Origin of the sequence: Streptomyces sp. SudanB5_2050 (genome assembly GCF_964272335.1) — a bacterium.
Classification (GTDB): Bacteria; Actinomycetota; Actinomycetes; order Streptomycetales; family Streptomycetaceae; genus Streptomyces; species Streptomyces rochei.
The window spans coordinates 3,575,240-3,685,622 of sequence record NZ_OZ186760.1 but is presented as its reverse complement, the minus strand read 5'-3'; the positions used below and the strand labels follow the sequence as shown (position 1 = coordinate 3,685,622).

The 110,383-nt window shown below is 73.5% G+C and carries 103 protein-coding genes, 2 tRNA genes and 1 riboswitch (2 of these 106 cut by a window edge); of the genes, 49 read left to right on the top strand and 56 right to left on the bottom strand.

Annotated features, from left to right (window positions below; translation table 11 throughout):
- The 3 genes in view from ACFZP7_RS16365 to ACFZP7_RS16355 are tightly spaced (at most 16 nt apart) and all read left to right on the top strand, a layout consistent with a single transcriptional unit that may run on beyond the window.
- Positions 1 to 357: the 3' portion of an FABP family protein gene (locus ACFZP7_RS16365; RefSeq protein ID WP_019326742.1), read on the top strand. Its footprint begins 219 nt before the window's first position; only the last 357 of its 576 coding nucleotides appear in the window; its start codon lies off the left edge, out of view; the stop codon is at positions 355 to 357.
- A 16-nt stretch (positions 358 to 373) separates the two neighbouring features.
- Positions 374 to 811 carry a Fur family transcriptional regulator gene (locus tag ACFZP7_RS16360; protein ID WP_019326741.1) on the top strand — a complete coding sequence of 146 codons (438 nt, stop codon included), beginning with the start codon at positions 374 to 376 and terminating at the stop codon, positions 809 to 811.
- A 10-nt stretch (positions 812 to 821) separates the two neighbouring features.
- Positions 822 to 1,787, top strand: a complete 966-nt coding sequence (locus ACFZP7_RS16355) for a folate-binding protein YgfZ (RefSeq protein ID WP_030971261.1) — start codon at positions 822 to 824, stop codon at positions 1,785 to 1,787.
- A gap of 55 nt (positions 1,788 to 1,842) precedes the next feature.
- On the opposite strand, the gene dtd is transcribed toward ACFZP7_RS16355, so the two are convergent.
- Positions 1,843 to 2,268 carry a D-aminoacyl-tRNA deacylase gene (gene dtd, locus ACFZP7_RS16350; protein WP_029393642.1) on the bottom strand — a complete coding sequence of 142 codons (426 nt, stop codon included), beginning with the start codon at positions 2,266 to 2,268 and terminating at the stop codon, positions 1,843 to 1,845.
- A gap of 179 nt (positions 2,269 to 2,447) precedes the next feature.
- Here dtd and ACFZP7_RS16345 point away from each other — a divergent pair, with 179 nt between their 5' ends.
- From ACFZP7_RS16345 to ACFZP7_RS16335, 3 genes are all read left to right on the top strand, one after another.
- Positions 2,448 to 3,101 (top strand): hypothetical protein, encoded by a 654-nt coding sequence (locus ACFZP7_RS16345; RefSeq protein WP_029393641.1) that lies wholly within the window; start codon positions 2,448 to 2,450, stop codon positions 3,099 to 3,101.
- 93 nt (positions 3,102 to 3,194) lie between these two features.
- Complete coding sequence (locus ACFZP7_RS16340; protein ID WP_385634686.1) at positions 3,195 to 4,193, top strand: asparaginase; 999 nt, start codon at positions 3,195 to 3,197, stop codon at positions 4,191 to 4,193.
- 60 nt (positions 4,194 to 4,253) lie between these two features.
- Positions 4,254 to 5,546: a GNAT family N-acetyltransferase gene (locus tag ACFZP7_RS16335; RefSeq protein WP_385634685.1), complete on the top strand. Its 1,293-nt coding sequence runs from the start codon at positions 4,254 to 4,256 to the stop codon at positions 5,544 to 5,546.
- Between the two features lie 174 nt (positions 5,547 to 5,720).
- On the opposite strand, the gene ACFZP7_RS16330 is transcribed toward ACFZP7_RS16335, so the two are convergent.
- On the bottom strand, positions 5,721 to 5,906 hold the full coding sequence (locus ACFZP7_RS16330; protein WP_031019907.1) for a hypothetical protein: 186 nt from the start codon (positions 5,904 to 5,906) through the stop codon (positions 5,721 to 5,723).
- Positions 5,907 to 6,086: 180 nt separating this feature from the next.
- Positions 6,087 to 6,275 (bottom strand): hypothetical protein, encoded by a 189-nt coding sequence (locus tag ACFZP7_RS16325; protein ID WP_385634684.1) that lies wholly within the window; start codon positions 6,273 to 6,275, stop codon positions 6,087 to 6,089.
- Positions 6,276 to 6,420: 145 nt separating this feature from the next.
- On the opposite strand from ACFZP7_RS16325, the gene ACFZP7_RS16320 reads away from it, so the two are divergent.
- Positions 6,421 to 7,302, top strand: a complete 882-nt coding sequence (locus ACFZP7_RS16320; protein ID WP_078855149.1) for a GntR family transcriptional regulator — start codon at positions 6,421 to 6,423, stop codon at positions 7,300 to 7,302.
- Positions 7,302 to 8,075 (top strand): HAD family hydrolase, encoded by a 774-nt coding sequence (locus ACFZP7_RS16315; RefSeq protein WP_385634683.1) that lies wholly within the window; start codon positions 7,302 to 7,304, stop codon positions 8,073 to 8,075. The genes ACFZP7_RS16320 and ACFZP7_RS16315 overlap by 1 nt, the downstream gene beginning before the upstream one ends.
- A gap of 81 nt (positions 8,076 to 8,156) precedes the next feature.
- Here the strand turns inward: ACFZP7_RS16315 and ACFZP7_RS16310 are convergent, their stop codons facing one another.
- On the bottom strand, positions 8,157 to 8,912 hold the full coding sequence (locus ACFZP7_RS16310) for an HAD family hydrolase (RefSeq protein ID WP_385634682.1): 756 nt from the start codon (positions 8,910 to 8,912) through the stop codon (positions 8,157 to 8,159).
- A gap of 189 nt (positions 8,913 to 9,101) precedes the next feature.
- Here ACFZP7_RS16310 and ACFZP7_RS16305 point away from each other — a divergent pair, with 189 nt between their 5' ends.
- Both ACFZP7_RS16305 and ACFZP7_RS16300 read left to right on the top strand, forming a co-directional pair.
- Positions 9,102 to 9,707, top strand: coding sequence for a TetR/AcrR family transcriptional regulator (locus ACFZP7_RS16305; RefSeq protein WP_046248496.1), 606 nt, complete (start codon positions 9,102 to 9,104; stop codon positions 9,705 to 9,707).
- Between the two features lie 107 nt (positions 9,708 to 9,814).
- Positions 9,815 to 11,872 (top strand): HelD family protein, encoded by a 2,058-nt coding sequence (locus ACFZP7_RS16300; RefSeq protein WP_385634681.1) that lies wholly within the window; start codon positions 9,815 to 9,817, stop codon positions 11,870 to 11,872.
- Between the two features lie 50 nt (positions 11,873 to 11,922).
- Here the strand turns inward: ACFZP7_RS16300 and ACFZP7_RS16295 are convergent, their stop codons facing one another.
- Positions 11,923 to 12,813 (bottom strand): NAD(P)-dependent oxidoreductase, encoded by an 891-nt coding sequence (locus ACFZP7_RS16295; protein WP_193516474.1) that lies wholly within the window; start codon positions 12,811 to 12,813, stop codon positions 11,923 to 11,925.
- 50 nt (positions 12,814 to 12,863) lie between these two features.
- On the opposite strand from ACFZP7_RS16295, the gene ACFZP7_RS16290 reads away from it, so the two are divergent.
- The 5 genes from ACFZP7_RS16290 to ACFZP7_RS16270 all read left to right on the top strand — a co-directional run bounded on the left by ACFZP7_RS16290 (position 12,864) and on the right by ACFZP7_RS16270 (position 16,944).
- Complete coding sequence (locus ACFZP7_RS16290) at positions 12,864 to 13,223, top strand: helix-turn-helix domain-containing protein (protein WP_019326727.1); 360 nt, start codon at positions 12,864 to 12,866, stop codon at positions 13,221 to 13,223.
- Between the two features lie 201 nt (positions 13,224 to 13,424).
- Positions 13,425 to 15,206 (top strand): serine/threonine-protein kinase, encoded by a 1,782-nt coding sequence (locus tag ACFZP7_RS16285; RefSeq protein ID WP_385634680.1) that lies wholly within the window; start codon positions 13,425 to 13,427, stop codon positions 15,204 to 15,206.
- A gap of 81 nt (positions 15,207 to 15,287) precedes the next feature.
- On the top strand, positions 15,288 to 15,782 hold the full coding sequence (locus ACFZP7_RS16280) for a helix-turn-helix domain-containing protein (protein ID WP_385634679.1): 495 nt from the start codon (positions 15,288 to 15,290) through the stop codon (positions 15,780 to 15,782).
- 80 nt (positions 15,783 to 15,862) lie between these two features.
- On the top strand, positions 15,863 to 16,471 hold the full coding sequence (locus ACFZP7_RS16275; protein WP_030971283.1) for a hypothetical protein: 609 nt from the start codon (positions 15,863 to 15,865) through the stop codon (positions 16,469 to 16,471).
- A gap of 137 nt (positions 16,472 to 16,608) precedes the next feature.
- The gene (locus tag ACFZP7_RS16270) at positions 16,609 to 16,944 is read left to right on the top strand and encodes a DUF2516 family protein (RefSeq protein WP_031019922.1); all 336 of its coding nucleotides are present in this window, start codon (positions 16,609 to 16,611) and stop codon (positions 16,942 to 16,944) included.
- Positions 16,945 to 16,984: 40 nt separating this feature from the next.
- Here the strand turns inward: ACFZP7_RS16270 and ACFZP7_RS16265 are convergent, their stop codons facing one another.
- The 3 genes from ACFZP7_RS16265 to ACFZP7_RS16255 all read right to left on the bottom strand — a co-directional run bounded on the left by ACFZP7_RS16265 (position 16,985) and on the right by ACFZP7_RS16255 (position 20,884).
- Positions 16,985 to 18,457, bottom strand: a complete 1,473-nt coding sequence (locus tag ACFZP7_RS16265) for a PP2C family protein-serine/threonine phosphatase (protein WP_031019925.1) — start codon at positions 18,455 to 18,457, stop codon at positions 16,985 to 16,987.
- A gap of 259 nt (positions 18,458 to 18,716) precedes the next feature.
- Positions 18,717 to 19,838, bottom strand: a complete 1,122-nt coding sequence (locus ACFZP7_RS16260) for an NlpC/P60 family protein (RefSeq protein ID WP_385634678.1) — start codon at positions 19,836 to 19,838, stop codon at positions 18,717 to 18,719.
- Between the two features lie 218 nt (positions 19,839 to 20,056).
- Positions 20,057 to 20,884, bottom strand: coding sequence for a class I SAM-dependent methyltransferase (locus ACFZP7_RS16255; RefSeq protein ID WP_385634677.1), 828 nt, complete (start codon positions 20,882 to 20,884; stop codon positions 20,057 to 20,059).
- A gap of 214 nt (positions 20,885 to 21,098) precedes the next feature.
- On the opposite strand from ACFZP7_RS16255, the gene mshA reads away from it, so the two are divergent.
- Together mshA and ACFZP7_RS16245 are read left to right on the top strand one after the other, a co-directional pair.
- Positions 21,099 to 22,472, top strand: a complete 1,374-nt coding sequence (mshA, locus tag ACFZP7_RS16250; protein WP_168723700.1) for a D-inositol-3-phosphate glycosyltransferase — start codon at positions 21,099 to 21,101, stop codon at positions 22,470 to 22,472.
- The gene (locus tag ACFZP7_RS16245; protein ID WP_030971290.1) at positions 22,465 to 22,968 is read left to right on the top strand and encodes a YbjN domain-containing protein; all 504 of its coding nucleotides are present in this window, start codon (positions 22,465 to 22,467) and stop codon (positions 22,966 to 22,968) included. The genes mshA and ACFZP7_RS16245 overlap by 8 nt, the downstream gene beginning before the upstream one ends.
- Before the next feature lie 7 nt (positions 22,969 to 22,975).
- On the opposite strand, the gene ACFZP7_RS16240 is transcribed toward ACFZP7_RS16245, so the two are convergent.
- The gene (locus tag ACFZP7_RS16240; protein ID WP_019326718.1) at positions 22,976 to 23,788 is read right to left on the bottom strand and encodes an AraC family transcriptional regulator; all 813 of its coding nucleotides are present in this window, start codon (positions 23,786 to 23,788) and stop codon (positions 22,976 to 22,978) included.
- A gap of 49 nt (positions 23,789 to 23,837) precedes the next feature.
- On the opposite strand from ACFZP7_RS16240, the gene ACFZP7_RS16235 reads away from it, so the two are divergent.
- Positions 23,838 to 24,293, top strand: a complete 456-nt coding sequence (locus ACFZP7_RS16235) for a DUF2000 domain-containing protein (protein WP_086877000.1) — start codon at positions 23,838 to 23,840, stop codon at positions 24,291 to 24,293.
- Positions 24,294 to 24,321: 28 nt separating this feature from the next.
- Here the strand turns inward: ACFZP7_RS16235 and ACFZP7_RS16230 are convergent, their stop codons facing one another.
- Positions 24,322 to 25,644: an MDR family MFS transporter gene (locus tag ACFZP7_RS16230; protein ID WP_385634676.1), complete on the bottom strand. Its 1,323-nt coding sequence runs from the start codon at positions 25,642 to 25,644 to the stop codon at positions 24,322 to 24,324.
- 189 nt (positions 25,645 to 25,833) lie between these two features.
- On the opposite strand from ACFZP7_RS16230, the gene ACFZP7_RS16225 reads away from it, so the two are divergent.
- The gene (locus ACFZP7_RS16225; protein WP_125772208.1) at positions 25,834 to 26,595 is read left to right on the top strand and encodes a phosphoglyceromutase; all 762 of its coding nucleotides are present in this window, start codon (positions 25,834 to 25,836) and stop codon (positions 26,593 to 26,595) included.
- 93 nt (positions 26,596 to 26,688) lie between these two features.
- Here the strand turns inward: ACFZP7_RS16225 and ACFZP7_RS16220 are convergent, their stop codons facing one another.
- Positions 26,689 to 26,964: a ribosomal protein L7/L12 gene (locus tag ACFZP7_RS16220; protein ID WP_385634675.1), complete on the bottom strand. Its 276-nt coding sequence runs from the start codon at positions 26,962 to 26,964 to the stop codon at positions 26,689 to 26,691.
- 287 nt (positions 26,965 to 27,251) lie between these two features.
- Positions 27,252 to 27,809, bottom strand: a complete 558-nt coding sequence (locus ACFZP7_RS16215; protein WP_385634674.1) for a DinB family protein — start codon at positions 27,807 to 27,809, stop codon at positions 27,252 to 27,254.
- A gap of 144 nt (positions 27,810 to 27,953) precedes the next feature.
- Between ACFZP7_RS16215 and ACFZP7_RS16210 the strand changes: the two genes are divergently transcribed.
- Positions 27,954 to 28,028, top strand: a tRNA-Trp gene (locus tag ACFZP7_RS16210).
- Between the two features lie 43 nt (positions 28,029 to 28,071).
- On the opposite strand, the gene ACFZP7_RS16205 is transcribed toward ACFZP7_RS16210, so the two are convergent.
- From ACFZP7_RS16205 to phoU, 5 genes are all read right to left on the bottom strand, one after another.
- Complete coding sequence (locus tag ACFZP7_RS16205) at positions 28,072 to 29,550, bottom strand: ATP-binding protein (protein WP_127436589.1); 1,479 nt, start codon at positions 29,548 to 29,550, stop codon at positions 28,072 to 28,074.
- A gap of 84 nt (positions 29,551 to 29,634) precedes the next feature.
- Positions 29,635 to 30,024 carry an SCO4225 family membrane protein gene (locus ACFZP7_RS16200; protein WP_306692402.1) on the bottom strand — a complete coding sequence of 130 codons (390 nt, stop codon included), beginning with the start codon at positions 30,022 to 30,024 and terminating at the stop codon, positions 29,635 to 29,637.
- Positions 30,025 to 30,164: 140 nt separating this feature from the next.
- Positions 30,165 to 30,413, bottom strand: a complete 249-nt coding sequence (locus ACFZP7_RS16195) for an SCO4226 family nickel-binding protein (RefSeq protein ID WP_019326708.1) — start codon at positions 30,411 to 30,413, stop codon at positions 30,165 to 30,167.
- Positions 30,414 to 30,525: 112 nt separating this feature from the next.
- Positions 30,526 to 30,702, bottom strand: a complete 177-nt coding sequence (locus ACFZP7_RS16190; protein WP_107081925.1) for a hypothetical protein — start codon at positions 30,700 to 30,702, stop codon at positions 30,526 to 30,528.
- Positions 30,703 to 30,887: 185 nt separating this feature from the next.
- The gene (phoU, locus tag ACFZP7_RS16185) at positions 30,888 to 31,565 is read right to left on the bottom strand and encodes a phosphate signaling complex protein PhoU (RefSeq protein WP_019326706.1); all 678 of its coding nucleotides are present in this window, start codon (positions 31,563 to 31,565) and stop codon (positions 30,888 to 30,890) included.
- 222 nt (positions 31,566 to 31,787) lie between these two features.
- On the opposite strand from phoU, the gene ACFZP7_RS16180 reads away from it, so the two are divergent.
- Positions 31,788 to 33,062, top strand: a complete 1,275-nt coding sequence (locus tag ACFZP7_RS16180; RefSeq protein WP_019326705.1) for a cell wall metabolism sensor histidine kinase WalK — start codon at positions 31,788 to 31,790, stop codon at positions 33,060 to 33,062.
- Positions 33,059 to 33,739, top strand: coding sequence for a response regulator transcription factor (locus ACFZP7_RS16175; RefSeq protein WP_019326704.1), 681 nt, complete (start codon positions 33,059 to 33,061; stop codon positions 33,737 to 33,739). Before ACFZP7_RS16180 ends, ACFZP7_RS16175 begins: the two co-directional genes overlap by 4 nt.
- A gap of 82 nt (positions 33,740 to 33,821) precedes the next feature.
- Here the strand turns inward: ACFZP7_RS16175 and ACFZP7_RS16170 are convergent, their stop codons facing one another.
- Positions 33,822 to 34,562 carry a copper chaperone PCu(A)C gene (locus ACFZP7_RS16170; protein ID WP_127436588.1) on the bottom strand — a complete coding sequence of 247 codons (741 nt, stop codon included), beginning with the start codon at positions 34,560 to 34,562 and terminating at the stop codon, positions 33,822 to 33,824.
- A 687-nt stretch (positions 34,563 to 35,249) separates the two neighbouring features.
- Here ACFZP7_RS16170 and ACFZP7_RS16165 point away from each other — a divergent pair.
- The 6 genes from ACFZP7_RS16165 (at position 35,250) to ACFZP7_RS16140 (ending at position 41,751) form a co-directional block, all read left to right on the top strand.
- The gene (locus ACFZP7_RS16165; protein WP_003953493.1) at positions 35,250 to 35,732 is read left to right on the top strand and encodes a CarD family transcriptional regulator; all 483 of its coding nucleotides are present in this window, start codon (positions 35,250 to 35,252) and stop codon (positions 35,730 to 35,732) included.
- Positions 35,733 to 36,012: 280 nt separating this feature from the next.
- Positions 36,013 to 36,789: a 2-C-methyl-D-erythritol 4-phosphate cytidylyltransferase gene (gene ispD, locus ACFZP7_RS16160; RefSeq protein WP_031019943.1), complete on the top strand. Its 777-nt coding sequence runs from the start codon at positions 36,013 to 36,015 to the stop codon at positions 36,787 to 36,789.
- Positions 36,779 to 37,288 carry a 2-C-methyl-D-erythritol 2,4-cyclodiphosphate synthase gene (gene ispF, locus ACFZP7_RS16155; RefSeq protein ID WP_019326701.1) on the top strand — a complete coding sequence of 170 codons (510 nt, stop codon included), beginning with the start codon at positions 36,779 to 36,781 and terminating at the stop codon, positions 37,286 to 37,288. The genes ispD and ispF overlap by 11 nt, the downstream gene beginning before the upstream one ends.
- Before the next feature lie 122 nt (positions 37,289 to 37,410).
- A complete protein-coding gene (gene cysS / locus ACFZP7_RS16150; protein ID WP_019326700.1) occupies positions 37,411 to 38,811 on the top strand; it encodes a cysteine--tRNA ligase in 1,401 nt (466 codons plus the stop codon).
- A 121-nt stretch (positions 38,812 to 38,932) separates the two neighbouring features.
- Positions 38,933 to 39,874, top strand: a complete 942-nt coding sequence (gene rlmB / locus ACFZP7_RS16145; protein WP_031019944.1) for a 23S rRNA (guanosine(2251)-2'-O)-methyltransferase RlmB — start codon at positions 38,933 to 38,935, stop codon at positions 39,872 to 39,874.
- Positions 39,875 to 39,999: 125 nt separating this feature from the next.
- Positions 40,000 to 41,751 (top strand): DoxX family protein, encoded by a 1,752-nt coding sequence (locus ACFZP7_RS16140; RefSeq protein WP_385634673.1) that lies wholly within the window; start codon positions 40,000 to 40,002, stop codon positions 41,749 to 41,751.
- Between the two features lie 98 nt (positions 41,752 to 41,849).
- On the opposite strand, the gene ACFZP7_RS16135 is transcribed toward ACFZP7_RS16140, so the two are convergent.
- The 3 genes from ACFZP7_RS16135 to msiK form a co-directional block, all read right to left on the bottom strand.
- The gene (locus tag ACFZP7_RS16135) at positions 41,850 to 42,587 is read right to left on the bottom strand and encodes a nucleotidyltransferase family protein (protein ID WP_019326697.1); all 738 of its coding nucleotides are present in this window, start codon (positions 42,585 to 42,587) and stop codon (positions 41,850 to 41,852) included.
- 75 nt (positions 42,588 to 42,662) lie between these two features.
- On the bottom strand, positions 42,663 to 43,121 hold the full coding sequence (locus tag ACFZP7_RS16130) for a hypothetical protein (protein ID WP_029393634.1): 459 nt from the start codon (positions 43,119 to 43,121) through the stop codon (positions 42,663 to 42,665).
- A gap of 272 nt (positions 43,122 to 43,393) precedes the next feature.
- Positions 43,394 to 44,530, bottom strand: a complete 1,137-nt coding sequence (gene msiK / locus ACFZP7_RS16125; RefSeq protein WP_019326695.1) for a diacetylchitobiose ABC transporter ATP-binding protein MsiK — start codon at positions 44,528 to 44,530, stop codon at positions 43,394 to 43,396.
- A gap of 217 nt (positions 44,531 to 44,747) precedes the next feature.
- Between msiK and ACFZP7_RS16120 the strand changes: the two genes are divergently transcribed.
- A tRNA-Thr gene (locus ACFZP7_RS16120) sits at positions 44,748 to 44,821 on the top strand.
- A gap of 73 nt (positions 44,822 to 44,894) precedes the next feature.
- Here the strand turns inward: ACFZP7_RS16120 and ACFZP7_RS16115 are convergent.
- The 13 genes from ACFZP7_RS16115 to ACFZP7_RS16055 all read right to left on the bottom strand — a co-directional run bounded on the left by ACFZP7_RS16115 (position 44,895) and on the right by ACFZP7_RS16055 (position 62,106).
- Positions 44,895 to 46,550, bottom strand: a complete 1,656-nt coding sequence (locus ACFZP7_RS16115) for an alpha/beta hydrolase (RefSeq protein WP_385634672.1) — start codon at positions 46,548 to 46,550, stop codon at positions 44,895 to 44,897.
- Between the two features lie 117 nt (positions 46,551 to 46,667).
- Positions 46,668 to 48,779, bottom strand: a complete 2,112-nt coding sequence (locus ACFZP7_RS16110) for an NADase-type glycan-binding domain-containing protein (protein WP_385634671.1) — start codon at positions 48,777 to 48,779, stop codon at positions 46,668 to 46,670.
- The gene (locus ACFZP7_RS16105) at positions 48,776 to 49,348 is read right to left on the bottom strand and encodes a phage tail protein (protein ID WP_019326692.1); all 573 of its coding nucleotides are present in this window, start codon (positions 49,346 to 49,348) and stop codon (positions 48,776 to 48,778) included. The genes ACFZP7_RS16110 and ACFZP7_RS16105 overlap by 4 nt, the downstream gene beginning before the upstream one ends.
- Positions 49,345 to 51,303: a putative baseplate assembly protein gene (locus ACFZP7_RS16100; protein ID WP_385634670.1), complete on the bottom strand. Its 1,959-nt coding sequence runs from the start codon at positions 51,301 to 51,303 to the stop codon at positions 49,345 to 49,347. The genes ACFZP7_RS16105 and ACFZP7_RS16100 overlap by 4 nt, the downstream gene beginning before the upstream one ends.
- The gene (locus tag ACFZP7_RS16095; RefSeq protein ID WP_031016184.1) at positions 51,303 to 51,800 is read right to left on the bottom strand and encodes a GPW/gp25 family protein; all 498 of its coding nucleotides are present in this window, start codon (positions 51,798 to 51,800) and stop codon (positions 51,303 to 51,305) included. Before ACFZP7_RS16095 ends, ACFZP7_RS16100 begins: the two co-directional genes overlap by 1 nt.
- 73 nt (positions 51,801 to 51,873) lie before the next feature.
- Positions 51,874 to 53,799, bottom strand: a complete 1,926-nt coding sequence (locus ACFZP7_RS16090; RefSeq protein ID WP_385634669.1) for a VgrG-related protein — start codon at positions 53,797 to 53,799, stop codon at positions 51,874 to 51,876.
- Positions 53,799 to 54,521, bottom strand: coding sequence for a LysM peptidoglycan-binding domain-containing protein (locus tag ACFZP7_RS16085; RefSeq protein WP_220672230.1), 723 nt, complete (start codon positions 54,519 to 54,521; stop codon positions 53,799 to 53,801). Before ACFZP7_RS16085 ends, ACFZP7_RS16090 begins: the two co-directional genes overlap by 1 nt.
- Positions 54,522 to 54,560: 39 nt before the next feature.
- Entirely contained in the window at positions 54,561 to 54,983 is a 423-nt protein-coding gene (locus tag ACFZP7_RS16080) for a phage tail protein (RefSeq protein ID WP_385634668.1), read from the bottom strand.
- Between the two features lie 73 nt (positions 54,984 to 55,056).
- Positions 55,057 to 55,809 carry a hypothetical protein gene (locus ACFZP7_RS16075; protein WP_385634667.1) on the bottom strand — a complete coding sequence of 251 codons (753 nt, stop codon included), beginning with the start codon at positions 55,807 to 55,809 and terminating at the stop codon, positions 55,057 to 55,059.
- A gap of 3,531 nt (positions 55,810 to 59,340) precedes the next feature.
- The gene (locus ACFZP7_RS16070) at positions 59,341 to 59,499 is read right to left on the bottom strand and encodes a DUF6760 family protein (RefSeq protein WP_019326686.1); all 159 of its coding nucleotides are present in this window, start codon (positions 59,497 to 59,499) and stop codon (positions 59,341 to 59,343) included.
- Positions 59,496 to 59,993 carry a hypothetical protein gene (locus ACFZP7_RS16065; protein WP_019326685.1) on the bottom strand — a complete coding sequence of 166 codons (498 nt, stop codon included), beginning with the start codon at positions 59,991 to 59,993 and terminating at the stop codon, positions 59,496 to 59,498. The genes ACFZP7_RS16070 and ACFZP7_RS16065 overlap by 4 nt, the downstream gene beginning before the upstream one ends.
- Positions 59,993 to 60,436, bottom strand: a complete 444-nt coding sequence (locus ACFZP7_RS16060) for a phage tail protein (protein ID WP_019326684.1) — start codon at positions 60,434 to 60,436, stop codon at positions 59,993 to 59,995. The genes ACFZP7_RS16065 and ACFZP7_RS16060 overlap by 1 nt, the downstream gene beginning before the upstream one ends.
- A gap of 56 nt (positions 60,437 to 60,492) precedes the next feature.
- Positions 60,493 to 62,106, bottom strand: coding sequence for a phage tail sheath subtilisin-like domain-containing protein (locus ACFZP7_RS16055; protein WP_019326683.1), 1,614 nt, complete (start codon positions 62,104 to 62,106; stop codon positions 60,493 to 60,495).
- 286 nt (positions 62,107 to 62,392) lie between these two features.
- On the opposite strand from ACFZP7_RS16055, the gene ACFZP7_RS16050 reads away from it, so the two are divergent.
- Together ACFZP7_RS16050 and ACFZP7_RS16045 are read left to right on the top strand one after the other, a co-directional pair.
- On the top strand, positions 62,393 to 63,862 hold the full coding sequence (locus ACFZP7_RS16050; RefSeq protein ID WP_385634666.1) for a DUF4157 domain-containing protein: 1,470 nt from the start codon (positions 62,393 to 62,395) through the stop codon (positions 63,860 to 63,862).
- Positions 63,863 to 63,951: 89 nt separating this feature from the next.
- A complete protein-coding gene (locus ACFZP7_RS16045; RefSeq protein ID WP_385634665.1) occupies positions 63,952 to 65,400 on the top strand; it encodes an RICIN domain-containing protein in 1,449 nt (482 codons plus the stop codon).
- Between the two features lie 19 nt (positions 65,401 to 65,419).
- On the opposite strand, the gene ACFZP7_RS16040 is transcribed toward ACFZP7_RS16045, so the two are convergent.
- The 3 genes from ACFZP7_RS16040 to ACFZP7_RS16030 all read right to left on the bottom strand — a co-directional run bounded on the left by ACFZP7_RS16040 (position 65,420) and on the right by ACFZP7_RS16030 (position 69,049).
- Positions 65,420 to 67,426: an ATP-binding protein gene (locus ACFZP7_RS16040; protein WP_385638460.1), complete on the bottom strand. Its 2,007-nt coding sequence runs from the start codon at positions 67,424 to 67,426 to the stop codon at positions 65,420 to 65,422.
- An 86-nt stretch (positions 67,427 to 67,512) separates the two neighbouring features.
- Positions 67,513 to 68,202, bottom strand: coding sequence for a DUF4255 domain-containing protein (locus ACFZP7_RS16035; protein ID WP_019326679.1), 690 nt, complete (start codon positions 68,200 to 68,202; stop codon positions 67,513 to 67,515).
- A 163-nt stretch (positions 68,203 to 68,365) separates the two neighbouring features.
- Positions 68,366 to 69,049, bottom strand: coding sequence for a LuxR C-terminal-related transcriptional regulator (locus ACFZP7_RS16030; protein ID WP_086875593.1), 684 nt, complete (start codon positions 69,047 to 69,049; stop codon positions 68,366 to 68,368).
- Positions 69,050 to 69,406: 357 nt separating this feature from the next.
- Between ACFZP7_RS16030 and ACFZP7_RS16025 the strand changes: the two genes are divergently transcribed.
- Positions 69,407 to 72,589 (top strand): AAA family ATPase, encoded by a 3,183-nt coding sequence (locus ACFZP7_RS16025; protein ID WP_385634664.1) that lies wholly within the window; start codon positions 69,407 to 69,409, stop codon positions 72,587 to 72,589.
- A 94-nt stretch (positions 72,590 to 72,683) separates the two neighbouring features.
- Here ACFZP7_RS16025 and ACFZP7_RS16020 read toward each other — a convergent pair whose 3' ends face one another.
- Positions 72,684 to 73,565, bottom strand: a complete 882-nt coding sequence (locus tag ACFZP7_RS16020; RefSeq protein ID WP_385634663.1) for an aminoglycoside phosphotransferase family protein — start codon at positions 73,563 to 73,565, stop codon at positions 72,684 to 72,686.
- A gap of 130 nt (positions 73,566 to 73,695) precedes the next feature.
- On the opposite strand from ACFZP7_RS16020, the gene ACFZP7_RS16015 reads away from it, so the two are divergent.
- Complete coding sequence (locus ACFZP7_RS16015) at positions 73,696 to 75,105, top strand: FAD-binding oxidoreductase (protein WP_062131665.1); 1,410 nt, start codon at positions 73,696 to 73,698, stop codon at positions 75,103 to 75,105.
- Between the two features lie 73 nt (positions 75,106 to 75,178).
- On the opposite strand, the gene ACFZP7_RS16010 is transcribed toward ACFZP7_RS16015, so the two are convergent.
- From ACFZP7_RS16010 to ACFZP7_RS16000, 3 genes are all read right to left on the bottom strand, one after another.
- Positions 75,179 to 76,681, bottom strand: a complete 1,503-nt coding sequence (locus ACFZP7_RS16010; RefSeq protein WP_029393631.1) for an MFS transporter — start codon at positions 76,679 to 76,681, stop codon at positions 75,179 to 75,181.
- Positions 76,682 to 76,747: 66 nt separating this feature from the next.
- Positions 76,748 to 77,728 carry a zinc-binding dehydrogenase gene (locus ACFZP7_RS16005; RefSeq protein ID WP_385634662.1) on the bottom strand — a complete coding sequence of 327 codons (981 nt, stop codon included), beginning with the start codon at positions 77,726 to 77,728 and terminating at the stop codon, positions 76,748 to 76,750.
- Positions 77,729 to 77,809: 81 nt separating this feature from the next.
- Positions 77,810 to 78,970 carry an NAD(P)-binding protein gene (locus ACFZP7_RS16000; protein ID WP_385634661.1) on the bottom strand — a complete coding sequence of 387 codons (1,161 nt, stop codon included), beginning with the start codon at positions 78,968 to 78,970 and terminating at the stop codon, positions 77,810 to 77,812.
- 149 nt (positions 78,971 to 79,119) lie between these two features.
- Between ACFZP7_RS16000 and ACFZP7_RS15995 the strand changes: the two genes are divergently transcribed.
- Complete coding sequence (locus ACFZP7_RS15995; protein WP_185906824.1) at positions 79,120 to 79,827, top strand: pentapeptide repeat-containing protein; 708 nt, start codon at positions 79,120 to 79,122, stop codon at positions 79,825 to 79,827.
- A gap of 30 nt (positions 79,828 to 79,857) precedes the next feature.
- Here the strand turns inward: ACFZP7_RS15995 and ACFZP7_RS15990 are convergent, their stop codons facing one another.
- From ACFZP7_RS15990 to ACFZP7_RS15980, 3 genes are all read right to left on the bottom strand, one after another.
- Complete coding sequence (locus tag ACFZP7_RS15990; protein ID WP_029393630.1) at positions 79,858 to 80,358, bottom strand: hypothetical protein; 501 nt, start codon at positions 80,356 to 80,358, stop codon at positions 79,858 to 79,860.
- Positions 80,359 to 80,429: 71 nt separating this feature from the next.
- Positions 80,430 to 81,833, bottom strand: coding sequence for a M1 family metallopeptidase (locus tag ACFZP7_RS15985; protein WP_270890830.1), 1,404 nt, complete (start codon positions 81,831 to 81,833; stop codon positions 80,430 to 80,432).
- Positions 81,834 to 81,920: 87 nt separating this feature from the next.
- Positions 81,921 to 82,481 carry a heme-binding protein gene (locus tag ACFZP7_RS15980; RefSeq protein ID WP_019326667.1) on the bottom strand — a complete coding sequence of 187 codons (561 nt, stop codon included), beginning with the start codon at positions 82,479 to 82,481 and terminating at the stop codon, positions 81,921 to 81,923.
- 252 nt (positions 82,482 to 82,733) lie between these two features.
- On the opposite strand from ACFZP7_RS15980, the gene ACFZP7_RS15975 reads away from it, so the two are divergent.
- Together ACFZP7_RS15975 and ACFZP7_RS15970 are read left to right on the top strand one after the other, a co-directional pair.
- Positions 82,734 to 83,975 (top strand): sensor histidine kinase, encoded by a 1,242-nt coding sequence (locus ACFZP7_RS15975; RefSeq protein ID WP_031016170.1) that lies wholly within the window; start codon positions 82,734 to 82,736, stop codon positions 83,973 to 83,975.
- Between the two features lie 100 nt (positions 83,976 to 84,075).
- Positions 84,076 to 84,741 (top strand): response regulator transcription factor, encoded by a 666-nt coding sequence (locus ACFZP7_RS15970; protein WP_030978762.1) that lies wholly within the window; start codon positions 84,076 to 84,078, stop codon positions 84,739 to 84,741.
- 180 nt (positions 84,742 to 84,921) lie between these two features.
- Here the strand turns inward: ACFZP7_RS15970 and ACFZP7_RS15965 are convergent, their stop codons facing one another.
- Positions 84,922 to 85,497 carry a TerD family protein gene (locus tag ACFZP7_RS15965; RefSeq protein ID WP_019326664.1) on the bottom strand — a complete coding sequence of 192 codons (576 nt, stop codon included), beginning with the start codon at positions 85,495 to 85,497 and terminating at the stop codon, positions 84,922 to 84,924.
- A gap of 156 nt (positions 85,498 to 85,653) precedes the next feature.
- On the opposite strand from ACFZP7_RS15965, the gene arfB reads away from it, so the two are divergent.
- A complete protein-coding gene (gene arfB / locus ACFZP7_RS15960; protein ID WP_019326663.1) occupies positions 85,654 to 86,091 on the top strand; it encodes an alternative ribosome rescue aminoacyl-tRNA hydrolase ArfB in 438 nt (145 codons plus the stop codon).
- Here arfB and ACFZP7_RS15955 read toward each other — a convergent pair.
- Both ACFZP7_RS15955 and ACFZP7_RS15950 read right to left on the bottom strand, forming a co-directional pair.
- The gene (locus ACFZP7_RS15955; protein ID WP_385634660.1) at positions 86,088 to 86,570 is read right to left on the bottom strand and encodes a GNAT family N-acetyltransferase; all 483 of its coding nucleotides are present in this window, start codon (positions 86,568 to 86,570) and stop codon (positions 86,088 to 86,090) included. The genes arfB and ACFZP7_RS15955 overlap by 4 nt on opposite strands.
- Positions 86,571 to 86,618: 48 nt before the next feature.
- The gene (locus ACFZP7_RS15950) at positions 86,619 to 87,218 is read right to left on the bottom strand and encodes a flavin reductase family protein (RefSeq protein ID WP_125774295.1); all 600 of its coding nucleotides are present in this window, start codon (positions 87,216 to 87,218) and stop codon (positions 86,619 to 86,621) included.
- A gap of 321 nt (positions 87,219 to 87,539) precedes the next feature.
- Between ACFZP7_RS15950 and cdgB the strand changes: the two genes are divergently transcribed.
- Positions 87,540 to 89,207: a diguanylate cyclase CdgB gene (cdgB, locus tag ACFZP7_RS15945; protein ID WP_019326660.1), complete on the top strand. Its 1,668-nt coding sequence runs from the start codon at positions 87,540 to 87,542 to the stop codon at positions 89,205 to 89,207.
- Positions 89,208 to 89,326: 119 nt separating this feature from the next.
- A complete protein-coding gene (locus tag ACFZP7_RS15940) occupies positions 89,327 to 90,289 on the top strand; it encodes a carbohydrate-binding protein (protein ID WP_030978755.1) in 963 nt (320 codons plus the stop codon).
- A gap of 73 nt (positions 90,290 to 90,362) precedes the next feature.
- Here the strand turns inward: ACFZP7_RS15940 and ACFZP7_RS15935 are convergent, their stop codons facing one another.
- The 3 genes from ACFZP7_RS15935 to ACFZP7_RS15925 all read right to left on the bottom strand — a co-directional run bounded on the left by ACFZP7_RS15935 (position 90,363) and on the right by ACFZP7_RS15925 (position 93,534).
- Positions 90,363 to 91,295: a 1-phosphofructokinase family hexose kinase gene (locus tag ACFZP7_RS15935; protein WP_019326658.1), complete on the bottom strand. Its 933-nt coding sequence runs from the start codon at positions 91,293 to 91,295 to the stop codon at positions 90,363 to 90,365.
- A 131-nt stretch (positions 91,296 to 91,426) separates the two neighbouring features.
- On the bottom strand, positions 91,427 to 92,572 hold the full coding sequence (nagA, locus tag ACFZP7_RS15930) for an N-acetylglucosamine-6-phosphate deacetylase (RefSeq protein WP_127442549.1): 1,146 nt from the start codon (positions 92,570 to 92,572) through the stop codon (positions 91,427 to 91,429).
- The gene (locus tag ACFZP7_RS15925; protein ID WP_385638457.1) at positions 92,572 to 93,534 is read right to left on the bottom strand and encodes an ROK family protein; all 963 of its coding nucleotides are present in this window, start codon (positions 93,532 to 93,534) and stop codon (positions 92,572 to 92,574) included. The genes nagA and ACFZP7_RS15925 overlap by 1 nt, the downstream gene beginning before the upstream one ends.
- Positions 93,535 to 93,735: 201 nt before the next feature.
- Between ACFZP7_RS15925 and ACFZP7_RS15920 the strand changes: the two genes are divergently transcribed.
- The 3 genes from ACFZP7_RS15920 to otsB all read left to right on the top strand — a co-directional run bounded on the left by ACFZP7_RS15920 (position 93,736) and on the right by otsB (position 96,235).
- Positions 93,736 to 95,001 carry an extracellular solute-binding protein gene (locus ACFZP7_RS15920; RefSeq protein ID WP_029393628.1) on the top strand — a complete coding sequence of 422 codons (1,266 nt, stop codon included), beginning with the start codon at positions 93,736 to 93,738 and terminating at the stop codon, positions 94,999 to 95,001.
- Between the two features lie 35 nt (positions 95,002 to 95,036).
- On the top strand, positions 95,037 to 95,261 hold the full coding sequence (locus tag ACFZP7_RS15915; RefSeq protein ID WP_019326654.1) for a DUF3263 domain-containing protein: 225 nt from the start codon (positions 95,037 to 95,039) through the stop codon (positions 95,259 to 95,261).
- Positions 95,262 to 95,365: 104 nt separating this feature from the next.
- A complete protein-coding gene (gene otsB / locus ACFZP7_RS15910) occupies positions 95,366 to 96,235 on the top strand; it encodes a trehalose-phosphatase (RefSeq protein WP_019326653.1) in 870 nt (289 codons plus the stop codon).
- Positions 96,236 to 96,315: 80 nt separating this feature from the next.
- On the opposite strand, the gene ACFZP7_RS15905 is transcribed toward otsB, so the two are convergent.
- On the bottom strand, positions 96,316 to 97,719 hold the full coding sequence (locus ACFZP7_RS15905; RefSeq protein ID WP_029393627.1) for a trehalose-6-phosphate synthase: 1,404 nt from the start codon (positions 97,717 to 97,719) through the stop codon (positions 96,316 to 96,318).
- Positions 97,720 to 97,835: 116 nt separating this feature from the next.
- Positions 97,836 to 98,780: a glucosyl-3-phosphoglycerate synthase gene (locus tag ACFZP7_RS15900; RefSeq protein WP_046248920.1), complete on the bottom strand. Its 945-nt coding sequence runs from the start codon at positions 98,778 to 98,780 to the stop codon at positions 97,836 to 97,838.
- Positions 98,781 to 98,929: 149 nt separating this feature from the next.
- A riboswitch (SAM riboswitch) is annotated at positions 98,930 to 99,077 on the top strand.
- 18 nt (positions 99,078 to 99,095) lie between these two features.
- Between ACFZP7_RS15900 and thrC the strand changes: the two genes are divergently transcribed.
- From thrC to ACFZP7_RS15865, 7 genes are all read left to right on the top strand, one after another.
- Entirely contained in the window at positions 99,096 to 100,409 is a 1,314-nt protein-coding gene (thrC, locus tag ACFZP7_RS15895; protein ID WP_030978736.1) for a threonine synthase, read from the top strand.
- A complete protein-coding gene (locus ACFZP7_RS15890) occupies positions 100,406 to 100,681 on the top strand; it encodes a MoaD/ThiS family protein (protein WP_019326649.1) in 276 nt (91 codons plus the stop codon). Before thrC ends, ACFZP7_RS15890 begins: the two co-directional genes overlap by 4 nt.
- Before the next feature lie 407 nt (positions 100,682 to 101,088).
- Positions 101,089 to 101,292: a cold-shock protein gene (locus ACFZP7_RS15885; RefSeq protein WP_004929928.1), complete on the top strand. Its 204-nt coding sequence runs from the start codon at positions 101,089 to 101,091 to the stop codon at positions 101,290 to 101,292.
- 318 nt (positions 101,293 to 101,610) lie between these two features.
- On the top strand, positions 101,611 to 103,236 hold the full coding sequence (gene groL / locus ACFZP7_RS15880; protein WP_019326648.1) for a chaperonin GroEL: 1,626 nt from the start codon (positions 101,611 to 101,613) through the stop codon (positions 103,234 to 103,236).
- Positions 103,237 to 103,467: 231 nt separating this feature from the next.
- Entirely contained in the window at positions 103,468 to 104,598 is a 1,131-nt protein-coding gene (locus ACFZP7_RS15875) for an NADH:flavin oxidoreductase (RefSeq protein ID WP_385634659.1), read from the top strand.
- 97 nt (positions 104,599 to 104,695) lie between these two features.
- Positions 104,696 to 106,213 carry a carboxylesterase/lipase family protein gene (locus tag ACFZP7_RS15870; RefSeq protein WP_046248912.1) on the top strand — a complete coding sequence of 506 codons (1,518 nt, stop codon included), beginning with the start codon at positions 104,696 to 104,698 and terminating at the stop codon, positions 106,211 to 106,213.
- 4 nt (positions 106,214 to 106,217) lie between these two features.
- Positions 106,218 to 106,583, top strand: coding sequence for a hypothetical protein (locus ACFZP7_RS15865; protein WP_164289446.1), 366 nt, complete (start codon positions 106,218 to 106,220; stop codon positions 106,581 to 106,583).
- 27 nt (positions 106,584 to 106,610) lie between these two features.
- Here ACFZP7_RS15865 and ACFZP7_RS15860 read toward each other — a convergent pair whose 3' ends face one another.
- From ACFZP7_RS15860 to ACFZP7_RS15845, 4 genes are all read right to left on the bottom strand, one after another.
- Positions 106,611 to 107,183 (bottom strand): hypothetical protein, encoded by a 573-nt coding sequence (locus tag ACFZP7_RS15860; RefSeq protein ID WP_031016156.1) that lies wholly within the window; start codon positions 107,181 to 107,183, stop codon positions 106,611 to 106,613.
- Positions 107,131 to 108,726 (bottom strand): PTS transporter subunit EIIC, encoded by a 1,596-nt coding sequence (locus tag ACFZP7_RS15855; protein WP_385634658.1) that lies wholly within the window; start codon positions 108,724 to 108,726, stop codon positions 107,131 to 107,133. The genes ACFZP7_RS15860 and ACFZP7_RS15855 overlap by 53 nt, the downstream gene beginning before the upstream one ends.
- A gap of 15 nt (positions 108,727 to 108,741) precedes the next feature.
- Positions 108,742 to 109,677, bottom strand: coding sequence for an N-acetylmuramic acid 6-phosphate etherase (gene murQ, locus ACFZP7_RS15850; protein WP_031016154.1), 936 nt, complete (start codon positions 109,675 to 109,677; stop codon positions 108,742 to 108,744).
- Positions 109,678 to 109,790: 113 nt separating this feature from the next.
- A protein-coding gene (locus ACFZP7_RS15845) for a MurR/RpiR family transcriptional regulator (protein WP_046248910.1) crosses the window boundary here: on the bottom strand, positions 109,791 to 110,383 show its 3' portion. 322 nt of this gene lie beyond the right edge of the window; 593 of the gene's 915 nt are visible here — the last part of the coding sequence; the start codon falls outside the window, past its right edge; the stop codon is at positions 109,791 to 109,793.

The following is a 110,383-nucleotide window of genomic DNA, read 5'->3' as shown; positions in this document are numbered from 1 at the left end:
GAGCACGGCTTCTGGCGCATCGACGCCGACCGCAAGGTCGAGGTCACGATGACCCGCGACGACGGCGTCATCGAGATCTGGTACGGAGAGATGGCCGACCAGAAGCCCCAGATCGACCTGGTGACGGACGCGGTGGCCCGCACCGCCGCCTCGCAGCCCTACACCGGCGGCAAGCGGCTCTACGGGTACGTCAAGAGCGACCTGATGTGGGTCGGCGAGAAGCAGACCCCCGAGGTCGAGCTGCGCCCCTACATGTCGGCGCACCTGAAGAAGGTCGTCACCCCGGAGGACGTCGAGCGCTGGGCCAAGGCCCTCCCGGACGACATGCCCGACGACGGGATCGCTTTCTTCAAGTAGTCCTAGACTCAGGGGTGTGGTGAGCACCGACTGGAAGAGCGACCTCAGGCAGCGCGGCTACCGGCTGACCCCGCAGCGGCAGCTGGTGCTCGAAGCCGTGGACACCCTGGAACACGCGACCCCCGACGACATCCTCGGCGAAGTGAGGAAGACGGCGTCGGGGGTCAACATTTCCACCGTGTACCGCACGCTGGAGCTGCTGGAGGAGCTGGGGCTGGTCAGCCACGCCCACCTGGGGCACGGCGCGCCCACCTATCACCTGGCCGACCGGCACCACCACATCCACCTGGTGTGCCGGGACTGCACCAACGTGATCGAGGCGGACCTGTCGGTCGCCGCCGACTTCACCGCCAAGCTGCGGGAGCAGTTCGGCTTCGACACCGACATGAAGCACTTCGCGATCTTCGGCCGGTGCGAGGACTGTTCCCTGAAGGGTTCAACTACCGAGTCGTAGGCTAGGGCGTATGAAGAGCCCTCTGCTGTCCCTGCCCGGCGCCGTCCCCGCCGAGGGCGTGGACGAAGGCGTCGCCGCGCACTACGGCGACCTGTTCCGCGAGCAGCGTGCCCTCGCCGACGGCACCGGATTCGTCGACCTCTCCCACCGCGGCGTCGTCGCGGTCACCGGCGAGGACCGGCTGAGCTGGCTGCACCTGCTGCTCACCCAGCACGTCAGCGAGCTGCCCGCCGGACAGGCCACCGAGGCGCTGATCCTCTCCGCCAACGGCCACATCGAGCACGCCCTGTACCTCGTCGACGACGGCACGACCGCCTGGGCCCACGTCGAGCCCGGCAGCCAGGAGGCGCTGATCGCCTACCTGGAGTCGATGAAGTTCTTCTACCGGGTCGAGGTCGCCGACCGCACCGCCGACACCGCGGTCGTGCACCTGCCCGCCGGTTCGATCGCCGAGGCACCCGCGAGCGCCGTCGTCCGCGAGACCCCGTACGGCCGCGACCTCTTCCTGCCCAGGGAGGAACTGGAGGCGTACGCCGCGCAGGCCGGCCCGCCGGCCGGGATCCTCGCCCACGAGGCGCTGCGGGTCGAGCAGCACCGCCCGCGGCTCGGCTTCGAGACCGACCACCGGACCATCCCGCACGAGCTGGGCTGGATCGGGACCGCCGTGCACCTCCAGAAGGGCTGCTACCGGGGCCAGGAGACCGTCGCCCGGGTGCAGAACCTCGGCAAGCCGCCGCGCCGGCTGGTCTTCCTGCACCTGGACGGCAGCGAGGTCCACCTGCCGCCGAGCGGCGCCGAGGTGCGGCTCGCCGACGACGGCCCCGACGGCCGGAAGATCGGCTTCGTCACCACGTCCGTGCGCCACCACGAGCTGGGCCCGGTCGCCCTCGCCCTGGTGAAGCGGAACGTGCCGGTGGACGCCCGGCTGGTGGCCGAGAACACGGCGGCCGCCCAGGAGACGGTCGTCGAACCGTAGGACGCGCCCGGGCCGGTCACGGGCGCGGTGACCGGGGCGGTGTCGGGCGCGGGCCTCAGACCTCGACCAGGACGGTGAACGGGCCGTCGTTCGTCAGCGACACCCGCATCTGCGCCCCGAAGCGGCCCGTCGCCACCGTCGCGCCCAGCGCGCGCAGCTGTGCGACGACCTCGTCGACGAGGGGTTCGGCCACGGCACCGGGCGCGGCGGCGTTCCAGGTGGGGCGGCGGCCCTTGCGGGCGTCGCCGTAAAGGGTGAACTGGCTGATCACCAGGAGCGGTGCGTCGATGTCGCTGCACGACTTCTCGTCGTGCAGCACCCGCACCGTCCAGAGCTTGCGGGCGAGCTGCGCCGCCTTCTCCTTCGTGTCGTCGTGGGTGACGCCGACCAGGACGCACAGGCCCTCCCCGTCGACCGACCCCACGGTCTCCCCGTCCACGACGACGCTCGCGCCGTCCACCCTCTGCACTACCGCACGCATCCCGCCATGATGCCGTGCGCCCCCAGGGTGACGGCGCCCGGGCCCGTAGGGGGTTTCTTTTCGCTCCCTAACCCCCCATCTGGGGCCGATCGGGGCCGATCGTGGGCACTCGGTCACATAGCGGCCACTTGGGGTGGCACGATGCTCTCAGACGCCGGTCGAGGGGACGGTAGAGGCACATGAGCACACCGAGTACGGGGCAGTCGCTGGGCACTGTCGCGTTCACATATCCGGGCGGTCTGGAGGCACCCCGGCCGCCCGTGCAGCGCACGGACAGCCCGGAGCTGCCCGCGGACCTGCCCGCGAGCCCCCCGGGCACGGGGGACGCCGGGGCGCGCGACTTGACCACGCTGAGCCTGCCCGAGCTGCGCACGCTGCGCCGGGACGCCCAGCGCGAGGAGGCCGATCTCAGTTACGTACGACGGCTGCTGCAGGGGCGGATCGACATCCTGCGCGCGGAGCTGGCGCGGCGCGGGCCGTCGTCGTCCGTGGTCACCACGGCGGCGACGGGGTCGGTGGTCGAACGGCTGTCGGAGATCCTGGCCGACGCGCCGGCCCGGCAGCGGTCCTCCGCCCGCCATGTGACGCTGGCCACCCCGCGCACCGAGGAATGCCGGCAGCTGGCGGCGGAGATGCTCGGCGAAGTGGAGCTGTCCGACCTGACGGCCCGCACCGACGCGGAGCTGACCGGCGGGATGGGGCGGCTCGTGCGGTACGAGCAGCAGGTCTCCCGGCGCCGGCAGCGGCTCCAGCGGACCGCGGACGACTGCAGTGCGGAGATCGCACGCCGGTACCGTGAAGGGGAAGCACAAGTCGACGACCTGCTCGTGTGACGCGAGGGGCGGCTGATCCGGCCGCCCTCCCGAAGGCCCGGTGACCCCGGGCCGCCGCGCGGTGGGTCACCCGTCCGGAAGGCCCCACCACCGATGCCCGCGCCCCAGCCGCCGCAGCACCAGCCCGCCCCCACGTCCGCCCTCTCGCCCGTCGTGCCGCCCGTCCTCGCCGAGGTCGTCCGGTCCGGTTTCGTCGAGGGGCGGCACCGGGGCGCGCTGGTCGTCCTGGCCGCCGACGGAGCCGTGGAGCTGGCGCTGGGGGAGGTGACGGCGCCGGTCTTCCCGCGGTCCGCCAACAAGCCGATGCAGGCGGCCGGCGTCCTGCGGTCCGGACTGGAGCTCGTCGGGGAGCGGCTGGCACTGGCCGCCGCCAGCCACTCCGGAGAACCGTTTCACCGCGATCTGGTCCGCAAGATGCTCGACGAGTACGGCCTGGACCCGGCGCTGCTCCAGTGCCCGCCCGACCTGCCGCTGGACCCCGAGGAGCGGGACACGTACCTGGCGTCGGGCGAGGCTCCCGACCGCGTCACCATGAACTGCTCCGGCAAGCACACCGCGATGCTGGCCGTCTGCGCCCAGCGGGGCTGGCCGCTGGAGACCTACCTCGACCCGGAGCACCCGCTCCAGCGGGCCATCCACCGGGTGGTGGAGGAGGCGGCGGGCGAGCCGGTCGCCGCCGTCGGCACCGACGGCTGCGGGGCGCCGCTGATGGCGATCAGCCTGGTCGGCCTGGCCCGCGCCTTCCGCGCCTTCGCCTCCGCCGAGCCCGGCTCGGCGGAGCGCCGTGTCGCCGACGCCATGCGCGCGCACCCCGAGTACGTCGCCGGCACCCGGCGCGCCGACACCTGGCTGATGCGCGAGGTGCCCGGCACCCTCTCCAAGATGGGCGCCGAGGCCGTGCAGGCGGTCGCCCTGCCGGACGGTCGCGCCCTGGCCTTCAAGGTCGAGGACGGCGCCACCCGGGCGCTCGGCCCGGTCCTGGCCCGCGCCCTGACGCTGCTGGGGGTGGAGAGCCCGGTGGTCGAGCGGATCGGCCGTACGCCGCTGCTGGGCGGCGGGCGCGAGGTCGGGGAGATCCGGGCGGCGTTCTGAACCGGCCGGGGCCCGGGAAATGCCGCGACGCGGGCGGGTCTGCCGACCTACCGTGAGCCCATGACCCGCCGCACCGACATCGACGTACGCCCCATCACCGAGGCCGAGTTCCCCGCCTGGAACCGCGCCCTGAACACCGGATTCCTCCAGCCGCCCGCCGTCGGTGCCGAGCAGTTGGAGGCCCGGCGCCTCCAGTTCGTGCCCGGCAGGCTCCTCGGCGCCTTCGACGGCGACCGGTGCGTGGCGACCTTCCGCTCCTTCGACCAGGAGGTCACCGCCGTCGGCGGCGCCCCCGTCCGGGCCGACGCGATCTCCAACGTCACCGTCACCGCGACCCACCGCCGCCGGGGCCTGCTCACCCGCATGATGGCCCAGGACCTGGCGGCGGCGAAGGAGCGCGGGGACGTCGTCGCCACCCTGATCGCCGCCGAGTACCCGATCTACGGCCGCTACGGCTTCGGGCCGGCGACCACCATGACCGAGTGGACCGTCGACGTGCCCCGGGCCGGTCTCGACCCGCGCCGGCCGGTCCCGGAGGACGGCGGCCGGATCGACCTCGTGGACGGCGAGGACGTCCGCAAGCTCGGCCCCGAGCTGCACGAGCGGCTGCGCCGGGCCCAGCCGGGCGCGGTGAGCCGCGTCGACCTGTGGTGGCAGGCCCGCACCGGCGTCGTCAACCTGTCCGGCGCCCGGTGGACCGAGCCCTGCTACGCCGTGTACCGCTCGGCGGACGGCGAGGTGGAGGGCCTGGCCTCGTACCGGACCGACGATCACTGGGGCGACGCCAAGCAGCCGCTGAACACGGCGACCGTCGACTGGCTGGAGGCCGTGACACCCGCCGCCGAGCGCGCCCTGTGGCACTACCTGTGCTCGATCGACTGGGTGCAGACGGTGAAGAGCGGCTGGCGGTCCCCCGACGACCTGCTTCCCGACCTGCTGCCGGACCCGCGCGCGGCCAGGATCACCACGCAGGCGGACTGGCTGTGGGTGCGCGTCCTGGACGTCGTACGGGCGCTGGAGGCGCGTGCGTACGAAGGGCAGGGGTCGCTGGTGCTGGAGGTCGTGGACCGATGGAGGTCCCCCAGCTCGAGCGGAGCCGAGAGTGGGGGAGGGCTGACCGGCGGGCGGTGGCGGCTGGAGGCCGGGCCGGACGGGGCGTCCTGCGCGCCGACCACCGAGAGCGCCGACCTGGTGCTCGACGTGGGCGAGTTGGCGGCGCTGTGGCTCGGTGACGCGTCGGCCGTGCGGCTGGCCGCGCTGGGACGGGTCCGGGAAGAGCGAGCGGGCGCCGCCCGGGTGGCCGACGCCCTGCTGCGTACGTCCAGGCGGCCTTGGTGCCCGGACATGTTCTGAGACGGCTCCCTCCTGCCGGTGACGATGGGTGTGCGCATCCGTAGCGCGTGCTCTTCGGTTGTGGTTGTCGTGCCGTTCTTCGGTTGTGGTCGTACCGGTTCCGCCCGGTGCCGACTGCCGGTCCGGGCCCCCGGCTCCCCTCCGGAAGGGGGACCGGACCGGCAGTACGTCGGCTCAGCCGGACTGGGCGAGCAGCATGACGAGGATCACCGCGCCCACACCGCCGATCATGGTGTTCTTCGCCTTGATGCCGATGGACAGCGCGACGAACGCGATGATGCCCATCGGCCCGTACCTCGACTGCACGAGCTGCTCGAACCCGACGGCCAGAGCGGCGACGACGATGGCGATGAGCGGCATGGTGGACCCCCTGTCACCGTGGTGGCCAACCCCCGTGAGGCTCGACCACGTTGCTCAAGTTGGCTGCCAACTTAGCTTCAGTTATGTCCGGATGGAGAGTCGCGTAACCATCTTTCGAGGAACTGTCCGAAGATGGTGGGAAGTTGCGCAAGACTGGGGCGGCAAGGGGCGATTGACGGGTCACGGCAGGGGGCGTGCGACCAGGAGTGCCAGCGTCACGCCCCCGACGGAGCTGAGGAACGAGCTCTTGACCTTGACGCCGACGACGAGCAGGAGCAGGCCGACGATGCCGCTGGTGCCGTACCGCCACTGGGTGATCTGCTCGAAGGTGACGACGAGGACGGCGGAGAAGAGGGCGAGGACGGGCATTTCTCGTACCCTTTCGGAAGCCTGGAAGTGGAACGTCAGCCAACTGTTCAAGTTGGCAGCCAACTTTGCTACGTTGTCCCCACTTGGCAGCTACCTGTAAACAAGTTTCAAACAAATACCTCTAGGTAGGCCGAAGTTGTAGCGTTTGGTCGTGACCCAGGAGAACGTGTCCGTGAACGGCAGCAGAAGGCTCTCGGCCCAGGAGATCGCCGACATCCTGCGGGACCGGATCCGCGAGGGGCAGCTCAGGGCGGGCGACCGCCTGCCCACCCAGGCCGAGTTGGCCGACGAGTTCGGGGTGGAGCGCGGCACCGTCCGTCAGGCGCTGCGGGCGCTCCAGGAGGACGGGCTGCTCACCAACGTCAGCAAGGGCAGCCCGCCCCGCATCGCCGAGTCCACCCCGGTCCCGGACGACCAACCGCAGCCGACGATGGTGGCGCTCGGCCCGCGGCTGGTGGAGGCGTTCTCGGCGCCGCGCGTGAAGGTCGACGTCGTGTGCCACACCTCGGAGACGCTGATGCTGGCCCTCAGCGAGCCGCTCCGCCTGATCCACGAGGGCCGCGTCCGCCCGGAGTCCATCGACTTCCGGGTGCTGATGCCGTCCCGGTACATCCCGCTCGCCTTCCCCGTCCTGGTCGAGGAGGAGGCCGACGACCCGGTCCACCAGCGCTGGCTCCAGATGCGCAACGCCCAGGCCAGGGTGCTCCAGCACAACCTGCGCGGTGTGCGGAAGGTGCACCCCCACGTCGACGTGCGGGTGGCCTTCCGCGCGCTGCCGTTCACCCCGCCGTCGAAGCTCTACCTGCTCAACGGCGAGGAGGCGCTCTTCGGCTACTACCTGGTGACCCGCCGCGAGGAGGAGTACGAGAGCCGGACGCTGGAGATGTACGACGCGCTGGGCTCCCAGTCGCTGCTCTTCTCCTCCCTGAAGCGGGCGGGGCACCGGGACGCGGCGTTCGTGGAGGAGTCGCAGAAGTGGTTCGACGCCCTGTGGGGGACCATCACCACGGAGATGACACTCTCCTAGTGGCGTCCGACACGGATCAGGCGGAACCGGTGGGCGGGCGAGTCGGGTGGGCCGAGCAGCCCGCGCGGGCCGGGGGGTCCGAGCGGCCCGAGAGGCTGCGGGACCTGGTCGCGGGTGCCCGCCTCGTCCTGTGGGACTTCGACGGCCCCGTCTGCAGGCTCTTCGCGGGCTACTCGGCGGACCGGGTGGCGGCCGCACTGGTGGACTGGCTGGAGAAGGCAGGGCTGAAGGAACTGCTGCCTCCCGAGGAGCGGGACCACTCGGACCCGCACGTCCTGCTGGGCGCGGTCCACCGCAGCCATCCGAAGGATCTCGTCGACGAGTTCGAGGAACGGCTCACCCGCGAGGAGCTGCGGGCCGTGCCCGGCGCGAGGCCGACCGCGTACGCGGACCCCCTGATCCGCGCCTGGGCCGCCCTCGGCGTCGGCCTCGCGATCACGACCAACAACTCACCCCGCGCGGTGCGGGAGTACCTGGCGACGCGGGGTCTGCTGGGCTGTTTCGCCCCCCACATCTACGGCCGCACCCAGGACCCGCACCTGCTCAAGCCCGACCCGTACTGCCTCGACCGCGCCCTCGACGCGATGCGCGTTCCCCCGGCGAAGGCACTGATGATCGGTGACTCCCCGGCCGACGTGGCCGCGGCGCGGAAGGCCGGTGTTCCCTTCCTGGGCTACGCGCGGAACGACCGCAAGGCGGAGCAACTGCGGGCCGCCGGCGCGCCGGTGCTCGTCGACTCCCTCGAAGCGGTGCTGGGAGTGGTGCGGAGGTAGGCCCCGGCGCCCGGTCCGGCGGCTCGTGCCCGAGGCCGGCTCCGGGGCCCTCCACGGCCACGGCCACCGTCACCGCCACCGCTACTCGCGGAACGACAACGCGTCGGCGGCCCGCAGCACCGGGAGGTACGAGGAGACCACGGCGTCCGCTCCCCGCTCCGCCATCTGCCGCGCGCGCTCCGCGGCGCGGGTCAGCCCGAGGAAACCGGTCCCCGCCGACCGGGCGGCGTCGAGGTCGGTGAGCTGGTCGCCGACGAGCAGGCAGGCGGAGGAGGGCAGGGCCAGGTGGCGCAGGGCTCGGTGCACGCAGTCCGGATGCGGCTTCATGAGCCGGGCGTCGTGCGGCGACCGGCCGAAGACACCGTCGAACTTCGATTCCAGTCCCAGACGGCCCAGGCAGTCCCGGATCGGTCCCTCCGCGTTGTTGCTGACGACGACCAGGCGTTTGCCGTGGGCGAGCAACAGGTCCACGAGGGCGTGCAGGTGAGGAGTGGGCACCGCGGTGCGCACGGCACGCCGTTCCAGGGCGGTGACGGCGGCCTCGGCGAGTTCCAGCGGGAGCGCGCTGAGGCCGCGGGCGGAGCGTTCGTACATCTCCCTGAGCGGACCGAGGACGCCGTGGGAGTCGCCGCACTCCTCGACCGAGGGGTCGAGCGGCCCCCAGTGCCGCCGGGCCGTCCGCTTGATCTGCTCGGCCACCTCCGTCGTGGTGGAGCCCGCGAACAGATCGCAGACGGGACCGTCGAAGTCGAACAGCACCGCGCGGACGGACCAGAAGGCGCGCAGCGGTACGGCCGGATCGTCGGCGGTCGCCCGTCCGAAGGCTGTGTGGATCACGGCGGCAGTCTCCCGCACGGGGCGCGGAGCCGTCGTCACGACACGGGCGCGCACAGCGCGCCGCGCCCTCCCCGAGGGGTGCGGATCAGCGGCGGCGGGCGTCCGGTCGCCCGGCAGCGGACGGTCGCGCCGGTGCGGTGGCACCGGGAGCGGGCCGGGGACCGTGCCGCCGGTGCGTAGGCTCGCCCCATGAGCGAGCCCGGCCTGCGTGAGCGCAAGAGACAGCGGACGATCCAGGTGCTGTCGGACACCGCGATCCGGCTCTTCGTGGAGAAGGGCTTCGACGCGGTGTCCGTCGCGGAGGTGGCCGCCGCGGCCGAGGTGTCCAAGCCGACGCTCTTCCGGTACTTCCCGGCCAAGGAGGATCTGGTCCTGCACCGCATCGCCGACCACGAGGGCGAGGCGGCGCGGGTGGCGGGGGAGGGGCCCGCGCCGCTCGTGGCGCTGCGGCGGCACTTCCTTGCGGGGTTGGAGCGGTGCGACCCGGTGACCGGGCTCAACGACGATCCCGACGTGCTCGCCTTCCACGCGCTGCTGTACGGGACGCCCGCGCTCGTCGCCCGGCTGCACACGCACCTGGAGCGGTCGGAGGCGGCACTCGGCCGGGCCCTGGGCGGGGACCTGGACGCCAGGCTCGCGGCCGGGCAGATCGTCGCCGTACAGCGGGTGCTCGCACAGGAGAACTGGCGGCGGATCGCGGCCGGGGAGCGGGTGGCCGACGTGCGGGGGGACGCGATGGCGGCGGCGGAGCGGGCGTTCGGGGTGCTGGCGGCCGGGCTGCCGCGGCTCGCGTGAGGGGCGAACCCCGTCGGGACTCGGTGGCGAGAGCCAGTGACGGGGGTCGGTGGCGAGAGTCGGTAATAAATTTAACTCAGTAACGAAATGTGGGTACGCTCGGCTCCATGAGCGCACCCGACCCCTCCCTCCCGCACGTCCTCGCCCGCGAACGCGCCCACCACGATCACTGCCGCACCGCCCTCGCCGCGATGCTCGACGGCGCCCGTGAGCAGGTCGTCACCGGTGAGGACGTCTCCGCCTCCGGTGCCGACGCCGAAGTGCTCGGGTGCCGGCTGCGCAGCCGGGCCGTGGAGCTGCGCGCACTGCCGCAGGGGCCGCTGTTCTTCGGGCGGCTGGACTTCGCCCGGACGGACGAGGCGGGCGATCACACGGGGCAGACGTACCACCTCGGCCGGCTGCGGATCACCGAGGACCCCGCCGCCCCGCCCCTCGTCGTCGACTGGCGCGCCCCCGTCGCCCGCGCCTTCTACCAGGCCACCGCCGCCGACCCGCGCGGCGTGGCCGTCCGCCGGCGCTTCGGCTGGGCGCCCGGCAGCCGCGGGGACTCGGCCGACCTCACCGGTCTGGAGGACGAGCACCTCACCCGGGGCGAGACCCGCGCGAGCGACATCGTCGCCCGGGAGATCGAACGGCCCCGCGTCGGTCCCATGCGGGACATCGCCGCCACCATCCAGCCCGAGCAGGACGACCTCGTCCGCGCCGACCTCACCGCCACGGTCTGCGTCCAGGGCGCCCCGGGGACGGGGAAGACCGCCGTCGGGCTCCACCGGGCCGCGTACCTGCTCTACACCCACCCGCGGCGCATCGCGCGCGGCGGACTGCTGATCCTCGGCCCCAACCCCACCTTCCTCGCCTACATCGCCGAGGTGCTGCCCGCCCTCGGCGAGACCGGCGTACGGCAGTCCACCCTCGCCCGGGAGATCGCCCGGCACCCGGTCACCGCCACCGACGACGAGCGGGCCGCCGCCGTGAAGCACGACGCCCGGACGGCCGAAGTGCTGCGCCGCGCCCTGTACGCGCGGGTGTCCGCCGACGCCGCCGGCTCCCTCACCGTGCCGGACGGCTCCTACCGGTGGCGGGTGCCCGGCGACGAACTGGCCCGGATCGTGGCGGACGTACGGGAGGAGGAACCGCCCTACACCGTGGGCCGGGAGCGGGTGCGGGCCCGGATCGCGCGGTACGTACAGGAGCGGGCCGAACGGCGGAGCGGGCCGCGGACGGCCGCCTGGACGCGCCGGATCGAACGCGCCCGGCCCGTCACCGCCTGCCTCGACGCCGTCTGGCCCCGGGTGCGTCCCGAGGAGGTCGTCGCCGACGTCCTCGGCGACCCGGAGGCGCTGGCCCGGGCCGCCGACGGGCTGCTGGACGACGACGAGCAGAAGGCGGTGCTGTGGACGGGCCCCGGCGCGCGGCGCTCGTGGCGGTCGGCCCGCTGGTCCGCGGCCGATCTGGTCCTGCTCGACGAGGTCGCCGGGCTGCTCGAACACCCCGAGGGGTACGGGCACATCGTCGTCGACGAGGCCCAGGACCTCTCGCCGATGGAGTGCCGGGCCATCGCCCGCCGGGCCGCCTTCGGCTCGCTGACCGTCCTCGGCGACCTGGCGCAGGGCACCACGCCGTGGGCCGCCCGGTCGTGGCGGACGGTCCTCACCCACCTGGGCCGTCCGGACGCGCCCGTGGTGCCGCTGACCACCGGCTTCCGGGTGCCGCAGGCGGTGGTCGGCCTCACCAACCGGCTGCTGGGCCGGCTCGGCGTGGACGTACCGGAGGCCCGCTCCCTGCGCCCGGACGGGGAGCTGACCCTCCGCCCCGTCGCCCCCGGCCGGGTCGTGGACGAGGCCGTCGACGCCGTACGGGCCGCCCTGTCCCGGGACGGTTCCGTCGGGGTCGTCGCCGCCGAGGCCGACGTCCCCGGACTGCGGGCCGCGCTCGACGCGGCCGGGATCGCCGCCGCAGGGCCGGAGGAACTGGGCGCCCGGGTGACCGTGGCACCGGCCGGCGTCGTCAAGGGGCTGGAGTACGACCACGTCGTCGCCGTCGAGCCGGCGGCGATCGCGGAAGCGGAGGACACCGGCGGCCGGGGCCTGCGCCGGCTCTACGTGGTGCTCACCCGCGCGGTGTCCCGGCTGGACGTGGTGCACGCGCGGCCCCTGCCGTTCTGACGGCCGCCGTCCGGGGCGGCCGGGCTTCCGTCGTCCGCCCCGCGTCCGGATCAGCGCCCGGTGATCACCTCGGCGACCCGGGTGAACCCGTCCGCGCCGTGCCCGCGCGCGATGACCCGCCGGGCCTGGCCCTCGATCACCCGCATCAGGCTCGCGTCGATGCCGTGCGCCTCCGAGGCGTGGACGACGTGCGCCATGGTCGAGGCGGCCGAGGTGATCGGGTTCAGCTCGCCCGAGTAGGTGCCGGCGTCGGTGTCGGCGGCGAACTCGGTGAACAGCGGCGGCAGGATCGCGGCGATGCCCTGCGCGAACGGGGCCAGCTCCGTGCCGGTGACGCCCTCGGCCCGGGCCACCGCGAGGGCGTGCGTGTAGCCCGCCATCGCCGTCCAGAAGATGTCGAGCAGCGCGATGTCGTAGGCCGCCGCCCGCCCGGGGTCCTCCCCCAGGTGGGTGTGGGTGCCGCCGAGCGCCGCCAGCACCGGCCGGTGCTCCCCGTACAGCTCCTCGGGGCCGCTGTGCAGGAACACCGCGTCGTCCGTGCCGATGGTGGTGGCCGGAGTCATGATGGCGCCGTCCAGGTAGCGGATGCCGTGGCGGCCGGCCCACTCGGCCGTGTCCCGGGACCGCGCGGGGGTGTCGGCGCTCAGGTTCACGAGCGTGCGGCCCTTGAGGGCGGAGGTCACGGCGTCCTGGCGCAGTACGGCGTCCGAGGCGTCGTAGTTCACCACGCAGACGACGGTCAGCGGGGCGGCGGCGACCGCCTCCTCGGCGGAGGACGCCGACACGGCGCCCTTGGCGACCAGATCGGCGTCCCGGCCCGGCGTGCGGTTCCAGACGGTGGTGCGCAGACCGGCCTCCAGGAAGGCGGTGGCCAGCGCCCGGCCCATCGGGCCCAGACCGAGGACGGTGACGGCGGAGGACCGGTCGGTGTGTGCGGACATGCTTCAACTCCCGTAACGTGATGAACAATTGCAGATGAAGGGGGCACGACATGGCACACCGGCGCCACGATCCGAACGTGTGCGGGGTGACCGCCGCGATCGCCGTGATCGAGGGCAAGTGGAAGACCACGCTGCTGTGGCTGCTGGAGTCCGGCCCGCACCGGCCGGCCGAACTGCGCCGGCAGGTGCCCGGCCTCACCGAGAAGGTGCTGACCCAGGCGCTGCGCGAGATGGAGGCGGACGGTGTGGTGCACCGCGAGGTGTACGACGTGCTGCCGCCGAAGACCGAGTACTCCCTGACCGACTTCGGCCGCGAACTCGCGGAGGCCCTTTCCCCCCTCTCCGACTGGGGCCACCGCCGTCTGGACCGGCTGGCGGAACCGGAGCCCGCCGTCCGCGCGGCCTCCTGACACCCGCCTGCCTGCCTGCCCACTCAGTCTCGACGGAGTGCGGCGCCTTGCCCAGTACGCACAAAAAAGTGGGTGGGGACCTCTTCGCGGTCAGGGGGGTGGGGGCCTGGCCGATCGACGTGCGACCGGCCCCGGGACCCGCTCTGATCCCGGGCGACGATCGGCCGACGTCGCCGTCCCGACGATCATGAGAGTGGGTCCATGCCGAAGAGCGAACCGTTCGTCATCGACGGAGTCGTTTACGAGCGTGATTCCGCTCCGGGAGCGGGCGGATCAGCCGTGGTGTGGAAGGTCCGCCGTAAGCCGGACGGTCGGCTGTTCGCCATCAAACGGATCAGGAAGGACGGCGACGCGAACTCCGCCCGCAACAAGCGTTTCAGGCGGGAGATCGAGTACGGGCGGACAGCGAGTCACCCGAACGTCGTGAGAATCCACGCGCGCTCGGAGGACGCGGAATTCTTCTTCTACGTCATGGACTTCTACCCCATGACGCTGCGAGACGTGATCAAGGGCGAGACCGATGCCGACGTGCTTCTCGACTACGTGCGCCAGCTCTGCGACGCGCTCGCGTACGTGCACGGCGACGGCATCGTGCATCGCGACATCAAACCCGAGAACATCCTCGTCGACCCCGATGCGCGTCGGCTCGTCCTGGCCGACTTCGGTATCGCGCATTTCAAGGACTCCTCGCTGACGAAGCGCGGGGACCTCTTGGTCAACCGGAACTACCTCGCTCCCGAGCAGATGGTGAGGGGCAACGCCCTCGCTGTCGGCAAGCCGGCGGACGTCTTCGCGCTCGGCCTCGTCATGACCGAGATGTTCACGAAGCAGAACGCCCGAGGGCGGCGTCACGCGCTGGTCCGCGACCGCTACCCCTTCCTGGCCGACCTCGACCTGATCATCGAACAGATGCTGCTCCAGGACGCGGCGCAGCGGCTCCGCATCGACACCGTACGCGGCCTGCTCCGGACAGCCCTTCGGCGGATCGACTCGGCCATCGAGGAGATCTCCGATGATCTGCGCCCCGACGGGACGTCCGCCGACGACCCGCCCGGGGAGGTCGAGCGGATTCTCGGCCGTGCCGCCAGAGACGTGCTGTCGGCGAAGCATGTCTTCGAGCGGGTCGCCGACGGAGAGCTCGACCGATTCAACCTCAACTATCACTGCGAGATCGCCTACCGGGTGAGCGCGGAGCTGTTCCACACCTGCGCTCAAGCCGTCATATACGCCTCGTGCAAGGCGCAGTTCGACTACGAGGGCGCCCGGCCGTGGCGCGAGAGCGACCACGCTCGCGTGTTGTCGGCCGCCAAACCGGGACTCCAACGCGAGCTGGAGACGATTCTCTCCGATTTCCCCCTCCCTCGCTCTTCCCGGTGGGGTGGTCTGCCGCAGCGGTCGGCCCACTTGTTCCGGTTCTGCAAGGACTACCACTGCGAAGAACTGCTGACGAGCATCCGCGCATCCGTCTACGGCGAAGGCAGTGGTTCGTTGCGGGCGAATCTGATCGACGCCCCGGTCTTCTGGATCACCCACTGGTTGCGTACGAAGCTGGACACCGACTATCTGCGGTTCGACAGAGCGGCTCGCGAGGACATCGGCCTCGAGCGCCACCTCTCGGTGGTCTGGAACGAGACGCTTCCCTTGGATCCGGACCGAGAGGCGGTGGGAGCGGATCTGCTGACCGAGCCGCCCGACGCCGACGACGTCGCCGGCGCACTGCGGGCACTCGAAGCGAAGTGGGACGTCTCCGTGGGAGAGCTCGTGGACGGCGGTTACTCGGTCATGTTCCGGTCGCGCGACACGTACCGCCGCTTCCGCGACGAGGCGCTCGACCTCGCAGAACCGGGCTCGGTGTTCGAAGCCGACGTCCTCGACCTGCTCCGCCCCGAGGCGGAGTTCGACGACCTCGTCGCCCTCACCTGGAATCGGAACTTCGACGTGGCCGTCACGCTCGGAAAGATCCTCGGCACCCGAGCGCGCTAGTCACCGGCGGACGCGTCGGGTGGGTGCAACTCTTGCAAGCGGGTGCTTGCAATAGTTAGCGGGCTGGTGCATGGTGGAGGCATGGCCTCGCTCAACGTCGGCAATCTCGGCAATCTCGGTGAGTACCTGCGCGAGCAGCGGCGCAACGCGCAGCTGTCGTTGCGGCAGCTCGCCGACGCCGCGGGCGTGTCCAACCCGTACCTGAGCCAGATCGAGCGCGGGCTGCGCAAGCCGAGCGCGGAAGTGCTCCAGCAGGTCGCCAAGGCGCTGCGGATCTCCGCCGAGACGCTGTACGTGCGGGCGGGCATCCTCGACGCCGAGCGGGACCGGGACGACGTGGAGACGCGTGCGGTCATCCTCGCCGACCCCTCGCTCAACGAGCGGCAGAAGCAGGTGCTGCTCCAGATCTACGAGTCCTTCCGCAAGGAGAACGGATTCGGGGCCGACGCGGACGACGAGGCGCCGCCCCGGGACGCGCCCGCGGACGGCGCCGCCGGGGGCGCGGACTCCATACCGGGCCCCGACGCCCCTACGAGCGGTGGCAGCGACGCCGGACCGCGGCAGACGGCCGGCTGAGCGGCAGCGCGCAGCAGCCGGCCGGGCGCGGGACCACTACACAACCCTCAGCCGAACGCAATTCCGGAGGACCAGACACCATGGCCATCACCGACGACCTGCGCAAGACCTTCAGCGACCCCACCCCGCTCTACTTCGCCGCGGGCACCGCCGACCTGGCGTTCCAGCAGGCCAAGAAGGTGCCGGTGCTGGTGGAGCAGCTGCGCGCCGAGGCCCCGGCGCGGATCGAGGCCGTGCGCAACACCGACCCGAAGGCCGTCCAGGAGAAGGCGACGGCCCGCGTCAAGGAGACCCAGGGCACCCTCCAGGCCAAGGCCAACGAACTCTTCGGTTCCCTCGACGCCGACTTCAAGAAGCTCGGCGAGAGCGCCCAGGACCTGGCGCTGCGCTCGGTCGGCGTCGCCGCCGAGTACGCCGTCAAGGCCCGTGAGGCGTACGAGAAGGTCGCCGAGCGTGGCGAGCAGGCGGTGCGCACCTGGCGCGGCCAGGCCGCCGACGGCATCGAGGACGTCGCCGAGGGCGTCGAGGAGTTCGCCGTCGCCGTCGAGCCGGGCAAGCCCGCCAAGTCCGAGCCGGTCGAGGTCACCGAGGACAAGTCCGCCGCGGCGAAGAAGACCGCCCCGGCTCCGCGCAAGGCCCCGGCGAAGAAGAGCCCCGCCGCCAAGAAGACGACGCCGCCCGCCAAGTAGGCGAACCGCGGCGCCCGGCGGCCGTGCCGGGGGCGGACCGTGGACATCGGGCCGGGCACCTCTGGGGTGTCCGGCCCGTTCTACGGGTACGGTGACGGCGTAAGGACGATCCGACTCGGGTGGTGGACGTTGTGCTGATGCAGGGGTTCGCAGGCTTCATGTGGCTGCTGAGCATCGCCCTGATCCTTTTCAGCGGCTTCGCGTTGTTCGACGCCGCCATTCGCCGTGAGGACGCCTACCGCGCGGCCGACAAGAAGACCAAGCCGTTCTGGCTGATCATCCTCGGGCTCGCCTTCGTGGTGAACCTGATCTTCAACGTCCTGTCGTTCCTGCCGATCATCGGGCTCATCGCGACGATCGTGTACATGGTCGACGTGCGGCCGGCGCTGCGCGGGCTGCCGGGCGGCGGGCGCAGCACCCGCCGCGGCTCCAGCAGCGACGGCCCCTACGGGCCGTACAACGGCGGACGCTGACCCTGGGGCGCCGGACGGCGTCCCACCGGCACCGGGCGGCTCAGGCCGTCCGGTCCAGCAGGACCACGGCGACGTCGTCGGCGAGTTCGCCGCCGTTCAGCTCGCGGACCTCGTTGACCGTCGCCCGCAGCAACTGCTCGCCCCGCAGTCCCTCGGCGATCTGCCGGCGGACCATCTCCACCATGCCGTCCTGGCCGAGCCGCTCCCGGCCCTCGCCGACGTGCCCCTCGATCAGTCCGTCCGTGTAGAGCATCAGGCTCCACTCGGCGCCCAGCTCCACCTGCATACGCGGCCAGCGGGCGCCCGGCAGCAGTCCGAGCGCCGGGCCGTTGTTGTCGTAGGGCAGCAGCCGCGCGGGCGTGCCCGGTCCGGCGATCAGCGGCGCCGGGTGCCCGGCCAGGCAGAGGCCGGCGCGGCGGCCGTCCGGGGCTATGTCCACGGCGCACAGCGTCGCGAAGATCTCGTCGTGCGCGCGCTCGTGCTCCAGCACCTGCTGGAGCGTGCCCAGCAGCTGGTCGCCGCAGAGGCCCGCCAGGGTCAGCGCGCGCCACGCGATCCGCAGCTCCACGCCGAGCGCCGCCTCGTCCGGGCCGTGCCCGCAGACGTCGCCGATCATGGCGTGCACGGTGCCGTCCGGGGTGCGGACGACGTCGTAGAAGTCGCCGCCGAGCAGGGCGCGGGAGCGGCCCGGACGGTAGCGGGCGGCGAAGCGCAGCGGGGAGCCCTCCAGCAGCGGCGTCGGCAGCAGGCCGCGCTCCAGCCGGCGGTTCTCCTGGGCGCGCAGCCGGCCCTCGGCCAGCCGCCGCTCCGCCGAGTCGGACCGCTTGCGCTCGACGGCGTAGCGGATCGCGCGGCTCAGCAGCCGGCCGTCCAGCTCGTCCCGGAACAGGTAGTCCTGGGCGCCGACGGCCACGGCCTCCGCGCCGCGCTCGGCGTCGCTGGAGGAGGTCAGCGCGAGCACGGCGTGCCGGGGCGCCAGCTCCAGCACGTGCCGGAGCACGGCCAGCTCGTCGTGTCCGGACGCGTCCCCGTCACCACCGTCGTCGCCGCTCGCGCGGGCCGGGGCGGGCGCCGGCAGGGCGAGGTCCAGCAGGATGCAGTGGACGTCGTCGGTCAGCAGCCGGCCGGCCTCGGTGAGGTTGCGGGCCGTGCGGATCCGGATCGGCTTGCCCGCCTGGTCGAGCAGGTCGGGCACGATCGGGGAGCCGCCCGGGTCGTCCTCGATCAGCAGCACCGTCAGGTTGGCCGGGGCGGCGTTGTCGCGCCGGTCCGCGGGACGGGCCGGGTGCTGGTCCGTGGTCCGGGCCGGGGTCCGGTTCGTGGTGTTCTCGCGGTTCTCCGTGGGCTTCTCGCGCTTCTGGGTGGGGTTCTCCGGCCGGCCGGAGAGGTCCTGGGCCGGGATCGTCCCGGGAGGGGCCTGTTCCGTGGAAGGGCCGCGGTCCTGGGACGCGGCGGGCGCCTGACCACACTCCACGGCCGGGATCGCCCTCTGCCGCGGTACGGGTACGGGCATCGTCTTGGTTTCCTTCCCTCCCCCCGAGGGCATGGCGGGGCGAGGGACCTCGACCCACCGACGGGGACCATAGCGGGTGACGCCGCCGCTGCGGAATGGTCCAGAACACGTCGGACGGCCGTCGGCCACTGTCATATGCCGCGTTGTGTACCGCAGTTGGACACCTCGCCCCGGGCCGCGGGATGACGAACGTCACGCCGGGCGGGGCGGCGGGCGTGGACTGGGTCACGTGGCCCACTTCACCTTCCCGGCGTACGGGTCACTCCTGGCCGGTCGTGCCCGTGTCCGGGCGTACCACCCCGAGGATGGGCATCGAGCCCGCTCCCGCGATCGTGATCGAGCGCCCCGGGCGCGGGGCGTGCACGACGGAGCCGTCGCCGATGTACATGCCGACGTGGCTGGCGTCGTCGAAGTAGATGATCAGGTCGCCGGGGCGCATGTCCTCGACGTCGACGCGCTTCAGCTGCTGCCACTGCTGCTGCGAGGTGCGCGGGATCGTCCGGCCGGCCGCCACCCACGCCTGGGAGGTGAGGCCGGAGCAGTCGTACGCCTTCGGGCCCTCGGCGCCCCACTGGTACGGCTTGCCGACCTGGGCGGTGGCGTACTCGACGGCCTTGCGGCCCTGCTCGGTCGCCTCGCCGTCGAGGTCCTTCAGGATGCCGGAGCCGAGCCAGGCGGTCTGCGCCCGCTCCTGCGCCTCCCGCTCCAGCCGGGCCAGGCGCTCCTTCTCCTCCTGCTCCAGCTCGGACTCCAGCTTCTCGGCCGCCTTGATCTGCTTCTCGACCTTCTTCTGGGCGGCGGCCTTGGCCTTGCGGTTCGCCTCCAGCTTCTCGAACCGGGTCTTGGCGTCCGCCGCGTAGGTCTTGAGGTCCTCCTGGGTGCGGGTCATCTCGCCGATCAGGCCCTTGGTGGCGCGCTGGCCCTGGACGACGCGGCCGGTGCCGTCGAGGAAGTCCTCGGGGTCGTCGCTCAGCATCAGCTTGGCCTCGTCGGGCAGGCCGCCGGTCCGGTACTGGGAGCGGGCCGCCGCGCCCGCGCGCTCCTTCAGCCCGTCCAGCTTCTCCTGGCCCTTGACGATCTTCTTGGCCAGTTCGACGAGTTGGGCGGACTGCTGGTCCGTCTTCTCCTCGGCCGCGTTGTACTCCTCGGTGGCCAGGGCTGCTTGGCGGTAGAGCTGGTCGAGCTTCTTGCGCACGGCCTCCAGGTCCTTGCCGGGCGTGGCGGCGGGAGAGGCGGCCGGGGCGGAGGGCGAGGCTCCGGGAGTGCCGGGGGACGGTGAGGGGCCGGGGTCCGCGAACGCCGTCCCCGGTGCCGCCAGCACGGTGATCGCGCAGACCACGGTCACGGCAGCGGTCGTCCAGACATGCTTCCCCGCGCGCATACCTCGCCCCCAAAACTGATTAACCGTCAGTAACTTACGTCGCCTGGGGGATCGTGCCATGCCGGCGCGGAAAGCGACAGAGGTCGCGGTTACCTCCTGCATCCCCCCTTCTGTCGCGCCGTACGACGATTCCCCCGCTGTGTGACGAACGCCGCACGGAGATCGTTCCCGGTCTCCTGGGTGTGGGGGAGGGGGCGGCCGGGTGCCCGGCCGGCGTGTCAGCCGCGCGGTGCCAGCGCCGCCCAGCGCACCGTCACCTCGCCCTGGCGCCACCGCACCGGTCCGTCCGTCACCGGCCAGTCCGCCGCCAGGTCCCGCACCGCCCGCATCCAGCGCTGGCGGGCGCCGTAGGAGGCGTAGGGCGCGGCGGCGGCCCAGGCGCGGTCGAAGTCACGCAGGAAGGCGTGCACGGGCTCGCCGGGGACGTTGCGGTGGATCAGCGCCTTCGGCAGTCGTTCGGCCAGGTCGGAGGGCCGGTCGAGGGAGCCCAGCCGGGTCGCGAGGGTGACCGTGCGCGGCCCCTCCGGCCCGAGCGCCACCCACACGTGCCGGCGTCCGATCTCGTCGCACGTCCCCTCGACCAGGAGCCCCCCGCGCGAGTGCTCCGACGCGGGCGCGAGCCGCGCGCACAGCCGCGCCCAGACCGCCGCCACCTGGCCCTCGTCGTACTGCCGCAGCACGTTCGCCGCGCGGATGAGCAGCGGACGGCCGGAGTCGGGCCCGAGGGGGACCTCGAAGCCGCCGTGCCGGAAGACGAGCCCCTCGCGCGCGTACGGCTCGGCCGCCGCCACCCGCGCCGGGTCGATCTCGACGCCCACCACGCGCGCGTGCGGCGCGACCGTGCGCAGGCGGTGCAGCAGCTCGACGGCCGTCCAGGGGGCCGCGCCGTACCCGAGGTCCACGGCGACGGGATCGGCGGCGCGGCGCAGCTCGCGGCCGTGGACGGCGGCGATCCAGCGGTCCATGCGGCGCAGCCGGTTCGGATTGGTCGTCCCGCGCGTGACCGTGCCCACGGGGGCCGTGCGGGCGGTGGCGCGGGAGGGCATGCGTACGAGGGTATGCGGCCGGGGCCGCCGACTCGGACGCGTCCGCCCTCGGCGATCTTGACGCAACCGCCCCTCGAACGGTTGAGCGATGTGCGGTAATGATTCGGCAAAGGCCGGCAATCCGGAAATGGAGCGCCTCGGTCCGGTGTTCCCACTCCTTGGAGGGTGGCGCTCGTCCTCCGTCCGGCATGCCCGCAGCGAGGAGGAACGGCTCGTGAGCCAGTACGTCAGCAGGCTCGGACGTCGCTCACCGGCGGCTCCCCCGCGGCTGAGGCTGCACCGCAGGCCCCGACGCGTCGCCATGCTCTCCGTGCACACCTCACCCCTCCACCAGCCCGGCACCGGCGACGCCGGCGGCATGAACGTCTACATCGTGGAACTCGCGCAGCGCCTCGCCGCGATCAACATCGAGGTCGAGATCTTCACGCGCGCGACCTCCGGCGGCCTGCCGCCCTCCGTTCAGCTCGCCCCCGGCGTCCTCGTCCGCCACGTCGACGCCGGCCCCTACGAGGGCCTGGCGAAGGAGGACCTCCCCGCCCAGCTGTGCGCCTTCACGCACGGCGTGATGCAGGCGTGGGCCGGTCACCGCCCCGGCCACTACGACCTGGTCCACTCGCACTACTGGCTCTCCGGCCACGTCGGCTGGCTCGCCGCCCAGCGCTGGGGCGCCCCCCTGGTGCACGCCATGCACACCATGGCCAAGGTCAAGAACGCCAACTTGGCCGACGGCGACACCCCCGAGCCCGCCGCCCGCGTCATCGGCGAGACCCAGATCGTCGCCGCCTCCGACCGGCTGATCGCCAACACCGCCGAGGAGGCCGACGAGCTGGTCCGGCACTACGCCGCCGACCCGGCCAAGGTCGCCGTCGTCCACCCCGGCGTGAACCTCGACCGCTTCCGCCCCTTCCCCAAGGGCACCGAACCCGGCCCCGGCGAGCGGGCCGACGCGCGCGCCGCCGCCCGCGCCCGCCTCGGCCTGCCCCAGGACGCCCTGATCCCGCTCTTCGCCGGCCGCATACAGCCGCTGAAGGCCCCCGACATCCTGCTCCGCGCGGTCGCCGTCCTCCTCGACGAACGCCCCGAGCTGCGCTCCCGCATCCTGGTCCCCGTCGTCGGCGGCCCCAGCGGCAGCGGCCTCGCCAAACCGGAGGGCCTGCAGAAGCTCGCCGCCCGGCTCGGCATCGCCGACGTGGTCCGCTTCCGCCCGCCCGTCGGCCAGGAACAGCTCGCCGACTGGTTCCGGGCCGCCTCCGTCCTGGTCATGCCGTCCTACAGCGAGTCCTTCGGCCTGGTCGCCATAGAGGCCCAGGCGGCGGGCACCCCGGTCCTCGCCGCCGCGGTCGGCGGACTCCCGGTCGCCGTGCGCGACGGGCACACCGGCCGCCTCGTCCAGGGCCACGACCCCGCGGCGTACGCGCGGGTGCTGCGCGACTTCGCCGACAACCCGGAGCTGACGCCCCGGATGGGCGACGCCGCCGCCCGGCACGCCCAGTCCTTCGGCTGGGACAGCGCCGCCGCCGCGACCGCCGACGTCTACACGGCCGCGATCCACGCCCATCGCCGTCGCGTACGCTCCCACCATGGCTGAGGCAGCGCAGAAGGCAGCACAGGTCCTCGAGGGCGCCCTGAAGGACGCCGAGCTGGAGTGGGAGAGCCCCGAGCCCGGCAACTACGTCGTGAAGCTCCCGGGCACCCGCAAGCTCTCCACGACGGTCTCCCTCCTCGTCGGCCGGCACTCCCTCTCCCTGAACGCCTTCGTCGTCCGCCACCCCGACGAGAACGAACCGGCCGTCCACCGCTGGCTCCTGGAACGCAACCTCAAGCTGTACGGCGTCAGTTACGCGGTCGACCGCCTCGGCGACGTCTACGTCACCGCCAAGCTCCCGCTGGCCGCCGTCACCCCCGACGAGATCGACCGCCTCCTCGGCCAGGTCCTGGAGGCCGCCGACGGCGCCTTCAACACCCTGCTGGAGCTGGGCTTCGCGACCGCCATCCGCAAGGAGTACGAGTGGCGCACCGCGCGCGGGGAGTCGACGCGGAACCTGGAGGCGTTCCAGCGCCTGATCGAGCGCACGGAGGACTGAGGCCCGGTCAGCCCGGGAGGCGGCCGGTGCGGTACCGCCCCGGCGTGACCCCCACCAGCCGCTTGAAGTGCCGGGTCAGATGGGCCTGGTCGTAGAAGCCGGTCGCGGCGGCCACCTCCGCCGGGGCCTGCCCCGCGAGCAGCAGCCGCCGCGCCCGCTCCACCCGCCGGGACATCAGGTACTGGTGCGGCGCGATGCCGTAGGCGCCGCTGAACGCCCGTACCAGGTGCGCCGGGTGGGCGGGCACGAGCCCGGTGGCCTCGTCGAGGGTGATGCCCTGGACGACCCGCTCGTCCAGCAACTCCCGCAGCCGCCGCGCCAGCACGGGATCGCGGCGCGCCCGCTCCCGGTTCTCCCGCGGCCGCAGATGGGCGTGCAGCCGCTCCCCGATCAACGTCAGCCGGCTCTCCGCCTCCAGCTCCTCCCCGGGCAGCGCGAGGGCCGCGTGCAGCTGCCCCACCCGCCGCCGCAGCACGGGGTCCCGCAGGTCGGGGCCGTCGACCGCCGGGCCGATCAGCTCCTCGCCCAGCCGGGAGGCGTCCAGGTAGAGGACGCGCTTGCGGAAGCCGTCCGGGGTGGCGGGGGAGCCGTTGTGCGGCACGTGCGGCGGCAGCAGCGACACCGTGTCGTGCGGGGTGCCGTGCTCGTGCCGGTCCAGGTCGTAACGTACGGCGCCGTCGTCGACGATGAGCAGCGTCCACGCGTCGTGGACGTGCATCGGATAGGCGTACTCGGTGTAGTGGGCGTGGAAGACCTCGACGACGCCCGGGACACGGGGTCGCCAGGCGGAGACGGTGCGCGTCCGCTGGTCGGCGGCCATGCAAAGAACGTACAAGACCCGCCCGGGCGCGGCGCGGCAGTCTCACCGTATGAACACGACGCACGCCACGGCCCCCGCGACCCCCGACGCCCCTGTCCGCTTCGACACCAAGATCGCCGTGCTCCTGCGCGAGGACCTGGAGACCTGGCAGCGCCTGAACGTCACCGCCTTCCTGGTCAGCGGCCTGGGCACGCAGGTCCCCGAGGTGATCGGCGAGCCGTACGAGGACGCCGACGCGGTCGGCTACCTGCCGATGTTCCGGCAGCCGGTGCTGGTCTTCGAGTCCACCAAGGAGACGCTGACGGCCGCCCACGCGCGCGTCCTCTCCCGGGCCCTGCCCCGTGCGGTGTTCACCTCCGACCTCTTCACCACGGGCAACGACCGCGACAACCGGGCGGCGGTACGGGCCGTCCCGACGGCGGAACTGGACCTGGTGGGTCTCGCGGTGTACGGGCCGAAGAACGCGGTGGACAAGGTGCTGAAGGGGGCCCGGATGCACCCGTGAGCGGGGCCGGCGGCCGGCGCCCCGCCGGTCAGGCGCCGGTGGCCTCGGCTTTGGCTTTGGCGGGCGCGGGCGCGGGCGCGGTGGCTTCGGCACCGCCGTCGGGAGCCGCCCCGGCCGTGGCGTCGGGGACCACCTCGGCGGTGTCGTCCGGCAGCCCCCGCATGAGCCGCCAGTACCCGGCCGCCGCCACCGTCCCGACGACGGCGCACACGCCCCACAGCCACTCGGAGCCCCAGCGGTCGATGACCAACCCGGACATCAGCGGCGCGACGAGGGAGGCGACCGCCCAGGACATGGTGTACATCCCCTGGTACCGCCCGCGCCCGTGCACCGGCGACAGCCGGACGACGAGCCCGGTCTGGGTCGGCGCGTTGACGACCTCGGCCAGCGTCCACACGCACACGGTCAGGGCGAACACCGCGACCGACCCGGCGAAGGCGGTCAGCCCGAAGCCGTACCCGGCCAGCAGCGCCGAACCGACCAGCAGCAGCCGCGGATCACGGCGCTCGATGAACCGCGTGACCGGGATCTGCAGCACCACGATCAGCACCCCGTTGACGGCGATCGCCATGCCGAAGTCGGCGGGCGTGAACCCGGCCTCGCCCATGGCCACCGGCAATCCGACGTACGCCTGCTGGAAGATCAGGGCGATCAGGAAGGACAGCCCGACCACACCCATGTACCGCCCGTCGCGCAGCACGGTCCCGAGCGAGACGGGAGCCTCCGCGGCGCCCTCCGCCGAGCCGACGTCCTCCTTGGGCCGCGACTCGGGCAGCTTCACGAAGACGACCACGGCGCACACCAGCGTCATCCCGGCCTCGATCAGGAAGCCGGCGAGATAGCTGACCTCGGCGATGAACCCGGCGGCCATGGAGGAGACGGCGAAGCCGAGGTTGATGGCCCAGTAGTTGAGCGAGAAGGCGCGGACGCGGTCCTCGGGCCGCACGATGTCCGCCATCATCGCCTGCACGGCCGGCCGGGAGGCGTTGCTCGCCATGCCGACCAGGAAGGCCACCGCCGCGATGGCGACCGGGTCCCGCACGAAGCCGAGCAGGGCGACGGAGAGCGCGGTGGAGACCTGCGCGACGAGCAGCGTGGGCCGCCGCCCGAGCCGGTCGGCCATCACCCCGCCGCCCAGCGAGGAGACGACCCCGCCGAGCCCGTGCAGCGCGGCGACCAGTCCGGCGTACGAGGCGGAGTACCCGCGGTCGATGGTCAGGTACAGCGCCATGAAGGTGGCGACGAAGGCGCCGAGCCGGTTGACCAGGGTGCTGGTCCACAGCCACCAGAACTCGCGGGGGAGCCCGGAGACGGACTCCCGCACGGCACGCCTGACACCGGTGACGGACATGGGACCCCCGAGAAGACTGTGAGCGCACGATGATGTAAGCGGCCCAAACGGTGAGCGTGACTTACGCGACGTACGGACAACTTACGAAGGCCGCAGGTGCGGGGGCCATTCAATTAACACTTCCCGTCAACCGTCCGAGCCTCGGGCGCCCCGCGCGGCCGGTGCGGGCCTTCGATTAGGCTCGGAAGCATGGCCGACGCACCGTACAAGCTGATCCTCCTCCGCCACGGCGAGAGCGAGTGGAACGAGAAGAACCTGTTCACCGGCTGGGTGGACGTCAACCTCACCCCGAAGGGCGAGAAGGAGGCGACGCGCGGCGGCGAGCTGCTCAAGGACGCCGGCCTGCTGCCCGACGTGGTCCACACGTCCGTCCAGAAGCGCGCGATCCGCACGGCCCAGCTCGCGCTGGAGGCCGCCGACCGCCACTGGATCCCCGTCCACCGCCACTGGCGCCTCAACGAGCGCCACTACGGCGCCCTCCAGGGCAAGGACAAGGCCCAGACCCTCGCCGAGTTCGGCGAGGAGCAGTTCATGCTGTGGCGCCGTTCCTACGACACCCCGCCGCCGCCGCTGGACCGCGACGCCGAGTACTCCCAGTTCTCCGACGCCCGCTACGCGACCCTCCCGCCGGAGCTGCGCCCGCAGACGGAGTGCCTCAAGGACGTCGTCGCCCGCATGCTGCCCTACTGGTTCGACAGCATCGTCCCCGACCTCCTCACCGGCCGCACGGTCCTGGTCGCCGCCCACGGCAACTCCCTGCGCGCCCTCGTGAAGCACCTCGACGGCATCTCCGACGCCGACATCGCGGGCCTGAACATCCCGACGGGCATCCCCCTCACCTACGAGCTGGACGCCGAGTTCAAGCCCCTGAACCCGGGCGGGACCTACCTGGACCCGGACGCGGCAGCGGCAGCCATCGAGGCCGTGAAGAACCAGGGCAAGAAGAAGTAACCGCTGACGCGTAAGCCCCCTGCCTGCGGCGTCTCCGCCGGGAGGGGGCTTTTCGCCGTCTCCGGGCCGTCAAACCCGTCGATCGGGCCGTGCTCAGTGTCTCGGGAGGTCCGGCTCCGGCCGTTGTCTCGTCTCCGCCCGGGCTCCCGCATCGCGCAGGGCCGAGACGGCTGCCGCTGCGTCTTCTTCGGGCACGCCGGCGAGAAGGACCGCGGGAACCTGCGTCGTCAGGACCTTGCTGCGCCAGAGGCTCAGTCCCGTCAGCCGACGCACGACCTGGACGACATCCATCACGCGGACGCCGGGGTCGGAGGGCACCACGTCGTGGGGCACGTCGTCGCACACCAGCAGGATGTACTCATCCGCCATGCCTGTCCCCGCCCTTCTCCGATTCAAAGCGTACGAACTCTCAGCCGTTCTGACGCACGGTCAATGAGATGACGCTGGACGCCGCGTCGTACGTTCTGGAGTACGACTTCGACGCTTGAGCCGGAGCGAGGCCCGACGGCGTCTCCGGCCCCGCCGCACGTCGGCCGGGCGGACGGCGCTGACAGGTCACCCTTTGCCGTCGATGAAGTCCGGCCAGGTAGGGGAGACGCCACGGGAACGCCCCTCACCGGCACGTTCGGTGCGGGTGAGGGGCGTATCGGCGGGCGTCAGCCCATGCTCTTCGCGCCGTCCAGGGATTCCCGGATGATGTCGGCGTGGCCGGCGTGCTGGGCGGTCTCGGCGATGATGTGGATCAGTACGCGGCGGGCCGACCACTGGGTGTCGGCCTCGAACCACGGGGCCTTCGGGAGCGGCCAGGCGGCGTCGAGGTCGGGGAGGGTGGCGACCACGTCGTCGGTGCGGCGGGCCACGTCGGTGTAGGCGGCCAGTACGCTGTCGAGCGTCTCGCCCGGCAGCATGCGGAACTCGTCGGCGCGCCGGGCCCAGTCCTCCTCGGTCATGGCCGTGAAGTCGCCCATCGCCGACGGGCCCTCCAGGATGAAGTCGACCCAGCCCCGCTCGACCGACGTCACGTGCTTGATCAGGCCGCCCAGGCACAGCTCGCTGGCGGTGGTCCGCAGGCCGACCTGCTCGTCGGTGAGGTCGCGGGTGGTGAAGCGCAGGAAGTGCCGGTGCTTGGCCAGCATCTCCAGCAGATCGGCGCGCTCGCCGGTGACGGTCGTCGTCGTGGCCGCTTCGCGGGGGGTCTGCTCGTTGGAGGTCATGGTGTCGCCTTCCGGTGTCCTGCTCCGTCGGTGTGAGAACACGCTATGAGGCATGGAGGTCAGGTTCTGTCCTAGATGGGGAAGGTCATGACGGATTTTCGCGCGTCCGGGCCGGCCCCGCCCCTTACGATCGCGGGCAAGGGGCGGGACGTAGCGCAGTGGTCGACGCGAGCGGTCTCCAGAACCGCGAGGACGCCGGTTCGAATCCGGTCGTCCCGCCCCCCTTCGGGAGCGTTGCGGCCCGGTTCGCGGGAGGGCGTGGTCAGGGGCGAAGGGTGCCGTACAGCTTCGGCAGGTCCACCAGTTCCACGTCCGGTGAGGTGTCGGCGGCCCGGCGGGCCTTGTCGTTGAAGCCCGTGCCGCTGAAGCAGAGGAGCTTCGTACGGCTGGTGTCGTAGCGGCCGGTGCGGGTGATCACGTCCCGGATGTGGCGCAGGCGGTCGATGTGGGCGATGCCCATCGTGTCGTTCCACTTGGCCTCGCCGATCGCCAGCAGGGGAGGTTTCGTGCCGTCGGCGACTCCCACGACGGCGACGTCCACCTCGTGGGACGTGCGGGTCGGTGGGTCGTTCACGACGCCGTGGCCGACGTGGGCGGGGAGACCGCCGAGGAGGTCGGGGTCGGCGTGGTGCAGGGCCCACTCGCGGCATACCTGTTCGAAGTGAGGGCCGAGGACGTTGGCCACGAAGCGGCGTCGGCTGGCCTGCCAGACTCGGGCCGCGTTGCCCGGCCGTTCGAGTTGGGGCCAGACCGGGCGCATCACCGCGTGGTAGAAGGCGATCAGGGGTTCCGAAATGCGGTACGTGGAGCGGTTGGCGCGGAAGGCGTCCGCCTCTCGCTGGAGCAGGCCGGCGTCCTCCAGGACGTTGATGGGGTGGGCGATGTCGGTGGCCTTGCGTTCCAGGTAACCGGCGATGCCGCCGCGGGTGGTGTTGCCCTCGGCCACCGCTCCGAGCACCGAGAGGTAGAGCGCGGTGTCGCGCAGATCGGGTTCCTCGGCGAGGAGGTAGCGGGCTTCCCTGAAGAGGGGTGTCTCCGGGTTCAGTACGGTCCGGATCACCCAGTCGTCGAAGTCGCCCGGACCCGAGGGGCTGTCCCCGCGCGCGAACTCGCGGCGATAGGCGGGGGTGCCTCCCACGATGGCGTGCACTTGCAGGGCGAGCCGCGGATCGGTGATGTCCCAGAACTGGGCCGCGAGCTGGTGGTCGAGGGAACGGACCACCAGTTCCAGGCCCGCCCGGCCCCGCAGTGGCGCGTTGCCGGACAGCAGACGGCCCATGAAGGTCAGCGCGGAACCGCAGAGCAGGAGCCGGGTCCGGGACGCGGTGCGCTGCTCGCGCAGGGGACGCAGCGCGTTCTGGATGATCGACGGCAGCTCCGGGTTGGCCTTGGCCAGGTAAGGGAATTCGTCGATCACCACCGGCACCGGGCGTTCGGACCCCAGAGCCAGCAGCGCGTCGACTGCTTCGTGCCAGTCGGCGAAGTGATAGGGGCTGGGAGGGAGGACGTGCGCGGTGAGGGCCGTGCTCAGGCGACGCAGGGATTCGGCGTCGGTGGCCTCCGTCGCGCCGAAGTAGAAGCCGCCCGTCGCCTCACAGGCCGCTTCCAGCAGGAAGGTCTTTCCCTGACGTCTCCTTCCGGAGACCACCCCCAGCGTCGCGCCCGGCTGGGCGTCCGTGACGAACCGGGTCAGGGCGGCCCACTCGTAGTCGCGGTCGAACATGTCGGCGGGCTTGTCCATGCGCACGGCCTCAGTAATAGGGGTACGTTTCTATAAACTGTATCCCTATAAGCGGGGACGGGCCGCTACCGCGTCGGCCGTGGCTCAGCCCGCCGTGGTCAGGCGCCCCCGGCGGCGGTCCCGCAGGGTCGTCCAGGCTGTGCCCAGGGCCAGGGACTGGGCCAGGGCTGAGAGGGCGATGCCGATGATGAAGAACCAGGTCGGGGTGTCGCCGCCCCAGACCGTCTCGCCGAACCAGGCCACGAAGCCGAAGGCCGGGAAGGTGAAGAGGGCCGGCCAGACCCAGGCGAGGGAGGCGTCGGGGCCGGTGGCGAGGAGGGGTTGCAGCGCGGCCACCGCCGTCGCGCCGCCGACCACGGTGAGGTAGGCCGCGGAGACGCGGTTGGCGACGGTCAGGCGCGTGAGGGTGCGTATGCGGCTGACGCGGCTCATGCCGCTGATGCGGCCGATAAGGCTGGTGCGGGTGGTGTTCATCGGGTGTCGGTCTCCCCCGGAGGTCGTTTCCCGGCTGGGCGTTTCCGGCCGAACGTGTGTGTCCCAGGGTCGGGCGGAGGCGGCCTCCGGAGCCTGAGTACCCGTACTCAAAGTGGGCGGCGCGGCACCCGGGTGGGGAGCTAGACCGTCAGCGGGACCTCGTGGATCTCGTCCGCCTTGTGCCCCGCGCGTTCGTGGACGCGCTGGACCGCGTCGGCCGACGGGCCCTCGGAGAGGCAGTAGATCGTGCCGGAGTCGGGGTCCGCCCACGCCCGCTCGAAGTGGACGTTCTCGTCCTTCTCCAGGGCGAGGTCCGCCTGGTGGGCACGGTGGAGCTGGTCCGCGGTGATGCCGTGCATGCCGTGGTGCACGTCCATGAAGTGGGCCATGACGTCGCACCTCCTTCGGGAGCGTCTTCCTGCTCCTTCCAGGGTGCGCGTCCACGGCGGCCGGGGCGAACCGGCCGCCGTGGACGTCGGGTACGCCGACGCCGCTACCGCGTCAGCCGCACTGGCAGGGGTTGCCCGACTGGCAGCCGCAGCCGCAGCCGGAACCGCAGCCGCAGGCGGCGATCAGGGGCAGGGCGCGGATCTCGGGCGGTCGCTCGGTGCGGCGCTCCGCGGTGGGGTCGGACTGCCGCGTGCCGGGCGTGCCGGGCGTGCTGGGGGAATCGGCCATGGTTCCTCCTGGAGGCTGGAGTGCCTTGGTCCATTGCACGCCCGGGGCGGCAGTCGCATCAACGGCGCATTGGGGCGGTCGCGCGCGCCCCCGGGGCCGGGCGGATCGGGGCCGGGGCCGACCGGACCGGGTCCGGGGCCGGCCGGCAGCCGGGTCGGGCCGGCCGCGGCCGGACGCCGGTCGGCTCAGGCGCCCTCGACCTGGGTCGTCGACTGGAGCTCGTCCGCGTGCTCGCCGGTGACCAGGTAGACGACCCGCTTGGCGACGGCCACGGCGTGGTCGGCGTAGCGCTCGTAGTAGCGGCCGAGGAGGGTGACGTCGACGGCCGTCTCGATGCCGTGCTTCCAGCGGTCGTCCATCAGGTGCTGGAAGAGGGTGCGGTGGAGCAGGTCCATCGCGTCGTCGTCCTGCTCCAGCTGGAGGGCCAGGTCGACGTCCTTGGTGATGATCACCTCGGCGGCCTTCGCCATCAGGCGCTGCGCGAGCTGGCCCATCTCCAGGATGGTCGCGTGCAGGTCGTGCGGCACCGCGCGCTCCGGGTAGCGCAGCCGGGCCAGCTTGGCCACGTGCTGGGCCAGGTCGCCCGAGCGCTCCAGGTCGGCCGACATCCGCAGCGAGGTGACGACGATCCGCAGGTCGGTGGCGACCGGCTGCTGCCGGGCCAGCAGGGTTATCGCCCGGGCCTCCAGCTCGTGCTGGAGTTCGTCGACCTTCTGGTCGGCCTCGATGACCGCCTCGGCCAGCTTCAGGTCGGAGTCGAGGATCGCGGTCGTGGCGCGTCCGATCGCCGACCCGACCAGCCGGGCCATCTCCACCAGACTGTCGCCGATCGAGTCAAGTTCCTCGTGGTACGCGTCCCGCATCAGGGTTCCCTCTCGTACGTCCTTAGTAGGGGGTCGCATCGGCTCGCACCGGCTTGCGCCCCTTGCCGTGCCCCCACGCTTACACGTTCCGGCCCGTACGCGTCCGTTTCCGGCACCACAAGTGAATCGTCCCTGGCTCCAAGGTGAACTCTGGGCGACGAGTGTTCGAGGTCGCAGCCGGATGGCTGGGGCGGGGCCGTTCGCCGTGCCTAACCTGGAGGCATGGACGTGAACGCGGCGGTCGCCGCAGCGGCAGCGATCGCCGGAGTGCTCACCGGCGTCATCGCCATGCTGGCGTTCCGCTGGAGCGAGAAGGAGCAGAAGCGCCCCACGCGCACCTCGCTCCACACGGACCCGGTGCTGCCGCCCGGTGTCGACACCGTGCTGTCGGTGCTCCGCTCCTCCGCCGTCGTCCTCGACGAGGCCGACGCGGTGGTCAAGGCCAGCTCGGCGGCGTACGCCCTCGGTCTGGTCCGGGGCGGCAAGCTCGCCGTCGAGCCGATGCTGCAGATGGCCAGGGACACCCGGCGGGACGGTGAGATACGGCAGGTCGAGCTGGACCTGCCGAGGCGCGGGAACGGGCGGGGGGAGGCCCTGGCCGTCTCCGCGCGTGTCGCGCCGCTCGGGTCCCGGCTGGTGCTGCTGCTGGTCGAGGACCTCACCGAGGCCCGCCGCATCGAGGCCGTACGGCGCGACTTCGTCGCCAATGTGAGTCATGAGCTGAAGACGCCGGTGGGCGCCCTCTCGCTGCTGTCCGAGGCTGTCATGGACGCCTCCGACGATCCGGAGGCCGTGGAGCGGTTCGCCGGGCGGATGCAGATCGAGGCCACCCGGCTCACCAACCTGGTGCAGGAGCTGATCGACCTGTCCCGGGTCCAGAACGACGACCCCCTCGACGACGCCGAGCCCGTCCGCGTGGACGAACTGGTCGCCGAGGCCATCGACCGCTGCCGGCAGGCGGCCGGCACCAAGCAGATCACCATGGCCGCCGGAGGTACGGCGGATCTGCACGTGCGCGGGAACCGCGGCCAGCTCGCCGCCGCGCTCGGCAACCTCGTCGAGAACGCCGTCAACTACTCGCCCGCCCGCACCCGCGTCGGCATAGCGGCCCGCCGGGTGAACGCTCCCGGCGGCGACCTGATCGAGATCGCCGTGACCGACCAGGGCATCGGCATCTCGGAGAAGGACAAGGAGCGCGTCTTCGAGCGCTTCTACCGCGTGGACCCGGCCCGCTCCCGGGCCACCGGCGGCACCGGTCTGGGTCTCGCGATCGTCAAGCACGTGGTCGCCTCGCACGGCGGGGAGGTCACGGTGTGGAGCGCCGAAGGCCAGGGCTCCACCTTCACCCTGCGGCTGCCGGAGGCGGGCCCGTCCCGCGACCGCGCTCAGCAGCACCTTTCCGACCGCGCCGGTCTCAGCGCCGCGACCGGGCGGTCCCCCTCATCCCCCCATACTTCCCCGTATGAAACGCTTCCCGCCCCGGAGGTCCTTCCGTGACCCGTGTGCTCGTCGTCGAGGACGAGGAGTCCTTCTCCGACGCCCTGTCGTACATGCTCCGCAAGGAGGGCTTCGAGGTCGCCGTCGCGACCACAGGCCCCGACGGACTCGACGAGTTCGAGCGCAACGGCGCCGACCTCGTGCTCCTCGACCTGATGCTGCCCGGCCTGCCGGGCACCGAGGTCTGCCGCCAGCTGCGCGGCCGCTCGAACGTACCCGTGATCATGGTGACCGCCAAGGACAGCGAGATCGACAAGGTCGTCGGCCTGGAGATAGGGGCCGACGACTACGTCACCAAGCCCTTCTCCTCCCGTGAGCTGGTCGCCCGCATCCGGGCCGTGCTGCGCCGGCGCGGTGAGCCGGAGGAGGTCGCCCCGGCCGCCCTGGAGGCCGGTCCCGTCCGTATGGACGTCGACCGGCACGTGGTGACCGTGGGCGGCACCAAGATCGACCTCCCGCTGAAGGAGTTCGACCTCCTGGAGATGCTGCTGCGCAACGCCGGCCGGGTGCTGACCCGCATGCAGCTCATCGACCGGGTCTGGGGCGCCGACTACGTCGGTGACACCAAGACCCTCGACGTCCACGTCAAGCGGCTGCGCGCCAAGATCGAGCCCGACCCGGGGGCGCCGCGGTACCTGGTGACGGTGCGCGGCCTCGGGTACAAGTTCGAGCCGTAGAGCGGCCGGCGCCCCGGCGCCCGCGGCGAGCACGGAAAAGGGCGGGGCCTCAGCAGAGGCCCCGCCCTTCTTCGTACGGCGCTCAGTGGCCGGCTTCGGCTCCGGTGCCGGCGCCCTCGGAGGCACCGTCCGTGGTGCCGTCCGCGGCCGCTCCGGTCTCGTCGGCCTCGCCGGAGGGCTCGCCCGTGGCGCCCTCGGTCCCGGTGGCACCCTCGGTGCCCGGGGCCGACTCGCCGTCGGACGGCCGGCCCGACTCCTCCTGCGACGGATCCGCCGACGCGCCCGGCGCCGCCGGGACGTCGCTCGGGCCCCAGTCGGAGAAGTAGCTCTCGGCGGGGACCACGAAGGCTTCCAGGCTGACCTTGCCGGTCTTGCTGAGGGTGAAGGTGATCTTCTGCGCGTTGCCGTCCTGGATGGCCTCGCGGCTGCTGGGCAGGACGGCGGAGGCGTTGCCCTCGCCGCCGAGGATCAGGGAGCCGCCCGCCGGGACGGTGAGGCCGCCGTCGGCGCCCTTCTGGCCCTTGGCGGGCTTCAGCTCGGCGGTCTTGTCGGTTCCGTCCACGGTGATGGACTGAAGGGTCTGGTCCGTCCGGCTGTTGTTGAACAGGGTGGCGGAGACCACGGCCGGGCCGGTCGACTCCAGGTCCGGCTGCGTGATGACGATCGCGTTCTGGATCTGGATGTCACCGACGGTCGTCGCAGCGTTGTCCGGCTTGATGTTCAGCGTCTCGGCGTTGTGACCGGCGCCGCACGCGGCGAGCGAGGCGATCGAGAACGCGATGGCGGCGGCGGCGAGGGCACCGCGTCGAAGGCTGCTGCTCACGGCGGCGGCAACTCCTTGGACTCGAGCGAGGCGGCGGCAACGGATAAAGCCGCCCTAAGTGACTGTCAGCGGCCTTAGGCTACCGAGCCGTTCCCGGGCCGCCGCACCCGACCCTCCCCGAAGGGGTCCGCTTCGCCCGGCAGGCGGTAGGACGGGACGCGGTGCGCCGCCTCCCCAGGGGCCCGGCGCGCCGGATCGCGGGCCGCCCGCCGGGATCTCGGGGACTCCTTCGCGCGTCGTTTTCCGGGGCGGCAGTCGTCCGTCATTCACATAAGAAGCCCCCCGTCATACCGGTCGCCGATCGGTGCGCGAATTTTCCGTGAAGGAATGCACGGAGGGCCAGGAAATTGATCATCGGCGGGCCGCGCGGAGCGACCGGTGATCAATTCCGGAATCGGCCGGAACCCCGTCGCGGCCACCGAACGGAGTAGCGGAAGTCGCACGCACGGAACCAGACATATGGGGCGTTCTGGGCGGGTGGAGGTGCCTCCGGATGTGTGTGACGTGCGTGTTTCGCCTGCCCTGAAGAGCCGCTCCGACCTGCGAATACTTTCTTCCGCTCGCTCGGCGCAGCACGTCCATGTTGCTGTTGTCAAGCCCCGAGATATGCCCTGACCTGCGAAAACGCCATTCAGAAGACGCCGTATCCGTGTTACCCTGGATAGCCACGGAAGGGGTACCTGTCACATGACGTTCAAGGTTGGCGACACCGTGGTCTATCCCCATCACGGGGCCGCGCTGATCGAGGCTATCGAAACTCGCCAGATCAAAGGCGTGGACAAGACCTACTTGGTGCTGAAGGTCGCCCAGGGCGATCTGACGGTACGTGTGCCAGCGGACAATGCGGAGTTCGTCGGCGTGCGTGATGTGGTCGGTCAGGACGGACTGGACCGGGTCTTCGAGGTGCTGCGCGCGCCGTACGCCGAGGAGCCCACGAACTGGTCGCGTCGTTACAAGGCAAACCTGGAGAAGCTCGCCTCCGGCGACGTCATCAAGGTCGCGGAAGTCGTACGCGACCTGTGGCGCCGCGAGCGCGAGCGCGGACTCTCCGCCGGTGAGAAGCGCATGCTCGCCAAGGCCCGCCAGATCCTGGTGAGCGAGCTGGCTCTCGCGGAGAACACCAACGAGGACAAGGCGGAGGCCCTGCTCGACGAGGTGCTCGCCTCCTGAGGCGCCTCGCGGGGCGAGCAGCAGCCCGCTCCCCGCTCGGTTCAGCGCACTGAAATGCCGCGGTGCCCGATGACATCTTTGCTGTCGCCGGGCGCTGCGGCATGTTCGTACCCGGACCTCGTCCTCGTACGATCACCCGGGGGGCTCGCCCCCGGTCCTGGCGTGCCGGGCCCGGGCTGCTGGCTCGACCGGGGTCACGGAAGGGTCCGGTCAAGGCGTCGCGCCCGGCACGGTGAGGCCATACCCAACTAGGTCGAGCACACAAACCTGACAGGAACCGATGTCTGACGAATCGCGTCCCTCGCCCGCCGACATGCGGCCCGACACCCGTACGAACACCAGGACCGCCGCCGTGATTCCGGCGGCCGGCCGGGGCGTACGGCTCGGCCCCGGCGCACCGAAAGCCCTCCGCGCGCTGGGCGGCACGCCCATGCTCGTGCACGCGGTCCGGGCGATGGCCGCCTCCCGCCGGGTCTCCCTCGTCGTGGTGGTCGCGCCGCCCGACGGCGCGGCCGAGGTCAAGAGCCTGCTCGACGCCCACGCGCTGCCCGAGTGGACGGACTTCCTGGTCGTGCCCGGCGGTGAGACGCGCCAGGAGTCCGTACGGCTCGGGCTGGACGCGCTGCCGGACACCTACGACATCGTCCTCGTGCACGACGCGGCCCGGCCGCTGGTGCCGGTGGACACGGTGGACGCCGTGATCGACGCGGTCCGGGACGGAGCGCCGGCCGTGGTGCCGGCGCTGCCGCTCGCCGACACGGTCAAGCAGGTCGAGCCGGCCCAGGTGGCGGGCGAGCCGGAGCCGGTGGTGGCGACGCCGGAGCGGGCGCGGCTGCGGGCGGTGCAGACGCCGCAGGGCTTCGACCGGGGGACGCTGGTGCGGGCCCACGGGACGGTGACGGAGAACGTCACGGACGACGCGAGCATGGTGGAGCAGCTGGGGCTGACCGTGGTGGTCGTGCCGGGTCACGAGGAGGCGTTCAAGGTGACGCGGCCCCTCGACCTGGTGCTGGCGGAGGCGGTGCTGGCGCGCAGGAGGCTGAACGATGGGTTCTGAGGCGGACGGTTCCGCGGGCGTCGTGCTGCCGCGGGTCGGGATCGGTACGGACATCCACGCCTTCGAGGACGGGCGCGAGCTGTGGTGCGCCGGACTGAAGTGGGAGGGCGAGGGGGCCGGGCTGGCCGGGCACTCCGACGCGGACGTGGTCGCGCACGCGGCGTGCAACGCGTTGTTCTCGGCGGCGGGGCTCGGGGACCTCGGGCAGCACTTCGGTACCGGGCGGCCGGAGTGGTCCGGGGCGTCCGGGGTGACGCTGCTGACGGAGGCGGCGCGGATCGTGCGGGCGGCGGGGTTCCGGATCGGGAACGTGGCGGTGCAGGTGGTCGGGCCGAGGCCGAAGATCGGGAAGCGGCGGGGCGAGGCGGAGGCGGTCCTCTCGGAGGCGGTGGGGGCGCCGGTGTCCGTGTCGGGCGCGACGACGGACGGACTGGGGTTCCCCGGGCGGGGGGAAGGGCTGATGGCGGTGGCCACGGCGCTGGTCGCGCGGGTGGGGTGAGCGAGGGCCGGACCGACCCGGCGCGGTGGGGTGCCGGCGCCCGGCGTCGCCTCCGGGCTCGGACCGGTGACAAGAGGGGCCGCGTGCCCGTGGCACTGCCGCGCGCCCACTACCCTGGAGGGGTGACTATTCGCCTGTACGACACCAGCGCCCGGCAGATCCGTGACTTCGCCCCCCTCACACCGGGCTGCGTCTCGATCTACCTGTGTGGTGCCACCGTTCAGGCCGCCCCGCACATCGGACACATCCGGTCCGGGCTGAACTTCGACATCATGCGCCGCTGGTTCGCGTACCGCGGCTACGACGTCACCTTCATCCGCAACGTCACCGACATCGACGACAAGATCATCAAGAAGGCCGCGGACCAGAACCGCCCCTGGTGGTCCATCGGGTACGAGAACGAGCGGGCGTTCAACGACGCCTACGACGCCCTCGGCTGCCTCCCGCCGACGTACGAGCCGCGCGCCACCGGTCACATCACCGAGATGGTCGAGATGATGCGCGGCCTCATCGAGCGCGGCCACGCCTACGAGGCCGAGGGCAACGTCTACTTCGACGTACGGTCCCTGCCCGGGTACCTGTCGCTGTCCAACCAGGACCTCGACGAGCTGCGCCAGCCCTCCGGCGAGGGCGAGACCGGCAAGCGGGACCCGCGGGACTTCGCCATGTGGAAGGCGGCCAAGCCGGGGGAGCCGAGCTGGGAGACGCCGTGGGGGCGGGGGCGGCCGGGGTGGCACCTGGAGTGCTCGGCCATGGCGCACAAGTACCTGGGCGAGGAGTTCGACGTCCACGGGGGCGGGATCGACCTGATCTTCCCGCACCACGAGAACGAGATCGCGCAGGCGAAGGGGTTCGGTGACGCCTTCGCGCGCTACTGGGTGCACAACGCCTGGGTCACCATGAGCGGCGAGAAGATGTCGAAGTCGCTCGGCAACAGCGTGCTCGTCAGCGAGATGGTGAAGAAGTGGCGGCCGGTGGTGCTGCGGTACTACCTGGGCACGCCGCACTACCGCTCCACCATCGAGTACAGCGAGGAGTCCCTGCGCGAGGCCGAGTCGGCGTACGCGCGGATCGAGGGCTTCGTGCAGCGCGTCACCGAGCTGGCCGGCCACTCCGTCGAGCCCGCCGCCGAGGTGCCGCCCGCCTTCGCCGAGGCGATGGACGACGACCTGGGCGTGCCGCAGGCCCTCGCGGTCGTGCACACCACCGTCCGGCAGGGCAACAGCGCGCTGGCCGCCGACGACAAGGAGGCCGCCGTCGGGCGCCTCGCCGAAGTGCGGGCCATGCTCGGGGTGCTGGGCCTGGACCCGCTGGCCCCGCAGTGGGCGGGCGAGCAGGAACAGGGCGAGGACCTGCGGCACGTCGTCGACGGCCTCGTACGGCTGGTGCTCGACCAGCGCGAGGCCGCGCGGGCGCGCAAGGACTGGGCGACCGCGGACGCCATCCGCGACGAGCTGGGCCGGTCCGGACTCGTCATCGAGGACAGCCCGCAGGGGCCCCGCTGGAGCCTCGGTTCCCGCTGACCCCGCCCGGTCCCGGAGCCCGGAACCGTAGATCGATTGTGCCGCCCGGCCCTCCGGGCGGCACACTGCATAAGACGCACGTACGACGCACACTCCCGTAGAGAGCGGAGACAGGTAACTCATGGCCGCGAACAACCGCCGCATGTCCGGCAAGAAGGGCGCGCAGGTCGGCAGCGGCGGCAAGCGGCGCCGGGGCCTGGAAGGCAAGGGGCCGACGCCTCCCGCCGAGATGCGCAAGGGGCACGCCAAGCAGCGCGCCGCCAACGCCAAGGCGCGCCGCGCCACCGGACGCACCCAGCAGCGGCGCGGCGGCGGACGGTCCACCTCCGAGCTGGTCGTCGGCCGCAACCCGGTCTTCGAGGCGCTGCGCGACGGTGTGCCCGCCTCGACGCTCTACGTCCAGCAGTTCATCGACAACGACGAGCGGGTGCGCGAGGCGCTCCAGATCGCGGCCGAGCGCGGCGGCATCAACCTCATGGAGGCGCCGCGCCCCGAGCTGGACCGGATGACCAACGGGCTCAACCACCAGGGTCTCGTCCTCCAGGTCCCGCCCTACGAGTACGCGCACCCCGAGGACCTGGTCGCCGCCGCCCACGACGAGGGCGCGGACCCGCTGATCGTCGCCCTCGACGGCGTGACCGACCCGCGCAACCTCGGTGCCGTCGTCCGCTCCGTCTCCGCCTTCGGCGGCCACGGCGTCGTCGTCCCCGAGCGGCGCGCGGCCGGCATGACGGCGGGCGCCTGGAAGACGTCCGCCGGTACGGCCGCCCGTACGCCGGTGGCCCGCGCGACCAACCTCACCCGGGCGCTGGAGCAGTACCAGAAGGCCGGGCTCACGGTCGTCGGTCTCGCCGCCGACGGCGAGGTCGAACTCGGTGACCTGGAGGCCCTGGACGGCCCCCTGGTCGTCGTGGTCGGCAGCGAGGGCAAGGGCCTGTCCCGGCTCGTCGGGGAGACCTGCGACTTCCGGGTGCGGATCCCGATGCCGGGCGGGGCCGAGTCGCTGAACGCCGGTGTGGCGGCGGGCATCGTGCTGTACGAGGCGGCGCGGCGCAGGCGCTGAGCCGGGAACGGGGGTTCGACCCCGTCACCCGCACGGGGTGTTCCGGGCTGTCCGGGCGGGCTTGACGCGGTCCGGACAGTTCGGCGCGGTCAAGGCAGTGTCCTAACGACACATCACTCGGTTAGATGAGTGTGGACACCAGAACACCCCGCACACCCACGGGGGACCGCTCGTCGGGATACGACGACGCTCCCGCGCTGAGCATGGTGAAGGTGCCGAGCGATCCGGCCCAGGTCATCGTCAATCACGCGAGCTTCCGCGTGCAGCTCGGTGCCTCCGCCGGGCGGACCCGGTCCCCGCGGATCGCGCGGCACTTGAGCGCCACCCAGGACACCGCCCGCATGCCCGCGCCGGGCGCCGCCCCCGGCCGCCGCCGCGCCGTCGTCTGGAGCGGGCGGTCCGACCCGGACGACACCGGCGCCCACCGGCTGCTCCAGGCGGTGCGGGCCGGAGCCGGCCGCCACGTGGAGGAACCGGCCGCCGAGGTCTCCGCCGACGCCGGAGCCACCCAGGTGATCCCCCGCGTCGGCATCGACGGCGGCGCCCCCGGCCACGACGGCTACGGGGGGTACGACGACTACGACGACGGGCCCGCCACCCAGACCCTCGAGACCCCCCTCGTCGGCGCCCAGCGCGGCCCCGTCCCGGACGGCACCCGGCTGCTGCCCGCCATGCGCACCGTCGGCAGCGCCTACGACGAACCCGCCTACGCCGGCGAGGACTTCACCACCGGGCCCGGGCAGTACGGCGACGGGCACACGGACGGCTACGGCGAGGGCGCGGAAGAGCCCGAGCCGCGCACCCGGCGGCACGCCGACGACGACGCGCGGCACGCCTACTTCCCCGGCCGCCGCATGAACCTCGGCGTCGTGCTGCTCCCGCTGCGCGTCTTCCTCGGCTTCATCTCCATCTACGCCGGCATGGGCAAGCTCTGCGACCCCGTCTACTTCGACGGCGGCGAGCGCGGCTCCATGGTCAAGTGGCTCAACACCCTGCACCCCTGGGACGTCGCCGAGCCACTGCGCCAGTTCGCCCTCGCGCACCCCGTCGGCGCCGGACTGGTGATCGCCTTCCTCCAGGTGCTCGTGGGCGTCCTGACCGTCCTGGGCTGCTGGCAGCGCGTCGCCGCCGTCATCGGCGCCGGCCTGTCCGCCGCGCTGCTCGTCACCGTCAGCTGGAAGAGCGTCCCGGTCTACGACGCGCCCGACATCATCTACCTCGCCGCCTGGTCCCCGCTGATCATCGCCGGCGCGCCCGTCTACTCCGTGGACGGCAGGCTCGCCGGCAACGCCTGGCGGCGCCTCGGCCCCCGCGCCGACATCTGGGACCTGCGCCGCTACGTACTGCGCCGCGGCGCCCTCGTCACCTTCCTGGTCGCCGGTGTGACCCTGCTGGTCGGCTCGCTGCTCGGTGGTGCCGTCCGGGACGCCGACCGGGTGGTCGTCCCCGGCCCCGGCGAGGCCCCGCGCAACGAACTGCCCGGCTCCCCGCTCCCGCAGGAGCCCGGCACCCGCGAGCCGAAGACGTCCCCGGAGGCGTCCGCCTCCCCCACCCGGGGGGCGACCGGCGGCGCGGCCACTCCCTCCGAGGGCGCCGCGGCCACGTCCGGGGCGACCCGCGACAGCGGCAGCGCCACCGCGGGCACCGTGCCCAGCCAGACCCAGGGCACCACGGGACAGGCACCGCCGCGACAGTCCTCCCCGGCCGACCAGGCACCGAGCACCACGGCCGGACCGACCGCAGGCGGCACGACGACCGGCGGCGGCACCGGTTCGAGCGGCGGCAGCGGCAGCGGAAGCGACGGCGACGGTGGCGGCTCCTCCTCCACCGGAGAGCCGGGCGGCGGCAGCCGCCTCGTGGGCGGCCTCCTGGGCTAGCCACCGCCCGGCGGCGGCCCCACCGGCCGCCCGCACGCCGAAGGGGCCCCGCACACGGAAGTGCGGGGCCCCTTCGGCGTATCGGCGCTGCCGGGCGCTCAGCGGCCGCCGAGAGCCGCCAGTTCCCGGGCCGCCTCCGTCAGGTCCTTGGCGGTGTCGATGGCACGCCAGTAGGAGCCCTGCGGGATCGGGAAACCGGCCAGCCGGTGCTCGCGGGCCAGCCGCGGGAACGTCGTGCGCTCGTGGTCACCGCGCTCCGGGAGCATCTGGGCGAAGTCCGACGAGAAGACGTAGACACCGGCGTTGATCTCGAAGGTCGACGGCGGTGCCTCGATGAAGTCGGTGATGTGGCCGAAGCCGTCCGTCTGCACGGCGCCCCACGGCAGCCGCGGACGGGCCAGGGCGAGGGTCGCGACGGCGTCCCGCTCGGCGTGGAAGTCGGCCATGTCGCGCAGCGAGAAACGGGTCCAGATGTCCCCGTTGGTGGCGTACCAGGGCCGGTCGGGGTGGGGCAGGTGCGCGGCGGCGTACTTGAGGCCGCCGCCGCGGCCCAGCGGCTCGGTCTCGACGACGGTGGTGACGGAGAGCGGCAGGTCGGTCTTCTCCAGCCACCCCTGCAGCACCTCGGCCAGGTGGCCGCAGGAGACCACGACGTCCGTCACGCCCTCCTCGGCGAGCCAGGCGAGCTGATGGCCGATGATCGGGGTCCCCGTGCCCGGGATCTCCACCATCGGCTTGGGCCGGTCGTCGGTGTACGGGCGCAGCCGGGAACCCTGTCCGCCGGCCAGGACGACGGCTTGAACGGGGCGGCGGGACGCGGCGTTCGGATCGGTCATGGCCCGAACTGTACGCGGCGCCCCGCGGGCCCGAGCAGGGTCCTCGGCCCCCGGGCTCCCGGGCTCGGCGGCTCGTCAGCTGTGCGCGGCCAGCACGCCCGAGGCGAAGGCGGTGTCGCAGACGGGGCGCGCGTACGACTGGGCGCGCGTCGGGCCGTACACCTTGACCGCGGCGCGGCCGAGGGCGCGGGCGATGGAGGCGCAGTGCCCGGCCAGCGACGGGCGCTCGTTCACCGCCTGCTGGAGGTGGGTGAGGGCGACGCCCGGGTCCTCCTCCTGCAGTTCGGTCAGCAGCCGGTCGCGCAGCACCTCGTGCGGGGCGCGCTTGGCGGCCTTGGCGGAGGACGCCTTGGCGGAGGAGGCTTCCGACGCGGCGAGCACCGAGTCGGCGGGATCCCCCGACCAGTTGACCCGGGTGACCGCGAGGGTCCCGGAGAGCACCAGGACGACGGGCAGGACGAGGGCGAGAGAGCGGCCGATCCGGTGGGCGGGGCCCCGGCCGCGTCGCGTCTGTCGGGTGGCGGAGTGCTTCACGGAGTGCTTCACGCGAGTGAGGGTAGCGCCCGGTAATGATTTGGCGACATTTAGTCACCCCTTCGGGGGATGGAGAGCGGCCTCGAAATGGGTAAGGGGTTGACGCACACGGCTCGAAATGTCCGGTGCGCCGGGGTATTTGTCGACAACGGGAAGAGCCCCGCAGCAGGCTGCGGGGCTCTTTTCGTCAACGCGGGTGAATTCACCCGGCCGCGTGGTTTCCGGGCGCTCCGGTTTGCCGGGGGCGGCCGGCGCCCCCGGGTCGGCCGGTGTCAGTCGGAGAGGCGCTCGCCCGTGGAGGTCGAGAAGACGTGCGTCTCGCCCGGCCGCGGCACGACGTGGACGGTCGCGCCCTTCTCCGGCACCGCGCGGCTGCTGACGCGGACCACCAGGTCCTTGGTCTCGCCGCCGACCTCGACCGTGCCGTAGATGTAGCCGTCGGCGCCGGTCTCCTCGACCACGTTCACCGAGACCGCGAGACCCGCCGGGGCGTCGGCGGAGTCCTTCGTCAGGGACGCGGCGGCGCCGCCGTTCAGCTCCACCACGTCGAAGTGCTCGGGGCGGACGCCGACGGTGACCGTGCGGTCGCCCTTGTCGGAGGCGGCCGCCAGGGCCTCGCGGCTGACCGGCACCACGCTGTTGCCGAACTTCACACCGCCGTCGGTGATCGGGACCTCGACCAGGTTCATGGCCGGGGAGCCGATGAAGCCGGCGACGAAGAGGTTGGCGGGCTTGTCGTACATGTTGCGCGGCGAGTCGACCTGCTGGAGCAGACCGTCCTTGAGCACCGCCACCCGGTCGCCCATCGTCATGGCCTCGACCTGGTCGTGGGTGACGTAGACGGTGGTGATGCCGAGGCGGCGCTGGAGCGAGGCGATCTGCGTACGGGTGGAGACGCGGAGCTTGGCGTCCAGGTTGGACAGCGGCTCGTCCATGAGGAAGACCTGCGGCTCGCGCACGATCGCGCGGCCCATCGCCACACGCTGGCGCTGACCGCCGGAGAGCGCCTTCGGCTTGCGGTCCAGGTACTCGGTGAGGTCGAGGATCTTCGCGGCCTCCTCGACCTTCTGCCGGATCTCCGCCTTGTTGACGCCGGCGATCTTGAGCGCGAAGCCCATGTTGTCGGCGACCGTCATGTGCGGGTAGAGCGCGTAGTTCTGGAACACCATGGCGATGTCCCGGTCCTTCGGCGGCAGGTGCGTGACGTCGCGGTCGCCGATGCGGATGGCGCCGCCGTTCACGTCCTCGAGCCCCGCGAGCATGCGGAGCGAGGTGGACTTTCCACAGCCGGAGGGGCCGACCAGGACGAGGAACTCGCCGTCCTCGATCGCGATGTCGAGACCGTCGACGGCGGGCTTGGTGGAACCCGGGTAGATGCGGGTCGCCTTGTCGAACGTAACTGTGGCCATGGTGATGGGCCCCCTTCTACCGGCAGGAACGTGCCGGACGATCCGTTGTAGGAAGGTGGTGTGGTGTAGTCCACACGGGTGAACTGGCACAGGACGGTACCTGGCGTTCACCTGATCTGTCAGTACCTGCGGGGCTGTGAACTTCGCCGAAATTTTCGAATCACATCGTTCACCGGCTCTGTGTACAGTGGAGCCGCCGCGCGCTCCGCCGCGCGACGCCTCCTTAGCTCAGCTGGTCAGAGCGCCGCTCTTGTAAAGCGAAGGTCGTCGGTTCGAATCCGACAGGGGGCTCGGCAGCGAAGGCCCCGCCGTCCACGGGACGGCGGGGCCTTCGGCGTCGGCGCGGGGCGGGGCGGGCCGGGGGCTACTTGCCCTCCGGCAGCGGTGCGGGCTCGCAGACCGCGCCGCGCTTCGGCGGCCTCCCGTCGAGCAGGTACGCGTGGACCGCGTCGCGCACACAGGGGTTGCCGGAGTCGAAGGCGCCGTGGCCCTCGCCCCGGTAGGTGAGTTCGAAGCCGACGTCCTCGCCCAGTGCCTCGGCCATGCGGGCGGCTCCCTCGTACGGGGTGGCGGGGTCGCCGGTGTTGCCGACCAGCAGGATCGGTGCCGCGCCGGGCGCGCTCACCTCGGGGTGCCGGGCCTCTCCGGGGACCGGCCAGCCGGCGCAGGAGAGCGCGCTCCACGCCAGGCCCGGGCCGAACAGCGGGGACGCCTCGAGGAACTCGGGCATCCTGCGCTCCACGTCGGCCACGGTGTAGCGGTCGCTGGAGTCGTCGCAGGTGATGGCCCTGAAGGCGTCGTTCTCGTTGCTCCGGTCCACGGGATCGTCCTCGGTGCCGTCGTCGCCGTCGCCGCCGCCGGAGCCGTGCTGGCCGAGCACCTCGGCCAGCTCCGCCAGGACGTCGCCGTCGCCGCCGGTCACCGCCTCCAGGCCGACCAGCAGCGCGGGCCAGAAGCTTTGGCTGTAGAGCGATCCGGTGATCGCGGAGATGACCTCGTCGCCGTCGAGTTCGCCGCCGTCCGAGGTGGCCAGGGGGGTGTCGTCGAGTTCCGCCTCGAGGTCGACGGCGGTCTCCACGATCGCCTCGACGTCCTCGCCGAGCGTGCAGCGCTGCTCGACGCACCAGCGGGCGAAGTGCTCGAAGGCGAGCTGGAAGCCGGCGGCCTGGCCGAGCGCCCCCTCCATCATGTCCTGGGTCGGGTCGACGACACCGTCCAGCACGGCCCGGCCCACGCGCTCCGGGAACAGGTGGGCGTACACGCCGCCGAGCTGGGTGCCGTACGAGATCCCGAAGTAGTGCAGCTTCTCGTCGCCGAGGATCTGCCGCATCAGGTCCAGGTCGCGGGCGGCCTCGGTGGTGCCGACGTACGGCAGGACGTCGCCGGAGTTCTTCTCGCACGCCGCGGCGATCAGCTCGTTCAGCTCGACCAGCGCGTCGGACTCGTCGCCGCCGTCGTCGGGCGCCTGGTCCACCTTCTCCTCGGCCTCCTCGGCCGCCTCGGGGTCCAGGCAGCGCACGCCGCGGCTGTCGCCGACGCCGCGCGGGTCGAAGCTCACCAGGTCGTAGCGGGTGCGCAGTTCCTCGTAGTCGGTGGCGAAGGCGGGCAGCGCGGCCACGCCGGAGCCGCCCGGGCCGCCGAAGTTGAAGAGCAGCGAACCGAGCCGGTCGTCCGCGTCGCCGCTGGAGCGGGCCCGGATCAGTGCGATGCCGATGGTCTTCCCGCCGGGCTTCTCCCAGTCCAGCGGGGCCCGCATGGTGGCGCACTGCCAGCGGGTGCCGTCCGGGAGCGGGGCGGGGGCCTCGCCGCCGCCCTGGACGGGGCTCGGAGCGGGGCAGTCCCGCCAGTCCAGGGTCTGTTGCCGCAAGCGGTTCTCGTCGGGTCGGTCGCTCGCCGCCGCGGTGCCGTCGGCTCCCCGGCCGGCGTCCCGTTCCGTCGGCGCGCAGGCCGCCAGGGAGCAGGAGAGCAGGGTCGCGGTGGACAGCAGGGCAGCGGTGGATATCAGGCGTGCTGTGGGCATGCGCTCAGGCTCCGGCGGGCCGGACGCGGGCGCGCGGTACGGCGTCCATTCGGCGCAAGCGGCCCCCCGCCCGGTGACGGGGCGGGGGGCCGGTCCGGTGACGCGGGGACGGGCGGGTCAGGCGCGGTTGGCGCTGGAGGGGCCGAAGAACTCGATCTCCGCGATGGCCACCTGCTTGTTCGCGGAGGCCGCGTGCGCCGACTCGATGGTGAAGCGGACCTTGGTGACCTCTCCGACCCGGAAGGGACGGCGCTGGCCGCCGGCGCCCTGGTCCAGGGTCAGGTCGCGGGTCATGGTGCTGCCGTCCTTCTTGGTGATGGTCGCCTCGACGCGGTGCGGCAGCGCCGACTTGTTGAGCTGGTCGGGCTTGGTGGAGGTGCCCGGGGTGATGATCAGGTCCAGCAGCCGGGTCGGCTCGGTGAAGCCGACCTCGACCCACTGGCCCTGGCCGGACTGCGAGATGCCCGGGCCCCACCAGGTGTTGCTGCGCTTGTCGACGAGCAGTTCCGGCTGGTGGCCGGGGAAGGAGCGGGAGGCGGTGATCCGGTCGGGGGAGACCGGGGCGCGCTTGGCGAAGTGGTCGCGGGTGGCCTGGACGCCGTCGGGGACGTAGACGAAGCCGAGGACCACCAGGGTGATCACGACGGCCAGGGTGATCCAGGTGCCGATGCGGTCGAACACCCGGCGCAGACGCGGGCGGTCACCGGCCCAGGGGGTCTCCTCGCGCCGGCCGCCGAAGAGGCGGCGCCACCACGGGGCGGGGCGCGTATCGGCTTCGCCGGTGCGCGTCAGGGGCATCGCGCAGCGTGCGCAGTAGTGGCGGTCGGGCCGGTTGGGGGTGGAACACCACGGGCAGGGCGGGCCGTTGGCGATGTCCGGCTGGTGGCCGGGCGCGCGCACCTGCGGCCGGTCGGCGTCGGGTCGGCCGGGCAGTACGGGGGCGACGGCGGGGGGCGGGGCGACAGCGGGCGTCTCCGGGTCGGCGACGGGGACCAGGAGGGAGCGCGCCCGGTGGTTCATGGTGTCGCTGAGGGCGTTCGGGGCGGCGCCGTGCTCGGGGGTGAGGGGGGCGGTGGGAGCGGTGTCCTCCGTGTCGCGGGCGGGTGCGGCGGGCGAGGTGGGCGGCGGGCCGTCCGTACGGGGCGGTACGGGGCCTGGCGTGGCCGCGGCGGACTCCGGGGCCGGCGGGGCGGTGCGGGGTGGCGCGGCGTCGGTCGACCAGGCGGGGGTGGAGGCGCCGGGCGGACGGGCGCCGGTGGGGTCGGTGTGGGCTGCTGCGGAGGGAGCGGGGGCCGTGGGCTGTGGGGCCGGTGTGGGTGTGGGTGCGGGTGCTTCGGCCGTGCCGGCTGCCGGGGCTGTCGCGGCCGGTCCGGTTGTCGCGGTGGGCCCGGTTGTCGAGGCCGGGGTTGTCTGCCAGGCGGTGGCCGGGGTTCCGGCGGTGGGTGCGGAGGAGGCGGTGGTTCCGGCCGTCGTGCCGGTGGGGCCGGCGAGACTCGCGGCTCCTGCCGCCATCCTCGCCGTGCGGGCGGCACGCGCCGCCCTCGCCGCGCGTGCGGCGCTCACGGTGTCGGCGGTGGCGGTGGGCGCGGCGGGGCTCGCCGTCGGTTCCGGTGCCGGGGTCGTGGCGTTCCCGGCCGTTCCGGTGGCGGGAGCCTCCGCGCCACGGTCCGTGCCGGGCGCGCGGTGGGGGTCCGTGGCACCGGCGGGTACTGCGCCCGGTGCCGATGCCGATGCCGGGTCCGTGCCCGGAGTCGTTGCTGTCCCCGCGCCCGCGCCCGCGCCCGCGCCAGGAGCCCTTTCCGGCCCTGCGTCCGGGGCCGTTCCCGATCCGGCGCCCGCGCCGGGGCTCGCCGTCGTGCCCGCGCCCGGTGTGGAGCCGGAGCCGGTGGTGTCGGCCCGGTCGGGGGCGGGGTGCGGGGCCGCGGGTCCGGCACCGTGGCCGGGGGCGTCGTCGCCGTCGGGGCCCGATCCGGCGGACGATCGGCCCGCGAGGCCGGAGCGGTCCGGGGGGACGCCCGTGCCGCCGGGGCCGGGGCGGTCGAAGGCGTCCCAGCCGGGATTCTGGCCGGACGAGGACGAGGACGAGGACGAGGACGAGGACGAGGCGGCCGGGCGGGTGGCGCGGGCGGTGCCGGCCTGTTCCCAGCGGAGCACGGCGCCGCACGCGTCGCAGAAGGACTGGCCCGGTTCCGCGCGCGTTCCGCACTCGGCGCAGTTCTGCGTGGTCATCTCTCCGGGGTCCTTTCGGAGGCGGTCACTTCGACGGTGTAGGGCATGTGGGCCGGGCGGGCCGCCGCGACCAGGGCGTCCAGGCGGTGCCGGTCGGCCGGGGTCGGGTCGGGCAGCCGCAGGGCCACGTGGAGGTGGGGGCGGGGTGTGCCGGGGAACGGGCCGAGGGGACGGGCGTTCCACGCGGCGCCGCCGCTCTCGCTGATGTCGGGCTCGGTGCCGAAGGCGAGCCGTACGGCCTCGGCGAGGCCCTGCCGGGTGCCCCGCACGCGGTGCAGGCGGGCGGCGGCGGCCACGGCGGCGCGCAGTCGCGGCTCGGGTTCGGTGCCGTCGGTCTCGGCGCCGACCCAGGTGCCGAGCCACTGGGCGAAGTCGGCCGGGGTGAGGGCCGGGTCGAAGTAGGTGTCCAGGCAATCGAGGACGTTGAGGATGGGCGCCAGGACGTCGTCGAGGCCGCCGACGAACCGCTGGGCGAGGTCGTCGTCGGCGAAGACGGCGGGCAGCATCGTGCCCAGGGGCAGGGAGGAGCCGAGGCCGTCGACGGAGCCCCGGTAGGGCGTCGTCGTCATGTGCCGTCCCCGATCACGCGGACGCGGTGGTCGAAGGAGAAGACCAGCGAGGGCGGTTGGAGGTCGATGCGGTCGGTGGGGTCGCCGCGTTTGCCGGTGAGGGGGTCGGCGGGGTGCAGGACGACCTCGTCGACGAGTTCGACGCCGGGAACGCGTTGCAGTACGGCGAAGACCTCGCCGGTCTGCACGGGGCGGCCGAAGGGCCAGCCCTTGCCGTCGGCGCCGCCGGTGAGCGGGTCGAGGTGGCGGTAGAGGGCGTCGTGGGCCTGGCGGCGCACCCGGTCGGTGTCGACGCCGCGGAAGGCGTGGACGGTCGCGACGACGGTGACGCCCTGGTAGTAGGGCGGGCCGACGGCGAGGCGGGTGCCGATGAGGCGGCGTTCGTCGAGGTGGCGGGTGATGCGGGCCAGCAGGGCGTCGCCGGGGACGAGTTGCTCGAAGCGGAGCCGGCCGCCCGGGTCGGGCACGGCCTGGGGGACGACCAGGACGCGGACCGCGTAGGCGCCGTGCTCGCCCTCCTCGCCCTCCAGGCAGGTGATGCGGGCGGTCTCGGGGGCGGCGCGGCGGGCCAGTTCCTCGTAGTCCCGCAGGGTGACGGCGCGTTCCTGGGCGCGCAGGGTGATCGGCGCCCGGAGCTTGGCCTCCTCCACGGTCTCGCCGTCGACGCCGCCGCGCGCGGCCTCGCGGTTGACGACCTCGGAGACGTACGGGATGGAGGTGCGCAGCACCTGTACGGCGCCGCGCGCCACGTTGCCCGCCCTGCCGCCGCCGGTGCGGTAGCGGCGGGCGCGGATCACGGCGCCCTTGGGGGCGACGGTGCCGTACTGGCGCAGGGTGCCGTCGGGTTCGCGGACGGCGGGGCCGAAGGCGATCTCGCCGGTGGCGGCGTCGAGGGTGACGTGGTGGTCGTCGGGGCCGGAGGCCGCGAAGTGCGGGACGACCTGCCAGTCCTGCCAGCCGTCCCCGGCGGCGGTCTGCAGCAGCAGCGGCGGGTCGTCGGCGACGACGGGCGCGTGGGCCAGGCGCAGCCGCTGGCCGGGCAGGCCGGTGGACTCGCCGAGCGCCTCGTCGTGGACGGTCTCGGCGTGCACGGCCCGGGTGGTGCCGCCGATGGTGTACGCCTCGGCGGAGCGGATGGTGGGGGAGGTCGTGTAGAAGGGCTGGCCGGGCAGCGGGTCGGTGACCCGGCAGCGTATCCAGCCCGCCTCGTGGCCGCCGTTGCGGGACAGGACGTGCCCGCCGGGGACGTGCAGGACGATGTCGCCGGGGCGGTTGAGGCCGCCGGTGCCGTCCTGGTCGACCTCGCAGAGCTGCCAGCCGTCCTCCGTCCACGCCTCCCAGACCAGCGGCGGCTGGCGGGGGTCGACGCCGACGCCGTCGACGCGGCTGTCGAGTTCCAGGGCGAGGGCGCAGTCGGGGGTGGCGGCGGTGAGGCCGATCAGCATGCAGTCGCCGGGCTGCGGGGCCTCGGCGAAGCACAGCAGGTCCTTGCCCTCGACGAGGTCCGTGGTGCGGTCGGTGACGGGCTCGCCGCGGTGCTGCACCACCAGGTGCCCGAGCGCGCACGGTACGACGACCAGATCGCGTTCGGTGGCGAAGACGACCGCCTCGTCCCGCTCCGTGCGCAGGGTGGCGACCTCGGCGCCGGACGGGATCAGGATCGCGTCCTCCTGCGGCGCGGACAGCCAGAAGGTGACGTCCGTGCGGGCGGCCGACGGCGGGAAGAGGGTGATGCCGACCAGGTCGAGGAAGGCCAGGTGGTTCTTCTCGGGGACCCGGTTGAGGCGGTAGACGATCTGGTCGGCCATGTGGGCGACCGTCTCGACGAGGGTGACGCCGGGGTCGGAGACGTTGTGGTCGGTCCACTCCGGGGCGCGCTGCTGGATGTAGCGCTTGGCGTCGTCGACGAACTGCTGGAAGCGGCGGTCGTCGAGGTTGGGGGAGGGCAGGGACATCAGCGGTCGCTTTCGGGAGAGCCGGGGTGGCCGGGGAGGCCGCCGGGACCGCCGGGACCAGCGGTCCCGGCCGGTCCGGCGAAGCCGCCGGGCAGGTCCGGCTCCTCGTGGGAGGGGATGACGTAGAACGGGAAGACGAGGCTGCGCGGGTTGTTGGTGCCGCGGATCGAGTAGCGGACGTCGATGTAGAGCACGCTCTGGTCGGTGCCGGAGCTGACGTCGACCTCGTGGACCTCGATGCGCGGTTCCCAGCGGTCGAGGCTGGCGTACACCTCGTGCTGGATGCGGCCCGCGGTCTGCTCGTTGACCGGGGCGAAGACCAGGTCGTGGATGGCGCAGCCGAACTCCGGGCGCATCGGGCGCTCGCCGGGCGCGGTGGCGAGGACCAGCCGGATGGCCTCCTCGACCTCGCGCTCGCCGCTGACCAGGGCGATGCCGCCGGTGGGCGAGATCCGCATGGGGAACGCCCAGCCGGAGCCCACGAACTGTTCGGCCATCAGTGGGCCTCCTGCCTTCGTTTTCCTGCGCGCGCCGTGGGCCCGGCGGGCCGGCACGGCAGTCGTCGTCCGGTCATGCGGGGAGCGGGTACTTCACGGTGTTGACGAACACGGCACCGAAGAGATCGACCTTGATGCCCTTGATGTTCACGTTGGCAACGGCGTTGACCGACACCATCCCGGTGGCGTTGATCGAGGTCATGCCGCTCGACGACAGGTTCATGGCGCCGCCCATCGCGTTGACGTTGACGGCCCCGCCCAGTGACGTGAGGCTGACCAGCCCCTTGCCCTTGAGGGTGAGTGGCCCGCCGCTGTCGATCATCACGGAGCTGCGCCCGCGCAGGGTGAGGCTGGTGCCCGCCTCCACCGACACCGAGCGGCTGCCGGTGATGCTGACCGAGCCCTTGCTGTCGACGGTGATCTCGGTCCGGGTGCGGTCCAGGTTGATGATCAGCTTGTCGTTGCCGCTGGCGATGCGCACCCCCTGCTTGCGGCCGCCGGTGCGCTGGCTGAGCAGGTCGACGCGGTTGCCCTGGCGGTCGGACAGGGTGTGCCGGGCGGCCTGCTTCTTGAGCCCGTCGTGCAGCGGCACGTCCGGGACCTTGGTGGGCAGGTCCCGCCCGTTGTAGAGCCCGCCGATGACGAACGGGTGGTCCAGCGCGCCCCGGTCGAAGCCGACCAGCACCTCGTCGCCGACGTCCATCGGGAAGACCCCGCCGCCGCCCTTGCCGCCCAGCTGCACGGTGCGCGCCCAGTCGCTGACGTAGGTGTCGTCCAGCCACGGGAACTGGAGCTTGACCCTGCCCTGCTTCAGCGGGTCCTGTACGTCGGTGACGATGGCGTTGGCGACGCTGGGCAGCCGGGCCGCGCTCGCGGCGTCCACGCCCCCGCCCCCGCCGCCCGAGGCGAGCCCGTACAGGGAACGCCACTGGCGTCCGCTGACGGTGATCCAGGACTCGTAGTGCTTGCCGTCGCCGAAGACATGGCGCACCGAGGTGACGGTGTACTTGCCCTCGAAGGGCTTGCCGACGTCGGAGAGGGCCACGGGGACGCCGGGCCGCAGGTCGGGGTTGCCGTAGACGGCGACCTCCAGTTCGGCGAAGGAGGAGGTGACGTCGGCGGCGAGGGCCTGGGCGGCGTGCCGGACCTCGTCCTGCTTGTCGTAGGGGTTGGCGGTCTCGACGAGCTTGGCGGGCTTGAACTTCCCGGCGGCCTGGCCGGGGGTCGTGCCGATGCTGAAGCCCGGGTCGGCGGTGGCGGGCGCGACCTCGGTGATCTTCTTCTTCGTCGTGACGTTCCAGCCGCGCGACTCGACCTTGCCCACCTGGTCGGCGGCGGTGACGGCGGCCCGCAGCCGCAGGATGTCGTGGCCGGCCTGGAGGACGAAGGTGCTCTTGTCGCCGTCCGTCTGCGGCGAGGGCGCCCCCGCCGACGGCTTGGGCGTCACGAAGCGGAACTTCCCCTTGGCGTCCAGGGACATCACCATGTTGTTCTCGTCGGCGAGCCGGGACAGGAAGTCCCAGTCGGTGACGTTGGACTGGCTGATGAACCCGTACATGCCCTTGGTCGGCTGGATGCGGCCGATGGACACCCCGTCCAGGGCGGCGAGCTTGCGGGCGATGTCGGACGCCTTCTGGTTGCGGTACGCGGCCACCCGGCGCTGGCGCATCATGCGGTGCCCGTAGTCGTACCCGCGGATGACGGTGAAACTGCCGGTGCCGTCGTAGTCGGCCTCCAGGCCGGTGACCTCCCCGGTCAGCAACGGGTTGCCGATGCCCTGCCCGTCGGCGATCGGCGTGATGACGACCTTGGTGCCGAACTGCACGTTCAGCTTCCCGAGGACCAGACGGTAGGGGTCGCGGAAGGTGAGGCGGAAGGCCGCGGGCACGCCGACGCCCTGGTCGACCCAGCCCTCCACGAGCAGGGGCGCGATGTCGGACGGCAGTTTCGCGCCGCCGATCTTGACCTCGACGATGCTGGAGAACGCGGGACGCACCATCAGTGGGGCACCTCCTCGGTGGCGGGCAGCATCAGTTCGGTTCCGGTCGGCAGAGAGGACGGGTCGTCGATGCCGTTGGCCTCGGCGATCGCCCGCCACGCGCTCGCGCTGCCGTACTCGCTCCACGCCAGCGACTGCAGGGAGTCCCCGGCGACGACGCGGTGCACGCGCTGGGCGGTGAGCGCGCCGGAGGTCGGGTTCTGGCCCTGGGTCGGGCCCGGGATCTCCACCAGGGACACCTGGCAGGTGGCGCGGATCGGGACGCCGGTGGTGCCGAAGAGGGTGTACTGCGCCTCGATCGACGCGACGTACGCGGTGAACCGGGCCGTGGAGAAGGAGCCCCACTCGAAGACCACCCAGGGCGGCGAGGGCTGCTTGGCGGCGATGCTCTTGGCGGTCACCTCGCAGCACAGCAGCAGGGACTCGACCTTCTTCATCACGGTGTTGCCGCCCGGCTTCATCGAGGAGTCCAGGAAGATCTCCAGGGACATCTCCCGAGGGTCGGCACCCATGAACTCCGGCTTGGATCCGTCCCGCACGGCCATGGTCGGCGTCGCCTTCCACTGCGCGCGCTGGGTGAGGGACAACTGCGCCGGGTTGAACTCGAAGGCGAACCTGCGCATCAGCGCGCCGGGCGTGGTGGTCGTGCCGGTGGGCGGTTCGTGGATGGCGAGGTTGGCGCGCACGAGGCTCTTGCCGGCACCCTTGCCGCTCTGTGCCATGGTCTCTTCCCTTTCTGTCCCTCTGCGGCGGGGGCGCCGTCAGTCCGTGAAGCCGTGGTGCGCGATCTCCAGGACCTCCGTGGCCACGGCCGGGCTCGCGGGGTCGAGGCTGGGCCCCTGCCAACTCACGGGCAGCACCTCGATCAGCCCCCAGCGGGCGACCAGCGACCCGTCCGCGCGCAGCACCGAGATCTGCGCGGTGGGCCGCTTGATGCCGGTCTGCACGGACGAGATCCACTTGGCGACCTTGGCCGTGTCCGGGGTGAGGGGCCGGGTCAGCCGGATGTTGGAGTAGGAGACGCGGGTGGGCAGTTGCCACACGAACCCGTTGTTGCCGCCCTCCTGGCGCTGCTCGACCTCCACGTGGGACGACAGCCCTTCGCACCCGTTGAAGTAGCCGAGGCTCTCGCCGTCGATGGTGAGGGTGAACCAGATCGTGGAGCCCGGGTCCTGGCGGGGCATCGGGGGTGGCCTTTCTGTCGGTGGGGCGAGCCGTGGGGCGCGAGGGTTCGGCCGGGGCGGCCGGGTGGGCCGGTCAGGCGCGGGGGTCGCGGAGTCTGCCGACGCGTTCGCGGTCCATGCGCAGCTCCGTGCGGACCAGGCGGGTGACGCGGCCGATGATGCGGTGCACCAGTTCGTCCAGCTGGAAGTCGGTCAGCTCGCGCGGATCGAACCCGCCCGCGGGGACCGCGCTGTACGCGGGCGGCGGGTCCGTCTCCGGGACGGGCGGCGCGTGCGGCGGCCGGCCGCCGGGCGGGGACGTGGCCGCGCTGTACGACGGCGGTGGTTGGTACGGCGGCGGGGCGGCCGGCGACGGCGCGGGCCCCTGCGGTGAGGCGTGGGGCCGCAGACGTCCCAGGGCGTCGGCGACGGTGGCCGACGCGGCGGCGGCGAGGGCGCCGATGGTGCGGCCCGGGGCGCGCTGTACCGGCGGCGCCGGGGAAGTCGCCGCGGGTGGTGCCACCGGGGCACCGGCGGGCCGGAGCGCGAGGGGCGGGGCCGCCGGGGGCGGGGTGAGGGAGGCCACGGGCAGCGGGGCGTGGACGGCGGCGGCACCTGGCGGACCGGGGCGGCGCAGGGGCACGGGCGCGGGCCGGGCGGCGGAGGTGCGCTGGACGGCGGCGGGGGCGTGCCGAGCGGCGGGCGCGTGGAGGGGGGTGGCTGTGGTCGGTGTCGTGGTGCGTTCGGCCGAGGGGGGTGGGGGCGTGCCGGGGGAGTGGGGGGCCGGGAGCGGGGGCGGTGCCGGGGGCGGCGAGATCACGCGCTGGACCGGCGGGAGCACGGGCACGCCAGGACCGTCAGGGGCGGGCGCCGAGGACGGGGGCGGGGGCACGGGCGTCGGCCGGTCGCGGTCGGTGGCGCGCTGGACCGGCGGGGCCGCGAGGGGCCTGCTGTCCGAGGGGGCATCGGCCAGGGGCGCGCCCAGGGGCGAGCGTCGCCGGTCTGCGGGGCGGGGCGTGGGGGCGGGGGCCTCGCGGGCGGGCGTGGACGACTGGGGCGCCGGGGCCGGGGCCGGTTCCGGGCGGGCGTCCGCAGGCTTCGAGAGGGGCGCGCCGAGGCCCGCGCGGGGTGCCGCGGTGCTGCGCCGGCCCGGCGGTACGGCGCCGGGGGCGTCCGGGGCGGACCGGTCGGCGCGTACGACGCCGGCGCCGACGGAGTGGCGGGCGGCGGATGTCCCGGTCACCGGCCGGCCGACGGGAAGGGAGGCCCCTTCCACGGCTCCCGAGGTCGGCGGCCGCACGGCGGCCGACGTGACGTCGGTGCGGCCGAGTCGGGCCGGGAAGGCGGCCGTGGCGCGCTGTACCGGGGGCGGGGCGGCCGGGCCGGTGGGCGGGAGGAGTGCCGCGGGGTGGGTACGGGGGGTCCGGTCGGACGTCGAGGAGCGTGACACGTCCGGGCCGGCCGGCGCCGCCGGGTGGGGCGGCACCGATGCCCGGCGCTGGACGGGGGGCTCGGTGGCGGATGCGTCGAGGGGGCGGTTCGCCGTGGGAGGGGTGGTGGGTGCGGTGGGGGCCGCGCGGTGCCCGGCGTCGGCAGGACCCCCCGGTGGCAGGCCGGCGGTGGCGGGCAGGGACGGGCCCGGTGCCGGAGTGCCGCGGGACACGGCCCGCTGGACCGGGGGGAGGGGGCCGGTGGGCGCGGTGTCGCCCGTGCCCACGCCCGTGCGGGAGCCGCTGCCGGGACCGGTGCCGGGAGAGGGGGAGTCGTCGCGCGCGGTCGGACGGTCGCTCCGGGGCGCTGAGCGCTGGACCGGGGTGCTCGATGCCCGGGTCCGGTCGGGTGCGGGCGTCGCCCGGTCGACGGTCCCCGAGGGGCGGGAGGTCGGATGCGTCGAGGGCGTGGTCGGGACACCGGAGGTCGTGCCGCTGCCGTGGGCAGGGCCGTCGGAGGAGACCGCCCGTTGGACGGGAAGCCCGGTCGCAGCGGCCCCGGCGGGACGGTCGCCGCGGGAGACGGCGCCCGGCGCAGGGTCGGCCGCGGACGCGGCCCGCCGACCCGGCGTGTCCGGGTGCGTGGTGCCGGAGGCGCGGGTGGCGGACGTCGGCGCGGAGTCGTGGGGCTCGGAACGCCGGACCGGCGCGGCGGACGAGGCGCCGGAGGCGGACGTGGGCCGGGGGGCCGTGGGGCGCGACGCCGGGAGTGTGGGCCGGGCGGAGACGGTCGGCGCGGGGGTGGCGGGCGTGGATCGCTGGACGGGGAGGCCGGCCGTGGTGCCGTCGGAGCCGGCCGGCGCGGTGCGGGGGCCGGGGGCTTCCGGCGGCAGGGGTGTACCGGGGGACGGCGTACGGGCGTCCGGCACGGTCGGGTTGCCGGCGCCGGCGGTGTGCGGACCAGAAACGGGCGGGGTGGACCGGGTCGGCGCGCCGGCTGCCGGCGTGGCCGAACTCCGGTCGCCGGACGCGCTCGTGTGGGGGCCGGGCGTGGCGCGCTGTACGCGGGTACCGGCGCCCGGCGCGGGTGGGGTGCGGTCGCCGGGCGTCGTCCGCCGGACCGGCGTACCCGAACTCGAGTTGCCCGCCTCGCGGTTGTCGGTCGCGCCGGTGCGAGGGTCCGCTGCGCCACCGGAAGGGGGCCTCGTCTCCCGCCGGTTGACGGCGCGCTGCACCGGCGCGCCGGATGCCGGGACACCTCCCCGAACGCCGGGGCCTGCGCCGGGTGTCTGTCCGGGGCGTGCGTCGACGCCGGTGCCCGAGCCGGAACCGGGCGCGGGTCCGGAGCCCGAGCCTGGCTCGGGGCTGCGGTGGACGGTGATGCCGGGCGCGTGTCCGGAGCGTGAGCTGACGCCGGTGCCCGAGCCGGTGCGGGGGCCGTGTCCGGAGCTGTCGGCGGGTGTGTGTCCGGGGCCTGAGCCGATGCCCGAACCCGAGCCGCTACCGGGCGTGAGTCCGGAGCCCGAACCCGCACGGGACGGGAGACCGGTGCCGGTGCCGGTGCTACGGCTGACGCTGATGCCGGGGCCGGTGACCGAGCCGGTGGCGGGTGCCGGACCGGAGAGTGAGCCGACGCCCGAGCCCGGACCGGGACCGGGGCCGGAGGCCGGGCCCGAGCCCGGAAGGGAGCCCGCGCCGGAGTCGGGCGGGGTCGCGGTGGGCCGCGCCGGGGAGCCGTCCGTCGGCCGGTCCGGGGACGCGGCCGTCGCCCGGGGCGGGACGGAGTCCGTCGGTCGGGCGGGCGAAGGGTGGGGTGAGTGTGCCGTGCGCTGGACGGGAGCGTCGGCCGACGCGGTCGCGCGGGCACCGGACCGGCCCTTCCCGGGCACGCCCCCGGCGGGAGGGCCGCCGGGGGCGCCTCGGTCGCCGTCCTCCCGGGACGGTGCCGGACCCGAGGTGCCGGACCCGGCGCTGGTCGTCCGGCGGCTCGCCGGCAGGGTCCGGTGCTGCACGGCCGCCGGTACGGACGGCGCTCTGGTGAGGGAGTCCCGCGCGCGGGACACGTCGGGCGGCACGGGCGTCGCACGGACACCGCGGGCACCCGGGGCCGCCGTGCCCACCGGAGCCGCCGGGAACGCCGGAGCCGCCGGGGACGCCGGACTGACCGGAGCAGCCGGACCCCCCGGAGCCGGACGCACGGGGGACGGCGCCGGACCCGCCGGAGAAGCCGGACTGACGGCGGAAGCCGGGCCCTCGGGGGACGCCGGGCCCATGGGCGCCGCCGTTCGGGCGGAGTGCGACCGCTGGATCGGCGACCGTTGCGCCGGCGACCGTTGGACCGGCGGGGTAGGGGCCGGAAACGCGGCGGCCGCCGACGGGGGCCGCGTACGCCCCGTGGGAGCCGTCGCCGAAGGGGGCCCCGGCGAAGGGGGCGGCGGTGTGGCCCGCAGCGGCGCGACCGGCATGCGCCGCGCCGCCGGCTCACCGCCCCGGGACGCCGACGGCGGCCCCGGTGAAGGGGGAGCCGTGGCGGGCGGCGCCGACTCGGTGAACGCTCCCGAGAGCAGGCCGTGGCCGGCCGCCGGGTCCAGGACCGCCGGGGACGGCATCCCGCTGAACGACGGGTTCTGCCACGTCGGCAGCCGTCCGCCGAACCCGGAGTCCGCGACGCCGGTCCGCCGGTCGTCCGTCGCCCGCTGGATGGGCGGCAGGCCGGTCCAGGCGGCGACGGCCACGGGCGGCGCGACGGCGCCGACCGCCCCGGACCCGTCCGGAGCCCCCGAGACGTCGGAAGCGCCGGTTCCGCCCGAAGCCCCCGGCACGTCTCCCGTCCCCGCCGTTCCCGCCGTCCCCGGCGTGGACGGACTCGCCGTCGGGCCGTGCCCGGAGGTCGCCGCTCCGTCGGTGCCGGTGCCGCGTCCCCGCAGTCGGTCCAGGAATCCCACCGGTCAGCCCTCCGCCGCGCCGCGCGTCACGAGGGACGCGATCTGCTCCGTGTACCGGCGCCGGTCCTGGTGCTCCAGGTCCAGGATCGCGTCCAGGCCCCAGTGGAAGTGGTAGGCGACGTACGCGATCTCCTCGTGCAGCCGGTCGGTCGCGTACGTCACGATTCCCCCAGGCGGCTCCCGCCGAGTTCCACCTCGAAGGGTTCCGAGCAGTGCGGGCACTGCACGGCCGCGCGGGTGTGCCCCTCCGCGTTGATCTGGCGGTAGAAGTCCTGGAGGAACGCCAGGTCGGAGGCGAACATGTTCTCCACGATCCCGTCGTGCACCATCGTCAGCGTGCCGAGCCGGGTGATGACCCGGCCCAGCAGCACCACCGACAGGTACGCGGGGTTCTCCTGCACGCGCACGTCGCGCAGCGGGACCAGTTCGTCCCGGGCCGTCGACAGGCGCATCACACCGTCCCGGTGCAGCGTGCCCGACTCGTCGACGTAGCCGCGCGGCAGCTCGAAGGGGAACTCGGTGACCAGCTGCCGGCGGGGCGCCGGGTCGGCGGGGACCTCCGCCGGAGCGGCGGCGGGAGCAGAACGGGGGAAGTCCGCTCCCGCCGCCGCGGTCTGGGGTGGAGCGGCCGGTGCCTTGGCAGCCGTACGCCGCATTACTCGATGACCAGTTCTTCGAACACGATGGTGACGGTCTCGGTCAGCGCCGCCGCCTCGCCCGCCTTCACGGTGCTCGTGTCGATCTTGCTGCACCAGGCGTTGCGCAGGTTGTACCGCTTCACCGGGTTGTCCTGGAAGTCCATCATGATGATCGACGCGTTCTTGCGGGCCGTGCTCATCTGGCCGCGGATCGAGTCGTTGATCCACTGGGTGAACGACGCGGACTGGGTCATGCCGCGCACGACGGTGCACTGGCCGTTCTTCTGGACGCCCGGCAGCAGCGCCACCTCGGCCCGGCCCTGCGCGCTGTTCTGCTGGTAGGTGATGACGTCCTGTTCGAGGGTGAGGCCGCTGACCTCGGCGAGGTACTCGACCATCACACCGTCGATCTGGAGGCCGAAGTTGTGTGAAGTGAGGGCGTCACCCGGCTGGAGACTCATGTGTTCGCTGTCCTTCTGGGGATGGGAGGGGGCTTACGGGGAGCGGACGGACGCGCCTACTCCTCCAGCTCCCCGCTGCCGCTGGAGAACTGGGCCAGCCGGAAGATCACGAACTCGGCGGGCTTGACCGGCGCGATGCCGATCTCGCAGATGACCCGGCCGAGGTCGACGGACTCCGGCGGGTTGGTCTCCTCGTCGCACTTGACGTAGTACGCCTGCTCGGGGCTCTGGCCGAACAGGGCGCCGTTGCGCCACTCGTTGACCAGGAACGCCGAGACGTTGCGGCGGATGCGGGCCCAGAGGTTGTGGTCGTTCGGCTCGAAGACCACCCACTGGGTGCCGATCAGGATCGACTCCTCCAGGTAGTTGAAGTACCGGCGGATGTTCAGGTAGCGCCACGCCGGGTCGGAGGAGAGGGTGCGGGCGCCCCAGACGCGGATGCCGCGGCCCGGGAAGGCGCGGATGCAGTTGACGCCGATCGGGTTGAGCAGGTCCTGCTCGCCGCGGGTGATCTGGAGTTCGAGGTCGACGGCGCCGCGGACGACCTCGTTGGCGGGGGCCTTGTGCACACCGCGCTCGGAGTCGTTGCGGGCCCAGATGCCGGCGACGTGGCCGCTCGGCGGGATCATCCGGGACTGGCCGGACGCCGGGTCGAAGGTCTTGATCCAGGGGTAGTACAGGGCCGCGTACTTGGAGTCGTAGCCGGCCGTCTCCTGGCGCCAGACGCGTATCTGGCGGGCGTTCAGACCGGGCGGCGGGTCGATGACGGCGACGCGGTCGCCCATCAGCTCGCAGTGGGCGATCAGACCGAGCTGGACGGCCTTGACGGCCTCCAGGTCGATCGCGCCGCGCTGGTAGGCGGCCATCAGGTCGGGCACCGCGACCATGGACACCTCGTCCACGGCCTCCAGGCCGCCGAAGCCGGTGCGGTCGGCGGAGTCGCCGAGGTACTGCGCGGGGCCGGGGTGCGCGACCTCGCCCGGCGCGGCGGCCGGGGCGGCCTTGTCCACCGGGGCGGCGGGCGGCGCGGGAAGGGCGACGGTCTGGTTCTCCGGGCGGGCCAGCTGCGCGGACGGCGCGGCCTCCGTCACGGTGATGAGCTTGGAGCGCTCCTTGACCTGGGTGACGACATAGGCGCGGTTGCCCTTCTTGGCGCTCACGTCGAAGGTCTCGACGGGCTTGTCGCCGTCCTTGACGATCAGCTTGAAGCGCTCGGCGGGGCCCTCGCCCTCGGGGTCGGCGACCTCGACGGAGAGCGGGCCGTTCTGGCCGGCGGCGGTGGCCGTCACGGCGAAGGTGCCGAGCTGCCTGGGCTCGGCGGCGGGGAGCGCGGCGGGGGCGGCGGAGCCCGTGACCGCGGCCGGCGCGGCGGCCGTGCCCGAGCCGTCGGCCGCGGCGTCCTCGGCGGAACCGCCGACGCGGACGACGTAGGCCGCGCTGCCGCCGTTGTTGAAGAACCCGTAGACGGAGTGCGCGAGGTAGTACCCGTCGGTGAAGTCACCGAACGCCGCGACGTACTGGGTCCAGTTGGTGACCAGTGTGGGCTCGTTCAGCGGGCCGGTCGGCGCGAGCCCGACGAAGGCCGCGACCGAGGTGCCCACCCCTTCGATCGGGCGCGAGCCGCTGGCCACCTCCTCGACGTAGACGCCGGGCGACAGGTAGGACGGCATGCTCTGCTCTCCTCGGGGTACGAGACAGGACGCCCCTCAGCCTCGCGCGCGCGTTGCGCCCGCCGAAACGGCCCCGGGGGCCGGAGCGCGGGCACCGACTCTGCCCCCGGCTGTGCCTGTTGGGGCAGGCGGCCCCATGGACGCGCCACCGCCGATCCACGCTTTCGTCCCCCCGCCGCGTCCTGTGCGCCTCCTTCTGCCCCGGGAGTTGCCCTCGTTGCCCTGTCGGCGGTGGGGGTGCCCGGGTGAGGCTGGGTGGTCAACCGTCGGTGTCGAAGGGAGCATCGTGCGCGCGCACGGAACGCGGAGCCGAACGTCCGACGAACGGGAGTCCACCCGCCCCGTGGTCCCGCCGAGCGCGCCGGTCCAGCGGATGCTCGACCTCCAGCACGCGGCGGGGAACGCGGCCGTGGCGCGGACGGTGGAGGCCGGACGGCACCGGCACGGACCCGGCTGCGGGCACCCGGCCCCGGTGCAGCGGGAAGCCGTCCGGCACGAACACGGTCCGGGGTGCGGACACGGAGCGGCCCTGGACACCGCCCCGGAGAACCAGCGCGGCCTCCTCGAAGCCGCCAAGGCCACGCCGAGCAGTCCGCTCCCGGGGGCCTTCCTCAGCCAGGCGAAGGCGTTCTACCGCAACGACCGGCTCTCCGAGGGCCGCGTGCACGACAACCCCACGGCCCAGCGTGCGACGGCGGCCCTGGGCGCACAGGCCATGACCGTCGGGAAGGACATCTTCCTCGGCCCGTCGGCGGTCGGGAACACCAGGATCCTGGCGCACGAGGCCAGCCACCTGGACAAGAACCTCCGCGGCGTCCGCGAGACCGGCAACGACAACGGCGCGGGCGTCACCGTCACCGACCCGGGCCAGGACTCCGAACGCGCCGCGGAGACCGACGGCGCCGCCTTCGAGGCGGGCGCGAGCACCGCGCCGTCCGTGGTGGCACAGCGGGCCGTCGGGGCCCACGGGGGCGAGCAGGACGGCGCCGTGCAGCGCAGTACGGGGGCGACGAAGGCCGTGGTGCAGCGGGCCCTGGACACCGCGCTGATCGCGTCGGCGACGGAGACGCTGGGCATCACCCGCGCCGTCAAGATCGTCGAGGTGCCGCCCGGTGTCCGGGCCGACGTGCCCTTCGGGAAGTACCCGGACGGCTGTGTCGTCGGCCTGAGCGCGGCCGACAAGGAGCTGACCGTCCAGCAGGTCAACGGCTGGCACGACGGCAGTACGCCGGCCAGCGAGGTGGTGGCACAGGCCGGTGGCGGCGGCTACCTGGCGCAGTACGGGATCATTTTGACGAACAGCGTCGCCGAGGGCGGCTACACGGTCGCGCAGACCATCCAGCACGAGATGGGGCACCTCAAGCAGCACCAGGACGGCTTCGACGTCAACATGGCCGGCGGCCGCCGCGCCCTGGTCGAGTACCACAACATCCTGGTGAACGAGAACGCGCTGACGGGTCAGCTGCGTACCGAGTACACGAGCGCCGACAACACCATCCCCAGTGCCGTACGCGCGCGGGCCACCCAGGAAGGCGTGAACCTGGCCAACCCCTGGACCGCGCTGGTGAACTACGTGCGGACCAGCGGCGATGCCGGGCAGCAGCGCCTGCTGGATGCCATCACGGCGGAACTGGGCAACAGCAAGTACGACGAGGAGGAGGGGCGCGGTTTCGCGAAGAAGCCACGGCGGGCGAAGATCCAGGAGCGCGTCGGACGGATGTACTTCAACGCCCTCTTCGCGCAGCCGGCGTCGTGACCCCCGGGCCGCTCGACCGGTCCGCCGGGGCACAGGGGTCTGCCCCGGTGGCTCCTGACGGGACGCCGCCGGGGACCTAGCGTCGAGGTGTGAGCCTTTGGACTTCCCTGGAGCCCGCGTCCGTCACCGTCGATCCCGGCAGCAGTACGCGGGTGCGGCTACGGGTGCGCAACACCGGCGATGTGGTGGACGAGTACCGGTTCGAGCCGGTGGGGGATGTGGCGCCGTGGACGACGGCCGAGCCGCAGACGCTCAGGCTCTACCCGGGTACCACCGGTACCGTCGAGCTGACCTTCGCGCCGCCGCGCACGTCCGACGCGGTGGCGGGGCCGAACCCGTACGCGGTGCGGATCACGCCGACGGAGCATCCGGAGGCGGTGACGGTCCCGGAGGGGAACCTGACGGTCACGCCGTTCACGGAGGTGCGGGCGGAGTTGGTGCCGCCGACCGTGAAGGGGCGGTTCCGGGGCCGGCCGCGCCTGGCGGTGGACAACCTCGGTAACACCAAGGTGACGGCGTCGGTGTCGGGGAGCGACACCGGCGACCACCTGTCGTACGAGATCCGTCCGGGGAACGTGCAGATCGAGCCGGGTCGTGCGGCGTTCGTGGAGACGACGCTGAAGCCGCGGCAGGTGATCTGGTTCGGGTCGAAGGAGGAGCGGCCGTTCACGTTGGCGGTGCGGCGTTCCGGGGTCGATCCGACGGAGGTGGAGGGGACGTACGTCCAGCGTGGGTTCCTGCCGCGTTGGCTGGCGACGTTCTTCGGGTTCGCGCTCGCGCTGTCCATCGCGTTCGTGATGATCTGGATCGCGTACAAGCCGCAGGTCCGCAGCAGCGCCACCGAGCAGGTCGAGCAGGCCGGTGCCGCCCTCGCGCCCAGTCCCAGCGCCTCGGCCGAGACCCTGCCCAGCGCGCCCGAGGCGCCCCCCGAGCAACCGGTCGCACCCGAGCAGCCGGCCTCCGAGGAGCCGAAGAACGACGGCGGCGGTGGCGGAGGGGGAGGGGGAGGCGGGGGCGGCGGCGAGTCCGAGAAGCCCGCGCCGCCGAAGCCGGTGGTGCCCGCCCAGAACGTCCTGCTGCGCAACGCCACCACCGGCATGTGCGCCGAACTCCCCGGCCGTGAGCAGGGGGAGGTCAACGGGCCCGTGCAGCAGGCGGTCTGCGACGACACCGACGGGGACAACCAGATCTGGGACCTCGAGGTGAAGGACGAGAAGGGCGGCCCCGGCGGCGCGGCCCTCTTCCAGATCCGGAACGTCAAGGACAAGCTCTGCATGGACCTGGGCGAGTTCGGCGCCCGGCCCATCACGACGCCCGTCTCCGAGTTCCACTGCGACGGCACGCTCGCCGACAACCAGCTGTGGTGGATCGACAAGCAGCCCAGCGGCGACTACTGGATCCGCAACGTCGTCAGCGACAACAAGTGCCTGGACGTGAGCAACGCCGACGGCGGCGGCCTCTTCGCCCGGCTGACGCTCTACAACTGCACCAACACCGACGACCAGGAGTGGAAGATCGTCCCGGTGGAGAAGGACTGACCCGACGACGGGCCGGCGGTCACCAGCCGCCTTCGCCGGGCACCAGCCGCCCGGCCTTGCGGTACTCACGGCGGGCGCCCTCCAGGAGGTCGCCCGCCGTCACGTGGTCCCCGCGCCCGGCGGCCAGGTAGGCGGCGGTCACCACCGCGCTGCGGATCGAACCGCCGGCCAGCTCGAAGTCCCGGGCCAGCGGCGCCGGATCGATGCCCTCGGCGGACGGCACGTGGGTCAGGCCGTGCCGCCACAGGGCCAGCCGCTGCTCCGCGTCCGGGAACGGGAAGTCCACCACCAGGTCCAGGCGGCGGGTGAACGCCTCGTCGATGTTGGCCCGGAGGTTGGTGGTGAGCAGGGCGATGCCGTCGAAGGACTCCAGCCGCTGGAGCAGATAGGCGCTCTCCATGTTGGCGTACTTGTCGTGCGCGTCCTTGACCTCGGACCGCTTGCCGAAGACCGCGTCGGCCTCGTCGAAGAGGAGCACGGCGTCGGTGCGGTCGGCCTCGGTGAAGATCCGCTCCAGGTTCTTCTCGGTCTCGCCGACGTACTTGTCGACGATCGACGACAACTGGACGACGTAGAGGTCCAGGCCCAGGTCGGCCGCGACCACCTCGGCCGACAGGGTCTTGCCGGTGCCGGACTCGCCCGCGAACAGGCCGAGGACGCCCCGCCCGCGCCCGCCGCCCGCGCTGAGCCGCCAGTCGCCGAGGACCCGGTCGCGGTGCCGGGCGCGCAGCGCCAGTTCCCGCAGCTGGGTGAGGGGCTTGTCGGGCAGGACCAGATCGGTCCAGTCGACGGCGGGCCGGATGCGGCGGGCGTGGCTCTCCAGACCGGACGCGGACTGGCGGCGGGCGGCGAGCCGGACGTGGGCGGCGGTGACCGGGCCGCCGTCGAAGGCGGCGAGGGCGCGGGCGGCCTCGGCGGCCCGCCGGACGCGGTCGCCGCCGAGGCGGTACGGGGCGACGGTGGCGGCCAGGTCGAAGCCGTCGGCGTCCGGGCCCAGCGCGGCCCGCCAGGCGGACGCCCCGCCGGCCCGGCGGCCCGGGGCCTCCAGCACCAGCGGGTCGTGCGGCGACCAGTGCGGGTCGTAGGGGCGCGGGTCCGTGATCAGCACGGTCACGTCGCTCGCCGCGGTCAGCGCCCGTACCAGCGGGCCGGGCTGCTCGGGCAGACCCGGCACGACGACCGCCCGGCCGCCGAGTCGCGCCTCGCGCAGCAGCTCGGGCACATGCTCCCCGGGGTCCGGGCAGTGCAGCGCGTCGAGGCCCGCGAGGCGCAGCGCGGCGGCGACGGCGGCCAGGCCGTCGCCCTCCCGCTGCTCCCGCAGGTGGACGGTGTGCGGGCCGGCCAGGAGGCGGGCGGCGAGCCGGTGCGCGAACTCCTCGGCGGCCGGGTCGGCGGGCAGCGGCTCCGGCATCGGGAGCAGACGGCCGAGCAGCGCCGCGTCCGGGGCGTCGTCACCGAGGAGGTGGCCGGTCAGCCGGTCGGGGACGCGCAGCGAACGGGTCAGGAACGGGCGCTCCGGCTCCTCGACCTCCAGCAGACCGAGGCCGAGCAGGGGTGCCGAGGGGTGCAGGCGGGCGCGGGCCGCCGCCGTGTGCGGGGGTACGGCGCACAGTTCGAGGGCGAGACCGACGGTGGCCCGGCGCCGGCTGACGTCGTCGTTGAGGTAGCCGTAGAGCGGTTCGAAGGTGCGGTCGACGTCGGGGGCGAGGGCGACGAGCAGCACGGCGACGTCCAGCTCGGTCAGGCCCGTCCGGCCGGCCAGCGACGCCAGCCGGTCGGGTGCCGGCCCGGACCGGTCCGCGCCGGGGGCGGGGCCGGCGGCGGCGTCGCCGGCGGCCGGGGGCCGCCAGGTGCGCAGCAGGTGGCGTACCGCCTCGTCGGACAGGTAGAGGCCCCGCAGCGGGTCGTCGGCGGTGGGATCTCCGGCGGCCCGCTGCTCCACCAGGGCGGTCACCCGCTCCCGCACCGCGGCGAGCCGGGCGAGCAGGGCGTGGGCGTGGGCGGGGGCGCCGGGGGACTCCCGCACAGCGCCGGGGGACCCGTCACCGTGCGGGAGGTCCACGCCCGGCCGTTCACCGTGAGGGGCGTCGGCGGAGGCGGCGGGCGGGGCGCTCACCGCGGGTCCGCGGGGCGGGCGGCCCGGGTCCCGCGGGCGGCGGCGCGGGCGGCACGGGCGGCGGCGACCTGATGGGGCCGGTGGGAGCGCCCGACGGGCTCCGCCGTGTCGTCGGCCAGGTCGCGCACCCGGACCGTGGCGCCCTCGGTGACCGGCGGCCCCGCGTCGTACTCCGGGAAGGCCGGGAAGGGCGCGGTCACCACCAGGTCCAGGGACGGCTTGAGTTCGCCGCCCAGCGCGGACCAGATCTCGGCGAGCGAACGGGACTCCGTCTGGATGCCGGCCACCGTCAGCGGCACCGACAGGCCCAGCTCCCCCAGGGAGCCCGGTAGTTCGGCGGGCGGCAGCAGCTCGCGGGGCAGCAGGGTGGCGAGGACGGCGGACAGCAGCCGGTGTTCGTCCTGCGGCGTCTTCGTCCACGCCGTCACCAGGTACGACAACCGGAACCAGCGCGGTGGCTGGCGGCGCCGCACCACGATGTCGTCCTGGTCGCGCACCGCCATCTGACCGCGCTGCCGCCGGGCCACGTCCTCCCGGATGTCGTACAGGTAGGCGTTGACCGAGGGGGCGTTGCGGCGGGCCGCCCAGTCCCGGGTCGGTGCCTCGAAGGACACGTCGATGCCCGAACCCGCCAACGCGCCGCCGCCGAGGAGGCGCTTGAGGACCTCGTCCACCTCGTGGATCACGCTCGCGCTCCCGCCCTGCCCACCGTGTGCCGTCCTGACCGGACGCCGTCCGTCCCGATCGTGCCCCGGGGCGCGACCGGCCCGCAGGCGCGCCGGGGACGGCGGCCGGGCAGGGCGGCGTGCCCCCGCGACCCCAAGGGGCCGCCCTCGATTGCCCGTTCGGTCAGATGTAGCCTTCCCGCAGGGCATAGGCCACGGCGTGCGCGCGATTGCGCAGATGGAGCCGCGTGGTGAGTCCGTGCATGACGTTCTTGACGGTGCGTTCGGAGTAGGACAACTTGCCGGCGATCTCACCGGTGTCGAGACCCTCGGCGACCAGCCGCAGGACGTCCACCTCGCGCGGCGCGAGACCCAGCGAGGGGGCGCCCGGGCGGCCCGCCGCGCCCCGGTGCAGGGTGCCCACCTGGCTGATGAGCCGTCCGATCAGATCGGCGGGCAGGTCACCGTCGCCGCGGGCGGCGGCCAGCACCGCCTGCACCAGCCGGTGGGCGGTGGCCTCGTGGCGCCAGACGATGGCACCGACCCCGCACTCGACGACGTCCAGCAGTTCGTTCTCGCGGATCGCGCCGACCACGAGCACGGCGCGCGCGCCCTCACTGCGCACGATCCGCCGCAGCCGGGTGAGCGCCTGCTCGTCCAGCGCGTCCTCGATGAGCAGGGCCACCGTGCCGGGGCCGGACTCCTCGCGCAGGTCGATCTCCGGATGCCGGCGCAACTGGCTGACCGCGCCCTCGCGGCTGATCGGGTCCGGAGCGGACACCGCCACCGGGACGCGCGTGCCGGTGACACCGGTGGTCCGGCCGGTGCCGAGAGCGGTCGAGGTGGTGGCCCGGGGTGAGTTGAGCAACCGTTTCCCCCCTGTTCACGTGCCCGCCGTTCGGCACTGGCCGATGGCGGATGAGCGTGTTCCACACTTCTGTGACTGCTGGGACCGCGCAATCGTGGAGCACCACGAGGTACACCACGAGACCACGGCCGAAGCCGCCACCGGCGTGGTCCGGAGGGGCGTTTGGGCAGGTCGGGGAGGGTTCGCGCAAGGGGGCGCGAGAGCGTGGCCGCCGGTGCGCGCCACCGTGAGCCTCGCCACAGCGGCCGTCCGGCCCACGGAAGACCCGTGCCGCGCGTGGGCCACCTCACACCACCCTCGTCGGCATTCGTACGTCTCACAGACCGGGGGAGCACCATCCACCACAGGAGGCACCCGATGACCGGACCGCTCCGTGAACGCGACGACGCCCAGGCGCTGCTGGCGGCCGAGACCGAGCGCGCCCGGGCCGGCACGGGTGGCTTCGTCCTGCTGCGCGGCGCCACCGGGACCGGACGGACCGCCCTGCTGGAGAGCGCCGTCGAGCACGCCGCGGACCGCGGACTGCGGGTGCTGCGCGCGCGCTGCTCACCCGAGGACACCTCGGTGCCCCTCGCCGCGATCCTGCAACTCCTCGGTCCGGTCCCGGACTTCACCGACCTCGCGCCGGGCGGCGACGACCGGGGCAGCGCGGCCCGGCTGTGGCGGCTGCTGCGGTCGTACGCGGACGAGGGGCCGCTGCTGGTGGCCGTCGACGACGTCCACCTGGCCGACGACCCCTCGCGGCGCTGGCTGTTGGAGGCGGCGCGGCGGCTGGACCGATTACCGGTACTGCTGGTGGTCACCGAGCGCAGCCAGTACGACATCGAGCCGCGGCCGGCCGGGCTGACCCAGGCACTGTCGCCCTCCCTCGTGCGCACCCACACCCTCGCCCCGCTGGGCGACGCGGCGGCCGCCCGGATCGTCCGGGAGGCGTTCCCGGGGGCCGGGCCGCGCTGGACCGCCCAGTGCGTGCGGGCCGGTGCCGGCAGTCCGCTGCTGCTGCACGCCCTCCTGGACGACCTGGGCGGCGTCCCGTACCCGCACGGCGGTGCCGCCGACGCGGTGCCGCCGCTGCCCGCCACCTGCGCCGAGCTGTATCCCGGGAGCTACCCGGCCGCCGTCTCCTGGTGGCTGAACAGCGCCGGCCCCGAGACGGCCGACGTGGCCCGCTGCCTGGCCGCACTGGAACAGGCCTGGCCCACGGGCCCGGACCCCGATCCGACGGGGCCGGCGACCGGGGCGACGGACCACCCGACGGCCACCCCGGACCCGGTCGGTCCGCCCGTCGGTGGGGGTGCCGAGGGCCGTACGGGTCCGTCCGCAGGGGCGGGCGCCGGTGCCGGCAACGACGCGGTCGCCGGGTCGAGTTCCGGTGTTGGGGACGGTGTGTTCGTCGGGGCGGGTTCCGGTGGCGAGGACGGTGTGTTCGTCGGGGCGGATGCGGCTGGTCAGGGCGGGCTGTTCGCCGGGGGCGGCATCCTGGGCGGGCGGTCCGGGCCGCCCGCCGACGCGGACGCCGGTGGCCGCGACCGGGCGTCAGGCGGGGCGGTCGCCTGCGGCCCGGGTGGCCCGGATGGTCCGTCCGCCGGTGTGGACCCCGGTGACCCCGGTGACCCCGTCGACCTGCTCGCCGAGGCGGCCGGGGCCGACCCCGCCCGGGTCGCCGGGTGGCTCGCCGCCATGACACGGCTCGGGCTGTTGCGGCGGGACGCCTCCGGCCGCCCCCGCTACGCCCACCCGCTGCTGCGCGACGCCGTGCTCACCGGCTGGCCCCGGCCCCGACGGGAGGCCGCGCACCGGGCGGCGGCGGAGGCGTCGCTGCGCCGCGGCGGCCGGGTCGAGGCGGTCGCCCGGCACCTGCTGCGCACGCCGGCCGTCGGCCTGCCCTGGGCGCTGCGCGTGCTGCGGGACGCCGTCACGGTCGCGGTGCACGACGCCCGGCCCGCCGACGCCGTCGCCTACCTGCGCCGGGCGCTGGACGAGCCGCTCGCCGACGACCTGCGGCAGCGGCTGCTGACCGAACTGGGCTCCCTGGAGTACGCGTCGGCCGACGCCCCCGCCGCCATCGCCCGCCTCGCCGAGGCCCAGCATCTGCCGGCCGACCCCCGCAACCGGGTCCGCACGGCCGTCGCCCTCGGCACCGCCCTCGCGGCCCGCGGCGAGATCCGTACGGCCATGGACGTACTGCGCCGCACGGAGGGCCGGCTGGCCGGACACCCGGGCCTCACCCGCACCGTGCAGGCCGCCGGCGCGCTGCTGTCCGACGAGGACCTGGCGACGCGTCAGGAGGTGTACCGGTGGCTGTGCGAGACCGGGGAGCGCTCCCCGGAGGTGCTGGGCACCGCGGGCCAGGCGCTGCTGGTGCGGTACGGGGCGACCGCCGGGCTGATCTCGGCCCGGGAGGCGATGACCCGCGTACGGGCCCTGCTGGCGCAGCCCGGCGACCCGCTGGCGGAGCCGTTCCTGCTGGGGACGGCCGCCGCGGTCGCCCAGTGGGCCGACGAACTCGACGAGGCGGAACGGCTCGTCGAGCGGGGGCTCGCCGGACAGCACCCCGCGCTCCTGCACCCGATGCAGCACGCGCTGCTCAACACCCGTGCCGACATCGCCGCGGCCCGCGGCGACCACGCCCGCCTGCTCCCCGGCGGCCCGCGCACCGGCGCCGCGGCCTCCCGCACCGGCCCCACCAACCGGGACGCGCACGCCCTGATGGCGCTCGTCCACACCGGGCGGACCGAGGCGGCCGGCCGGTTCGCGGACGCCTTCGACCTGCGCCGGGCACCGGAGTCCTGGGAGCTGAACCGCTTCCTGTACGCACGGGGCGTGCAGCGGGCCGCCGCCGGGGACAGGGTGGGAGCGCTCCACGACTTCCTGGAGTGCGGGCGGCGGCAGGCGGCCCGCGACGTCGTCAGCCCCGTCGTCACGCCGTGGCGGACGGCGGTCGCCGAGTGCCGTCTGGCGCTGGGCGGCGGCCAGGAGGCGCTGGCCCTGGCGACGGAGGAACTGCGGCTGGCCCGGGTGTGGAACACCCCGCGCACGGTGGGCCGCGCCCTGCGCGTGCTGGGCACCGCGACCGGTGGGCGGCGCGGCCTGAAGCTGGCCGAGGACGCCGTACGGACCCTGCGGGACGCGCCCGTGGACACCGGCATGGAGCTGACCGAGGCGCTGCTCGCCCAGGGGCGCCAACTCCTCGCCGCCGGGGAACGCGGCCGTGCCCGGGACCGTCTGCGCGAGGCGGCGGAACTGGCCGAGCGCAAGGGCGCCGTACGGCTGCTCGCCCTGGCCGGGCAGGCCCTGCGCGACAGCGGCGCCCGGAGCCCGGCGACCGCCCAGAGCGGCTCCGGGGCGCTGACCGGCAGCGAGCGCCGGATCGCGGAGCTGGCCGCCGCCGGCCGCACCAACACCGAGATCGCCGACCTGCTGCATCTGGCCCGGCGCACCGTGGAGACCCACCTGACGAGCACCTACCGGAAGCTGCGCATACGCCGCCGCACCGAACTCCCGGCCGCCCTGGGTCCCCGTCCGCCCGGCCGCGCCTGACGCGGAACCCCGACGCACCGGCCGGACCCGTCGCCCGTCGCCCGGCGCCCGTCCTCCGCACGCGCCCGCCCGCCGGGTCACGGTCGCCGGCGGATCACGGGGTGCGCAGCAGGCGTCCGATCTCCAGTTGCTCGCGCTCCAGCGGGTCGCCGTCCTCGACGTTCCACAGGCAGTTCTGCAGCACGCGGCCGAGGGTCCAGGCGCGGGCCCGCTCCCGGTCGAGGCCCAGGACGTCGGTCAGGGCGTCGAAACGCCAGCGGGTCTCGCCGGGCTCGTAGCGGTTGTCCAGGGCCGGCAGCAGGTCGAAGGCGGGGTCGCCGGCCAGCGGCTTGGGGTCGATGGCGAGCCATGCGGCGCGCTCGGAGCCCAGGACGTTCTCGTAGTGCAGGTCCCAGTGGAGCAGCCGGTCGCCGGGCTCGTCCACGACCTCCCGTACGGCGGCCGCGCAGTCGGCGATCAGGCGCCGGTCCGCCGGGTCGGGGACGTGCTCCAGGACCCGGGGCGTCCGCTCCAGCATGCCCCGCGCGATGTCGCCGAGGTGGCGCAGGCCGGGCGGCGCGGGGGTCGCGGTGAGGTGGGCGAGCAGCCGGGCGACGACCAGGGCCGCCTCGCGGGAGTCCGCGACGTGGGCGAGCGTGCGCGTCGGGTCCAGCCGCTCCAGCAGCATGGTGCCGGTGGCCGGGTCGTGGTCCAGCAGCCGCACGGCGCCGTCGCCGTCCCACAGGCGCAGGGCGACGGGCTCGCCCTCGGTCTCCGCGTCCAGGATCTGGAGCTTGAGCGCGGCCGGGGTGCCGTCGCCGGCCACCACGGGCAGCACGAGCGCCGCCCAGCCGTGCATGGCGGACCCGTCGAGGCGCAGCCCCCAGCGGTCCAGGAAGCCGGCCGCCAGCTCGGGCAGCGCGTCGATGAAGGCGCGGCCCGCCGCACCGTTGTACTTGGCCTGCGAGGCGGCGAGCGCGTCCGGTACGTCGATCACATGGGCCGACGCTACCGGCGCCCGGCGCCCGGGTCACGCGGTTTCCGGGGCCGCGACCGGCGCCCCGGGCCCGGGAATTCGACGGAATCCGAAGCAGACAACCCGCGCTCACCAGGGCTAACGTCGGGCCATGAGCAGCCCGGGCAGCGGTGTGGTGAACGGCGGCATCTCCTACTGGTACGCGGACGACGGACTGCCGGCGACGGTCCGGGAACCGCTCGCCGGTGACACGTCGGCGGACGTGGTGATCGTCGGCGGTGGATACACGGGCCTGTGGACGGCCTACTACCTCAAGAAGGCCGCGCCCTTCCTGCGGATCACCGTCCTGGAGCAGAGGTTCTGCGGCTACGGGGCCTCCGGCCGCAACGGCGGCTGGCTCTACAACGGCGTGGCGGGCCGCGACCGGTACGCGAGCCTCCACGGCCACGAGGCGGCCGTGCGCCTCCAGCGGGCGATGAACGACACCGTCGACGAGGTGATCCGCGTCGCCGCGGCCGAGGACATCGACGCCGACATCCACCGGGGCGGCGTGCTCGAAGTGGCGTGCACGCCGGCGCAGGCGGCCCGGCTGAAGGCGTTCCACGAGGCGGAGCTGGCCTTCGGCGAGAAGGACCGGGAACTGTACGGGGCGCGGGAGACGGCCGAGCGGATCAGGGTGGCCGGCGCGGTCGGCTCCACCTGGACGCCGCACGGCGCCCGCCTGCACCCGGTGAAGCTGGTCAAGGGCCTGGCGGCGGCCGTCGAACGCCTCGGCGTGCGCGTCCACGAGTCGACGCCGGTCACGGAGATCGGCCCCCGCCGCGCGGTCACCCCGTACGGCACCGTCCGCGCGTCCCACGTCCTGCGCTGCACCGAGGGATTCACCGCCTCCCTCAAGGGCCAGCGGCGCACCTGGCTGCCCATGAACTCCTCGATGATCGCCACCGAGCCGCTCACCGACGAGCAGTGGGAGTCGGTCGGCTGGGCGGGCCGCGAGACCCTCGGCGACATGGCACACGCCTACATGTACGCCCAGCGCACCGCGGACGGCCGGATCGCGCTGGGCGGACGCGGGGTGCCGTACCGCTTCGGCTCCCGCACCGACAACGACGGCACCACGCAGCCGGCGACCGTCGAGGCGCTGCGCGAGATCCTGGTCCGCTTCTTCCCCGCCCTCGCCGGACTGCGGATCGAGCACGCCTGGTCGGGCGTCCTGGGCGTGCCCCGCGACTGGTGCGCCACCGTCACCCTGGACCGCTCGACGGGCCTCGGCTGGGCGGGCGGCTACGTCGGCTCCGGCGTCGCCACCGCCAACCTCGCCGCCCGCACCCTGTGCGACCTGGTCCTGCACGACTCGGGCCAGGGCGGACGCACCGACCTCACCGACCTGCCCTGGGTCAACCACCGGGTGCGCCGCTGGGAGCCGGAGCCGCTGCGCTGGCTCGGGGTGCGGGGCATGTACGCCGTCTACCGCGAGGCCGACCGGCGCGAGCAGGCGACGCACCGCGCCGACTCCTCCCGGCTGGCGCGGATCGCGGACCGGGTGGCCGGCCGGGGCTGACACACGCCGACCACGCCGCGCACCCGCGGCGGAACGTCGCGGGGCCCCGCGGAGAGCCGCGGGGCCCCGCCCCCTAGGCCACCGGTTCCGGCACCGGCCGGTCGGCCGGGGTGCCGTGCTTCGGGGCCTTCGCCGTCACCATCAGGCCCGCGACCAGGCCCGCCAGCAGCATGATGCCGGCGGCCAGCCAGATGGCGACCGTGTAGCCGTGGACGATCCCCTCCCGGACGACCTGTTCCCTGCGGGTCGGGTCGGTGAGGTGGGAGGTGATCCAGGAGGCGCTGGTGCTGGTCGCGACGGTGTTGAGCAGCGCCGTGCCGATGGAGCCGCCCACCTGCTGCGAGGTGTTGACCGTCGCCGAGGTCACGCCGGAGTCCTGCGGGGCGACCCCGGCGGTCGCGGTGGAGAAGACCGGCATGAAGGTCAGTCCCATGCCCAGGCCCATCAGGATCAGCGCCGGCAGGATCTCCGAGGCGTACGCGGAGTCCACGGTCATCTGCGTGAGGATCACCATGCCGCCGGAGGCGAGCAGCATGCCGGGCACCATCAGCATCCGCGGGCCCACGTGGCGCAGCAGCCGGGCCGAGATCTGGGTGGAGCCGATGACGATCGCGGCGGTCATCGGCAGGAACGCCAGCCCCGTCTTCACCGGGGAGTAGCCCAGGATGACCTGGAGGTAGTAGGTCATGAACAGGAACAGCCCGAACATGCCGATGACGGCCAGCATCATGGTCAGGAAGCACCCGGCGCGGTTGCGGTCGCGGATGATGTGCAGCGGCAGCAGCGGGCTCGGGGCGCGGGTCTGCCACCACACGAAGACCGCGAGCAGGACGACGCCCGCGGCGAACAGCGCCAGCACCAGCGGATCGGTCCAGCCGCGCGGCTGCGCCTCGCTGAACCCGTAGACCAGGGCGACCAGGCCGCCGCAGCCCAGCACCACGCCGGGCACGTCCAGGCGGGCGCCGGTGTGGCCCGGGCGGTCGTGCAGCAGCGCGAAGGCGCCGATCACCGCGATCACGGCGATGGGGATGTTGACGTACAGGCACCAGCGCCAGTTCAGGTACTCGGTGAGCACGCCGCCGACGATGAAGCCGACCGCGGCACCGCTGCCGGCCAGCGCGCCGTAGATGCCGAACGCCTTCCCGCGTTCCCTCGGGTCGGTGAAGGTCGTCGTCAGCAGGGACAGCGCGGACGGGGCGAGGACCGCGGCGAAGACACCCTGGAGGGCTCGGGCGCCGAACAGCATCGCCGGTGTGGTGGCGGCGCCGCCGAACGCGGAGGCGGCGGCGAAGCCGATCAGCCCGATGACGAAGGTGCGTTTGCGGCCCACGAGGTCCGCGACGCGCCCGCCGAGCAGCAGCAGCCCGCCGAAGGCGAGGGTGTAGGCGGTGATCACCCACTGGCGGTTGCCGTCGGACATGCCCAGGTCGCGCTGGGCCGAGGGCAGCGCGATGTTCACGATGGTCGCGTCCAGGACGACCATCAGCTGGGCCAGGGCGATGACCACCAGCCCCCACCAGCGGCGGGGATCGGCCTGGCCGGGTGCGGCCGACTCGCCTGTCCGGGTGGCACTCATCTGGCCAGAAGACCACGGATCGGGACGGACCGCATCATTTCGTCGGGTGGGTGCGGCCGGTGCCGGTCACGGTTCCAGGACCACCTTCCCGGTCGTCCGCCGCGTCTCCAGCGCGCGGTGCGCCGCGGCGGCGCGGGCGAGCGGGAAGCGCTGCACGGCCGGGGTGAGGCGGCCCGCTGCGGCCTCGGCGAGGGCGCGCAGTTCGAGGGTGCGCAGGGGGTTCTCGCCACCGGCCCGCTCCATCATCACGGGGCCCAGCACCTGCTGGGAGACGCCGTCGACGAGGTACGGGGCACCGTCGCGCAGACCCTCGCCCGACCAGCCGAAGACCAGGTGCCGACCGCCGGGCGCGAGCAGGGCGACGGCCTCGCGGGCGACGTCACCGCCGACGCCGTCGAAGACGACGGTGGCGGTGTCACCGCCCAGGTGGCCGCGGACCTCGGCCGGCCACCGCGGGTCCGTGTAGTCGACGGCGAGATCGGCGCCGTTCGCGGCGACCCGGGCGACCTTCTCCGGGCCGCCGGCGAGGCCGATCACCGTGGCGCCGGCGTGCTTCGCGTACTGCACGAGCAGCGTGCCGATGCCGCCGGCCGCGGCCGGGACCACGGCCACGGAGCCGGGGCCGAGGTCGGCGAACTGCAGGATGCCCATGGCCGTGCGCCCGGTGCCGATCATGGCGACGGCCTCGGCGAAGCCCAGGTCGGCCGGGATCTCGTGCACGCGGGCGGCGTCGGCGACGGCGCGTTCGGCGTAGCCGCCCGGGGCGAAGCCGAGGTGGACGACGACCCTCCGGCCCAGCCACCGCGCGGGCGTGCCCTCCCCGAGGCCGTCGACGACGCCGGCGACCTCGCGGCCGGGGATCGTGGGCAGTGCGGGCAGCTCGGGCGAGGGTCCCCGGAAGCCCTCGCGCAGCGCGGTGTCCAGGAGGTGGACGCCCGCCGCCCGGACGGCGATCGAGACCTGGCCGGGGCCCGGCCGCGGGTCGTTGACCTCGTCCAGGGTGAGGTTCTCGGCCGGGCCGAAGGTGTGCAGACGGATGGCGCGCATGGATACCCCGCATGTCGGACGGGCCCGGGGCCCGGTGGGCCGGATCGGACGGAAAGGACCTGCGCGCCCCACTCAACGACCTCAAGCCTGCTCGAGGTCAAGCTCGCGCCTGCCGAGGGCCAGCGACACCGCCGTCAGCGCGCTGTTGAACGACACCTCCGACAGCAGCCCCGGCGCGGCGACCTGGTCACCGGCGAGGTAGACCCCGTCACCGCGGTCGACCGACGGCCGGTCCCGCCAGGTGGTGCCCGGCAGGTCGACGGCACCGGTACGGCCGTTCGCGACCGCTTCCCGGCGCCAGGTCGTCCGGTCGCGCCAGCCCGGGAAACCGAGGTCGAGCAACTCCTCGGCACGGGCCGTGCCGTCGGCCTTCGACTCGTCGGGCGCGAGGGGGATCTGCCCCTGGATCAGCTGCTCGCCCGCGGGCGCCAGGGTGCGGTCCTGCGCCGTGAACCGCTCGATCCAGCCCGGCGCGTCCAGGTCGGAGACCGCGAAGGCGTCACCGCGCCGGGTCCGCACGGCGAGGTCGACCAGTGCGGTGCGCCCGCTCGGCCAGGTCAGCGAGGCGTCCCCCAGGAGACTGCGGGCGGCGTCCAGGGAGGTGGCCACGACCACCGGGGTGTCGGTCGGAACGGTGTCCACGCGGGACAGGGTCTCCACCCGGACCCCGAGATTCCACGCCAGGGCGGCCATCCGGTCGATCACCCCGGACCAGCCGCCGCGCGGGTAGTGCGCCTCCGGCGGCAGCTTGGCGGCCCGGCGCAGCCGCTCCTGCACGAAGGCGGCGGAGAGCGAACCGGGGTCGTGGTGGAAGAGGGCGACCGCGCTGTAGTGGGCGGCGGCCCGCGCGCCCTCGTCGCCGGCGATCCCGGTCGCCCAGGTCAGGAAGTCGGTGTCCACGGGCGCCCGCCCCGCGCCGCGGCGCAGCAGCTTGAGCATGGCGAAGGGCGGGGTGCGGCGCAGTACGCCCTTGTGGCGCAGCCGCAGCCGGGCCCCCTCCAGCGGCGGGATCGGCGCGAGCGGCCCGATCAGGTCGCGCTGCCTGAGCCACGCCCAGTGCGGGCCGCCGTTGTAGAGGGCGTGCGGGCCTTCGTTGGTCCGGTAGGGGCCGTCGGCCGTGCGGGCCCGTCCGCCGAGTGTGTGGTGGGCCTCGTGGACGGTGACCCTGGCGCCCGCCTCGGCGGCGGTGATGGCCGCGGTGAGTCCGGCGAAGCCGCCGCCGATGACGGTGATGCGATGCATGGCTGTGGTTCTCCCTCGGGTCGGGGTCGCCTTGCGTGGTGCCTGTCTGCGAGTACGACGTAGCCGGGCGCGCGGAATGTGACATGCGGCCCGAGCGGGGCGTCGGCGCGGGTCGGGGGATTGTCAGTGGCGGGGTGCAGCATGGGGGCATGGCGAGGAGCGCGACGAGCGGCGGCAGGGGTGCGGGGCGGGGCCCGGCGGCGGTGCGGGCGGCGCGCCGCCCCGAGGTGCGGCTGCCGCCGCTGGAGCCGTGGGACGGCGGGGAGCTGGAGCCCGACGGGGACTACGACGGGCTGGAGTTCCGGGACGCGGACTTCGCCGGCCAGGACGGCGCGGGCGCCCGCTTCATGGACTGCGCGCTGACGGGCTGCGCGCTGGACGAGGTGTCGATGCCCCGGGCCCGGCTGCTCGACTCCGTCCTCACCGGCGTCCGGGGCGTCGGCACGGACCTCGCCGAGGCGACCCTGCGCGACGTGGAGCTGCACGACGCCCGCCTGGGCGGCACCCAGCTGCACGGCGCCGTGCTGGAGCGGGTCCTGATCAGGGGCGGCAAGATCGATTACCTGAATCTGCGCCGGTCCCGGCTGAAGGACGTCGTCTTCGAGGGCTGTGTCCTCGTCGAGCCGGATTTCGGCGGCGCCCGCCTGGAGCGGGTCGCCTTCGTGGGCTGCGCCCTGAAGGAGGCGGACTTCAGCGCGGCGACCCTCACCGACGTCGACCTGCGCGGCGCCGCCCCCCTGGAGCTGGCCCGGGGCGTGGACCGGCTCTCCGGGGCGGTGGTCAGCCCGGCCCAGCTGCTGGACCTGGCCCCCGTGCTGGCCGCGCAGCTGGGGATGCGGGTGCTGGCGGAGGAGTAGTCCGGCTCCGGCCGGGCCCGGTCCGGTCGCTCACGCGAGGCGCGGGAAGCGGGCCTGGAGGGTCCAGATCGCCGGGTTGTCCGCCAGTTCCTCGTGCATGTCGGTGAGGTCGGCGATCAGGTCGTGCAGGAAGTCCCGCGCCTCCCGGCGCAGTTCGGCGTGGGAGAAGGAGAGCGGGGGCTCGCTCGCCGGCAGCCACTCCGCCTCGATGTCGACCCAGCCGAAGCGGCGCTCGAAGAGCAGGCGGTCGCTGGACTCGGTGAAGTCCAGCTCCGCCCGCTGCGGCCGGGAGGCCCGGGAGCCCGCCGGGTCCCGGTCGACGCGCTCCACGATGTCGCAGAGAGCCCAGGCGAAGTCGAGCACCGGCACCCATCCCCAGGCTGTGGACAGTTCCCGGTCCGCCTCGGTGTCGGCGAGGTACACGTCCCCGCAGAACAGGTCGTGTCGCAGGGCACGGACGTCCGCGTGCCGGTAGTCCGTCTGCGGCGGGTCCGGGAAGCGGGTGGAGAGGGCGTAGCCGATGTCGAGCACGCAGGTGATGGTGTCATGCGGCGCGCCCGGCGCGCCGTCGCGGGCCGCCCGCGCGGTGGGGCGGCGCGGGCTCACGGGCTGTCGGGCCGGCCGTCCCCGTACAGCCAGTCGTCCCAGATCCCGGTGAAGTCCTCGTCGGGCGCCGACTTCTCCACGTAGGCGGTGAAGTCCTCGGTGTCGGCGTTGCCGTGGCGGTGCGCGGCGGCCCAGCCCCGCAGCAGATCCCGGAACGCCTCGTCACCGACCGTCCGGCGGATCTGGTGCAGGACCATCGCGCCGCGCTGGTAGACGGGGCTCGCCGAGATGTGTTCCGCGTCGGGCGGCTCCGCGGGCGGGAACGCCCAGATCGAGTCGTTCGCGTCCTCGTCGTCGTAGTAGGTGCCGTCGTAGAGCGCGTCGAAGGTCTCCTGGGCGGTGTCGCCGCCCTGGTCCTCCTCCCACAGCCACTCGGCGTAGGTGGCGAAGCCCTCGTTGAGCCACATGTCCCGCCAGGTCTTCGGACTGACGGAGTTCCCGTACCACTGGTGCGCCAGTTCGTGCACCAGCAGGACGGTGTCGGGGGCGCCGGGGAAGTAGGGCCTGTTCTGCGTCTCCAGGGCGTACCCGGCGTCCTCCACCCGGTCGACGATCGCACCGGTGGAGGAGAAGGGATACGGGCCGAAGTTCTCCCCGGCCCACTCCATGACCTCGGGAATCCGCCCCAGCACCTCGCGGCTCGCCTCGGCCTGCCGCGGGTCGACGGCCGTGTACACCGGCAGTCCGTCGTCGGTGGTGGAGCGTGCGGTCTCCCACTCTCCGACGGCGACCGTCACGACGTGGCTCGCCATCGGCTCGGCGACGTGCCAGGTGGAGGTCGTACGGCCGTCGCGGGTCGACTCGCCCGTCAGCTCGCCGTTGGAGACGGCCCCGAGCCCTTCGGGCACGGTCACCTTCAGGTCGTAGGTCGCCTTGTCGGAGGGGTGGTGGCTGCCGGGGAACCAGGCCATCGAGCCCGTCGGCTGCCCCAGCCCGACCGCGCCGTCGGCGGTGGGCAGCCAGCCCTCCTCCGAGTCGTCGGGGTCGGTGATCGTCACCGGGTCGCCGGAGTAGCGGACCGTCACCCGGAAGGTCTCCCCGTCGTGCAGCTCGTCGGCCGGGCGGACGGTCAGCTCCTGGCCGGCCCGGTTGAAGCGGGCCTCTCTGCCCTCGACGGTGACCTGCTCGACGTCCAGGCCCTCGAGGTCCAGATGGAAGGCGGACAGGTCCTGGCTCGCACGGGCGGTGATCGTCGCCGTTCCGCTCAGGTGCTCCTCGTCGGGGTCGTAGGCCAGCGACAGGTCGTAGTGGCCGATGTCGTAGCCGCCGTTGCCCGCCTTGGGGAAGTACGGATCGCGCACGCCCGCGGCGCCGGGGGTGCCGTCGACCGCGCCGCCGCCACTGCACGCCGTGAGGGCGAGGGCGGTGGCGGCGGCCAGGAGCAGACGGGTGGTGCGCACGTCGTGATCCTATGAGGCGTTTCACGTGAAACGCCCGTTGGGACCGGCCGCGGGGGCCGCGAGCGGGCTCGGGGCCCCGGCACGGCCCTAGTTCAGCGCCTCGGCGCCCGCCTGCGCGAACTTCTCGTCCAGGGTGCCGGACGGCGCCCCCGCCACACCGATGCCGGCGATCGGCGCCTTGCCCGACGTGACCGGGACACCGCCGCCCAGGAACAGGGTGCCGGGGATGTCCTTCAGGTTCGGGGCGTCCTTCAGACGGCCCGCCAGCTCCGTCGTGGTGGCGTTCCAGGAGACTGCGGTGAACGCCTTCTTCACGGCCGACTCGTAGGACTGCGGGCCGGCGCCGTCACCGCGCATGGTGAGGATCGTGTTGCCGTTGCGGTCGACGACCGCGACCGTGATCCGCTGGCCTTCCTTCTTGGCGGCCTTCAGCGCCGCCTGCGCGGCCTCGGTCGCGGCGTCGATCGTCAGATGCGTGGAGGTGGTGGTGTCCCGCTTGCCGGCCTCGGCGGCGGCGGGAGCGGCGGCGACCGCGGCGTCCGGGGCGGAGGCGTTCGCGGCCACCGTGCCGAAGGTGCCCGCGGCGACCGCGGCGAGCACGGCGCCGCCGGTGGCGATACGGGCGCGGCGGGAGAGGGTCTTCTTCATGGGTGTCTGCTCCTCGGGTGGGGGCGGGCTTCCGTCTGCTCTCCACCCTCCGCCCGGCACCGGGGGTGCGCGGTCGCCGTTCCGGCTGCTCGTCGGCGATGGTTCGGGCGACGGCGGGGTCGTCCGATCGGCTGACCCGCCGACCCTCCCGAAGGGTCATCATGGAGGTGTTCGCGCAGCTCAGCGTCGCCTTGCGGCACCTTGGAGGAGAGCGCGGGCGGAAGCGACGGCGCGTCAGGAGGCGGGCACCGGATGACCAAGCCGTACGACGCGGACAGCCGATGGCTCGGCGCCGTGATGCACGCGGCGTTCTTCCTCCTGCTCGGCGGCGCCCTCGCCCGCTTCCTGCTGCGTCACCCCGGCGAGCCCCGCACCCCGTGGATCCTCGCCCTGTCCCTCGTCCTCGCCCTGCTGCACCTGCTCGGTCCCGTCCTCAGCGGCCCCGGGCCGTCCGACCCCGGTGCCCGGCCCGCCCGGCGGCGCCTGGCCTGGCTGGGGCTCGTGGTCGCGGTGTGGATGGTGCTGGTCGTGCTCGCGCCCAGCTTCGCCTGGTGCGCGGTCCCCCTCTTCTACACCGGCCTGCGCACCCTGCCGGCCAGGGCGGCGCTCGTGCTGGTGACCGTCCTGACGCTGTTCGTCGTCGCCGCGCAGCTGCGGCTCGCCGGGGGCTTCGACCCGAACCTGCTGCTCGCGCCGCCCGCCGTCGCCGCGATCGCCGCCGCCGTGTTCCTGCACACCGAGCGGCAGGCCGCCCGGCAGCGCGCCCTGATCGACGATCTGATCCGCACCCGCCGGGAACTCGCCGCCTCCGAGCGCCGCGAGGGCACCCTCGCCGAACGGCAGCGGCTGTCCATGGAGATCCACGACACCCTCGCCCAGGGGCTGTCCAGCCAGCGGATGCTGCTCCAGGCCGCCGAGCGGGTCTGGGAGAGCGACCCGGACAAGGCCCGCACCCACGTCCGGGGCGCCGCCTCCGTCGCCGAGCACAATCTCACCGAGGCCCGCCGCTTCGTCCACGACCTCGCCCCCGCCGACCTCGCCCGCGGCGGCGGCCTGGACGCGGCGCTGCGCGCCCTGGCCGCGCGGGAGTCCGGCGACCACCTCACCGTGCGCGTCCACGTCGAGGACGGCGGCCGGGCCCCGCTGCTGCCCGACCGGGTCCAGTCCGCCCTGCTGCGCATCGCCCAGGGCGCCCTGGCCAACGTCCGGGAACACGCGGGCGCCGCCACCGCGGCCCTGACCCTCACCGTCCTCGACGACCAGGCCGTCCTGGACGTCACCGACGACGGGCACGGTTTCGACCCGGCGGCGCTCCCCGACGCCGGTTCCGGGGTGCGCGGCCACGGACTGCCCGCGATGCGCGCGCGGCTGCGCCAGCTGGGCGGCACCCTGACCGTCGAGTCGACGCCGGGCGAGGGCACCGTGCTGTCCGCCGCCGTCCCCCTGGAAGCGCCCGGCACCGACCGGCCCGACCGGCGGAAGGCACCCCGATGACGCTTCGGCCGTCCGGCAGGAGGCACCCCGATGAGCGCTTCGGCCGTCCGGCGGCAGGCACTCCGATGACCGTTTCCGCCGACCCGCAGGAGGCACCCCGATGACCCACCCGGCAGACGGCGCGAGCGCCCCCGTCCGCATCCTGGTCTGCGACGACCACGTCGTCGTACGGGCCGGGCTGCTGGCCCTGCTCGACAGTGCTCCCGGCATCGAGGTGGCCGGTGAGGCGGGCACCGGCGAGGAGGCGCTGGCGCTCGCGGCGAGGCTGGCCCCGGACGTGGTGCTGATGGACCTTCAGCTCGGCGCGGGCATCGACGGCGTGGAGGCCACCCGCCGCCTCACCGCCGCCCCGGCCCCGGGCTCCGGCCGCGTCCCGCACGTCCTGGTGCTGACCACGTACGACACCGACGCCGACATCACCCGCGCCATCGAGGCCGGAGCGACCGGGTACCTGCTGAAGGCCGAACGCCCCGAGGAGCTGTTCGCCGCCATCCACGCCGCCGCCCAGGGCCGCACCACGCTGTCCGGGCCGGTCGCCGGCCGGGTCATGGCCAACATGCGCAGCCCGCGCCCCACCCTCACCGACCGCGAACGCGACATCCTGGCCCAGCTCGCCACCGGCCTCGGCAACCGGGAGATCGCGCGCGCCCTGTTCATCAGCGAGGCGACGGTGAAGACACACCTGCGCCGCATCTACGACAAGCTGGGCGTCGACACCCGCGCGGGCGCGGTCGCGGTGGCGAAGGAACAGCGCCTGCTGCCCTGAGAACCCCGCGGCGGCGGCACCCGCGCCTCCAGGGCACGGGAACTCCCCGAGCCACCCGGCCGCGCGGACTCCCGAGCCCCCCCGCGGGGGAGCTCCCGAGCCCGCCCGGCCGCGGAAACGCCGAAGGCCCCCCGGCCGGACGTCCGGGGAGCCTTCGTACGGAGAACGCGCGGGCGAACGTCAGACGTTCACGCCGAAGTCCTGGGCGATGCCCACGAGGCCCGAGGCGTAGCCCTGGCCGACGGCGCGGAACTTCCACTCGGCGCCGTTGCGGTACAGCTCGCCGAAGACCATGGCGGTCTCGGTGGCGGCGTCCTCGGACAGGTCGTAGCGGGCGATCTCGGCGCCGCCGGCCTGGTTGACGATGCGGATGTAGGCGTTGCGCACCTGGCCGAAGTTCTGCGAGCGGTTCTCGGCGTCGTAGATCGAGACCGGGAAGACGATCTTGTCGATGTCGGCCGGGAGGGCGGCGAGGTTGACGTTGATCGCCTCGTCGTCGCCGGCGCCCTCGCCGGTGCGGTTGTCACCGGTGTGGACGATGGTGTTGTCCGGCGTCTGCTTGTTGTTGAAGAAGACGAAGTGGGCGTCGGAGTAGACCTTGCCCTGCGTGTTCACCGCGATCGCCGAGGCGTCGAGGTCGAAGTCGGTGCCGGTCGTGGTACGGACGTCCCAGCCGAGGCCCACGGTGACTTCGGTCAGGCCCGGAGCCTCCTTGGTGAGCGAGACGTTGCCACCCTTGGACAGGCTTACAGCCATTGTTGGGAGTCCCTTCCCTCGTTTACGTACGGCAAGAAAGTACAGCTACCCCCATGAACGACGAGAGGGGTCCGCAAGGTTCCAGCTCGCTTTACTTTCTTTACCGAGAGCGGAACCACGATATTGGGGTGACGTGGACCGTGCGGGGACGGGAACATGGACGGCATGTCCGGTCCCCATGTCATCCGCGGTTCCGTCTCCCTGCCCGAGGCGGAGCTGGTCTGGCGTTTCTCGCGCTCCTCGGGGCCGGGCGGGCAGCACGTCAACACCACCGACACGGCCGTGGAGCTGCGTTTCGACCTGGCCCGGACCGAGGCCCTGCCCGAGGTCTGGAAGCGGCGGGCGCTGGAGCGGCTGGCCGGCCGGCTGACCGACGGGATCGTGACCGTCCGCGCCTCCGAGCACCGCTCCCAGTGGCGCAACCGCGAGACCGCCGCCGTGCGCCTGGCGGCCCTGCTCGCCGAGGCCACCGCGCCCCCGCCCAAGCCCCGCAGACCCACCCGCATACCGCGCGGCATCAACGAACGCCGGCTGCGGGAGAAGAAGCAGCGCGCGGAGACCAAGCGGGGCCGCTCCCCGAGGAACTGGGACTAGGTCCCGGACCGGCCCAGCTCCAGCACGCCCACCGTCTGTCCCCCGCTCGTCTCCCCGTCGGTCCCGAAGCCCAGCCCCCGGTAGAAGCCCTCGGGGCCGTCCGGGCCCGGGTGCCAGGTCACGTAGCACCGCTCGCCGCCGCGGCGCCCGATCTCCGCGGCCACCGACTGCACGGCGAAGCGCCCGTACCCCCGGCCCTGCTCCTCCGCGGCGATGTTCAGGCGCCACAGTCCCGAGCGGCGCACGCTGCCGTCCCCGTACCAGTCGATGTCGAAGAAGGCCATGAGGAAGCCGACGGGACGGTCCCCGTCGAGGATCAGGCGGGGCCACGCGACGCCGGGGTGGAGATACGCCTCGGCGAGGGAGGTCGTCACCGGTTCGACGGCGTGCTCCTGGTCGGGGCGGACCCGAATGCCGGTGGCGGCCTCGAAATTGGCGGGGGTGATCTCTTCGAGGCGGAGTCCGGTGCGGGTCGTCATGCGCGCACCCTAAGCGGGCCGCGCGCGACCGGGCGAGCCGATTTGCGCTCAGCCCAACTGCCGGTAACGCCCCCGGAAGTAGGCCAGCGGCCCGCCGTCCGCGCTCGGCAGCGAGGCGGTCAGGACGCGGCCGATCACCAGGGTGTGGTCCCCGGCGGTGACGCGCTGCTCGGTGCGGCACTCCAGGGTGGCCAGCGCCCCGCCCACCAGGGGGGCGCCGGTGGCCTCGCCCCGCCGGTAGGGGATGTCGGCGAAGAGGAGCCGGTCGCTGACGCGGCCCTTCATGGCGAAGCGGCCCGCGATGTGCCGCTGGCTGCCGGACAGGACGGAGACCGCCCACAGGGGCTGCTCGTCCAGCAGGTCGTCCATGCGGGAGCCCGTGCGCAGGCTGACCAGGACCAGCGGCGGGTCCAGGGACACCGACATGAAGGCGGTCGCCGTCATCCCGACGTCCTCGCCGCTCGGCGCCAGCGGGTCGTCCGGGTCCAGCGGCGGCTCCTGCGCGGTGACCAGGACCACGCCCGAGGCCAGCCGGGACATGGCGGCGCGGAACTCCTCGTTGCTCACCCCCTCAGCATGCCCGGCGAGGGGCGACGGGAACGGGAGCGCGGGGGACGCGGGAGACGTGAGGGAAGGAGTGTTCGGCACACCTTCACGCTAATCGCCGGGTCCGGGGCGCGGCATCGGGCCCCGGCCCGAGGCGGGACCTAGGACCACAGAAGGAGCCGACGCGGCACCCGCACACGTCCGAAGCATTTGCGTTCAGAAAACGCACGGGTGAAACGCGGAAACACCACGCAATTGTTCATCTTCGCCTGTGACTTGAGTCACAAGGAGCGGTAATTGTTGACCCTGTGTACCGAGTGGGCAGCGCGCTGTGATTCAGTGGCGGGGAACTGGAAGGGCACCATCAGTAAAGGCGCCAAGGCAACCCTTGATTCGCTGCGAGGTCTCGGGGGGAGGGCGAGCATGGAGACCGAGTCGGAGCCCTACGTCCGTCTTGCGTCCCTGCGGCAGCTGCACCAGGTCATGGCCGACATGAACAAGGCCCGCAGCCTGGCCGACACCCTGCAGGCCGTCGCCGACGGCGTCGTCCAGGCCCTCGGGTACGAGCTGGCGTGCGTCAACCTGGTCCGTCCCGACGGCGATCTCGTCGTCGCCGCCTTCTCCGGGAACCAGGCCGCCGAGGCCCTCATCACCGGCCGGGCGGGCTCCCGCGAGTCCTGGGACCGCCGGCTGAACATGGGCGAGCAGTGGGGTGACCTGATCTTCATACCCCACACCGAGGGCTGGGTCCTCGACGACGACGACGTCCCGCAGTGGTACACCGACGGGCCCGCGCCCCGCTTCGAGGACGAGTGGCATCCCTCGGACCGGCTCTTCGCCCCGATGTACGCGCCCGGTCCGCAGGGCGGCGGCAACAGCGGCGAGCTGATCGGCGTCCTGTCCGTGGACCGCCCGCGCAACGGCCGCCGTCCCGGCGCCTGGGGCCGCGAGGCTTTGCAGATGTACGCGTTCCAGGCCGCCATCGCGATCAGCAACGCCCGGCTCCGCTCCAACATGCAGCGCGCCCTGGTCCGCCTGGAGCGCGACCAGCAGGCGCTCAGGGCCAGCGAGGAGAGCTTCCGCCAGGCCTTCGAGTACGCCCCCTCCGGCATGGCCATCGCCGAGATGGGCGGCGACCAGCACGGCCGCATCCTGCGCACCAACGACGCCCTGTGCCGCCTGCTGGGCCGCCCCGCCTCCGCGATGCGCCGCTACGCCTTCTCCGATCTCGTCCACCCCGAGGACATCGGCACCCTGCTGCGCACCTCCGCCGAGGGCGGCCGGGCCGAGCTGCGCCTGGGCCGCCGCGACGGCACCTACGTCTGGGTCTCGCTGCGCAACTCCGTCGTCGCCGACGCCGCCGACGGGCCCCGCTTCCTGCTCACCCACGTCGAGGACATAGAGGAACGCAAGCGCCGCGAGCTCCAGCTCGCCCACCGCGCCTCCCACGACTCCCTCACCGGCCTGCCCAACAGCGCCGAGCTGCGCTCCCGGCTCGCCGCCCGGCTGTGCAGGCGCCCGCAGTCGCCGCACGCGGGCGTGGTGGACGCCATGGACGCCGCCTACGGGGACTCCGCCGTCTTCGACTCCGGCGGCCACACCTTCGACTTCGGGGCGGCGGGCGCCGAGCCGTACGGCGCCTACGACCACCATGTGCACGCCGTGGCACCCCCCGACGGCCGCGACGACGGCACCAAGGGGCTCGCGGTCCTCTTCTGCGACCTGGACGGCTTCAAGTCGATCAACGACCGGTTCGGGCACAACGCCGGTGACGCCGTCCTCATCGAGGTCGCCCGCCGGCTCAGCGGCGGTGTGCGCGACGGCGACACCGTGGCCCGGCTCGGCGGCGACGAGTTCGTGATCCTCGCCAACGGGCTCGGCCGGGCCGACGCCCAGGACCTCGCCGTGCGCCTGCGCAACGAGATCATCCAGCCGATCCGGGCCGAGGGACGGGCCGTCCGGGTGGGCGCCAGCTTCGGCATCGGATGGGCCCACTGCGGCATGACGGCGGACGAAGTCCTGAAGTCCGCTGACGAACGGATGTACGTCGAGAAACGATCTCGTCCCAAACAGCACCGACGGGCCGGATGATCACCAGGTCAGAGCGCTGATGCGGTCTGAGTCACCCTTTCGGGTCAGTGCGAGCGGGTAGGCTCGCCCTCTCACGACCCGTACCGCACACGCAACGCATCTGGTTAGGAGACCAAGGGATGACGCCCGGCAACAACGGCGCGAGCACGCCCGAGGACGACGACCCCTTCGGCTACCTCTACGCCGACGGGCAGGCCAACGGGGCCCAGCCGCCGTCCGGTGGCTACGGCTACCCGAACTCGGTCAACCGGGTGCGTCCCGTCGGCACACGGCAGTACGGCGGCCCGGCGCAGGGCCAGGCCGCCCCGCCGCAGCAGGGCGTCTACGGCCAGCCGCAGGGGACGTACGGGCAGCCGAACGCGCACTACGCGGCGCCGGAGACCTTCCCCGGCGGTGGCGGCCCCGGGGCCCCGCAGCAGCCGTCGGGACGCGGCGGGGGCGGCGGACGCCGCGGCCCCAACACCAAGGGCCTGCTGATCGGCGCGGTCGCGGTGGTCGCCGCGGTCGTCGTCGGTATCGCCGTGGCCATGACGAGCAGCAGCTCGGAGGACGACAAGGGCGGCAACGAGGCGGGCGGCGACCCCGCGCCCACCCAGTCCCAGAGCGCCGACCCGAGCCCGTCGGCGAGCGGGAGCGCCGAGGAGGAGGTGGAGCTTCCCTCCATCGAGGCGAAGGCGATGCGGCTGGGCGGCTCGGCCTCCCTCGCCTCCGAGGTGAAGGGCGCCGAGTCGGACGGCGGCGTCTACGTGGCCAACCTCAACCAGCCGGGCGCCTCGGTCACCTGGACCGTGGACGGCATCCCCGAGGACGGGCTCTACACCCTCTTCACCACCTACAGCGCCGCCGGCGAGGACCAGTCGATGACCTTGACGGTCAACGGCAAGCAGTTCGGCAGCAAGCTGAACCTGGGCAACTTCACCGGGGCCGAGGACGGCGACTTCGCCAAGGGCTGGACCAAGACCTACGCCTGGCCCACCCTCAACAAGGGCACCAACACCATCACCCTGTCCTGCGCCGACGGCGACAAGTGCAACGTCCTGCTGGACCAGTTCTCCCTGAAGAAGGGCCAGGTCAAGGACTAGGCCCTGTCGTCACACTCCCGTCTGCCGCGAGGCCCGCCCTCCCGGGCGGACGACGTGAGTGTGACGACAGGACCTAGGCGGCGTCGGCCTCCGCGGTCACCGCGACCCCTCGGCCGAGCAGCTCCTCGTACGCCGCCCGGTCGAACTCGCCCGCCACCGGCGACAGCACCGTCGCCGCGGACAGGGCGACCGCGCGGGCCAGGCGGTCCGGCCAGGGCAGGTGCTCCACCAGCCCGGACAGCAGCCCCGCGACCGCCGAGTCGCCGGCGCCGGTCGGATTGCCGCGCACCTGGGCGGGCGGCGCCGCCCGCCAGCGGCCCTCCGGGGTCTCGGCGAGCAGCCCGGCGGCCCCCAGCGAGGCCACCACCGAGCGGGCGCCGCGGCGCCGGGCCGCCTGCGTGGCCCGCAGCGGCTCGTGCGAACCGGTCAGCTCGGCCAGCTCGTCGGCGTTCGGCTTGATCAGGTCGGGCCGGGCGGCGACTCCCCGGCGCAGCGGCTCCCCGCTGGTGTCCAGCAGCACCGGCACCCCCGCCGCACGGGCGGTGCGCACCAGACCGGCGTAGGCGCCCACCGGCACACCGGGCGGCAGGCTGCCGCACAGCGCCACCGCTGCGGCACCGGCCAGCAGGCCCTCGTACGCCTCCTGGAAGGCGTTCCACTCGGCGGGTGCGACGACGGGGCCGGGTTCGTTGAGCTGGGTGGTGTCGCCGGTGCGCTCGTCGACGACGGCGACGGTGCGCCGGGTGGCGCCCGCCACGGGCACGAGCGCGTCGACCACCCCGGGCACACCGGCGAGCGAGGCGCGCACGGTGGCACCCGTGGAGCCGCCCGCGAATCCGGTGACCGTGACCGGGTGCCCGAGGGCCGCCAGCACCCGGGCCACGTTCAGGCCCTTGCCGCCGGGACGCTCGGTCACCTCGGTCACCCGGTGCGAGGCGTGGGGCCTCAGACCCGGGACGCGGTAGGTGATGTCCAGCGCGGTGTTGAGCGTGACGGTGAGGATCACCGTGCCGACCTCCCCCGATCGTCTGCGGCTGGTGTGCCCGCGGAGCCGTGCTCCACGACACGATCATGCCAAACGGGGGGCGGTCGGCCCAGCCCCCGGATCCGGCCGCCGGGGCCGGATCCGGGGACGGATCAGCCCAGTCGGGGATCGACCACCCAATCGCCCCGGCGCATCACACCCACCACGTCGAACGCGTCGTCCAGCACCACCAGATCGGCGTCCTTGCCGGCCTCCAGGGAGCCGATCCGGTCGTCCAGGCCGAGCAGCCGGGCCGGGTTGGCGGAGATCGCCGCGACGACGTCCCCGACGGGCAGCCCGTCCACCGTCACCGCCCGCTTGAAGGCGCGGTCCAGGGTGAGCGTGGAGCCCGCGATCGAGCCGCCCTCCACCAGCCGGGCCACGCCGTCCGCGACCTCGACCTCCAGCGGGCCGAGCAGATAGCGGCCGTCGCCGAAGCCGGCCGCGTCCATCGCGTCGGTGATGAAGGCGACCCGGGCGGCTCCCGCGTGGTGGAAGGCCAGCTGGAGCGCGGCCGGGTGCAGGTGGGTGCCGTCGTTGATCAGCTCGACGGTGATCCGCTCGTCCTCCAGCAGCGCCGTGATCGGGCCCGGGGCGCGGTGACCGAGCGGCGGCATCGCGTTGAACAGGTGCGTGGCGACCGTGGCGCCCGCGTCGATGGCCTGCACCGTCTGCTCGTACGTCGCGTCCGTGTGCCCGACGGCCGCGATCACGCCGTGCTCGGTGAGCAGCCGTACGGAGTCCAGGCCGCCCGGCAGCTCGGTGGCCAGCGTCATCATCTTCGCGTGGCCGTGCGCGGCGTCGACCAGCTTGCGGACCTCGGCCGGGTCCGGGTCGCGCAGCAGCTGCTCGTCGTGGGCGCCCTTGCGGCACGGGGAGATGAACGGCCCCTCGAAGTGGATGCCGGCGATCTCGCCCTGCTGGGCCAGCTCGGCGAGCATCCCGGCGTGCCGGGCGAGGAAGTCCAGGTCGCCGGTGACGGCGGAGGCGACCACCGTGGTGGTGCCGTGCCGCCGGTGCGTCTCGACGCCCTGGAGGACGTCCTCGGCGGTGCCGCCGGCGAAGGAGGCGCCGCCGCCGCCGTGGTTGTGGAGGTCGACGAAGCCCGGGACCACCCAGTGGCCGGACACGTCGACGACATCCGCCCCGGGGGGAGCCGTGTCCGCGATCCGCGTGCCGTCGACGATCACGCGGCCGTCGTCCACGGTCCCGGTGGGCAGTACCACCCGGGCACCGGCGAGAACCTTGCTTGGGGCCATCAGGTGGTTACCTCCGGAGGAGTCGTGGTCGTGGGGGTGGTGCCGTCCGGGCCGGTACCGTGCGGGCCCGGGCCGTGCGGGTCGGCGCCGAGCAGGTCCCAGGCCAGCAGCCCGGCGCCCAGGCAGCCGGCGGTGTCCCCGAGCGCCGCGGGGACGATCCGGGGCAACTTCTGGAAGGTGACGCGCCGCCGGACGGCGTCCCGCAGCGGTGAGAACAAGGTTTCCCCCGCCTCGGCCAGGCCGCCACCGATGATCAGGACGCGCGGGTCCAGCAGAGTGAGCGCGGTGACCAGTCCGTCGGCGAGCGCGTCCACGGCGTCCTGCCACACGGCGAGCGCCCGCGGGTCCCCCGAGTCGACGGCCTTCGCGCAGTCGGCGGCGTCCGCGTCCGGGTCGCCGCACGCCTCGGCCCACGCCTGGCTGACCGCCGACGCGGACGCGAACCGCTCCAGGCAGCCGCGCTGCCCGCAGGGGCACGGAAGGCCGCCGGGCCGTACGACGACGTGGCCGATCTCCCCGGCGAAGCCGTGGGCGCCCGACTCGACCCGGCCGTCGATGCCGATGGCGCCCGCGATGCCGGTGCCCAGCGGCACGAACAGGAACCGGTCGGCGCCCTTCCCGGCCCCGATCCGCCCCTCGGCGAGCCCGCCGGTGCGCACGTCGTGGCCGAGGGCGACCGGGACGGAGCCGAGCCGCTCGCCGAGCAGCGCCCGCAGGGGTACGTCGCGCCAGCCGAGGTTGGCCGCGTAGACGGCGGTGCCGTGCTCCTCGTCGACGATGCCGGGGACCGCCACGCCCGCGGCGCGGGCGGGCTCGCCGAACCGGTCGACGCCCAGGGCGCGCAGCTCGGCGGCGAAGTCCAGGATGCCCTCGACGACCGCGTCGGGCCCGCGATCGCGGCCGGTGGCCCGGCGGGCCTGGTGCAGCAGCTCGCCCCCCGGCCCCGCCAGGGCGGCCTTCATCCCGGTGCCGCCCACATCGAGGGCGATGACATGTCTCACGGGGACAGTGTGGCCCGTCGACCCGGGAGAGGTCTAGTCCACTGACGTGGTGTAGACCTTAATCCGGTAACCGGACAAGCGCACAAGCGCGAATCCGCGAACGAGTGAAAAGCAGCGCGAGCAGTGCACGACGCGGGTCGTCGGCAGGGTTGGGGAATCAGGGTGCAGCGGCGTAGAACAGGAACGATCGCGGTGGTGTCCGCACTGGGCATGACGGCGGTCCTCGGCGGCTGCGGGCTCACCGGCGATTCCGGCGAGGTGACGCTGAAGCTGGTCGCCGCGGACTACGGCGACAGCAAGGCCAACTCCTCCCAGGGCTACTGGGACGAACTGGCCAAGGCGTACGAGGCCAAGAACCCCGACGTGAACGTCGACGTCACGGTTTACTCCTGGAACGACGTGGACCGGAAGGTCCGCGAGATGGTCGAGGCCGGCGAGGCGCCCGACCTGGCCCAGATCGGCGCCTACTCCGACTACGCGGACCAGGGCCTGCTCTACCGGGCCGACGACGTGCTCTCCATCCCGGTCCAGGCGAACTTCGTCTCCCAGCTCTCCACGGCCGGCCAGGTCAACGGCGCCCAGTACGGTCTGCCCTTCGCGGCCTCCACGCGGGTGCTCTTCTACAACAAGACCCTCTTCGACAAGGCCGGCATCACCCCGCCCAAGAGCTGGGACGACCTCGCCGACGCCGCCGAGGCGCTGGAGGCGGAGGGCGTGAAGTACCCGTACGCGCTGCCGCTGGGCCCCGAGGAGGCGCCGGCCGAGACCATGCAGTGGATGCTGAGCGGCGGGGGCGGCTACACCGACGACGTCGGCACCTACTCCATCGACTCCCCGCAGAACGTCACCACCTTCACCTGGCTGCGGGACGAACTGGTCGCCAAGGGCCTGACCGGCCCCGTCGCCCCCGGCAAGCTCGACCGCGCCGACGCCTTCGCCGCCTTCGCGAACGGCGAGGTCGGCATGCTCAACGGGCACCCCACGCTGATGAAGGCGGCGTCCGACAAGGGCGTGAAGTACGGCATGGTGACGACCCCCGGCGTCGAGGGCGCGAGCAGGAACACCCTCGGGGTCACCGACTGGATGACGGCCTTCAAGAAGAACGGCCACCAGGAGGAGATCGGCGACTTCCTCGACTTCGTCTACAACGACGAGAACGTCCTCGACTTCTCCCGCCGCTACGACCTGCTGCCGGTGACCACCTCCGCCTCCCAGACCATGAGCACGGCCAAGGAGGACCAGGACCTCAAGCCCTTCCTGGACGAGCTGCTGCTCTCCGAGCTGTACCCGGTCGGCAAGACCTCCTGGGCCGCGGTCAGCGCGGACATCAAGAAGCGCATCGGCCAGGCCGTCGCCCCCGGCGCCAGCCCCAAGGAGGTCCTCGGCCAGATCCAGGCCACGGCGATGCGGGCGGGCAGCGCGGAGTAGGGCCGGTGTCGGCGGCGGGCGGTACGGTGCCGTACATGGAGCTGGGACGCAGGGAGCTGGACATCCTCGCGCTGGAACGCCGGAGCTTCTCCGGCCCCGGCGCGAAGGAGCGGACGATCCGCGAGGAGCTGGGCCTGGCCCCCGTCCGCTACTACCAGCTCCTCAACGCCCTCCTGGACGACCCCCGCGCCCTGGCCGCCGACCCGGTGACCGTGAACCGGCTGCGCCGGGTGCGGGAGTCGCGCCGCTCGGAGCGGTGAGGGCGGCGCACGCGGTGACGGTGCCGAGGGGGCGGTGAGGCGGTCGCGGTGCCGAGGTCGCGGTGATGAGGTTCCCTTCCGCCGGAGCGGGATAGGTTCGCCGTATGGGCAGCCACCAGGAAACCATCCGTGACGACTCCCCGGACCACCTGCCGACCCCCGCGACGGCGGCCGGGCGCCAAGGGCTCGACGCCCTGCTCGCCGACCCCGGCCGCGCGGTGGTCGCCCTCGACTTCGACGGCACGCTGGCCCCCATCGTCGCCGACCCCGACCGGGCCCGCGCCCACCCGGACGCCGTACCGGCCCTCGCGGCCCTCGCCCCGAAGGTCGCCGCCGTCACGGTGATCACCGGCCGGCCGGCCGAGGTCGCCGTCCGCAACGGAGGCTTCGCGGACGTCCCCGGCCTCGACCACCTCGTCGTCCTCGGCCACTACGGCGCCGAACGCTGGGACGCCGCGACCGGCGTCCTCACCACCCCCGACCCGCACCCCGGGGTCGCCGTCGTCCGTGCCGAGCTGCCCGGCCTCCTGGAGCGGTCCGGCGCGGGAGAGGGCGTCCGGACCGAGGACAAGGGCCACGCGGTCGCCGTCCACACCCGCCGCGCCCCCGACCCCCGGGCCGCCTTCGACGCCCTGCGCGCCCCGCTGACCGACCTGGCCGCCCGCAGCGGCCTGATCGTCGAACCCGGCCGCATGGTCCTGGAACTGCGCCCGCCCGGCATGGACAAGGGCGCCGCCCTCCGGGACCACGTCCGCGAACTGGGCGCGGGCGCCGTCCTCTACGCCGGCGACGACCTCGGCGACCTCCCCGCCTTCGGCGCCGTCGACACTCTCCGCGCCGAGGGCACCCCCGGCCTCCTGGTCTGCAGCGGCAGCGACGAGGTCCCGGACCTGCGCGAACGTGCCGACGTGGTGGTCGACGGCCCGGAGGGAGTGGTGCGCCTCCTGCGCGCCCTGGCGGCCCGCCTCACGTAAGCCGCCTCCTGCGGCCTGCGGCGGGGGAGGCACGTGTGGGCGCGGGCCGCACCCCGTGACGCGGGGTGCGGCCCCCTCGCTCAGTCCCGCAACGCCCTCAGCTGCTCGAGGAACCACTGCCCCGGCGGCAGGGCGGTCCCCGCCGCGGCCAGCCGCTTCGACCGCTCGGCCCGCTCCCCGGCCCCCACCGACAACGCCTCGTGCAGAGCCTCCGCCGTCCCGGAGACGTCGTACGGATTCACCACCACCGAGTCCTCGCCCAGCTCCTCGTACGCGCCCGCCTCCCGCGACAGCACCAGCACGCACCCCTCGTCGGAGACGACCGGCACCTCCTTCGCGACGAGGTTCATCCCGTCCCGGACGGGGTTGACCAGCGCCACGTCCGCCAGCCGGTACGCCGCGAGCGACCGCGCGAAGTCGTCCTTCACGTGCAGCACGACCGGGGTCCACCCCGCCGTACCGAACTCCTCGTTGATCGACTCCGCCACCCGCTGCACCTCGGCGGTGTAGTCCCGGTACACGGCGAGGTCCTGCCGCGACGGGTAGGCGAACGCGACGTGCACGACCCGCTCCCGCCACTCCGGCCGCCCCGCCAGCAGTTCCCGGTAGGCCAGCAGCCCCCGCACGATGTTCTTGGACAGCTCGGTCCGGTCCACCCGCACGATGGTGCGGCGCGCCCCGCCCTCGGGCGCCGTGCCGATCTCCTCGCGCAGCGCGGCCATCCGCTCGTCCACGTCGGCCCGGTGCGACCGCTCCCGCAGGAAGTCCGCGTCCGCTCCCAGCCCGTGCACCCCGATCCGGGTGTCGCCGACCCCGCCCACCAGCGCGTCACAGCACGCGGTGAACGCGTCCGCCCAGCGCCGGGTGAGGAACCCCAGCCGGTCCGCGCCCAGCATCCCCCGCAGCACCTGCTCGGCGATGTCGTCGGGCAGCAGCCGGAAGTAGTCGACCGGCGCCCAGGGCGTGTGCGAGAAGTGGCCGATCCGCAGGTCCGGCCGCAGCTCGCGGAGCATCCCCGGCACCAGCGTCAGGTGGTAGTCCTGCACGATCGCGACCGCGCCCTCGGCGGCCTCCTCGGCCAGCGCCTCGGCGAAGGCCCGGTTGTACTTCTCGTAGGAGGCCCACTGCAGCCGGAACTCCGCGTCGAAGACCGGCTCCAGCGGTGTCTGGTACAGCATGTGGTGCACGAACCACAGCACCGAGTTCGCGATCCCGTTGTACGCGTCCGCGTGCACGTCGGCCGGCACGTCCAGCATCCGCACGCCGTCCTCGCCGACCCCGCGCCGCACCGCCTCGCGGTCGCCGTCCCCCAGCGCGGAGCACACCCACAGCGCCCCCGCGTCCGGCCCGATGGCCGACAGTCCGGAGACCAGCCCGCCCCCGCCCCGTTTGGCGTCGAGCGAACCGTCCTCCCGCACCTCGTACGAGACAGGCCCCCGATTGGAGGCGACCAGCACCTGAGCAGCACCGAAGCTTGCAGCCATACGCCTCAACCTAGCCCGGCCCCGAAAACCTCAAACGTGCCCACCGACCACTTCGGCGCCGATTCGGTCACACCCGGCGCCGGCCGGACGGCGTCGTCGGTCGAGGTGTCCCGGCGTCACGCGACCCGTCGGGTCGCGTACTCCGCTATCTGGATCATCGGAGGGCGTTCCTCCGTGTCCACGGAGTACGTGCGCGGCTCGAAGCCCTCGGCGCCGCGTTCGAACTGGGTGAGGGTGGGGCGGACCAGGTGGCCGCGGGCCAGTCGGAGCTGGGCGGTGCGGTAGATGGCGGCGGACATGCGGCCCAGTGCCTGGCCGTCCTGGTGCCGGTGTCTGCGGACGCCGACGTCGACCTGGGCGAGGGCGTCCAGGCCCACCAGGTGCAGGGCGTCGACCAGCATCCCCAGCTCGACGCCGTAGCCGACGGGGAAGGGGAGCCGTTCGAGCAGGGAGCGGCGGGCCGCGTACTCGCCGCCGAGCGGCTGGACGAAGCCGGCCAGCCGCGGCCAGTGCATGTTGAGCAGCGGGCGGGCCATCAGCTCCGTGACCCGGCCGCCCTGACCGGGGGCCGCGCCGAGCGGACGGTCGTACATGGCCTTGACCAGGTGCACGTCCGGGTCGGTGAGGAGCGGGCCCACGATGCCGGAGACGAAGTCGGCGCGGAACTCGCGCAGGTCGGCGTCGACGAAGCAGACGATGTCGCCGCCGGTGACCAGCAGCGAGCGCCACAGCACCTCGCCCTTGCCCGGTACCGCGGGGACGCGCGGCAGGATCGCGTCCCGGTGCACGACCCGGGCGCCGGCCGCCGCGGCCACCGCCGACGTGCGGTCCCGCGAGCCGGAGTCCACCACCAGCAGTTCGTCGACGAGCGCGACCCGCTCCATCAGCTCCCGGCGGATCACCGAGACGATCTCGCCGACGGTCTCCTCCTCGTCGAGGGCGGGCAGCACCACGCTGACCGTCTGGCCGCCGGCCTGCTTGGCGGCCAGGAGCTGCTGGAGGGGCCGGTCCGTCACGGACCAGGAGCGTGCGGCCAGCCAGCGCTCGACTTCATCCAGCACGGTCAAAGGCTCCCTCTGTGATCCATCTCGCGGTTCGGACGACTATCTCAACAGTCATGGCCGTCGGTTACAGTCTTGAACAACGCGGGTGACCATCGCATGCCGGGGTCGCCGCGTGACCTGCGACCAACAGATCAACAACTGAACACCGCTCATCCAGAGGGGCAGAGGGATACGGCCCGATGAAGCCCCGGCAACCCTCCAGTCGGTTCTTGTCACACGGACGTGGCGAGGCTCCCGGCTAGGGAAGGTGCCAAATCCGTCTCACGGCGAGATGCGTCGTGAGGAAGATGAGGAGAAAGGGCCTCGCCTCACATGGCTGTGCAGACTGTCGAAAGCACCACCGACACCACCGCTCCCACCCCCTCCGCCGCCTCCCCGGTCGACCTCGGTCCCGCCGCGGCGCTCTCCTGCCGCGAATGCGGTCACCGCGTGCCGCTCGGCCCGGTCTTCGCCTGCGAGGAGTGTTTCGGCCCGCTGGAGATCGCCTACGACTTCTCCTCGTACGACGCCGAGGAGCTGCGGAAGCGGATCGAGGCGGGCCCCGCGAACATCTGGCGCTACGCGCCGCTGCTGCCCGTCCCCGCCGACGTGGCGACCAAGCCGAACATCAACCCGGGCTGGACCAAGCTGGTCAAGGCCGACAACCTCGCCCGCGAGCTGGGTGTCGAGGCCGGCAAGCTCTTCGTCAAGGACGACTCCGGCAACCCGACGCACTCCTTCAAGGACCGCGTCGTCGCCCAGGCCCTGGAGGCCGCCCGCGCCTTCGGCTTCACCACCCTCTCCTGCTCCTCCACCGGCAACCTGGCCGGCGCCGTCGGCGCCGCCGCCGCCCGCGCCGGCTTCCGCTCCTGCGTGTTCATCCCGCACGACCTGGAGCAGGGCAAGGTCGTCATGGCCGCCGTCTACGGCGGTGAGCTGGTCGGCATCGAGGGCAACTACGACGACGTGAACCGCTTCTGCTCCGAACTGATCGGCGACCCGGCCGGCGAGGGCTGGGGCTTCGTCAACGTCAACCTGCGGCCGTACTACGCGGAGGGCTCCAAGACCCTCGCCTACGAGATCTGCGAGCAGCTCGGCTGGAAGCTGCCCGACCAGATCGTCGTCCCGATCGCGTCCGGCTCCCAGCTCACGAAGATCGACAAGGGTCTGCAGGAGCTGATCAAGCTCGGGCTGGTCGAGGACAAGCCGTACAAGATCTTCGGCGCCCAGGCCGAGGGCTGCTCGCCGGTGTCCACCGCGTACAAGGCCGGGCACGACGTCGTACGCCCGCAGAAGCCGGACACCATCGCCAAGTCGCTGGCGATCGGCAACCCGGCGGACGGGCCGTACGTCCTCGACATCGCGCGCCGCACGGGCGGTGCGGTGGAGGACGTGACCGACGAGCAGGTCGTCGACGCCATCAAGCTGCTCGCCCGCACCGAGGGCATCTTCGCGGAGACCGCCGGCGGCGTGACGGTGGGCGTGACCAGGAAGCTCGTCGAGAGCGGCCTGCTCGACCCGTCGAAGACGACCGTCGTCCTCAACACCGGCGACGGCCTCAAGACCCTCGACGCGGTGGCCGGCACCGGCCTCACCGCCACCATCCGACCCAACCTGGACTCCTTCCGAGAGGCTGGCCTCGCATGAGCGTGACCGTTCGTATCCCGACCATCCTGCGCACCTACACGGGCGGGCAGGCCGAGGTCAGCGCCGACGGCGCCAACCTCGGCGAGGTCATCGCCGACCTGGAGAAGAACCACACCGGCATCGCCGCCCGCGTCCTGGACGACCAGGGCAAGCTGCGCCGCTTCGTCAACGTCTACGTCAACGACGACGACGTCCGCTTCGAGCAGGGCCTGGAGACCGCGACGCCGGACGGCGCGGGCGTCTCCATCATCCCGGCGGTCGCCGGCGGCTGACACGCCTCGTAGTGCCCATTGCCCCCTCCGTGAGAGAAACGGAGGGGGCAATTCCATGTGATTGAGCGCGGTAGAGTTGGGGAACGCGCTCCCGATCGACAGATCCGGATCCCTGAATTCCTGCTTTGCGTCCGACAAGATGCAGCCAAAGTGTGAGCGTATTTCGCGGCTTTTGTGCCCTTTGCGTCACCCGACTTGACCCGAATTCAGGCGAAAGTTCGCCATATTCCGGGCCGGGTGCGTCCAGATTTCTCGTCCGATTGACCTGTTGCAGACGGCAGTTGGACAGATACATTCAGCCGCGGTCGACGCGTTCCGGCGCACGCCCCCAGTCGTTGGGGGGTGAGGTCTGACCCGGGTCCGCGAAGTGTGGATCTGTGCAAGGGCCAGTAATAGGGGAGTTAGGCATGGCTCAGGGCACCGTCAAGTGGTTCAACGCGGAGAAGGGGTACGGCTTCATCGCGGTCGACGGTGGTGCGGATGTTTTCGTCCACTACAGCGCGATCCAGATGGACGGTTACCGCACCCTCGAAGAAGGCCAGCGGGTCGAGTTCGAGATCTCGCAGGGTCAGAAGGGCCCGCAGGCCGACATGGTCCGCCTCAGCGCCTGAGACGTTCGGCCACCGCAAGCGAACGGTTCTTCTCCGAAGGGCCCGCACCCCAGCCGGGGTGCGGGCCCTTCGGCCTGCCCGTCCCTTGTTCGCGGGTGGCTGACCGAGGGGTCGGATCCCCCGGAGGCGCTTGCACTCGATGGGGGCGAGTGCTAATCATTGGCGTTAGCACTCTGAAGGTGAGAGTGACAACGAAGGACCGGGTCGGTGAGGCCCGCGGGCCGGGTGGGGAAGGAACCACGAGGCCGGCGAGCCGTCCGTCGCGGGCGCGGGCGCGGTCCGAAGGAATCACCCCCAGTCCTGGAGGGACCACTTCACATGGCCAAGATCATCGCGTTCGACGAGGAGGCGCGGCGCGGCCTCGAGCGCGGCATGAACCAGCTCGCGGACGCCGTCAAGGTGACGCTCGGCCCCAAGGGCCGCAACGTCGTCCTCGAGAAGAAGTGGGGCGCGCCCACGATCACCAACGACGGCGTCTCCATCGCCAAGGAGATCGAGCTCGAGGACCCGTACGAGAAGATCGGCGCCGAGCTGGTCAAGGAAGTCGCCAAGAAGACGGACGACGTCGCCGGTGACGGTACGACCACGGCGACCGTTCTCGCCCAGGCCCTGGTCAAGGAAGGTCTGCGCAACGTCGCGGCCGGCGCCAACCCGATGGCCCTGAAGCGCGGTATCGAGAAGGCCGTCGAGGCCGTCTCCGCCGCCCTGCTGGAGCAGGCGAAGGACGTCGAGACCAAGGAGCAGATCGCCTCCACGGCCTCCATCTCCGCCGCCGACACCCAGATCGGCGAGCTGATCGCCGAGGCCATGGACAAGGTCGGCAAGGAAGGCGTCATCACCGTCGAGGAGTCCCAGACCTTCGGTCTGGAGCTGGAGCTCACCGAGGGTATGCGCTTCGACAAGGGCTACATCTCGGCGTACTTCGCCACCGACATGGAGCGTATGGAGGCCGTCCTCGACGACCCGTACATCCTGATCGCCAACTCCAAGATCTCCAACGTCAAGGACCTGCTCCCGCTCCTGGAGAAGGTCATGCAGTCGGGCAAGCCGCTGCTGATCATCGCCGAGGACGTCGAGGGCGAGGCCCTGTCGACCCTGGTCGTCAACAAGATCCGCGGCACCTTCAAGTCCGTCGCCGTCAAGGCCCCGGGCTTCGGCGACCGCCGCAAGGCCATGCTCGGCGACATCGCCATCCTCACGGGCGGCGAGGTCATCTCCGAGGAGGTCGGCCTCAAGCTGGAGAACGCGACCCTGGACCTCCTGGGCCGCGCCCGCAAGGTCGTCATCACCAAGGACGAGACCACCATCGTCGACGGCGCCGGCTCGACCGACCAGGTCAACGGCCGCGTCAACCAGATCCGCGCCGAGATCGAGAACAGCGACTCGGACTACGACCGCGAGAAGCTCCAGGAGCGCCTGGCGAAGCTGGCCGGCGGCGTGGCCGTCATCAAGGCCGGTGCCGCCACCGAGGTCGAGCTCAAGGAGCGCAAGCACCGCATCGAGGACGCCGTCCGCAACGCGAAGGCGGCCGTCGAGGAGGGCATCGTCGCCGGTGGTGGCGTGGCCCTGCTCCAGGCCTCCCAGGTCTTCGAGAAGCTGGAGCTGACGGGTGACGAGGCGACCGGCGCCAACGCCGTGAAGCTCGCCCTGGAGGCCCCGCTGAAGCAGATCGCCGTCAACGGTGGTCTCGAGGGCGGCGTCGTCGTGGAGAAGGTCCGCAACCTGACCGTCGGCCACGGCCTGAACGCCGCGACCGGTGAGTACGTCGACATGATCGCCGAGGGCATCATCGACCCGGCGAAGGTGACCCGTTCCGCGCTGCAGAACGCCGCCTCCATCGCCGCGCTGTTCCTCACCACCGAGGCCGTCATCGCCGACAAGCCGGAGAAGGCCGCCGCCGCCGGTGCTCCGGGCGGCATGCCGGGCGGTGACATGGACTTCTGATCGACCGGTTCCGGTTGATCGGCCGTCCCGTACGGACCGAGGGCGGCACTCCCCGACAGGGGGGTGCCGCCCTCGGGCGTTTCCGGGACCCGCGGGGCCGCGCACCGGGTCGGATTGTGACCTGCGCCACTGATGGCGGGCGGTCGGAATGGGCGGGGCGGGGGTTCCGGTTGTGCCGGGCAGGTTCATGCGCATGCACATACTGACCGGTACCTCCAGAGGAGCCCCCACGTGACCGTCACCGCCGCCGACGCCGCCTCGCGCGCCGCCCAGATCCTCGCCCGCCCGGCCACCATCAACGGCCTGACCGTCCCCAACCGCATCGCGATGGCCCCGATGACCCGGATGTTCTCCCCGGGCGGCATCCCCGGCGAGGACGTGGTCTCGTACTACTCCCGCCGTGCCGCAGCGGGCGTCGGCCTGATCGTCACCGAGGGCACCTACGTCGGTCACGACTCCGCCGGGCAGAGCGACCGCGTGCCGCGCTTCCACGGCGAGGAGCAGCTGGCCGGCTGGGCGAAGGTCGCCGAGGCGGTGCACGCGGCGGGCGGCACCATCGTGCCCCAGCTCTGGCACATCGGCATGGTCCGCAAGCAGGGCGACCAGCCCTTCCCCGAGGCTCCCGCCGTCGGCCCCTCCGGTCTGCGCATCGGCGAGGACGAGGTCACCGGCAAGGCGATGACCCAGCGCGACCTGGACGACGTCATCGGCGCCTTCGCCCGGGCCGCCGCCGACGCCGAGCGCATCGGCTTCGACGGCGTGGAGATCCACGGCGCCCACGGCTACCTCGTCGACCAGTTCCTGTGGGCGGGCACCAACCGCCGCACCGACGCCTACGGCGGCGACCCGGTCTCCCGCACCCGCTTCGCCGCCGAGATCGTGGCCGCCGTACGCGAGAAGGTCTCCCCGGAGTTCCCGGTGATCTTCCGCTACTCGCAGTGGAAGCAGGACGCCTACGACGCCCGTCTCGCCGAGACCCCCGAGGAGCTGGAGGCGATCCTCGCCCCGCTCGCCTCGGCCGGCGTCGACGCCTTCCACGCCTCCACGCGCCGCTACTGGCAGCCCGAGTTCGACGACTCCGACCTCAACCTCGCCGGCTGGACCAAGAAGCTCACCGGCAAGACCGCCATCACCGTCGGCTCGGTGGGCCTGGAGGGCGAGTTCACCCAGTCCTTCCAGGGCGAGGGCGCCGCGCTGGGCAGCCTCGACAACCTGCTGGACCGCATGGAGCGCGACGAGTTCGACCTCGTCGCCGTCGGCCGGGCGCTGCTCCAGGACCCGCAGTGGGCACGGAAGGTCCTGTCCGGCCGCTTCGGCGAACTGACGCCCTTCGACGCGGCGTCGCTGAAGACCCTCAGCTGACCCGGCCCGCACCGGCGGCGCACCGCGGCGTAAGGTCCGTGGGATCACCAACTACTGCCGTACGTACGTCCAGCGGCGTCCAGTGAGGGAGTGATCCATGACCGACCCCGAGGTTCCGGAACCCGTGGTGCGCACCGCCGCCGGTGCGGTGCGCGGACGCCGGGAGGACGGACTGACCGTCTTCCGCGGCATCCCGTTCGCCGAACCGCCGGTCGGCGAGGCCCGGTTCGCCGCCCCGCGCCCCGCCCGCCCGTGGGACGGCGTGCGCGAGGCGTTCGCCTTCGGCCCGCCGCCCCCGCAGGACACGGGGATCGCGGGCCCGCCCGCCGCCCTCCCCGAGGGCGACGACTGGCTCACCGTCAACGTCTGGACCCCCGCCCCCGACCCGGCCGCCCGGCGCCCGGTCATGGTCTGGATCTACGGCGGCGCCTACCGGCTCGGCCACTCCGGCAGCCCCGGCTACGACGCCCGCCGCATCGCCGAGGACGGCGACCTCGTCGTCGTCACCCTCAACTACCGCGTCGGCATGGAGGGCTTCGCCCGCATCGAGGGCGCCCCCGCCAACCGCGGCCTGCTGGACCAGGTGGCCGCGCTGGAGTGGGTGCGGGACAACATCACCGCGTTCGGCGGCGACCCCGGGCAGGTCACGGTCTTCGGCGAGTCCGCGGGCGCCGGTTCCGTGGCCTCCCTGCTGGCCGTGCCCCGTGCCGCGGGCCTCTTCCACCGGGCCGTCGCCCAGAGCGTGCCGGGCACCTTCTTCTCCGACGAACTCGCCCGCGACATCGGCACCGTCCTCGCCGCCGAGCTGGGCCTGCGCCCCACCGTCGCCGACCTGGCCGCCGTGGCCCCGGACCAGCTGGTCAAGGCGGGCCAGACACTCGCCCCCCGGATGCCCCAGTACGTCGACCGCTGGGGGCAGGCCGCGCCCACGGTCACCCCGTACTCGCCGGTCGTCGACGGCGACGTGCTGCCCCGGACGCCGTGGCAGGCGCTGGCGTCCGGGGCGTCCCGGGACGTCGCCCTGGTCGTCGGCCACAACCGGGACGAGAACCGTCTGTTCACCGCCATGGCGGGGAAGCTGGGCGAGATCTCCGAGGAGCGCGCGGCCAAGGCGCTGCGGCTCTACGCGCCGGGCGGCGAGGCGGCCTACCGCGCCGCCTACCCCGGCTGGTCCGCGAACGACCTGTACGAACGCGTCCAGACCGACTGGCTGTTCGCCATGCCGTCCCTGCACCTGGCCGAGGCCCACCTCGCGGGCGGCGGCCGCTCCCACGTCTACGAGCTGACCTGGCCGGCTCCCGGCAACGGCGGTGCCCTCGGCGCCTGCCACGCCCTGGACGTGCCCCTGCTCTTCGGCACCTTCCGGGCCGACCTCGGCCTGCTCCTCTTCGAGGGCGCCGAACCGTCCGCCGAGGCGCGGGCCCTGTCCTCCCGCTTCCGTTCCTCCTGGACCGCCTTCGCCCGCACCGGCGACCCCGGCTGGCCGGCGTACGACACCGAGCGGCGCCTCGTCCAGGTCCTGGACGCGGAGCCGGTCGTCGCGCCCTACCCGGAGGAGGCGTCCCGGCGGCTGTGGGAGAGCCACGAGTTCGCGGCACTGCCGCTGCTGGGCTGAGGCGGTGCGGTTCCGGGGGCTCCTGCTCGGTCTGTTCCTCCTCCCGGCCGTCTTCGGCGCGTACCTGCTGGCCGGGGCCGCGACCGAGGACGGCACGCCCCGGTGCGACGGCATCATCGAGGAGTACGGGGACGCGGAACGCTCCGGCCCGATGAAACCGGGCGAGACCTGCGACCTGTACGACTTCGCGGACGGCCGGTCGCAGGGCACCCGGAGCTACGACCAGCAGCGCAAGGCCCAGGAGGCGAAGGCGTCGAAGGACGGTCTGGTGGGCGGGGTCTGCCTCGTCTACGGGCTGGCCGGAGCCTGCGCGGTGATCGCCGGCCGCAGGGCCGCCCCGGCACCACCCGGGAAGCCGACGCCGCCCTGAGACCGCGCCGCGCAGCCGAAGGGGCGGTCAGGCGCCGCCCATCGGCTCGATGTCCACCCGTACCGGCGTCCCCCACACCCGCAGCACCTCGTAGTCCGTGAACTCGTGGACCAGCCGGTACGCCATCGCCGCGCGGGGCGCCCGCAGCTGGGCGGCGATGTACAGCTCGGCCTCGCGGCGGTCCCGGCGCGGGGTGCCGCACAGCTGCCACGCCTGGCCGTTCCACAGCTCCGGCAGCCAGCGCTGCTGGGGCTGGGGGCGCTCGCCCCGGACGCCGTAGCGGGACGGGACCGGCTCGGTCGCGGGCCGGGCCGGGAGCGGCCCCCCGTTGTACTCGACGCGGCGCGCGGAGCGGCGGCGGGTCTCGCACAGCAGGCACAGGTCGGGGGCCGCCTTGTCGACCGGGCCGTTCGGGTGCTCGGGGCAGCGGGTGCTGGGGGCCGTCGACTCGACGCTCTCCTCCAGCAGGTCCAGCGCCCGCTTCAGGTCCGCGCGGACCTCGTGCAGCTTGGCGTCCGGTGTGTCGGTGCCCAGGGCCTCGCCGTGCTCACCGAGGAGACGCAGGGCGCGGCCCAGGGCGGTCAGCTGGGCGTGGTTCATGTTTCTCAGGGTCGCACACGGGGCGTCCCGCGCCGTCGGGCAGACCGAAGAAGTACGTCGCCAGGAAGCCCACCGCGTACCCGGTGAGCAGCCCGCCGCCGTACACCCCCGCCGTCACCGCCCAGCCGCCGCCCGCGAGGAGCGGGAACAGCGCCCAGCCGGACGGGCCGATCGCCGTCGCGCCCACCTCCGTGCCGAGCATCGCGAAGAGGCCGACGAAGGCGCCGCCCGCCGCGCCGCCCACGCACGCGGTGAGGAAGGGGCGGCCGAGGGGCAGGGAGACGCCGTAGATCAGCGGTTCGCCGACGCCGAGGAGACCGGCCGGGAGCGCCGACCGGATCGTCGTGCGCAGGGAGGTGTCGTGGCGCAGACGGACGTAGACCGCCGCCGCCGCGCCGACCTGGCCCGCGCCCGCCATGGCCAGGATGGGCAGCAGGACGGTGTGGCCCTGCTGCTCGATCAGGGTGGTGTGGATGGGGATGAGGGCCTGGTGGAGGCCGAGCATCACCAGGGGGAGGAAGAGGCCGCCGAGGATCAGGCCGGCCAGGGCGCCCGTGGTCGTCAGGAGCCAGTCCGCCGCCGTGCCGATGGCCGTGGCGACCTCCCCGGCCGCGTACATGAGGACGTAGAGGGTGAGCAGGCCGGAGACCAGGACGGTGAGGGTCGGCGTGAGCAGGACGTCCAGGGTGCCGGGGAGGCGGGCGCGGCACCACTTCTCGACGTACGTGCCGAGCACGGCGGCCGCCAGCGCGCCGAGGACGCCGCCCTGGCCGGGGGCGAGGGCCGTCCCGAAGGCCGTCACCTTCGCGACCCCCGGGTAGACGACGACGGCGGCGACCGCGCCGCCCAGCACGGGCGTGCCGCCGAACTCCCTGGCCGTGTTGTGGCCGACGAACACCGCGATCAGCGCCATGAAGGCGGAGGAGAGGGCGGTCAGGGCGGGGGTCAGACCGGGGAGCCAGCGCAGATTGGTCAGCAGGCCCGCGATGCCGGCGACGATGCCGCAGCCGATCAGTGCGGGGATGAGGGGGACGAAGATGTCCGCGACGCGGCGCAGGGCCGTCTTGAGCGGGGTCGCGTTGCGGGCCTTCTGCCGGGCCTTCAGCTCGGCGCCGCGCCGGGCGAGGGCGTCCGCCGTGTCGGCCGTCGTGTCGGCCGCCGGGGTGACCGCCGGGGCGACGGCGGGGGTGACCGACGCGTCGTCCGCCCCGGCGGTCTTCCCGCCGTCCTCCCCGTCGCCGTACCTCCCGTCGCCGTCCGCCCGGTCGTCCGCCGTGCCGGTCCCCCCGGCCGCGAGCAGCGCCTCGAAGGCCGCCGTCACCCGGCCGACCACCCCCGGGCCCAGCACCACCTGGTACGAGGCGCCGTCCTCCACCACCCCCAGCACCCCGGGCACCGCCCGCAGCGCCTCGTCGTCCACCCGGGAGCGGTCGGCCAATCCCAGGCGCAGGCGGGTCATGCAGTGGGCGACGGAGGTGACGTTGGCGGGGCCGCCGACCAGGGGGAGGAGGGCGGCGGCCGTGGCGTGGGGGTCCTTGATCACCCTCCGAGCGTGCGGTCAGCCCCGCGCCGCCGCCAGCGCGGCGCGCAGGTGGCCGCCGGAGTCCTCCAGAAGGCGGGCGGCCGTCGGGCCGTCCACGTCGGCCAGCAGGGTCAGGATCGCGTGCTTGACCTCGCCGTCGGTCGCGGTCAGGGCCCGCTCGATCGCGTCGTCGGGGGCGCCGGTCGCCAGGGCGACGATGCGGCGGGAGCGGGCCCGCAGCTTCTCGTTGGAGGCGCGGACGTCCACCATCAGGTTCCCGTAGGTCTTGCCGAGCCGGATCATGGTGATCGTCGAGATCATGTTCAGGACCAGCTTCTGCGCCGTACCGGCCTTCAGCCGGGTCGATCCGGTGATCAGCTCGGGACCGGTGACGACCTCGACGCCGTGCTCGGCGGCGGCGGCCAGGGCGCTGCCCCGGTTGCACGCCAGCCCGACGGTCAGGGCCCCCCGCGCGCGGGCGTGCTCGACGGCGCCGACGGCGTAGGGCGTGCGGCCGGACGCGGAGACGCCGACCACCGAGTCGTCGGCGGTGAGACCGAGGGCGTCCAGATCGGCCCGGGCCAGCTCGGCGGAGTCCTCGGCGCCCTCCACGGAGGTCACCATGGCCTCCGCGCCGCCCGCGATCAGGCCGACGACCTGCCCGGGGGCGGTGTTGAAGGTGGGCGGGCACTCCGAGGCGTCCAGCACACCGAGCCGGCCGGCGGTGCCGGCGCCCGCGTAGATCAGCCGCCCGCCGCGCGCCATCCGGGCGGCGACGGCGTCGACGGCGGCGGCGATCTCCGGCAGCCGCTCGGCGACGGCGGCGGCCACGGCGGCGTCCTCGCCGTTCATCACGCGGGCGATGTCCAGGGTGGGTGACTGGTCGATCTCGGCCAGCTCGGGCCGGAACGCCTCGGTGGTCAGCGTCTCCAACTGGGAGCGCAGGTCGGGGTGGTGGGGGGTGGAGGTCATGGGTGCAGCTCTTTCGGTTCGATCTCGATGCCGGGCGGTGCAGCGTCCTGGGGGCCGCGGGGAACTGCGCGACCGGCCACATACGGTCCGCGGCCGCCCACGCCGATCAACCCCTACGGTCTCCCGCGCGCCCCGTGCCGATGGGCCAACGCCTCGTAGGACGCGGCCAGAGCCGGCGCGGCCTGTTCGTACGTCCGCTGCGCCACCCCCACGAACAGGCAGTCCACCACCAGCAGCTGACTCGTCCGCGACGACATCGCCGCGGGCCGCAGCTCGCTCTCCCGGGAGGTCGACGTGGTCAGCACGTGGTCGGCGTACTGGGTGACGGGGCTGTCGGGACGCCCGGTGACGGCGACGGTCGTCGCGCCGCGCTCGAAGGCGACCCGCAGCGGTTCGATCACGTCCCCGGTCGAACCGGAGTGCGTGATCGCGATGGCGACGTCCCCGGACCGCAACTGCACCGCGTTGGTGACGGCGAGGTGCGGGTCGCCGGGCGCGTGGGCTATCAGCCCTATGCGCAGCAGTTTCTGGGTGAGGTCCTGGGCGACCAGCCCGGAGGCGCCGATGCCGTACACGTCGGTGCGGCGGGCCGCGGCGAGCGCGGTGACGGCCGCGCCGAGCTGGACCGTGTCCAGACCCGCGGCGGTGTCGGCGAGGGTCTGCTGCTCGTCGTAGGCGAGCTTGGCCACGACGTCGGCGATCGGGT

Excerpts from the sequence above, each read along its gene's own strand:
- ACFZP7_RS16280 (WP_385634679.1), top strand. The coding sequence starts at position 15,288 with ATGGCCTCGCTCAACGTCGGCAATCTCGGCAATCTCGGTGAGTACCTG.
- ACFZP7_RS15870 (WP_046248912.1), top strand. The coding sequence starts at position 104,696 with ATGACCGACCCCGAGGTTCCGGAACCCGTGGTGCGCACCGCCGCCGGT.
- ACFZP7_RS16260 (WP_385634678.1), bottom strand. The coding sequence starts at position 19,838 with ATGCGCGCGGGGAAGCATGTCTGGACGACCGCTGCCGTGACCGTGGTC.
- ACFZP7_RS16105 (WP_019326692.1), bottom strand. The coding sequence starts at position 49,348 with ATGACGACGACGCCCTACCGGGGCTCCGTCGACGGCCTCGGCTCCTCC.
- ACFZP7_RS16025 (WP_385634664.1), top strand. The coding sequence starts at position 69,407 with ATGACCGGACCGCTCCGTGAACGCGACGACGCCCAGGCGCTGCTGGCG.
- ACFZP7_RS16225 (WP_125772208.1), top strand. The coding sequence starts at position 25,834 with ATGGCCGACGCACCGTACAAGCTGATCCTCCTCCGCCACGGCGAGAGC.
- ACFZP7_RS16060 (WP_019326684.1), bottom strand. The coding sequence starts at position 60,436 with ATGAGTCTCCAGCCGGGTGACGCCCTCACTTCACACAACTTCGGCCTC.
- ACFZP7_RS16165 (WP_003953493.1), top strand. The coding sequence starts at position 35,250 with ATGACGTTCAAGGTTGGCGACACCGTGGTCTATCCCCATCACGGGGCC.
- ACFZP7_RS16285 (WP_385634680.1), top strand. The coding sequence starts at position 13,425 with ATGCCGAAGAGCGAACCGTTCGTCATCGACGGAGTCGTTTACGAGCGT.
- ACFZP7_RS15905 (WP_029393627.1), bottom strand. The coding sequence starts at position 97,719 with ATGGCTGCAAGCTTCGGTGCTGCTCAGGTGCTGGTCGCCTCCAATCGG.
- ACFZP7_RS15925 (WP_385638457.1), bottom strand. The coding sequence starts at position 93,534 with ATGAAGGCCGCCCTGGCGGGGCCGGGGGGCGAGCTGCTGCACCAGGCC.
- ACFZP7_RS16180 (WP_019326705.1), top strand. The coding sequence starts at position 31,788 with ATGGACGTGAACGCGGCGGTCGCCGCAGCGGCAGCGATCGCCGGAGTG.
- cdgB (WP_019326660.1), top strand. The coding sequence starts at position 87,540 with ATGGAGACCGAGTCGGAGCCCTACGTCCGTCTTGCGTCCCTGCGGCAG.
- ACFZP7_RS15955 (WP_385634660.1), bottom strand. The coding sequence starts at position 86,570 with ATGACGACCCGCACCGGACTCCGCCTCGAAGAGATCACCCCCGCCAAT.
- ACFZP7_RS16290 (WP_019326727.1), top strand. The coding sequence starts at position 12,864 with ATGGCACACCGGCGCCACGATCCGAACGTGTGCGGGGTGACCGCCGCG.
- ACFZP7_RS16270 (WP_031019922.1), top strand. The coding sequence starts at position 16,609 with ATGCAGGGGTTCGCAGGCTTCATGTGGCTGCTGAGCATCGCCCTGATC.
- thrC (WP_030978736.1), top strand. The coding sequence starts at position 99,096 with ATGGCTGTGCAGACTGTCGAAAGCACCACCGACACCACCGCTCCCACC.
- ACFZP7_RS16265 (WP_031019925.1), bottom strand. The coding sequence starts at position 18,457 with ATGCCCGTACCCGTACCGCGGCAGAGGGCGATCCCGGCCGTGGAGTGT.
- ACFZP7_RS16005 (WP_385634662.1), bottom strand. The coding sequence starts at position 77,728 with ATGCGCGCCATCCGTCTGCACACCTTCGGCCCGGCCGAGAACCTCACC.
- ACFZP7_RS16230 (WP_385634676.1), bottom strand. The coding sequence starts at position 25,644 with ATGTCCGTCACCGGTGTCAGGCGTGCCGTGCGGGAGTCCGTCTCCGGG.
- ACFZP7_RS16255 (WP_385634677.1), bottom strand. The coding sequence starts at position 20,884 with ATGCCCTCCCGCGCCACCGCCCGCACGGCCCCCGTGGGCACGGTCACG.
- ACFZP7_RS15970 (WP_030978762.1), top strand. The coding sequence starts at position 84,076 with ATGACCCACCCGGCAGACGGCGCGAGCGCCCCCGTCCGCATCCTGGTC.
- ispD (WP_031019943.1), top strand. The coding sequence starts at position 36,013 with ATGTCTGACGAATCGCGTCCCTCGCCCGCCGACATGCGGCCCGACACC.
- ACFZP7_RS16245 (WP_030971290.1), top strand. The coding sequence starts at position 22,465 with ATGGCTGAGGCAGCGCAGAAGGCAGCACAGGTCCTCGAGGGCGCCCTG.
- ACFZP7_RS15975 (WP_031016170.1), top strand. The coding sequence starts at position 82,734 with ATGACCAAGCCGTACGACGCGGACAGCCGATGGCTCGGCGCCGTGATG.
- ACFZP7_RS16300 (WP_385634681.1), top strand. The coding sequence starts at position 9,815 with ATGAGCGCACCCGACCCCTCCCTCCCGCACGTCCTCGCCCGCGAACGC.
- ACFZP7_RS16275 (WP_030971283.1), top strand. The coding sequence starts at position 15,863 with ATGGCCATCACCGACGACCTGCGCAAGACCTTCAGCGACCCCACCCCG.
- ACFZP7_RS15940 (WP_030978755.1), top strand. The coding sequence starts at position 89,327 with ATGACGCCCGGCAACAACGGCGCGAGCACGCCCGAGGACGACGACCCC.
- ACFZP7_RS16015 (WP_062131665.1), top strand. The coding sequence starts at position 73,696 with ATGAGCAGCCCGGGCAGCGGTGTGGTGAACGGCGGCATCTCCTACTGG.
- ACFZP7_RS16240 (WP_019326718.1), bottom strand. The coding sequence starts at position 23,788 with ATGGCCGCCGACCAGCGGACGCGCACCGTCTCCGCCTGGCGACCCCGT.
- ACFZP7_RS16115 (WP_385634672.1), bottom strand. The coding sequence starts at position 46,550 with ATGCCCACAGCACGCCTGATATCCACCGCTGCCCTGCTGTCCACCGCG.
- ACFZP7_RS16085 (WP_220672230.1), bottom strand. The coding sequence starts at position 54,521 with ATGGCACAGAGCGGCAAGGGTGCCGGCAAGAGCCTCGTGCGCGCCAAC.
- ACFZP7_RS16000 (WP_385634661.1), bottom strand. The coding sequence starts at position 78,970 with ATGCATCGCATCACCGTCATCGGCGGCGGCTTCGCCGGACTCACCGCG.
- ACFZP7_RS16340 (WP_385634686.1), top strand. The coding sequence starts at position 3,195 with ATGCCCGCGCCCCAGCCGCCGCAGCACCAGCCCGCCCCCACGTCCGCC.
- ACFZP7_RS16325 (WP_385634684.1), bottom strand. The coding sequence starts at position 6,275 with ATGCCCGTCCTCGCCCTCTTCTCCGCCGTCCTCGTCGTCACCTTCGAG.
- rlmB (WP_031019944.1), top strand. The coding sequence starts at position 38,933 with ATGGCCGCGAACAACCGCCGCATGTCCGGCAAGAAGGGCGCGCAGGTC.
- ACFZP7_RS16345 (WP_029393641.1), top strand. The coding sequence starts at position 2,448 with ATGAGCACACCGAGTACGGGGCAGTCGCTGGGCACTGTCGCGTTCACA.
- murQ (WP_031016154.1), bottom strand. The coding sequence starts at position 109,677 with ATGACCTCCACCCCCCACCACCCCGACCTGCGCTCCCAGTTGGAGACG.
- ACFZP7_RS16305 (WP_046248496.1), top strand. The coding sequence starts at position 9,102 with ATGAGCGAGCCCGGCCTGCGTGAGCGCAAGAGACAGCGGACGATCCAG.
- ACFZP7_RS16235 (WP_086877000.1), top strand. The coding sequence starts at position 23,838 with ATGAACACGACGCACGCCACGGCCCCCGCGACCCCCGACGCCCCTGTC.
- groL (WP_019326648.1), top strand. The coding sequence starts at position 101,611 with ATGGCCAAGATCATCGCGTTCGACGAGGAGGCGCGGCGCGGCCTCGAG.
- ACFZP7_RS16200 (WP_306692402.1), bottom strand. The coding sequence starts at position 30,024 with ATGAACACCACCCGCACCAGCCTTATCGGCCGCATCAGCGGCATGAGC.
- ACFZP7_RS16100 (WP_385634670.1), bottom strand. The coding sequence starts at position 51,303 with ATGTCCCTGCCCTCCCCCAACCTCGACGACCGCCGCTTCCAGCAGTTC.
- ACFZP7_RS16140 (WP_385634673.1), top strand. The coding sequence starts at position 40,000 with ATGAGTGTGGACACCAGAACACCCCGCACACCCACGGGGGACCGCTCG.
- ACFZP7_RS15890 (WP_019326649.1), top strand. The coding sequence starts at position 100,406 with ATGAGCGTGACCGTTCGTATCCCGACCATCCTGCGCACCTACACGGGC.
- ispF (WP_019326701.1), top strand. The coding sequence starts at position 36,779 with ATGGGTTCTGAGGCGGACGGTTCCGCGGGCGTCGTGCTGCCGCGGGTC.
- nagA (WP_127442549.1), bottom strand. The coding sequence starts at position 92,572 with ATGGCCCCAAGCAAGGTTCTCGCCGGTGCCCGGGTGGTACTGCCCACC.
- ACFZP7_RS16110 (WP_385634671.1), bottom strand. The coding sequence starts at position 48,779 with ATGACCACGCAGAACTGCGCCGAGTGCGGAACGCGCGCGGAACCGGGC.
- ACFZP7_RS16135 (WP_019326697.1), bottom strand. The coding sequence starts at position 42,587 with ATGACCGATCCGAACGCCGCGTCCCGCCGCCCCGTTCAAGCCGTCGTC.
- ACFZP7_RS16330 (WP_031019907.1), bottom strand. The coding sequence starts at position 5,906 with ATGCCGCTCATCGCCATCGTCGTCGCCGCTCTGGCCGTCGGGTTCGAG.
- phoU (WP_019326706.1), bottom strand. The coding sequence starts at position 31,565 with ATGCGGGACGCGTACCACGAGGAACTTGACTCGATCGGCGACAGTCTG.
- ACFZP7_RS16010 (WP_029393631.1), bottom strand. The coding sequence starts at position 76,681 with ATGAGTGCCACCCGGACAGGCGAGTCGGCCGCACCCGGCCAGGCCGAT.
- ACFZP7_RS16080 (WP_385634668.1), bottom strand. The coding sequence starts at position 54,983 with ATGCCCCGCCAGGACCCGGGCTCCACGATCTGGTTCACCCTCACCATC.
- ACFZP7_RS15965 (WP_019326664.1), bottom strand. The coding sequence starts at position 85,497 with ATGGCTGTAAGCCTGTCCAAGGGTGGCAACGTCTCGCTCACCAAGGAG.
- ACFZP7_RS16055 (WP_019326683.1), bottom strand. The coding sequence starts at position 62,106 with ATGCCGTCCTACCTGTCGCCCGGCGTCTACGTCGAGGAGGTGGCCAGC.
- ACFZP7_RS15915 (WP_019326654.1), top strand. The coding sequence starts at position 95,037 with ATGGAGCTGGGACGCAGGGAGCTGGACATCCTCGCGCTGGAACGCCGG.
- ACFZP7_RS15980 (WP_019326667.1), bottom strand. The coding sequence starts at position 82,481 with ATGAAGAAGACCCTCTCCCGCCGCGCCCGTATCGCCACCGGCGGCGCC.
- otsB (WP_019326653.1), top strand. The coding sequence starts at position 95,366 with ATGGGCAGCCACCAGGAAACCATCCGTGACGACTCCCCGGACCACCTG.
- msiK (WP_019326695.1), bottom strand. The coding sequence starts at position 44,530 with ATGGCCACAGTTACGTTCGACAAGGCGACCCGCATCTACCCGGGTTCC.
- ACFZP7_RS16355 (WP_030971261.1), top strand. The coding sequence starts at position 822 with ATGAAGAGCCCTCTGCTGTCCCTGCCCGGCGCCGTCCCCGCCGAGGGC.
- ACFZP7_RS16295 (WP_193516474.1), bottom strand. The coding sequence starts at position 12,813 with ATGTCCGCACACACCGACCGGTCCTCCGCCGTCACCGTCCTCGGTCTG.
- ACFZP7_RS16205 (WP_127436589.1), bottom strand. The coding sequence starts at position 29,550 with ATGGACAAGCCCGCCGACATGTTCGACCGCGACTACGAGTGGGCCGCC.
- ACFZP7_RS15885 (WP_004929928.1), top strand. The coding sequence starts at position 101,089 with ATGGCTCAGGGCACCGTCAAGTGGTTCAACGCGGAGAAGGGGTACGGC.
- ACFZP7_RS16065 (WP_019326685.1), bottom strand. The coding sequence starts at position 59,993 with ATGCGGCGTACGGCTGCCAAGGCACCGGCCGCTCCACCCCAGACCGCG.
- ACFZP7_RS16335 (WP_385634685.1), top strand. The coding sequence starts at position 4,254 with ATGACCCGCCGCACCGACATCGACGTACGCCCCATCACCGAGGCCGAG.
- ACFZP7_RS16195 (WP_019326708.1), bottom strand. The coding sequence starts at position 30,413 with ATGGCCCACTTCATGGACGTGCACCACGGCATGCACGGCATCACCGCG.
- ACFZP7_RS16095 (WP_031016184.1), bottom strand. The coding sequence starts at position 51,800 with ATGGCCGAACAGTTCGTGGGCTCCGGCTGGGCGTTCCCCATGCGGATC.
- ACFZP7_RS16190 (WP_107081925.1), bottom strand. The coding sequence starts at position 30,702 with ATGGCCGATTCCCCCAGCACGCCCGGCACGCCCGGCACGCGGCAGTCC.
- ACFZP7_RS16090 (WP_385634669.1), bottom strand. The coding sequence starts at position 53,799 with ATGGTGCGTCCCGCGTTCTCCAGCATCGTCGAGGTCAAGATCGGCGGC.
- ACFZP7_RS15995 (WP_185906824.1), top strand. The coding sequence starts at position 79,120 with ATGGCGAGGAGCGCGACGAGCGGCGGCAGGGGTGCGGGGCGGGGCCCG.
- dtd (WP_029393642.1), bottom strand. The coding sequence starts at position 2,268 with ATGCGTGCGGTAGTGCAGAGGGTGGACGGCGCGAGCGTCGTCGTGGAC.
- arfB (WP_019326663.1), top strand. The coding sequence starts at position 85,654 with ATGGACGGCATGTCCGGTCCCCATGTCATCCGCGGTTCCGTCTCCCTG.
- ACFZP7_RS16220 (WP_385634675.1), bottom strand. The coding sequence starts at position 26,964 with ATGGCGGATGAGTACATCCTGCTGGTGTGCGACGACGTGCCCCACGAC.
- ACFZP7_RS15860 (WP_031016156.1), bottom strand. The coding sequence starts at position 107,183 with ATGAACCACGCCCAGCTGACCGCCCTGGGCCGCGCCCTGCGTCTCCTC.
- ACFZP7_RS16215 (WP_385634674.1), bottom strand. The coding sequence starts at position 27,809 with ATGACCTCCAACGAGCAGACCCCCCGCGAAGCGGCCACGACGACGACC.